This is a genomic window from Streptomyces sp. NPDC001732, assembly GCF_053596315.1.
In genome coordinates this window covers 1-115343 of sequence record NZ_JBSFFY010000006.1, presented here as the reverse complement: position 1 = coordinate 115343, position 115343 = coordinate 1, and the positions used below count along the sequence as shown (strand labels likewise).

Genomic DNA, 115343 nt, shown 5'->3' with positions numbered 1-115343 from the left:
TGTTGACGGTGGTGCGGTCGATGGTCAGGGCGGTGGGCGGGTTTGCGCTGGTGGTGGCATTGGTCCAGGTGCAGGTGCTGCCCGCGGCCGTGATGCTGCCGTCGACCTGCTGCGAGGCCGCGGGGCCCAGTGCGCTCGCCGCGGTGGACGCGCCGGCGATGACCGCGACGGCCAGGGCGGTGACGCATGAGATTTTCGGTGTGAGCCTCATGTCACTCCTTCGTGCCGCGTCCTGGTGGGGGGAGGAGCGGCGCCTCGTCCGCGTACGCGGCGGAGCACGGACGGGCGTGTGCCATGGACGGTCGCAGAAATGCCGATAAATGTCAGGTGCGCGTCAATAATTGGCCGGATGGCGTCCTCCGGGGCAAGGGTGGCGCGGGCCCTCCCCGGCTCCGGTTCGCGTGCGCGATCCGGTTGTCCGCCGGATGCCCCCGGATGTCGAAGGCGCCGTCGCGGATCGCGATGCGGGCGCCCTTGCCGATCTCCTTCGGGCCGTGGAGGACGGCCCCCCGAACCGGATGTCCGCGGCCCGGTCCGCGTTGCGCTCGTCACGATCCGGCCTCGGACGGAAGGCGGGTCTTGATTTCAGTCGTGTAATCGTTTCCAATCATGCGTGTAATCGATTCCATGGCACCGTTCCACTGGTTTCGAGGCTCACGGAAACCACAAGGAGGTGGTCCGGACATGGCGAGCATCAAGGACGTCGCGGCTCGGGCGGGAGTCTCCGTCGCCACGGTCTCCCGCGTACTGAACAGCCATCCCTCGGTCAGCCCGGACGCGCGGACCCGGGTCCTCGCCGCCGTCGACGCCCTCGGCTACCGGCCCAACGCCGTCGCCCGCTCGCTGCGCACCGACCAGACGCGCACGCTCGGCCTGGTCATCAGCGATGTGCTCAATCCGTACTTCACCGAACTGGCCCGCTTCGTCGAGGAAGAGGCCCGAGCCCTCGGCTACAGCGTCGTCATCGGCAATGCCGACGAGCGGCCGGATCTCCAGGACCACCACGTCCGTACGCTCCTCGACCGAAGGATCGACGGGCTTCTCGTCTCTCCCGCGGACGGCGACTCCCCGCTGATGGCGGACGTGGCGCGCGGCGGTACCCCGATGGTCTTCGTGGACCGGTGGATGCCCGCCGTCGACGTCCCCGTCGTGCGCGCCGACGGACGGGGCGCGATCCGGGACCTGGTCGCCCATCTGCACGCGCTGGGCCACCGCAGGCTCGCCATCATCGCGGGCCCCGCGGCCACCACCACGGGCGCCGAACGCGTCGAGGCCTTCCGCGAGGCGCTGCGCGCGTACCAACTTCCCCTGCCCGACGTCTACATCGGCCAGGGCGACTTCCAGGCGGACAGCGGCCGACGCGTCACCGAGCGCTTCCTGGCCCTCCCCGAACCACCCGAGGTCGTCTTCGCCGCCGACAACCTGATGGCGCTCGGCGCGCTGGACGCCATCCGGGCGGCCGGCCTGCGCGTCCCGCAGGACATCGGGCTCGCCGCGTTCGACGACATCCCGTGGTTCGTCCACACCGACCCGCCGATCACGGCGATCGCCCAGCCGACGGGCGACCTCGGCCGCGCCGCCGTTCGCGCACTGGTCGACATCGTCGACGGCCGGTCCCCGCAGTCCGTCACCCTCCCCGCCCGTCTCGTCGTACGTCGTTCCTGCGGTGAAGCCGCCCCGGACCAGAGGAGCAACTTGTGAGCAATCCGGACGAGTTGCTGCGCATCGAAGGCGTACGCAAGACCTTCCCCGGTGTGGTCGCGCTGGACGGCGTGGACTTCGACCTGCGCAGCGGCGAAGTACACGTCCTGCTCGGCGAGAACGGAGCGGGCAAGAGCACGCTCATCAAAATGCTCTCCGGCGCCCACCGCCCGGACGGCGGCCGGATATTCGCCCGGGGGCGCGAGGTCAGGATCCACGGCGCGCAGGACGCCGAACGGCTCGGAATCGCCACGATCTACCAGGAGTTCAACCTGGTACCCGACCTCACCGTCGCCGAGAACATCTTCCTCGGCAGGCAGCCGCGCCGCTTCGGGATGATCGACCGGCGTCGCATGGAGGCGGACGCCGAGGCGCTCCTGCGCCGCGTCGGCCTGCACATCTCACCGAGGGCCAGAATCCGCGAACTGGGCATCGCCCGGCTGCAGATGGTGGAGATCGCCAAGGCGCTCAGCCTGGACGCACGCGTGCTGATCATGGACGAGCCGACCGCGGTGCTCACCTCGGAGGAGGTCGACAAGCTCTTCCGGATCGTCCGGCAGCTGCGCGCGGACGGGGTCGGGATCGTCTTCATCACCCACCACCTCGAAGAGATCGCGGCGCTCGGCGACCGGGTCACGGTGCTGCGCGACGGGCGGAGCATCGAGCAGGTGCCCGCGTCGACGCCCGAGGCGGAGCTCGTACAGCTGATGGTGGGACGCAGCATCGACCAGCAGTACCCCCGCGAACGCCCCGAGACCGGGAGCCCGTTGCTGTCCGTGCGCGGCCTGACCCGCAACGGCGTGTTCCACGACATCAGCTTCGACGTGCGGGCCGGAGAGGTGGTCGGCCTCGCCGGTCTCGTCGGCGCCGGACGCACCGAGGTCGCCCGCGCCGTCTTCGGCGCCGACCCCTACGACCACGGCACCGTCGAGGTGCTGGGCGAGCGGCTGGCCGGGTACGACGTCACCGCGGCGATGGGCGCCGGAATCGGCCTCGTGCCCGAGGACCGCAAGGGACAGGGCCTGGTGCTCGACGCCTCGGTGCAGGAGAACCTAGGTCTGGTCACCCTGCGCGCCGCGAGCCGTTCCGGACTGGTGGACCTCAAGGGGCAGCGCGCGGCCGCCGCCCGGATCGCCGAACAGCTCGGCGTACGCATGGCGGGCCTCGGCCAGCACGTCCGTACGCTCTCCGGCGGCAACCAGCAGAAGGTCGTGATCGGCAAGTGGCTGCTCGCCGACACCAGAGTGCTGATCCTCGACGAACCGACCCGCGGCATCGACGTCGGTGCCAAGGTCGAGATCTACCAGCTGATCAACGAACTGACGGCATCGGGCCACGCGGTCCTGATGATCTCCAGTGACCTGCCCGAGGTTCTCGGCATGAGCGACCGGGTGCTGGTCATGTCCCAGGGCCGGATCGCGGGGGAACTCCCCGCACACGAGGCGACCCAGGACGCCGTGATGGCCCTCGCCGTCGGCACACCCCCCACCACGACCACGACAGCAGATCCGGCTGCGAACGAAGAGGAGAGCCCCCGTGGCCACTGACACGCTCAAGAGCGACACGGGCGCCGGTGGCGCCGCAGGGCACACGGTCCGCCGGCTCCTGCTCGACAACGGCGCACTGAGCGCCCTGGTCGTCCTGCTGGTGGCGATGTCGCTGCTCTCCGGCGACTTCCTGACCACCCAGAACCTGCTGAACATCGGCGTACAGGCGGCCGTCACCGCGATCCTCGCGTTCGGGGTCACCTTCGTCATCGTCTCGGCGGGCATCGACCTGTCCGTGGGGTCGGTCGCCGCGCTCTCGGCGACGGTCCTGGCCTGGACGGCGACCTCGGCGGGGCTGCCGGTCTGGCTGGCGGTCGTCCTCGCCGTCGCCACCGGGGCCGCGTGCGGTTTCGTCAACGGGGCACTCGTCTCGTACGGCAAGCTGCCGCCGTTCATCGCGACACTGGCGATGCTGTCGATCGCGCGCGGTCTGTCCCTGGTCGTCTCGCAGGGCAAGCCGATCGACTTCCCCGGCTCGGTCTCCGCGCTCGGTGACACGCTCGGCGGCTGGCTGCCCGTCCCGGTCCTGGTGATGGTCGTGATGGGGCTGATCGCGGCGCTGATCCTGGCCCGCACCTACATCGGCCGCTCGATGTACGCGATCGGCGGCAACGAGGAGGCGGCCCGGCTCTCCGGGCTGCGGGTCAAGCGGCAGAAGCTGGCCATCTACGCGCTGTCCGGTCTCTTCGCCGCGGTCGCGGGCATCGTCCTGGCGTCCCGGCTGACCTCGGCGCAGCCGCAGGCCGCGCAGGGGTACGAACTCGACGCGATCGCCGCCGTGGTCATCGGCGGGGCCAGCCTCGCCGGCGGTGTCGGCAAGGCGTCCGGAACCCTGATCGGCGCCCTGATCCTCGCCGTGCTGCGCAACGGGCTCAACCTCCTCTCCGTCTCCGCGTTCTGGCAGCAGGTCGTCATCGGTGTCGTCATCGCCCTCGCGGTGCTGCTGGACACGCTCCGCCGCAAGGCCGGTGCCGGGGCCGTGGCACCGGGTGGTTCGTCCGCCGCACCGGGCTCGCCGGGATCCGGTCGCAGGGGAGCGGTCAAGTTCGGCATCGCCGCACTCTGCGCGGCCGTCGTCGTGGGCGGGGTGTCCTACTTCAACTCCGGTTCCTCCGGCGGCAGCACCAAGGTCGGCATGTCGCTCTCCACGCTCAACAACCCCTTCTTCGTGCAGATGAAGGCGGGCGCGCAGGCCGAGGCGGAGAAGGCCGGGGTCGACCTCACCGTCACCGACGCGCAGAACGACGCCTCGCAGCAGGCCAACCAGCTCCAGAACTTCACCAGCTCGGGCATGAAGTCGATCATCGTCAACCCGGTGGACTCGGACGCCGCGGGCCCCGCCGTCCGGGGCGCCGACAAGGCGGACATCCCGGTGATCGCCGCCGACCGGGGCGTCAACGACGCCCGGACCGCGACGCTCGTGGCGTCCGACAACGTCGCCGGTGGCAGGCTCGCCGCCAAGGCGCTGGCCGAGAGGCTCGGCGGCAAGGGCAGCATCGTCGTCCTGCAGGGGACGGCCGGCACCTCGGCCAGCCGCGAGCGCGGCGCGGGATTCGCCCAAGGCCTGAAGGCGTACCCGGGCATCAAGGTCGTGGCCGAGCAGCCGGCGGACTTCGACCGCACGAAGGGCCTGGACGTCATGACCAACCTGCTCCAGTCCCACCCCGGCATCACCGGTGTCTTCGCCGAGAACGACGAGATGGCGCTCGGCGCGGTCAAGGCACTCGGCGGCAAGGCCGGGAAGTCGGTGTCCGTCGTCGGATTCGACGGAACCCCGGACGGTCTGAAGGCGGTCGCCGCCGGCACGCTGTACGCGTCGGTGGCCCAGCAGCCGAAGGAACTGGGCCGGATCGCCGTGCAGAACGCGGTGAAGGCGGCGGAGGGCAAGAAGATCGACAGCATGGTGAAGGTGCCGGTCAAGGTCGTCACCGACAAGAACGTCGCCGACTTCTCCTGAGCGCGACCGGTTCTCCCGGACGCGTCCGGTTCTTCTGAACACGCCCCAGCAGTGCCCGACCACGGAAAGCAGGAACCATGCACGACAGCGACCACGACCGGTACGACCTGCTGGTCGTGGGCTCCGCCAACGCCGACCTGGTCGTCGGCGTCGAACGCCGCCCCGCACCCGGTGAGACGGTGCTCGGCTCCGACCTGGCCGTCCACCCGGGCGGCAAGGGCGGAAACCAGGCGGTCGCCGCCGCCCGCCTCGGGGCCCGCACGGCCCTGCTGGCCCGGGTCGGCGACGACGCGCACGGCCGTCTGCTGCTGGAGTCCCAGCGGGCGGCGGGCGTCGACACCGGCGGCGTACTCGTGGGCGGGGCCCCCACCGGCGTCGCGCTGATCACCGTGGATCCCTCGGGCGACAACAGCATCGTGGTGTCGCCGGGGGCCAACGCCCGCCTCACCCCCGAGGACATCCGGGCGGCCGGTTCCCTGTTCGCCACCGCCCGGGTCGTCTCCGTACAGCTGGAGATCCCGCTGGAGACGGTTGCCGAGGTGGCGGCCGCGATGTCGTCCGGCACCCGGCTGGTGCTGAATCCGTCCCCGCCCGCGCCCCTGCCCGACCGGGTGCTGGCCGCCTGCGACCCGCTGGTGGTCAACGAGCACGAAGCGCGTTACATGCTGGGCGAGGCCGCGGGCACCACGCCCGGGGAGTGGGCACGCGCACTGCTCGGGCTCGGCCCGCGGTCGGTCGTGATCACGCTGGGCGCGGCGGGGGCGCTCGTCGCGGACGTCCGCACCGGCGACGTCGTACCCGTGCCGAGCATCGCGGTCGAAGCGGTGGACACGACCGGGGCGGGCGACGCGTTCACCGCGGCCCTGGCCTGGCGGCTGGGCCTGGGCGAGGAACTCGCCGAAGCCGCCGCGTTCGCCGTGCGGGTGGGCGCGGCGGCCGTCACCCGGCAGGGCGCGCAGGCGTCCTTCCCGACCGCGGCGGAAGTCCCGGCCCCGTGAAGAAGGCCGGAATCCTCAACCGCCACCTCGCCGGGGCCCTGGCCGGGCTGGGCCACGGCGACGGGATGCTGATCTGCGACGTGGGCATGCCCATCCCGGCCGGTCCGCACGTCGTCGACCTGGCCTTCCGGGCCGGTGTCCCGTCGTTCGCCGAGGTGCTCGACGGCCTGCTGGACGAACTCGTGGTGGAGGGCGCGACCGCGGCGGACGAGGTGAGGCAGGCCAACCCCGAGGCCGCGCGTCTGCTGGCCGCCCGCCTCCCGGGCCTCGCCCACGTACCCCACGACGAGCTCAAGGCGCTCTCGGCGGGGGCCCGGCTGGTGGTGCGGACGGGGGAGGCCCGGCCGTACGCGAACGTGCTGCTGCGGTGCGGGGTCTTCTTCTGAGCGCACTGGCTCACGACGCGCCCCCGTCGCGCGGCTCCGGAACGAGGACGGCACAGGGTTTCCTCAGCTCCGGTTCGCGTACACGATCAGGTTGTCCACCGGGTGTCCCCGGTCGTCGAAGGCGCCGTCGCAGGTGATGAGGCGCAGGGTGCGGGCGTTGGTGGGGCCGTAGACCTTCTCGGTCGGGAACGCCTTCTTGCTGACGGTCTCGGTGCCGGTGACCCTGAAGTGGAGTTCGGCTCCGCGGTCGTTGTGGATCGTGATGTCGGCGCCCTTGCCGATCTTCTTCAGGTCGTGGAAAACGGCCTTCCCGAACCGGGTGTCGTTGTGTCCGATGACGACCGCGGCACCGGGTTCGCCGGGAGCGGCACCGCCCGTGTACCAGCCGGCGGTCATGCCCTTCTCGGCGGGCGGGACCTCGACGGTGCCGTCCTGGTTGAGGCCGAGGTGCATCAGCTCGCTGTCGATCCCGAGCGACGGGACGGCGATGCGGACGGGGACGGCCGCCGAGGAACGGGAACCCCCGGACCTTTCGGCCCCGTCGGGCCCGGTCCTCTTCGACCCGGCCCGTTCCCGGGCGTCGGGGCGGGTGCTCGCGCTGCTGCCCGGCGCGGTGGCCGACGGGTCGTCCGTGGTGCCCGAGGAACAGCCGGTGAGGACGAGGCAGGCGAGCACGGGCAGCGCGGCGTGGCGGAGCGGGAGCGGCGTACGGAACATGGGGCTCCAGGTCTGGGCGGGGATCGGCAGTGGCGCCGCCCGGAAACGGACGGCGCCACGGGGACGGACGGCGACGGTGGACACCCCGGCCGCCTCGGCGACCGGCCGGCCTCCCGGGCCGTGGGACGGGTGGGTCAGCCGTTGCGCTGTGCGGCCGAGCGGCGGCGCAGTACGACGGTGCCCGCTCCGGCGAGCAGCAGCGCTGCGGCGGCCGATCCCGCGATCGCGGCGGTGTCGTCGCCGGAGGTTCCGGCGATGCGCTCGCCCGCGTCGACGCCACCGCGCGGAGCGGGGGCGGCCGATCGCCCGGAGCCGTCCTCGGCCACCGCGGGAGCGGGGCTGTCACCGGCGGCCACGCCTCCACGGGGCGGCACGGCCGGCTGCGGTTCCGCCGCGGGAGCGCTGGAGGGCTCACCGGTGCGGGCCGCGGCGGACCGCTCGACGGCCGGGGCCGACGGCGAGGGCGCGGAGTCGGCGAAGGCCGGGGCGGACGGCACGAGCACCGCGCCCGCCGCGACGGCGGCGAGGACGGCGGTGCGCAGGGACAGGCGGTTGGGCATGGGTCAGGACTCCATTCCAGGTCGGCCTCGGGGGGCACCCGGAGACCGGTTCGCACCGGGTGCGAGGCATGCCGACAGGCTGGCGTGAAGTTATGAAGAAGCTGTCAGAACGTTGTGGTCATCGCATCAGCCCCGGTCCGTGCCCTTCGAAACCCTGCCGTCGGCTCCGTCGCCCGCTCCTTCCGGCCGGCCCCTCACGGGGGAAGCCGGGCCCGTCGGCAGCCGGAGCGTGAACACCGACCCCTCGCCCTCGGCACTCACCGCGCTCGCCGAACCCCCGTGTGCCTCCGCCAGCTTCCGTACGATCGCCAGCCCCAGCCCACTGCCGCCGGTACGGCGACTGCGCGACTTCTCGGCGCGCCAGAAGCGGTCGAAGACGTGCGGCAGGTGCTCGGCCGAGATGCCGCTGCCCGTGTCGGCGACCTCGACGACCACGACTTCTCCGTGCGCGAGGCCGTCCCCCGTCCCGTCCGGCGGCGCCCCTTCCGCAGCCGCCCCTTCCGTGGACGCCCCGGAAACGTACGCGCGCACCGTCACGCGTCCGCCCGCCGGGGTGTGGCGCACGGCGTTGGAGACCAGGTTGCCGATGGCCTGACGCAGCCGTACGGGGTCGGCCCACAGCACCGGGGCGGGGGCATCGGCCGCCGCTGGTGCCGAGAGCGCGACCCCCGCCGTCTCGGCCCGTGCCTGGTGCGCCGCGACCACCTGCGCCAGGACGTCCTCGACGCGCACCGAATCGGGGTGCAGCCGCAGCGCGCCCGCGTCGGCCGCGGCCAGGTCCTGGAGGTCGTCGATGATGTGCTGCAACTGCACGGCCTCGGTGTGGAGCGAGGAGATGAACGCCGGATCGGGCTCCGCCAGCCCGTCCTGCGCGGCCTCCAGCCAGCCCCGGATGTTGCTCAGCGGCGTGCGCAGCTCATGGGCGACGTCGCTGACCATGTCCTTGCGCTGCGCCTCCAGCCGCGTGCGATGGTCCGCCATGTCGTTGAACGCGGCGGCGAGACGGCCGATCTCGTTGTCGTCGGTGACCAGCACGGGCACGGAGTCCTCGCCGTCCCGCATCCGCTGCGCCGCGCCGGTGAGCGCGTGCAGCGGCCGTACGAGCCGGGAGCCGGCGAGGACCGTGGCACCGACGGTGAGCGCCAGGACGAGGGCCGCCGCGCCCGCGATCCTCGCCGTGTTCGCCGGGGAGAGGTCGAAGCCGGGCACGGTCGCGTCGCCCTCGTCACCGATGAACAGCAGCGCGGGCGAGGCGACGTAGGAACTGAGCTGTTCACGGCGGGCCGTGCCCACGCAGGAGGCGGTGGCCCGGTCGTCCGCGCCGGTCCGGACGCTCGGCGCGGGCGAGGGGACACGGGCGTCCTCGGCGGGCACCGGCCCAAAACCGCCGCTCCAGGACAGGTCGAGATCGAGCCGGACGGCCGTACGGCCCTGACGTTCGAGGCAGGCGTTGGCGAGCTGGTTGAGCGCGTCCAGGGCCTTGCGTTCGGTGGCCGTCGGCCCGTCCAGGTCCTCGGACGTGCACCGGGTGCCCTGCGCACGCTCCGGGTCGTTGCCCACGATCTGTACGCTCGGGCGCCCGCTCGGGCTCCGGACCACGTCCGCCGCGACCCCGGCCTCGTTCAGGCACGCCACGCTCCGGTCGGCCGCCCGCCGCAGGGCCGCGCGTTCGGCAGCGGGCAGCAGGAACGGGCCCACCGCACGCGGATCCACCCGGTCGGCCGCGGCGCCCGACCGGTCGACCGTCCGGGACAGGGCCGTGTCCACGGACAGCGGGTCCACGACCGCCGACGCCCGGTGCGGCAGCGCGGGCGGCGAAGGCCGGTCGGCGGAGTCGGCGAGGGGACGGCGCTGCTCGGTGGTGAGCGCGATCCGGCGGCCCGACCGACGCGCCAGGTCGCGGACGGTGCCCTCGACGCCCTCCCACGTGGGATGGGTCGCCGCGTATCCGAGCAGGGTGTTGTAGATCCGGGCGTCGGCGGTGAGGTTCTGGCCCTGCTCCTGCTTGATGGCACCGGAGGTGGTCTGCACGGCGATCCAGGCGGTGGCCGCCACCGAACAGGCGGCCACCAGTGCGGACACCGCCAGCAGCCGGCCGAACAGGCTCTTGCGCAGCGGCAGTCGGGCCCGCTGCCGTCCACGCCGGGCGGCGGCGGACTCGCGCCCCCGGTCACGACGACGCACGCGTGGCCTTCCGCGCCGGGTCCGTCAGCTTGTAGCCGACCCCGAAGACGGTGAGCAGCCGGGCCGGTCGACGAGGAGCGGGTTCGATCTTCTTGCGCAGGTTCATGATGTGCACGTCGACGGTGCGGAAGCTGACGTACCGGTCGAAGCCGTGCAGTTCCTCCAGGAGCCGCTGCCGGGTGAAGACCCGCTCGGGCTCGGCCGCCATGGCGGCGAGGATCCGGAACTCACCGGGCGTGCACTCCACGGCCAGGTCCCCGACCGACACCTCGTGCCGGTCGGGGTCGACCGTCAGCGCACCGACCCGCAGCACCCGGTCCGCCACGGGCCCGGCCCCCGCCGAGCCCCGCCGGCTTCGGCGCAGCAGCGTCCGCACCCGGGCCATCAGCTCGCGCGGGCTGTACGGCTTCGTCATGTAGTCGTCCGCGCCGAGGTCCAGGCCCAGCAGCAGGTCGTCCTCGGTGCTGCGGGCCGTCAGCATCAGCACCGGCACCTCCCGGTGCTCGGCGCGCAGCACCCGTACCACGTCCAGGCCGTCGGCCCGCGGCATCATCACGTCGAGTACCAGCAGATCGGGTTCCCGGTGCCGGACCTCGGCGAGGGCCGCGAGGCCGTCACCGACGACCGTGACCGTGTGGCCCTCGTGCTCCAGATAGCGGCGTACGAGCTCGGCCTGCTTCTCGTCGTCTTCGGCGACCATGACATGTGCGCACACGGAACGATCGTAGATGAGCTCAACAGGGGCCTTTCCGGCCGTCGGAGAGCAACACGCCGCCCGGGGAACGGGGATGCCCCGCCCGCGCCGGAGACCGCCCGGCGCCCCCGCTCCACGGGCCCTCGCCGCGGGGCTATCGTGCCGAAGTGACCACCGGATAGTGGTCGGAGAGGTTGGTGTACGTGTAGCTCGTGCCCCAACTGCTCACGGTCCAGGGCGCGCTGCTCTCCTTCACCACCTCGTTCGTCCACCCGGACGGCTGCACGTGCCCGGCGCGGTGCAGGACGTGGTCGAGGTCCTCCCGGGGGTCGTCGGGGTAGCGGTCGGTGGCGATCGAGTTGTCCCGCGTGTCGAAGGAGTACGGGTGCCCGGTGCGCGCCGGGGCCGGGGACAGTCCGGCGTCGGCGAGCATCGAGGAGTACTCGGCGGAACGGAAGTCGACGTTGAAGTCCCCGGCCACGACGGTACGAATGAGGCCGGGAGCCGATGAGTCCGTGCCCGGCCGGGCGTGGGGCGCCGAAGCCCGCGCTCCGGCCGGGTGTTCACGCCGCCGGGTCCCCGTGGGATTCCATGAGCTCCTGATGGGCCGCCGCCACGTCCGGGGCGAGCACGGTGACGATCTCCTCCCGGGTGGGCGTCGTGCCCGTCGCGTGCTCGGCGTACAGGCGCAGATCCCGTTGTGCGGCGGTCTTCTGGCAGAGCTCACGGGCGAACCGGGCATTGCCCAGGGTGTCGGCCATGCCGCCGTCCACGGCCGTCGCGAAGATGGCGCCGAGCGCGGCCGCCGCCTCCTCGTCGGGTTCGTCGCCCTGACCGGCCAGGACGGACCGGGCGATCAGGAGCAGCTCCTGCGCGGAGTACGAGGGGAAGTCGACCCGGGTGTTGAACCTGGACACCAGCCCCGGGTTGGCGGCGAGCAGCCCGGTCATCTCCTCGCGGTACCCGGCGAGCACGACGACGAGCCGGTCCCGGTCGTCCTCGGCCCGCTTCAGGAGCACCTGGAGCGCCTCGTCGCCGAACGCGTCGCCACCGCTGTACCCGCTGTTGGACAGGGCGTACGCCTCGTCGATGAACAGCACACCGTTCAGGGCGGAGTCGATGACCTCGCTGGTCTTGATGGCGGTGGACCCGAGGTGCTGGCCGACGAGATCGACGCGCTGGGCCTCCACGACATGGCCGGACCGCAACAACCCCAGCCCGGCGAACACCTTGCCGATGATGCGGGCGACGGTGGTCTTCCCGGTGCCGGGAGGGCCCGCGAAGACGAAGTGCCGGGGCCGGGCGCCGCTCGGCAGCCCCTGCTCCTCCCGCAGCGCCGCCATGCGCAGCTGCGCGATCAGCGTGAGGACCTGCCGCTTCACCGGCTCCAGCCCGATCATGCCGTCGAGAGCCTGCTGCGCCTCGGCGAGCAGCCGGTCCCGCTCCTCCTGCGACAGCTCCTCCCCGTCGCCCTTCACGGAAGCCTTGCCGGCGCCTTCGCCGGTGCCCGGGACGGCAGGCGGGGCGGCAGGCGGGACGGTCGGCCTGGAGACGGGCGCGGCAGGGCGGGACTCCGTCGTCCCGGCGGAGGGCGGGGAAGAGGGCGAAGGGCCGGAGGGGGAGGACGTCTCGGCCACGGACGCGGCCGTCGGCGCAGTGGAACGCGCCTGGGCGCGCACATCCACGTCGAAGAGGCCCGGAGCGCACCGGAACGCGTACTGGTACCGCTTCAGCGCCTCGTCCGCCCGGCCCAGCGACTCCAGGGAACGCCCCATGAAGTACTTGACCTCGGCGTCGAAACGGCTCCCGGCCTCCAGCTTCCTCGGCAGCTCCGCCAGCACGTTCAAGGATTCGTGGCAGACCCCCTGCGCGAACAGCGAGGCGCCGACGTACAGCTGGGCCTCGTCGTACAGGAACGCGTCCTGGATTCCCGGCGCGAACCGCAGCACCAGCGACCAGTCCTCCTTGAGGAAGGCGTACCGGGTGCAGACGAACCGGGTCTCGTCGCAGTCCAGCTGCGCCGTGGAGAGCCCGGCCCACGCCTCGTCGAGCCGGCCCGCGTCCAGCAGCGCCGCCTGCGCCGCCACCCAGAGGTCACGGGCGTTCTCCAGCCTGAAGGTGACGTAGTGGCCGAGCTGGAACCGGGACCGGAGCGGCATCCCGAACTTCGTGCGCAGCGCGCCGAACGAACCGGAGCTGCGGAGCATGCCCTCCAGCGCCTCCTGCTGGCGCTGCCCGGTCGCATGCAGCCCCAGCCAGGCGTCGGCGGCGAGCGGATCGTGCGTCGTGGCGAGGGAGAACCGCTCGGCCGCGGCGGCCATGTCGCCCTGGTGGAACAGGGCCATCGCCTGCTGCCAGGCCTGCTCGGCCTTCCTGGCCGAGCCACGGTGTGCGGCTGCTCCCTGCACGGTTTCTCCCCTCGACGGCCGCGGGCCCGCCGCCGACGGCCGACGGGGCACGCCGTGATGACCTGGAACAACCGCCAGGATATCCAACGGGACGTACGCCCCGTCGGCACATCCGGAGCCGCTTCCCGCGAGGGCCGGCGGCGGGGGGCGGGGAGCCGACGGGGCCCGGGAACGACCGGAACACGAGGGCCGGATGCGCAGATTGCGCCGGGAGCGCCCGGGATCATCATGAAAGGCCGGTGTCCGGGTGCGCGGGGAGACGGTCCGATCCGGACTCCTGACGATCATCATCGCGATGCCCAGGGGATATTGGCCCGCCGGACGTTAACGTTGATCCGCACGGCGGCAGCGACGGTGCCGGGGAGGGCGCACCGCGCGGAACGCCGGGAACGAGGAGTGCGCGACATGCTGGATCCCACTTCGGTGGCGGCGATCTCGGCGGTACTCGGTGCGGTCGGCTCGGGGATGGCCAACGAGGCCGGAAAGTGGGCCTGGGAGTCGACCGGCGGCGTCGTGCGGAGAATCGTCGGCCGGGAGGTCCCGGCCCCCGCGGCCCGGGAGGAGCGGGACGACGTGGCCCGCATGGTGCACGAACGAGTCCGGGCGGACCCGCAACTCGCGGCGTCCTGGCGTTCGTTCGCATCGAGGGTGGGCGGCGGGGCGAGCCCGTCCCGGCCGGTGCGGTCGCACCTTCCCACCTCCATAAGGTTCTTCACCGACCGCAAGGAGGCGCTGCGGCAACTCCAGCGGGAGGCGACCCGGCGCGCGGACGGACGGCCCCGGGCCGCACTGGTGCACGGCCCGGACGGCATGGGATCCAGCACCCTCGCCGTGCACTACGGGGCACAGTCCGCCCGGCTCTTCCCGGACGGCCGGATCTACGCCGACCTCGGCGGCGGCAGGGCGGGCGGCGCCCGCGCCTGCGGAACCGCGCTGCGTGTCCTGCTCCGCCAACTGGGCGTGCGGGACGAGGAGATGCCGCCCGCCACCGAGCAGCTCGGCGAGTTCTTCCGCCACCACGTGGCCGACCTCGAACTCCTGGTCGTGCTCGACCACGCCTGCTCCGCCTCGCAGGTGCGGCCCTTCCTCACCTCGGCACCCGGGGTGTTCACGATCGTGGTCGCCCGGAACCCCTTCCCGGGCATCGACGCCGTGCGCGTGCCCGTCGGCCCGCTCACGGACAAGGACGCGGTGCGCCTGCTCACCGACATCACCGACAAATCCACCGTCGCCGCCGCCCGCGCCACGCTGCCCTCGCTGCTCGCCCGCTGCGGCGGTTCGCCGTACGCCCTGCGGGCCGCGGCCCACCAGCTCTCCGCCCCCACGTCCTCGCCGCGCGCCGCCGGGACGGACGGCGACCCGGTGGGCGGGGCCGCCGAGGACAACTACCGGCTCCTGGCACCGCAGTCCGCGCGGCTGTACCGGCTGATGGCGTTGCGCGCCTGGCCCGCCTTCGACGCCGCGACCGCCGCACGGACCACCGGCGAGGACCCCGCGGCCACGGCGGAGCGCCTGGAGGACCTCGCGGACCGGATGCTCCTGGAACACCACGGAACCGGAACCGGCCGCTACCACTACCGTCCCGGCGTCCGCGCCCACGCCGAGAAGGCGGCGATCCGCGAGGACGGCATCGCCGCGTGCTCGGCCGCTCTCGGCCGCACGCTGGGCGCGTACGCCGACCTGGCGGCAGCCGCCGCCCACCAGGCGCTCCCGGAGAGCTGGCGCGTCCCGGCACCGCCCGGGGACCGGACCGGACAGCGGTACGAGGACCGGGGCGCCGCCCTCGGCGCGCTGCTCGCGGAATCGGGCAACCTGGTCGAGGCGGTGCGCTGCGCCGAGGAGTCCGGCGACCCGGACACCGCCGTACGCCTGTGCCGTGCCCTGTGGCCGCTCCAGCTCAAGGCGGGCCACCACGAGACGCTGCTGCCGGCCCTCCGGACCGGGGCGCGCCTGGCCGACACCCGGCTCCCCGCCGGTCCCGACGCCGGAGCGCTCCACGCACAACTCGCGCACTCCCTCACCGAAACGGGAGGCTGGGAGGAAGCCGAGGCGGAGGCGCGGGCCGCGGCCCGCGCCGAGGAGGCGACGGGCCACAAGCGGGGCCACGCCTCGGCCGTCGAACTCCTGGGGCTGCTGAGGCTGCGCCAGTGGCGGTACCAGGAGGCGTACGACTGCTTCGAGGAGGCCGGCGGCATCCTGGGCACCATGGGCGCACAGGACGAGGGGACGGGCGACGTGCCGCGCGCCGAGGCCCTGCTGGAGCGCCACCGCGGCCGGGCGCTGCGCGGACTGGGGCGGCGTGAGGAGGCCCGGCGGCGGCTGGAGACCGCGCTGGCGTACTTCCGGCCGGACGACGGATCGGACGGCGACACGTACAACACGGCCCGGACGCTCACGGACCTCGCCGAGACCTGGCTGGACGAGGAGAACACCGAGGCGGCGCTTCCGCTGATCGAGTCGGCGATCACGACGCTCGACGGCCAGCGGGCGGAGTACCACCTGTCGCATCTGCGGCGCATGCGGGACCGCTGCGTGACCTCGTAACCCCGGGGCCGGTCCTCAGCTCCCCGGACCCCGCGGCGCCGGGGGACCGACCCGTACGCGCTGGACCCGGTCGCCCGTCCGCAGGACGAGCCCCTCGGCCACCACCCGCGCCAGTCGCGCGTGGGCGGTGGCCGCGTCGTGGCCGTCCGCGGCGAGCCAGGCGTACAGGGCGGAGGCGTACGCGGCGGGGTCCGTCGCGCAGACGTCCTCCGTACCGGCGGCGGGCACCGCGGTCAATTGCAGCGGCTCCCCGCCGCGCACCCGCACCACGCACGCGGACGGCCCGGTGACGTAGGCCGCCAGGGAGCAGTCCCGATGGCGGCGGAGCACCTCGGCGGTCCAGCCCGACGGGGACCCGAAACGGGGATCGTCGGGCGCCCCGTCGCGGAAGACGACGTCGGCCAGGTCCAGCCGGTCCACGTCCCGGGTGTCCTCGTGCACCGCGACGTGCAGTTCCCCGCCGTCCTGCGGCCCGGTCACCGGCCGGGAGCCCGCCCACCGGCCGATCGCCACCTCTCCCGGCCCGAGGACCCGCGACAGGACCCACAGCGGGACGGTGACCCTCCCCGACTCGTGCTCGGGCAGCGGGAGCGGCGTCAGCGAAGCGGGCCGTTCGGGCTCTGGTTCGCCCATCATCGAGTAGAAGAGCCTCCGCAGCCGTACCGCGGACTCGCCCGGCACGGAGGTGGTGAACTCGGCGGGACCGGACAACGGCCGGTGTCGGCGGAGGAGTTCCGCGAGTTGCGGGGCGAGCGGCGCGTCGGGATCGAGCTTCGGAGCCTCCCGCATGAACGAGGAGATCGGCGCGTCCGGGTCGAGTGCGTCGAGCGGTGCGGAGGCCAGGAGCACGGGAGTGCCGAGGGCGGCCGCGTAGTAGGTGACGGAACCGTGGTCCCCGATCACGGCGTCGGCTGCCAGCAGGGCCTGCCGCCACCCCTTCAGCGGATCGACCAGGGTCAGTCCGGCGCGGCGCGCGCGATCGAGCCAGGCCCGGATCTGGCCGGGGCCGTGACCGTGCCAGACATTGGGGTGCAGTACGGCCGCGAACCGGAACTCGTCCACGGGGAACTCGTCCGCGATCCGGTCCAGCAGCGCGGCGACCATGTCACCGCCCCCGCCGCCTTTCGCTCCGTCACCGAAGAGGGACCCGGAATCCCAGGTCGAGTTGAGCAGGACGAGCCGCTGCCCGGACCGCACCCCCAGCGCGCGGCGGAAGCGTTCGCGCCGGGGCCGTGCGGCGAGCACGCGGTCGAAACAGGGATCCCCGGCCAGCACGGCGGTCGGCGCCGCCTCCGGGCAGGCGAGGCGCAGACGGTCGTGCTGTTCGGGATGGGAGAGGACGAGCGCGTCCGCGACGGGCCGGCCCCGCGACAGCAACCACTCCGGCGCGAGCCCGAAAACGGGCGCGGGCACCGCACCGCCCTCGCCCTCGGCCCGGTGTCCGGTGTCCGGTGTCCGGTGTCCGGTGTCCGGTGTCCGGTGTTGCCAGCCTTTTAGTGTATCCAACACCGTGCGAGAGGACGGTCAACTTCCCGGAGAAGACGTCCAGTCGACCACCGAAGCTGGCGGAGATCACCAGGTCCGCCTCCGTCTCGGCGGCCTGCTCCCACGGCAGCACCGGCACCCCGACGTCGGCCAGCAGCTCGGCCGTTCCGGCCGCGAACGCGGAGGAGCCCGTGCAGGTCGCCAGCAGCTGGACGCGCAGGTCGTCGTCGAACAGGGGCAGCACGTCGAGCAGTCGCGTCGCGGAGGTCACGTTGTGCACGACGACGAGGACCCGCAGGCACTTCTTCCGGGTCGTCCAGCGCGCCGCGTCGTCCCCCACCGGCACCCGGAGCCACCCGGTCCGACCGCGCTCCATCCGTACCCCCCTCGTCCCTCGTCCGCCCGGCCCGCCCCGGGGAACCCTGCCGGCCGCCCGGTCGGCCGTGACAGTCAATCAGCACGACCGCCGGGCCCACCACCACGGGGTGGAGCGGGGCCGGCGGGCACCGGGCGGGGCCTGGGGCGCACGATTCCCGAGACGTCCAGGTAGGTTGAGGGCACAGCTTGATCGCTTTCGCGTCCGGAGGTCCCCATGAGTGAGCAGCAGCCGTCCGTCACCCCTCCCGCCACGCCGCTGTCGGAACGGATCGACACCACCAGGCCGCATTCCGCCCGCTTCTGGAACTACTTCGTGGGCGGCAAGGACAACTACGAGGTCGACCGGGAGACGGGCGACCAGATCAGGGCGCTCTTCCCGGGGCTCGTCGATGTGGCGGTGGCCGGGCGGCAGTTCCTGCGCCGTTCGGTGAGCCACCTGGTGCAGGAGCGGGGCATCCGGCAGTTCCTGGACATCGGGACGGGGCTGCCCACCGCGGACAACACCCACCAGGTGGCCCAGGGCATCGCGCCCGAGGCACGCATCGTGTACGTGGACAACGACCCGCTCGTGCTGGCGCATGCCCGTGCGCTGCTGACCAGCTCGCCCGAAGGGGTCACCGACTACGTCGACGCGGACCTCTACGAGCCGGAGGCCATCCTCGCCGAGGCCGCGAGGACGCTCGACTTCGACCGGCCCGTCGCCCTGATGCTGCTCGGCATCCTCGGGCACGTGAGCGACTTCGGGCAGGCCCGTGAGGTGGTCGGCCGGCTGATGGCGGGACTGCCGTCCGGCAGCCACCTCGTGATGTACGACGGGACGCGGACCAGCGACGGCATGATCGCCGCCGAGAAGGCGTACATGGAGAGCGGCGCCGTGCCGTACTACGTCCGGGAACCCGACGAGATCGTCAGGCTCTTCGACGGGCTGCGGATCCTCGACCCCGGGTTCGTCCGGCTCAGCGAGTGGCGGCCCGACGCCGACAGCGCGACCGTGCCCGCGGACGTCGACGCCTTCGGCGGGATCGGCGTCAAGGAGTGACCCGTACGGCACCACCGGGGGCTGTCCGCCCCCGGCCTGCCGTGCGGTCCTGCGGGTGACCGCTCCTCGGGGCCGTCGGCACGGGGAACCGGCCGCACCCGCAGCAGGAGCAGCGACAGGACCGGGACCGACCCCATGGCAACGGGGAGCGCCACATGACGGGGCACGAGTCCGATGCGCGGCAGACCGGTGCGCACCGCATCGACACCACCAGGCCGCACTCCGCACGGGTGTACGACTGGTTTCTCGGCGGGAAGGACAACCACCCCGCAGACGAGGAGCTCGGCAGACGGATCGCCGCACTGTCGCCGGACACGAAGCGGATCGCACGCCACAACCGGTGGTTCATGCACCGCGCGATGCGCCGGCTCGCGGGGGAGGAGGGGATCCGGCAGTTCCTGGGCATCGGCTCCGGCATCCCGACCGAGCCCAACCTGCACCAGATCGTCCAGGGCGTGGCACCCGCCGCCCGGGTCGTGTACGTGGACCACGACCCGACCGTCCTGGCCCACGCCGAAGCCCTGCTGAGCGGCACGTCCGAAGGGACGACGGCGTATCTCGACGCCGACGCGCGGGAGCCGGAGCGGATTCTGGAACTCGCCGCCGGTGTGCTCGACTTCGACCGGCCCGTCGCACTGTCCCTGATCGCCCTGCTGCACTTCGTCGAGGACGGCGAGGGGAAGGGGCTCGGGGCGCACGCGCTGGTGGAACGGCTCATGGAGCGGCTCCCCGCCGGGAGCTGTCTCGTCCTGTCCCAGCTCACCGGTGACTTCGACCCCGAGAGCGTGGAGAAGGGGGTGGCCACGTACGCGGCGGGCGGTGTGACGCTCGTACCGAGGTCGCACCGGGGCGTCAGCCGGTTCTTCGACGGGCTGGACGTGATGGCACCGGGCGTCGTCCAGGTCGTCGACTGGCATCCGGAACTCGACGTCGGCGAACTCCCGGTGGAGACCCGGCCGGTGCCGATCTACGGGGCGGTCGCCCGCAAGCCGTAGTGCACGGCGGACGGGCGGGCACGTACGGCGGCAGCCGTTTCCCCGGCGTCGTGGCACGGCGGACCCTTCGGCGAGGCAGAACCTTCGGCGAGGCAGCGCCTTCGACGGGACAGGCGTCAAAATCGGTCGATGCCGATCGAATATGTGATGGCAACGCTCTCGATTGACTCCTAAAGGCTTACAGGACTTCCCTATAGTGAAGCCGCGTTGATCAATCGATCGCCGCAACGAGCGAAGCCCTCGTCACAGGAGACCCCGTACGATGACGCCGCCCGCCTCCGTTGTGCCCGAACACCCGGCCGTGTCCGGTGCGACCACCGGCGGTGGCTGCCCGGTGCGCCCCGGTGGATCGGCCGTCCCGCTCAGCGGACCCGAATTCCACACCGAACCCCACGTCGTCTACCGCGCCATGCGGAACGAGCACGGGCCCGTCGTGCCCGTGGAACTGCCCGGCGGGTTCCCGGCCTGGCTCGTCGTCGGCTATCGCGAACTCCACCAGGTCACCAGCGACGGCGAGTTGTTCCCCCGGGACGTCGCCCTGTGGAACCAGTGGGGGAACGTCCCGGACGACTGGCCGCTGTTGCCCATGGTCGGCCGGCCGATGCCGTCCGTCTACTTCACCGCCGGGGCCGAGCACCGGCGCCACGCCGCGATGGTGGGGCACGCGCTGGAGGAGGTCGAGCACTTCGAACTCCGCCAGGGCTGCGAGGAGTTGGCGGACCGTCTCGTCGACGGCTTCTGCGAACGCGGTACGGCGGACCTGATCACCGATTTCGCCGTACTGCTTCCCGTGCTCGTCCTCGCCCGGCTGGTCGGCTTCCCCGACGCGGACGGGGCACGGATCGCCGGGGTGCTCAGGGACCTGGCCGACGGCGGCCCCGACGCGCAGGAGGCCCATCTGCGGTTCGGGGAACACATGGGGCGCCTGCTAGCGGCCCGCCGCGTCGCGCCCGGCAACGACGTGGCCTCCCGGATGCTCGCGTACCCCGGCGAGTTCACCGACGAGGAGTACGTGCTCGACCTGATGGCCATCACGGCCGCGGGGCACCTCACCACCGCCGACTGGATCGGCAACTCGCTGCGCCTGATGCTCACCGACGACGATTTCGCCGTGGCGCTCTCCGGCGGACGGCACAGCGTCGCCGAAGCCATGAACGAGGTGCTCTGGGAGGAGTGCCCCACGCAGATCCTCGCCGGCCGCTGGGCAACGCGCGACACCCGGCTGGGGGAGCGGGACATCCGGGCCGGGGACATGCTGCTCCTCGGACTGGGCGCGGCCAACACCGACCCGCACGTCCGGCAGCACCTCTCGACCGCGGGAGGGCCGTCCGGCCGCGGCGGCAACGAGGCGCACATGGCGTTCAGCCACGGCGAGTACCGCTGTCCCTTTCCCGCGCAGGAGATAGCCGAGATCATCGCCCGTACCGGGATCGAGGTGCTGCTCGACCGGCTGCCCGACCTGGAACTGTCCGTTCCCGCCCGGGAGCTGGTGCGGCGGCAGTCCGCCTTCCTGCGGGGGATGACCGCGTTGCCCGTCCGGTTCGCCCCCGTACGACCGACAGGAGAATTCTCTTGAACTGTCCGCACGCCGCCGCCCGGGAAGACGCTTCGAACGACCCGGTCCTGGTCGTCGACCCCCTGGTCCAGGACCTCGACGGGGAGACGGCACGCCTGCGCGACGCCGGCCCGCTCGCCAGGATCGAACTGCTCGGCGTACCGGCCCTGACCGTCACCCGGCACGCCCTGGCCCGCCAGCTGCTCGTCGACCCGCGCCTGGTGAAGGACATCGACGCCTGGGGACTCTGGCAGCGCGGGGTGGTCACGCACGACTGGCCGCTGATCGGCATGATCGACGCCGGGCGTTCCATGTTCACCGTGGACGGCGCGGAGCACCGACGGCTGCGCACCAAGATCTCCCAGGCACTCACACCGCGCCGACTGGAGGAGATGCGCCCGGAGATCGAGAAGTTCACCGAGGAACTGCTCGATGCCCTCGCCGAGCACGGCGAACGGAGCGAGGACGGCGTGGTCGACCTCAAGACCGTGTTCGCGCAGCCGCTGCCGATGCGGGTCGTCGGCATGCTGATGGGCGTGGACGAGGCCGAACACCCCATGCTGATGAAGCGGTACAAGGCGTTCTTCTCCATGCTCACCCCGCAGGAGGAACGCCTGGCGCTGCTGGCCGAACTGGACGACTTCTACACCGACCTCGTGCGCGAGAAGACCGCGCGGCCGACCGACGACCTCACCAGCGCGCTCGTCCTCGCCGAGGAGGGCGGCGAACCGCTCACCGAGGAGGAGGTGGTGGGCAACCTCAAGGCGATGGTGGCAGCCGGGCACGAGACCACCATCGGGCTGATCCTGAACGCCGTGCGGGCCCTGCTCACCCACCCCGACCAGCTGCGCAAGGTGCTCGACGGCGAGATCCCGTGGGAGACGGTGATCGAGGAGACCCTGCGCTGGGACACCCCCACCACCCATCTGCTGATGCGGTTCGCCACCGAGGACATCCCGGTGGGAGACGACGTGATCCCGAAGGGCGAGGGCGTGGTGATCTCCTACCGCGCCATCGGCCGCGACGCCGAGCAGCACGGAGCGGACGCCGACGCGTTCGACGTCACCCGGCCGACCCCGATCCGGCACATGACCTTCGGCCACGGGCCGCACATCTGTCCCGGCGCGGCGCTCTCCCGCGTCGAGGCAGGCATCGCCCTGCCCGCGCTGTTCGAGCGCTTCCCCGCACTGCGGGCGGCCGTCCCGGACGAGGAGATCCGCAAGCTGCCGGTGATGACGCAGAACGACATGGCGGCCTTCCCGGTCGTGCTGCACGGCTGACGGGCGGATCGAGCCGTGCCACGGTGCCGGCCGGCGTGGGTGGCGAGGGTGGTCCGCCGTGCGCGGCCGGGGCTCCCGGCCCGTGGCCGGCCGCCGGTGGCACGGCCTGCGGTCCATGGCCGCCCGTCAGCCCACCGCGTCCGCCAGGGCACGGTCCGCCGCGGCGCTCGACTTCTGCCACAGGGTGGTGACCGGCTCCCACACATGGACGCCGCCGGGCATGCCCACGGTGGCCCCGTCGAAGGTGACGCCCAGGTGGGAGGGGTCGGCCGCCACGGAGAGACTGCCGACGACGTGGCCCTCGGAGGCCGCCGGGTCCGCGGTGCGCAGGGCCGCGTAGGCCCGATCGCCCGCCGAGAGCGCATAGGGGCCGCTCTCGGCGGGCGGCACGGTCTGGGCGGAGCCGTCCAGACCCCTGAAGGTGACCGTCGGGATCCGGTCGACCACGCAGGCCCGGTTGCCGTGGTTGGTGACGCTGATCCGGGCGACGTTCCGCTGTCCGCCGGGTGCGGCGTGCACGTCGAGGGTCTTCTCCTGGCACGTCGCGAGACGCCGCGCAGTTCCGGCGGACGCGGTGCCTGCCGTCACCGACATCGCGGTGCCGGTCAGCGCCAGGGCTGCCGCGACGGAGAGGGCGGGGGTGAGAGCGGAGCGGAGGCGCATGGTGTTTCTCCCGTCGGATCGACAGCCTGCGGATACGGCCGAGCGGCCAGGCGGCCGGAGCGGCCGACATGGACAGTGTGAACCAAATGACACGATCCTCGCGACAGATCGGACATGTCGGTTCGATGTGTCCGGTGCCCGGACGGCGCGCGGAGCGACCCCCGGGACGGCGCAGGGACCCGGCCGCAGGCCCCGCGCCGCCCGCCCCGTCACCGTGCCCGCGCCACCCCTCCCGTCACCGTGCCCGGAGCGTCGCCAGCACGTCCCGGTCCGGCTGCATGGTCAGACCCGGTACGGGACCGACGGTGCCCGGGTCCACGTCCAGTTCGAAGCGGCGCGCCAGCACGGCCAGGATCAGCACCGCCTCGACCATCGCGAACCGGGCGCCCAGGCACACCCGGGGGCCGCCGCCGAAGGGGAACCAGGCGTACTCCGCGATCTCGTCGCCCTCCTCGGGGTCCCAGCGCTCGGGGCGGAACTCCTCCGGCTCGGGGAACCACCGCGCGTCGCGGTGCGTCACCCACTGGCTGGTCCACACCCGGGTGCCCCGTGGCATCGGGACGCCGCCGATCCGCGCCCCCTCCTTGGCGACGCCGGTGACCAGCCAGATCGTCGGATGGAGCCGCAGTGTCTCCTTGACCACGGACTGGGTGTACGTCAGTCGGGCGTAGTCGTCGAACCCCGGCTCCCGGTCGCCGAGGACCCGGTCCAGTTCCTCGGCGAGTGCGGTGCGCACCCGCGGATTGCGGGACAGCAGGTACCAGGCCCACACCAGCGTGGAGCTGGTCGTCTCGTGCCCGCCGATGTACAGGGTGACCGTCTCGTCCCGGATCTCCTGGTCCGTGAGGTGCGCGCCCGTCTCGTCGATCGCGGTCAGCAGCCGGCTCAGCAGGTCGGGGCGCTCGTCCCCGCCGTCGCGGTGGCGGGCGACGACCCGGGCCACCTCGGCGTCGATGACCGCCGAGGCCTTCTTGATCCTGGCCCGGCCCGGCGTCGGCACCCAGTCCGGCAGCAGCGCGCCGATTCCGGCGAACTCCCTGCCGATCTCCCGCTGTGCCACGTCCATCGCCCGGCCCATCGCCTCGGTGTCGGCCGGGGTGTCCACACCGAAGATCGTGCGGACGGCGATCCGCTGCGTCAGGGCGGCCATCTCCCGCTTGACGTCGATGCGTTCGCCGTCCGACCAGGTGTCGGCCAGTTCCACCGCGCTGCCCGCCATCGTCGCCGCGTACGACCGCACCTGTCTGGGGCGCACGGAGGGCTGTACCAGGGACCGCTTCCGCCGCCAGTCGGCGCCGCGGGCGACCACCACGCCGTTGCCCATCACGGTACGGAAGGCGATGCCCAGTGCGGGCTGGTCGAAGGTGCGTTCCGTCTCGGTGAGCAACTCGCCTATGCAGTCCGGATCGGCTATGTACACGCACGGGTTGCGGCCGAACCGCCAGCCGACCATGTCCCCGTGGCCGTGCAGCCGCTCGAAGAAGGCGAGGGGGTCCTTCGCGAACTGCGGCATGCTCCCGAGGAACGGCAGGCCCTTCGGCCCCGGCACGATCGTGTGGCTCCGCGGCTCGGCGTCGACGGCCGGGCCGGTCTCCGTGGACATGAAGGTCTCCGCTCCCTTGTGGCGCACCCGATGCGGTGCGCAACGACCTGACTTCGGCGATCCCGTACCGGTGGCACAGGTCATCGGCCCTGTGCGGTACGTGAGTTGACGAGACTAGGGCATGCTTCGGAAGTAGCGTCGTCCGCCCGGAGAGCGAGGGGGCGTCGGGGAAGCGGGGAAGCGGGGATGAGGTGGGGAGGGAAGGGGCGGTGTTCCGTCCCCGCCGGACGGGCTCCGAGGGGTTGAGCCCGTCCGGCGGGGCGGGACGCCGGTGCGGCAGGTGCGGGTCAGGCGCCCGGCGGGACCCTGGACGGGCGGCCGGTGCCACGGGTGAGGGAGTACCCGAAGACCGCCGCGAGCGCCCCGAGGACGCCGCCGGCCACCGTCCACAGCCAGCGGTCGGTCCACCAGCCGGAGGACCAGCCGTCCTCGGGCCCGTCGGCGGACGACGCCTCGTCCGACGTGCCGTCGTCACCGGCGGCCGAGTCGTCGGAGGCCTGCGCGACGGAGGACACGCCGGGGACCAGCGGTTCGGCGAGCGTGCCGTCCACGTCACCGGCACCACCCTTGTCGACCGAGGTGGCCTCCACCTCGGCCCGTACCGGCAGACCGAGGTCGGACGGGGGAAGATCGACGACCGTGAGGCGTACGTAGTAGCTGCCCGGCAGCGGGTCGTCGGCCCACGGCTCGGACCAGGCACGGACGGTCCGCAGGACGCAGGCCAGCTCGACCGTCGACGCGTCGGCCGCCGCCTTTCCGGTCTGGCGGCCGTACATGCACGCCTGGCGGCGCCGCAGCCCGTCGTACACGTCGACCTGCCACGTCGAGGCGCCGTGCCGGGTGGCGCTCTCGGGCAGGGTGATCTTCGCCTTGACGGTGGCCCGCTGACCCGCGTCGGCGGGGAAGACCCAGTACAGGTAGTCACCCGTGGACGCCTCGGCGGTGGCGGTCTGCCCCTGCCGGATCGCCGTCGCCGTACGGAAGGTGGTGCCCGCCTCGGTGGGGCCGGCCGATTCGTCGGAGGCGCTCGGGCTCGGGCTCGTCGACGGATCGTCGGCCACCGCGGCGCCCGCCGGGGTCAGCAGGGCGAGCCCGGTCAGCAGCGCGGCCGTGAGGGCGCGTGTCGTCCGCTTCATCAGTTGGTCCTCCAGACGGCGATGCGCCAGCGCGAGATCCAGCCGAACACCAGGCCCACGACCAGTCCGGTGAGGACCAGCACGCCCAGCAGCCACCAGCCGCGGCCGAGGCCGAAGGCGGCCACGTCGGCCGCGTCGTCCGGCGCGTCCACCAGGTCCACGGTCAGCTCGACCGGCATGCCCGGCGCGGTCTTCACCGAGGCCGGTGCCGAGAAGGAGTTGCTGACCTGGAGGCACACGGTCTCGGCGGCCGGCTTGTCGTCGCTGTCCGTCTCGGCCGATCCGGGCTTCGGGTAGCGCAGACCGGAGGAGATCGCGTCGGTGCGTCCGGTGCCCGACTCCGAGCCCCGCACGATCTCCCGGCCGTGCACGGTCAGCGCCCGCAGCAGCACGCCGTAGTCGTTGTTCACGGCACGGTCGGCGAACACGCTGACCGAGGTGCGCAGTTCCTGGCCGGGCAGCACGTCCACCCGGTACCAGCGGTGCTGGCCGAACTTCTGGCGGTCGGTGTACAGACCGGCCTTGAGCTGCGGCGCGGTGGAGCACCGGTCGGTGCCCTCGGTCGCCACCGGCGTGACGACGGGCTCGGCGGCCCGGTCCACCAACTGCTTGACGCGGCCGGAGAGTTCGTCGGTGTGCTGGACTGCGGTGTAGGTGCCGCCGGTGGCCTCGGCGATACAGGTCAGCTGCTCGCGGATCTTCGCGTTCGGCACCAGGCCCAGGGTGTCGATGACGAGATGGATGCCGCGGGCCGCGATGTCACGGGCCACCTCGCACGGGTCGAGCGGGCCGCAGGTGTCCTCGCCGTCACTGATCAGGACGATCCGGCGGGTGGAGTCACCGCCTTCGAGGTCGTCGGCGGCGCCCAGCAGGGCCGGGCCGATCGGGGTCCAGCCGGTGGGGGCGAGGGTGGCGACGGCCGTCTTCGCCTCGGTGCGGTCCAGCGGGCCGACCGGGTAGAGCTGCCTGGTGTCCTTGCAGCCCACCTTCCGGTCGTCGCCGGGGTAGTCGGCGCCGAGCGTCCGGATGCCGAGCTGCACCTGCTCGGGAACCGCGTCCAGGACCTCGTTGAACGCCTGCTTCGCCGCGCTCATCCGGGACTGGCCGTCGATGTCGCGGGTCCGCATGGAACCGCTGACGTCGAGCACCAGCTCGACCTTGGGGGAGGCTTTGGCGGGGGCTTCGTCGGCGGCGGCGGGGATCGCCGAACCGAGCCCGGCGGTCAGGGTCGCGAGCAGAATGCCCACCCCGGCCGTCAGCCTTTTTCTTATGATCATCGCCGGATAGTAGTGAAGACGGCTTCGCTTCCCCAAACCCGCCCCGGGCGCCCGGAGCGCGGGACGCACGAGGCGCACGGAGGCCCGGGGCGGGGCGCACCGGGCGTGCGGGAAGCCGGGGGAGACGCGGAGTCAGCAGCCGCCCAGCAAGGGGCCCGTGGCCCGCTCCAGCACCGAGCCGATCCGGTCCCAGGCGGCCGAGTCCCGTGGGACGGCGGGCAGTCGGGTGTCCTCGCCGGTGCCCCAGCCGGCGGCGATCGCGACCGGGTCCGCCCCGCCGGCCGCCGCGGCGGCCAGCGCGGCGGCGCCCAGCGCCACCAGTTCCTCGCCGCCGGGCACGATCACGGGCCGCCCGGACAGCCGACGTACCGTCTCCACCCAGACGCGTCCCCGGGCCCCGCCGCCGATCAGGCGCAGGGGCCGGGCGGCCACCTCGGGGGCGGCCGGGTCGAGACCGCAGGCCCGCAGCAGTTCGTCCAGGGCGCGCAGCACGGTGAAGACGGCGCCCTCGTAGGCGGCGCCGAGCAGTTGCCGGGACGTGGTGTCGTGCCGGAGCCCGGTGAGCAGACCCGCGGCGGTGGGCAGATCGGGGGTGCGTTCGCCGTCGAGGTAGGGCAGGAGCACCGCCTCGCCGCCGGGCGCCGCGTCGTCACGGTCCAGGCCGAGCAGCGCGGCCACCCGGTCCACGGCGAGCGTGCAGTTGAGGGTGCAGGCCAGCGGGAGGTAGGTGCCGTCCGTCCCGGCGAAGCCGGAGAGGGCCGGTGACGCGGGCCGGGTCCGGGAGGCGGCGAAGACCGTGCCCGAGGTGCCGAGGCTGAGGACCGGATGGTCGAGCAGCCCGGCACCGCCCAGCCCGAGTCCGACCGCGGCGCCCATGTTGTCCCCGGTCCCCGCGGCCACGGCGATCCCGGCGGGCAGGCCCAGCGCCTCGGCCGCCCGCGCGGTCAGCGAGCCGGCGCGCGCCGCCCCGGATCCGGCCGGCTCCGGCAGCAACGCGGCGTCCAGGCCCAGGAGTTCGAGGAGTTCCGGGTCGTAGGCGCCGGTCGCGGTGGAGTACCAGCCGGTGCCCGAGGCGTCGCCGGGGTCGGTGACGGCGACGCCCGCGAGGCGCTCGGTCAGGAAGTCGTGGGGGAGGCGCACGGCGGCCGTCGCGGCGGCATGGTCCGGCTCGTGCTCCCGCAGCCACTGCCACTTCGACGCGGTGACGGAGGCCACCGGCACCGATCCGGTCCGCGCGGTCCAGGCGTCCGGCCCGCCCAGCGCCGCGGTGAGCGCGGCGGCCTGCGGGGCGGAGCGGGTGTCGTTCCACAGCATCGCGGGACGCAGCGGACGGCCCGACCGGTCGAGGACGACCAGCCCGTGCTGCTGCCCGGCGACCGCTATGCCGGTCACCTCCGACGGGGCGGCCCCCGACTCCGCGAGCCCGGCGGCGACGGCGTCGCACAGCGCCCGCCACCACTCCTCCGGGTCGCTCTCCCGGGCCCCCGCCTCCCCGTCGACGGTGTGCGGCGCGCGGCCGACGGCCAGCAGCCGGCCGCTCCCGGCGTCGACGAAGGACGCCTTGGTGGACTGGGTGGAGCTGTCCACACCGATGACGACGGTACGCGGCGGCATGACGCCCTCATTCCTCTGTCGCGGGACCAGCGGTATTTGATCGTGCGCGAAACAAATTACGTGATCGAATCCGCCCCGCACAGGGGCGTTCCTGGTCCTCGGCACGGTGGCCTCGGTTCCGGCGGGCCGGGATGCCGAATGCTGCGGCGCAGGAGAGCGGGCGGTGGCGAGGGGTTACGCGTCCGAGGCCGGCCGTGCATGATTAGTCATGGCAATGAACAAATAGGGTTCGGCCGCATGGAACCACGGGGAACCGATGCGCAGGCCCCGGGCCGATCCGTACCGAAGGCGGCAGAGACGATGACGGAATGCTTCACGCCCACCCCCGAGGACCGGTTCACCTTCGGACTCTGGACGGTGGGCTGGCAGGGCCGCGACCCGTTCGGCGACGCGACCCGCGCGGCGGCCGACCCGGTCGACACCGTGCGGTGGCTCGCCGAGCTGGGCGCGTACGGCGTGACCTTCCACGACGACGACCTGATCCCGTTCGGCGCGACGGAGACCGAGCGCGAGGGGATCGTGAAGCGGTTCCGGCAGGCACTGGACGCGGCCGGACTCGTCGTCCCCATGGCGACGACGAACCTCTTCACGCACCCGGTGTTCAAGGACGGCGCGTTCACCGCCAACGACCGCGACGTACGCCGCTACGCGCTGCGCAAGACCCTGCGCAACATCGACCTCGCCGTCGAACTGGGCGCCACCACCTATGTGGCCTGGGGCGGCCGAGAGGGCTCGGAGTCCGGGGCCGCCAAGGACGTACGGGTCGCCCTCGACCGGATGAAGGAGGCCTTCGACCTCCTGGGCGACTACGTGACCGAGCAGGGCTACGACCTGAGGTTCGCCATCGAGCCCAAGCCGAACGAGCCGCGCGGGGACATCCTGCTGCCGACCATCGGCCACGCCCTCGCCTTCATCGAGCGCCTGGAACGCCCGGAGCTGGTCGGCGTCAACCCGGAGACCGGGCACGAGCAGATGGCCGGACTGAACTTCCCGCACGGCATCGCGCAGGCGCTGTGGGCGGGCAAGCTCTTCCACATCGACCTGAACGGCCAGTCGGGCATCAAGTACGACCAGGACCTGCGTTTCGGCGCCGGTGATCTGCGCCAGGCGTTCTGGCTCGTGGACCTGCTGGAGACGGCCGGTTACACGGGCCCGCGGCACTTCGACTTCAAGCCGCCGCGCACCGAGGACCACGACGGGGTCCGGGCCTCGGCCGCGGGCTGCATGCGCAACTACCTGATCCTCAAGGAGCGCGCCGCGGCCTTCCGCGCCGACCCCGCCGTGCGGGAGGCGCTGCGCGCGTCCCGGCTCGACGAGCTGGCCCGCCCCACGGCCGAGGACGGCCTGGCCGGACTGCTGACCGACCGGTCGGCGTACGAGGAGTTCGACGTCACGGCGGCGGCGGAACGGGGCATGGCGTTCGAGGTCCTGGACCAGCTGGCGATGGACCACCTGCTCGGCGTCCGCTGAATCCGCGGCCCGGGTACGTCAACGGGCCGGCCGGGGTACGTCAACGGGCCGGCCCGCCGCGTGCGCCGCGTACGCCACCGGGTCGGCCAGCACCTCGGTCATCACCAGTGCCGCGGCGCCCCGGGCCGCGTCACCCGCGACGGACGAGGCGCGCAGCCGCCCGTCGCCCGGGGACCAGAGCCCCGACACCACACGGCCGGTCAGCTCCCCCTCGACGGCGGGCGCTAGCCACGGCATCAGGTTCCGGTAGATCCCGCCGAGCACCACCGCGTCCGGGTCCAGCAGGTTCACCGCCCCGGACAGCACCCGCCCCAGCATCCGGCCCGCCTCCGTGACGGCGGCCACCGCCCGCCCGTCCCCGTACCGGGCGCGCCGCTCCAGCTCGGCCACCGCACCGCCGCCCGATTCCTCGACCCCGGCCGCCCGCAGGAGCGCGGCCTGCCCGGCGTACTGCTCCAGACAGCCGCGCGAGCCGCACCGGCACCGCGGCTCGTCCGCCACCACCACGTGCCCGATCTCCCCGGCGAAACCGTGCGCCCCGCGCAGCAGCTCACCGTTGACGACCAGCGCACCACCGACGCCGATCTCGCCCGTCAGATAGAGGAAGCTGCGGATCGTGTCGAGCCCGCCGAACCACAACTCGGCGAGCGCCGCCAGATTGGCCTCGTTCTCCGAACGCACCGTCAGCGCCTCGTGACCCGGGCGCGCGGCGGCGAACGCGGCGGCGAACAGCTCTTCGGCCGGAACCCCGTTCCAGCCCAGGTTGGGGGCCTGGCGCACCGTGCCGCCGGACACCAGGCCGGGCAGCGCCAACGCCGCCGCGACCGGGAAGAGCTGCTGCTCGCGCGCCGAGTCCAGGGTGCGCGCGGCGATGCCGGCGGCCCGCGCCAGGACCTCCGCGGGCGGTGCGCCGCGGTTGTCGAGGTGTTCGGTGAGCCGCACCCGGTCGGTGCCCGCCAGATCGACGACGCACACCGACACGTAGTCGACGTTGATCTCCACGCCGAGGCCCGCGGGCCCGGAGCGCGCCACTTCGAGCGTGGTGCCGGGCCGTCCCGCCTGCCCGCTGAAGGTCTTGCCGGACTCGGTGAGGAACCCGGTGCGGAGCAACTGCTCGACGAGCGAGGACACCGCCGCCCGGGTCAGCCCCACCCGCGCGGCGACCCCGGCCCTGGTCGCCTCGCCCGCACCCTCCTCGCGGACGGCACGCAGCACCAGACTGAGGTTGCTGCGGCGCACGGTGTCCTTGTCGGCCTTGGGCCCCAGCGGAGTGAGGTTGCTCTTCATGTCGGGGACGAGCCTATGCGATCCCCTGTGCGAACCCCGGTGCCCGGTGCCCGGCCGCCGTACGGGGCCGGGCACCGCCCGCGGGGGCGTACCGCGTCCGGAAGCAGCCCGTCCGCGCGGGAGGAACCCCACGGACGGGCCGCCGCCGGAGCCGGGTCCGGACCGGGTGCCGGGGTCGGATCAGGCCGTCGGGCCGCGCTCTTCGAGCAGGCCCGCCATGAGCGCGATCTCCGCCTGCTGGCCCCGGACCATGCCCGCCGCCAGGTTCCTGATCAGATCCGTTTCCGCCGAGGCGGCCGCGGCCCGGCCCATCTCCGCGCCCGCCCGGTGGTGCTCGGTCATCAGCTCCAGGAACAGCACCTCCGCCTTCCTGCCCTTCGCCGCCCGCAGCCGGTCCAGCTCGGTGTCGGTCGCCATGCCGGGCATCAGCGAACCGTCGCCCCTGGGAGTGAAGGCGTGTCCCATCCACGCCATCGGCCTGGCACCGGACGACTTCGCCCGGCCCCAGCTCTCCAGCCAGCCGAGCATCATGCCGCGCTGATTGGCCTGCGTGTTGATGATGTCGTACGCGAGCAGGCGCACCGCCTCGTCGGAGGTGCGGTCCCGGACGAGGAACGACATCTCGACCGCCTGCTGGTGGTGGACCGACATGTCGCGGGCGAAGCCGACGTCGACCGAGGTGTCCGACGGGGCGACCGCGGCGGGGCCGGAACCCGCGGACGCGGGCGGCCGTACGAGCATCAGTGCGATCAGGCCCAGCGCGAGCAGCAGCACCGTGCCGCCCGCCACCACCATCGGGCGCGAGGAACGGACGGCGGGCGTCATCCGGCGACCCCGCCGCCGCAGGCAGCGCCCGGCTCCGGGGTCTGCGGGCCCTGCACGTACTTGGTGAAGAACTGCTCGACACGTGCGTCGGCGGCGCCCGTCACCGGCACCTGCTTGCCCCAGGCGCTGAGCATGAGCGGCGCGGCCTGGTCCTCGACCGGGCTCATCAGCGAGTAGGGCGTCGCCTCGACCCGGGTGCGGAGCTTCTCCACGTCGGCGGGCTTCGCCCTGCTCGTGTACGTCACCCAGACCGCGCCGTGCTCCAGGGAGTGCACGGCGTTCTCCTTCGGTATCTCCTTGGTGTAGACGTCGGCGTCGCAGTTCATCCAGACCGGGTTGTGGTCGCCGCCGACCGGCGGGTTCATCGGGTAGGAGACCGGCTTTTCGACGTGGTTCCGGGGGAGCTCGTCCCAGGTCCGCTCGCCCTTCACGGGCGAGGACTTGGCCTCGGCCTTCTCCTTGTCGTCGGCCGCGGACATCAGATATCCGCCGCCCGCGACGAGCGCGGCCACCACGGCGACGGATGCGGTGAGGGTGACGATGCGGCCGCGCCGCTCACGGGCCCGCTCCTTGCGGCGGGCCTCCTCCAGTCTGGCGCGGCGTGCGGCGGAGGCGTTCTGGTTCTTGGCGGAAGCCATGGGGGTCCTTCGGTTCAACAAGGCTGATGGGATCGAGGGCATGGGAAAGCCCGCTCTCCGGTTTTCCGGGGAACGGGGTCCTGCCTCTAGATCCGTTGAACCTGCAGACGGAGATGGTCGACCTCGCGCACGGCGTCGTTGGACGGGCCGCGGATCGCGGCGGCTCCGGTGAGCGGGGCGGCGGGGGCGGTGACGGTGGCGCCGGGAAGGGCCGCGGGCGTGCTCTGGCCGGGCAGCACGGCCGGTGTCGCGTGCTCGACGGTGCCGTGGCAGGAGCTGCCCACGCCCCGGTCCGCGGAGGTGTCGGCCACCACGGACGGCACGAGCACGGCGTGCACCGGAGTGACGGCCCGGACGGCGACGGAGGTGCTGTGGGCCTCGGAGCCGTGCGCGGACGGGGACGGGACCGAACAGCACGTGACCATGGCGAACAGCATGAAGAGCCAGCCGAGGACGACGGGGGCGCCGATGCCCCGCCGTCCTCGGTGCTGCTGTCCGCCCGGTCCGTTCATTCCGTCATCGTACGCGGTGTGTGAAGTTTCAATGAGGGGTGGATGCCCGTACGGGCCCGGTGCCGGATCCCCGGGGCACGGCGGGCGCTCGGTCCCGTTCCACGTCCACCTCGGTGAGCCGGGCGGACCGCTCGGGGTCGGCGCGGCGGATGCGCAGCGCCACCACGAGGCCGGCCGCGAGCACCACCGGAAGCGCCGTGCCGACCGTGGCCGTGCGTCCCGTGAGCAGGTCGAAGTGGAGCGTGGCGAGCACGGTCGGGACCGCGAGACCCGCGAAGGCGATCGACGGCGACATGGAGGGCCGGCTGGACTTAGTGTTCGCCCTGGCCGGCCGCAAGGACGTGCCTCTCGACATCCATCTGTCCGACGGCGACATGCTCGCCCGCGCCCATCTGCTCGCCTACCGCACGGACGCCCGCACCGACGCCGAACTCGCCGCCTGCTACGAGGCGGTGGCCCGGGGCGGGGCCGCGCTGCTCGGACTGCCCGCCTCCCGGCTGGAGCCCGGCGACCCGGCCGACTTCGTCCTCGTCGCCGCCGGTTCGCTGCCCGAGGCCGTCGTGGACCGCCCGATCCCCTCCCTGGTGGTACGCGCCGGGCGGATCGTCGCCCGCGGCGGCGAACTGGTCTGACCCGGGCGGCGCGGCCGGGCGCGACGATGCCCCGGGGAGCGGTCAACCGCGGTCCAGGGCACGGTCGGTGAGCGCGCCCGCGCAGCCGGTGTACCGGGCGGGCTCGGTCAGCTCCGTCAGATCGATCCCCGCCAGCTCGGGCTCCTCGTCGAGGACATCGGCGAGGACGTCGGACAGGTCCGTGGTCTCCGCGCGGGCCCGGACGGCGGCGCCCGCCAGCACCGCGGCGGCGCGCCTGCGGCCGATCCGCTCCGCGAACACGGCGGCCAGCCGCTCCGAGACGATCAGCCCGTCGGTGAGCTGGAGGTTCTCCCGCATGGCGTAGGGGACCACGCGCAGCCCCCCGGTCAGTTCGGCGGCGTCCCGCGCGGCGCCACCGACCAGCCGCAGCAGTTCGCGCAGCGGCTCCCACTCGGCGTGCCAGGCCCCGGCCGGCCGCTCGTCCTCGGCCGCGAGCGAACCGTACAGCGTCGCCGCCAGGCCGGGGGCGCGGCGGGCCGCCGCCGCGATCAGCGTGGCACGCACCGGATCGGCCCTGTGCGCCAGGACGGACGGGCCGTCTTCCTGGACCTCGGCGACCTCTCCGATCTCGGTGCGGGACAGGGTGAGCACATCGGCCGCCGTCTTGCCGAGCGCACCCGCCGTGAAGGCCAGCGCGCCCGCCAGGTCGGCGATCGGGGTGCGCAGGGTGTGCCAGGGCAACAGCGGTTCGGCCAGGCCGAGTTCGTTCGCGAACATCTGGAGCAGCGGCAGCCCCGGATCGATCCCGTCGGTGTCGGTGGCGGGCGTGTAGGCCGCGAACGCGGCCAACGTCCCCGCGGCGCCGCCCAGTTGCGCGGGCAGCGACTCCCGTACGGTCGAGAGCCGGTCCCGTGCGTCGAGGATCAGCGCACGCCACCCCGCCGCCTTCAGCCCGAAGGTGGTCGGTACGGCGTGCTGGGTGAGGGTGCGACCGGCCATCGGGGTGTTGCGGTGCGCGGTGGCGAGCCGTGCCACCGCGTCCGCGGCCCGCGCCAGGTCGTCGAGCACCAGCGCCAGGGTGCGCGCGGCGACCAGCATGGCGGCCGTGTCGAGGATGTCCTGACTGGTCGCGCCCCGGTGCACGTACGGCCGGAAGTTTTCCGCCACCCGGGCCACGAGGTCCATGGCCAGGGGGACGACCGGATCGCCGCCCGCCCGTGCGCGCAGCGCGAGGTCCCGTACGTCGAACCGGCTCATGTCGGCCGCCGCCGCGGTCACCGCCTGCCCCGCACCGGCCGGGGCCAGCCCGCAGTCGGACTGGGCGCGGGTGAGCGCGGCCTCGGCGTCGAGCATCGCTCGCAGGAAGGCGCTGTCGGCGGTGGCCGTCTCGGCGGGGGAGCCGGCCCGCCCGGGGGCGAGCAGTCCGGCGTCGCTCTCGTACATCGGCTGGACTCCAGGTGGGCCTGCATCGGCGCGCGCCGCGGCCGGATGCCGGACCGGTGGGTGAGCGGGTGCGTGGGCGCTGCGATCAGTGTGGCCCGGGGTCCGTCGGCCGGCGACCCCGGGACCGGGCGCCCGGTCCGGCCCGGCCGGGCGCGGGACGGTGCGCGGGAGGGACCCGGCCGTCGGGCCCGCTTTTGCGACACGCTCCGGCCCGCATCGCCCGTCCGGGGGAGGGGGGCTGCCGAGGAACTCCGAGGAAATATTTTACGAGTGTAATACCTGCTAAAGTATTTGAGTGAATGATGCAACCACCTTGTCCCGGCAGCCCTCCGTCCGCAGGCTCCCGCTGACGGCCCCGCTGCGTCTCGCCCGGCCCTCGGACATGTGGTTCAAACCGGCGCTGAGCGTGGTCGTCGCCACCGCCGTACCGGATCTGGTGCTGCTCGCCGTCGACCGGATCGACCTCGTGATGTACACGATGGCCGGTTCGCTCTGTGCCCTGTACGGCCACAACCTGCCCTACGCCCGTCGTGCCCGTGCCGTCGCCGGAGTCGTCGTATCCATGCTCGTCGGCCTGGCGGCATCGCTGGTCGCGGCCTCCCTCACCGGGTCGGTCACCGTACTGATCGCGGTGGGGGCGGTCCTCGCGGCCGGGCAGAAGATGCTCTGCGACGCCACCCGCATCGGCCCGCCCGGACCGGTGATCTTCACGTTCGTCACCTCGGCCGCGCTCTTCGCCCCGCAACGACTCGGCCAGATACCGGGGCACCTCGCGCTGACCCTGGCCGCGGGGGTGATCGCCTGGCTGGTCACGGTCGGCCCCGCGCTCTTCCGCAGGGAGGGCCCGGAGCGCCGGGCGACGGCCCGCGCCCTCGACGCGGCCGCCGCCCACCTGGCCGAACCCGGCCCCCGCACCCGGCACGCCGCAGCCACCGCCGTGCACGCGGCCTGGCAGTCCCTGCTCGCCGCCGGACGCCCCAACCCCGTGCGCCGGGCACTCGAACGCCTCGTCGTCCACGCCGAGGCGGCACTGGCCAAGGGCACCCTCGCCGCCTCCCCGGGTGCCTCCGCATCCGTGCCCGTCCTCGCGCCGGACCCCGACCGGCTGCGGGCCTGGGCGCGACAGACCCGTGCCCGTGGCCCCGTCCCCACCCCGCCGGCCGCCCCGGGCACCTCGGAGGAACCGTTCGGCATCGACGCCGAGCGGGCCGCCCGGCACGGCACGAACCGGCGCGAGGCCCGCCGTGCGCTGCTGCGCGGCCTCGCCCCCGGCTCCCCGCTGCTGCCCATCGGCGTCCGCACGCTCATCGGCTGCGCCCTGGCCGGATACGTCTCCCAGGCGGTCGGCGTCGGCCGTCCCTACTGGGCGATCGTGACCGCCGCCTCCCTCTTCCAGGCCAATGTGACGCTGTCCTGGAACCGCGCCCTGCAACGCACCCTGGGCAATCTGATCGGCGTCCTCGTCTTCGCCGCAGTCCTCCCCGTCAGCCGCACCGGGCCCCTGGCCCTCATCGGCTTCTGCCTGTTCTTCGGCTTCGCGGCCGAGGCCCTGATCACCCGCAACTACTGGCTCGGCTCCGTCGCTGTCACCCCGATGGCGCTGCTGGTGCTGGAATTCGGCGGCACCCATCCGGCCGGCGAACTCATCGGTGACCGGGTCCTGGACACCGTCATCGGTGCCGGGACGGGTCTGCTCGCCACCGTGCTGGTGACCAACCGCCGGGCCGGCGGCCGCCTGGAGAAGGCCCTGGCCGCCACCGACCTCGCCCGCGCCCAGGCCGTGAGCGCACTGGCCGCGCCGCGGACCGAGCCCGCCGTCCTGGACGCCGCCCGCCGCAGGCTGACCGGATCGCTCGTCGAACTGCGCGACGCCGAGGACACCGCGGCAGGCGAATGGTGGCAACGCGCCCTGCCCCAGGAGCAGGTCCTCGCCGCCGAGCAGGCCGGACACCGTACGCTCGCCGCGACAGCGACACGGCGGGGGCCGATCGCCCCCGCCCCGGAGAACGGAGCGGTGTGACCGACGACATCGTCGCCTCGGTGGTACGGCAGTGGCAGGCCGTCAACCCGGAGCTGGACACCGGACCGATGGAACTCATCGGCCGCATCAACCGCTGCGCCGCCCTGCTCCAGCAGGCGGAGGACGCCCCGCTGCGCGCCGCCGGCCTGACCCGCGCCGAGTTCGACCTGCTGGGGGCCGTGCGCCGTACCGACCGCGAACTGACCCCCGGCGAGCTGGCCAGGGAGACGTTCTCCTCCGGCGCCGCCGTCACCAAACGTCTGCGGGCCCTCCAGGAACGCGGTCTCGTCGACCGCCGGGGCGACGAGCGCGACCGGCGCGTCAACCACATCCGTCTCACCGAGGAGGGGCGCGAACTGGTCGACATGCTGCTGCCGCGACAACTGGCGTACGAACGCGCGGTCCTGTCGGGCCTGGACGAGCACACCCACGCCCGGCTCAGCGCCCAGCTCGGCGAGTTGCTCGTACAGCTGGAGGGACGGATCGGCGGCACCCGCCACTGACCCCGGCACCGAAGGAACCGCCGCGGCACGGCCCGTACCCGCGCGGTACGGGACCGGTCCTCCGCCTGCCGTGCCGCTCCGGCGTACGCCCGGCTCCACGCGCCCGCGCGGTGCGGGGAACCGGCGCGCGTCATCGCTGCGGCGTCTCCTCGTGCCCCGCGTCGGGTCCGTCCAACAGCGCGGCGGAGCGGCGGAGTTCCTCGGCCCGGCGGGCGAGCGCGGCGTCGTCGCCCCGGTCGGCGGGTGCCGAAGCGGTCAGGGCGAGCCGGTCGCGCCAGCTGGACCCGGTCAGGAGGACGGCCACGGCGTACACGCCCCGGACCGCCTCCCCGCGGCTGACCGCGTATCCCCGCCCACGGATCTCGTCGAGTTCGGTGAGCAGCGCGGAACGCGAGGTCGGGGCATTTGACGTGGCCGTCGGCAGTTCCTCCCGCGGGTAGAGGGCGCAGACCTGTTCCGGCGTCATCCGGGAGAGCAGCATCTTGCCGCCCGACGTGGCGTGGGCGGGGTACGTACGGCCGACCCCCGGCATCACCCGCACCGGGTGCGGGGACTCGCGGCCGTCGGTGACGACGATCCGGTCGCCGATCAACGCCGCACTCTGCACCGTCTCGCCGGTACGCAGCAGCGCGTCCTCCAGCACGGGGCCGAGCCGTTCGCGGATCGCCGCGCCGAAACCGGCGGGGAGCCCGAGCCGGACCAGCTCGGGACCCGGTGAGTAACCGCGGCCGGAGGCGTCCCGGACCGCGAAACCGCGGCCCTCCAAGGTGCTGAGCACCCGGTGCGCGGTGGACCTGCCCACGGAGAGCAGCTCGGCCGCCCGGGAGACGGTCAGCCTGTCATGGGTGAGGAACAGCCGCATCAACCGGAGTCCGGTGTCGAGCGATTCGATGGTGTAGCCCCGCGTCGGCCCCATGGCGCGTCCGTTCCTCGTCGGTTCCGGTGCGTCTCGTGACGCGACGTACCCGGACATGATCCGGGACGGCGGCCCGGTACGCGGCCCGCGAGGTCCGAACCGGGCCCGGTCCGGGGGCTGTTGCCCGGACGACGAGGCCGTACGACTGCCTTCCGCGCCGTTCGTCACTTCGACGCCTCGGCCGGTCACCCTTCCCCGGGCCGTGAATGTGTCCCTTTCGATCCTTCTCGATTGTACGTACGACTGTCCTCTTCTGCGGGACGTACTGGCGGGCGATGCGAGAGGGGGGTGCTGTTTGTAGTCATGGAAAAGGTGAACTCTGCGTTTGATGGCCTGAGTTGATCGACCGGGGCGCCCGAGTTCCGTCCCGTCCTGCGGTACGAACTCCGCTGCGAAGCGCTCGATATTGGCCACGGTCACTCCTTGTGTACGGGTGACGGCGGTGTGTGCAAAAACTCGTGAGTGTATTACCGCCGGAGCGCTCGCGCAGGGGGTTGGGTGAATATGCCGAAGCCCTGATTCGATCTGACTAAGCTCACGCGCAGTGAAGTCGAGTTGATATGAATTCGAGCGCTTGTTCCCGACTGTCCTGCAAGCGCTGTACCTCCCGAATCAACCGCCAGAGGTTTTAGATGGTCCGTGTTGAATCACCGCCGATCGACCGAGAAACCCCAGTCGTTCGTGCCGTGCTGCTGCCCGTGCTCCTGATCGGCGGCGCGACCGCCGCCGGGGTTGCGCTGGTCTCCGCGGCCGCGCGGATACCAGTCGTCTGGTGCGGCGCGATCACCACCGTCGTGGTCGTCGCACTCACCGTCCAACTCGCCCGCAGGGCCCGCGACCTGCGCGCCCAGCGAGCTGCGTACGAACGCCGCTTCGACGACCTGGAACGGCGCATCGCCACCCACGACGACGAGACCGTGCGGATCAGCAAGGTGCTCCTGCCGGCCGCCATCCACCGTCTGCGCGTGGGGAATTCGCCCGAAGAGGTGCTCCGTGACGTCGTGGACTCGGACGAGGCGTACCGCGACCTGCCCGACGCCCAGCGCACCCTCGTCTACACGGTGCTCAACATCATCGACAACGAAGAAGCCATGCGCGACTCCGCGCAGCGCGCCTTCGTCAACGTCGCCCGGCGCGTCCAGGCGATCGTCCACCGTCAGGCGAGCGAACTGCGCGAGATGGAGGAGCACCACGGGCGCAACCCCGACGTCTTCGACGACCTGCTCCGCATCGACCACGGCACCGCGCTGATCGGCCGCCTCGCCGACTCCATCGCGGTACTCGGCGGCGCCCGCCCCAGCCGTCAGTGGCCCAAGCCCGTACCGCTGTTCAGCGTGCTGCGCGGCGCCATGTCGCGCATCCTGGAGTACCCCCGCGTCGATCTGCACTCGATCGCCAAGGTCGCCATCATCGGCACGGCCGTCGAACCGCTCATCCACGCCTGCGCCGAGCTCCTCGACAACGCCACCCGCTACTCGCCCCCGCAGACCCGGGTGCACGTCACCGCCGTCGAGGTGCAGACCGGCATCGCCATCGAGATCGAGGACGGCGGCGTCTCGCTCAGCGAGGAGGCCCGCTCGCGGGCCGAGAACATGCTCGCCAGGGCCCAGGCCGGCTCCAACATGAACGACCTCGGAGAGTCGCCGCGACTCGGCATGGCCGTCGTCGGACGCCTCGCCCGGATGTACGACCTCCAGGTCTCCTTGCGGCAGTCCGCGTACGGCGGCGTCCGTGCCGTGCTCATCGTGCCCCGCGCCATGATCACCACCGGCCCCGCCCCCGGCATCGCCCACGGCATCGGCGCCACGTCGAGGCCCACCAGCGACATCGACCAGGAGGCCATGAAGCACGTCGTGCCGGCCCGACGCAAGCCCCGCACCCCCGTGGCCCAGCGCCCCGCCACCGGACCGGTCGCACCCGTCACCAGGCCGGTCCTCCCCGCGGCCGCCATGGAGGACGACGTTCCCGTGGTGACCGAGTGGACCGCCGGAGGGCTTCCGCAACGCCGCAGCCGCGGCCGCGCACCCCTCGGTTCGCACAACCTCCCCGCCCAGCCCGTCGACCCCACCGCCGGACAGCGCAACGGCCACGCCAACGGCCACGGCCCGGGAGGCGAGAACGGCAAGGAGCAGCCGCCCGGACTCTGGCTGGAGGCATTCACCAACGCCGTCAACGGCGTGCCGCAGGACCCGAAGACCGACGAAGACTCCGATGACGCGTGGGACAGGGGAGACCTGAAGTGATCCAGCAGCGGGGAAACATGGACTGGATGCTCAAGCAACTGGCCGACGACGTACCGGACATCCACCAGATCGTGGTGCTCTCCGCCGACGGTCTGCGCATCGCCCAGCACGGCGGCGACCCCGATGTCGCCGACCGGCTGGCGGCGGCCTGTGCCGGACTGCAGAGCCTGGCCGCCGCCGTCGCTTCCGAAATCCCTTACAGCGACGGGCTCATGCGCCTGGTCGTCATCGAGGTCACCGGCGGCTTCTTCTACCTGATGGCTGCCGGGACGGGCGCGTACCTCGCGGTCCTGGCCGGCGAGACGGTCGACGCCGGCCTCGTCGGGTCGCGGATGCGCGACATGGTCGTCAGGATCGGTGCCCATCTGACGAGTCCGCCCCGCCACGACGGGCTGTCCGGATGAGTTCTCCCCGACGAGAGCGCCGAAAGGCCGATCCCGCCCTGAGCGACCCGGAACGGCTGTACGTGATCACCGGCGATCCCGACGGCAGCGAGCGAGCGGCTCTCGACCTGGTCACGATGATCGTCGCGAAGGCGCAGCCGACGCCGACGGTCCAGCCCGAGCAGGCGGTGATCCTGCGGCTCTGCCAGGGACCGTTATCCGTCGCGGAGCTCTCCGCGTACCTCGGACTGCCCTTCAGCGTCGTCACGTCGCTCCTCACCGAGCTCCTCGCCGCCGAACTCATCGAATCGCGCGCACCCATCGTGCGCGCCACCCTCCCGGACAGGTCCCTCCTCGAAGCGGTGATGCATGGACTTCAGAAGCTCTGACACGATCACCGGACCCCGGCGCGAGGACGTCCTTCCCACCACGGCGACCGCCGCGGTGAAGGTCGTGGTCGTGGGCGGGTTCGGGGTCGGCAAGACGACCATGGTCGGCTCCGTCAGCGAGATCCGGCCACTGACCACCGAAGAGACCATGACCCAGGCCGGCGTCGGCGTGGACGACAACTACGGGGTGGAGAGCAAGACCGCCACCACCGTCGCCATGGACTTCGGCCGGATCTCCATCAGTGAGGAACTGGTCCTCTATCTGTTCGGAACACCGGGCCAGGAACGTTTCTGGTTCCTGTGGAACGGACTGTTCGAAGGCGCCCTCGGCGCGGTGGTCCTCGTCGACACCCGCCGTCTCGAAGTCAGCTTCGACGTCATCGGGCGACTGGAGGAGCGCGGCGTACCGTTCGTCGTCGCCATCAACACCTTCCCCAACGCCCCGAAGCACCCGGTCGAGGCACTGCGCAGTGCCCTGGACCTCCCCGAGGAGGTCCCGATGGTCGACTGCGACGCCCGGCTGCGCGGCTCCAGCCGCGACGTGCTGATGACCCTGATGCGCTATCTGCACAGTCTGGCCCTCCCGCTCGCCTGACCGCAGTACCCACCCCCCTCACGCATCCCCACCCGTCTGGTCCTTGGAATCCTGATCCCTGGAGCGATCGTGACAACCCCATTCCCCTACGAGTCCGGAACGGCCCAGGGGTCGTTTCCGCCCCCCGAGTGCCCGGCCCACGGCCTCGGCCTCGGGCCCGGCGGACTGCGCCGGTTCTACGGCCCGGAGGCCGAGCGGGACCCCCACGGGCTCTACGAGAAACTGCGCGCCGAACACGGCACCGTGGCCCCCGTACTGCTGCACGGGGACGTGCCCGCCTGGCTGGTCCTCGGCCACAGCGAGAACCTGCACATGACCCGTACCCCTTCGCAGTTCTCCCGCGACTCCCGGCGGTGGCGGGCCCTGCAGGACGGCAGTGTCGCCCCGGACCACCCGCTCGCCCCGATCTTCACCTGGCAGCCGATCTGCGTCTTCGCCGACGGCGCCACCCACGAGCGCCAGCGCGGCGCGGTCACCGACAGCATGGGCCGCATCGACACCCGCGGCGTCCGCCGGCACGTCAACCGCTACAGCAACCGGCTGGTCAACGAATTCTGCCAGGAAGGCCGCGTCGACCTGGTCAGCCAGTTCGCCGAACGGCTGCCGATGATGGTGATGTGCGCGATCCTCGGCATGCCCGAGGAGTACAACGACCGGATGGTCCAGGCCGCCCGCGACATGACCCGGGGCACGGCGACCGCCGTCGCGAGCAACGCCTACGTCCTGGAGGCGCTGACCCGGCTCGTCCAGCGCCGCCGCCGCGAACCCGCGGACGACTTCGCCACCTGGCTCGTCGAGCACCCCGCGCGGATGAACGACCAGGAGGTCAGTGAACACCTGCGGCTGATCCTCATCGCCTCCTACGAGGCGACCGCCAACCTGATCGCCAACGTCCTGCGGATGGTGCTCACCGACCCGCGCTTCCGGGCCAGGCTCAGCGGCGGCCACATGACGGTGCCCGAGGCGGTCGAGCAGACGCTGTGGGACGAACCGCCGTTCACCGCGGTCTTCGGCCGCTGGGCGGTCGGCGACACCGAGCTGGGCGGCAAGCAGATCAAGGCGGGCGACGCCCTGATCGTCGGCATCGCGCCGGCCAACACCGACCCGGTCGTACGACCCGACCTGAACGCCGACATGGCGGGCAACCGCGCCCATCTGGCGTTCAGCGGCGGCCCGCACGAATGCCCCGGGCAGGACATCGGCCGTGCCATCGCCGACGTCGGTGTCGACGCCCTGCTGATGCGACTGCCCGACCTCGAACTCGCCGTCGACGAGAGCGAGCTGAGCTGGGTCGGGAACGTCATGAGCCGGCACCTGGTGGAGCTCCCGGCGGACTTCGCCGCGCGTGCGCCGCAGGACGACAGGGAACCGCCGTCCATGGGGAAGCCCAACGCGCAGCGCCAGGACTGGGAGGTGCAGTCGGCCGTCCGGCACACCGCCCCCACCCCCGGGCGCCCTCCCGTCCCGGCCCCCGCGCCCGCCCCGGCCGCGACGGGCACGGCCACCATGACGACGGTCGTCGACGAGGCGGGGAGCGCCCCCGTCGCGCAGCCCGCCGTGGGCCGCATCCCGCAACAGCGCGGCCAGTCCGCGCCGGTCAGGCTGTGGCGGGCCGTCTCCCGCTGGTGGAGCGGCAACTGACCCGACCCGCCCGACGAGGTGCGGACAGCGCCGGCGTCCGGCCCGGTGGCCACGGACCAACACCCCCGGTCCGCGGCCACCGGGCCGGACGCCGTTCGCGCGAATGCCGCTCGTACGGATGCCGTTCGCAGGGGTGCGGTCCGTGCGGATGCTGCTGGTACGGATGCTGCCCGCGCCGGGACGTGTCCGGAGGTCCGGGCGGGCCCGCGGACCGGAGTCGTTCGTGCCCGGCCCGATCCGTCCCCCGTACCATGCGGAAGCGTGAAGCTGACAATTCTGGGCGGCGGCGGATTCCGGGTTCCCCTCGTGTACGGGGCGCTGCTCGCCGACCACGCCGAGGGCCGCGTATCGGCGGTCACCCTTTACGACACCGACGCCGACCGGCTCGCCGCGGTGGCCCGGGTACTCGCCGAACAGGCCGAGAACGTCCCCGACGCGCCCACCGTCGATGCCACCACCGACCTCGACGAAGCGCTGCGCGGCGCCGACTTCGTCTTCTCGGCGATCCGGGTGGGCGGCCTCGAAGGCCGGGCGGCCGACGAACGCGTCGCCCTCGACCAGGGCGTGCTCGGCCAGGAGACGGTCGGGGCGGGCGGCATCGCCTACGGGCTGCGCACCGTGCCCGTCGCCGTCGATCTGGCCCGGCGCATCGCCCGGCTCGCCCCCGATGCCTGGGTCATCAACTTCACCAACCCGGCCGGCCTGGTCACCGAGGCCATGTCCCGCCACCTCGGGGACCGGGTCATCGGCATCTGCGACTCCCCGGTGGGCCTCGGCCGCCGCATCGCCCGGGTGCTCGGTGCCGACCCGGACCGGGCCCGGATCGACTACGTCGGCCTGAACCACCTGGGCTGGGTCCGCGGACTGCACATCGACGGCCGGGACGAACTCCCGCGACTGCTCGCGGACCCGGCCCTTCTCGGCTCCTTCGAGGAAGGCCGGCTCTTCGGCGCCGACTGGCTGCGATCGCTGGGCGCCGTCCCCAACGAGTACCTGCACTACTACTACTTCAACCGGGAAGCGGTACGCGCCTACCAGGACGCCGAGCAGACCCGCGGCGCCTTCCTCCGCGAGCAGCAGGAGGGCTTCTACGCCCGGATGAAGGACCCGACGGCCCCCGCCCTGGCCACCTGGAACCGCACGCGCGCCGAACGCGAAGCCACCTACATGTCGGAGAACAGGGAGGTCGCCGGAGTCGGCGAACGGGACGAGAGCGATCTGGAGTCCGGCGGCTACGAGCAGGTGGCGCTCGCCCTCATGCGGGCGGTCGCCCGCAACGAACGGACCACGCTCATCCTCAACGTCCCCAACCGGACCACGCTCCCGGTGCTCGACGCCGAAGCCGTCATCGAGGTGCCGTGCCTGGTCGATGCCAACGGCGCCCGCCCCGTCGCCGTCGACCCGCTCCCGTACCACGCCGTGGGCCTGGTCACCGCGGTCAAGGCCGTCGAACGCGCCGTCCTGGAAGCGGCGGAGAGCGGTTCGCGCGCAACCGCCGTGAAGGCCTTCGCACTGCACCCGCTGGTCGACTCGGTGACCGTCGCCGAACGCCTCGTCGACGGATACGCCAGGGCCCACCCCGCACTCGCCCCTCTGAACCGTTCCTGAACAGGGCCCGGACGACGCTGGCCGGTCGCCCCGCGGCCGGGCGGAATTCAAGCCGACGGGGTCAAGCGGTGAAACGGGCGGTAACAAGGCCAGTGGCATATTGAGGTCAAAATTAATGTCCCCGGAATGACAGGGCTGTCGGCGGTCGCGGAGGAGACACGACGTCCCGGAACGATTGGCCACTTCCTGTCATGGGCATTGCCTCGTCCGACCTCCTGGGAGTAAGACCTTGTACCGTCGGTACGATCTTGCACCGTCGGGGGATTTCGGTGTGCCTGTTCCAGGCGGCGACGACCTGCCCATCCGGTGTGCTCGGTACGGACTCTCACATCCGGCGTCATGTATCACGTGCCGGCTGACCAGGGGGATCGGGGATGGCGGGAACCGTCGGCAGCGCACTGCCCACAAGGAAGTTACGGCACGACAGCGGAGTTCTCTCGGCGCCGACGGCGCCTCGGGCACACGTCCCGGTGGTCGGGGATCTTCTGCAGTTGCGGTCGAACCTGCTGAATGCCATCCAGTACGCCGCTTCGTCCGGCAGTGAAGTCTCGTACTTCAATGTCGGCCCCAGGAGCATGATTTTCGTAAATCGAAGCACTGCGGCGGACATTGTCCTCTCCGATATCCACACCTTTGGCAAGCCGGGTGGCGAGAATCCTCTCAGGCTGGTGCTCGGGGACGGCCTGATAAGCAATCCGTACCATGACAACTGGCTGCAGCGGCGAAGGGCTTTCCAGCCCATGTACAGCCGCCCCAGCCTTGCGGGCATGCGGCAGAAAATGGCTGACGTCGTCGCCGACCGCATGGAGCGGTGGGGGCGCTTTGACCGGACGGACCTGAACGTCCACGAGGAAATGCTGGCTTTCGCGCTCGACATCGTCTCGACGTGCATGTTCAGCCGGTGCGGCGACACGGTCTCCGAAATAATCACTCCGGGAACGGCCTCGTTCCTGCTCGACTTCGTCGAACGCCGGATCCGGGCACCCTTCTCCTTGCCGGTGAGCGTGCCGAGCCGTCGGAACCGTAGTTTTGCCTCGACTCTGAAAGGTCTCGACGACCTCGTCTACCGGCTCGTGGAAGAACGCCGTGGTACCGGCGAACGGCATGGTGACCTGCTGGACTTCCTGCTGGACGTCAGAGTCGGCGACGGCGCGACTCCACTGACCGACCTCGAGGTCCGTGACGAGGTCCTGACCACGTTCCTGGCCGCGTACGAGACCACCGCCAGTGCGCTGACCTGGGTTCTCTACCTGATCGCGTGCTACCCGGAAATTCAGCAGCGTGTCCGGCAGGAGGTGCGTTCGCCTGCATCGGCTGCCGGAAAGGAGCCGCAGCGCGGCACGTTCCTGGAATGCGTCATCAATGAGGGCATGCGACTCTTTCCGCCGTCTCCGACCATTCCGCGTCAAGCCAAGAAAGACACGCTCATCGGTACGGCCAAGGTGCCCGAAGGAGCATTCGTGATGCTCAATGTTGCGGCCGTCCACCGGGATCCGGACATCTGGGAGCGGCCCGACGAATTCATTCCCGAACGTTTCATGAACGGCGTACCCGGAAAGGGGAAGTATCTTCCTTTCGGTGCCGGCGCCCATATGTGCATCGGCAAGGGATTCGCCATGATGGAGATGAGCATGTTGCTGGCGAGTGTCATCGACAAGTTCGAAATATTACCAAGGGACTCCGCAGGCCCTGAACCCATGGCCCTCATCACCCTGAGGCCTCGTGACGGTTTCGGACTGACCCTCAAAAGAATCTGAACCCCATTGTGGGTGTATGTCCTCCGGAAACCCGCGAAACCATGGAGAGAGGCTGACCAATGCGCCGCATGGCACGTTTCAACGCGACAGTCGAGCTCGTGCGACCTCGTACGCTTCTTGTCAGTCCCCTCTCGTTCTGCGTGGGTGCAGCGGTGGCCGACCACCGCTTCGACCTCGTGATGCTGCTGGGCATAGCATTTCATGTCATCGCACCCCTGGCGGCCAACGCCCGCAATGCCGTGACCGATCTCGTGGAGGACGGGAAGAACGTACCGGGCCGCTTGAAACTGGTCGAAACGGCAGGTGTTGGGGCTCTCCAGAAGATTGTTTTCGTGGGCCTCGGCGTCATGCTGCTGATATCGCTGCTGATATCGCTCGCCCAGACCGTCATCTGGGCATTCAGCGTCTTCCTGGTGCTCGGCTACTCCTCGCCGAGGTTCCGGCTGAAGGGCCGTCCGGTCATCGGCATGGCGGTTTTCTCGATGGCGGTCACGGAACCGTACATCGCGGGCGTTCTCCTCGCGGACTCGTGGTGGGAGGTCCCTCACTACGATTCCTACCTGCCGCTTGTTCTCGGAGTTTTCATCTTCTTCTGGTACTTCGCGAAGGGGATCATGAAGAATGTCCCCGACTACGCGGGGGACAAGGAAGCGGGACTCAGGACGATTCCGGCACTCATGCCGTCGCAGCACTCGGCCGCCTGGGTCGCCGCGGCAGCGACATCGCTGGTCTACCTCGCGTTCCCGGTACTCGTTCTCGTCGCCGACATGCCCGATCGTCTGGTTTACGTGGGCCTGATGGCGCTGCCGGCCGTGGGTAACATGGCCTCCATGGTCCGAGCCCGGACACAGGTCGAGTACAACCTGGCCGGCCAACGGGACATGTACGTGTCCGTTGTGTTCCTCGGCCTTCTGCTCTTCGGGGTGCAACCGTCGATGGGCTCGGCGCTGATCGGGCTCATTGCTCTCGCGGTCATGGTCGGGACGGACGTGTTCGGGATGGACTCCCGAATGAGCCGTCACCTCGATCGGGCCGAGTCGACAACGGGCGTTCCTGGCAGAGGAGTTCTGAAAGTTGGCAAATGACCGGATGTCCCGCGACAAAGGCTCCGAAGTACACGGGATCTTCGAGAAGATCGCCGGGTACTACGACCGGATGAACTTCGTCATGACGCTCGGCCGCCACGAGAAATGGTGTCGTGAGGTGGCCGCACGGGTCGCTCCGGCCGGTGGCGGAGAGCTCCTGGACCTGGCCACGGGGACAGGCGTGATCGCCCTGGAAGCGGCACGGAGACACCCCACGGCCACGGTGACGGGCGTCGACTTCTCGGAGGAGATGCTGAGTCGCGCGAGGACCAAGCCCGGGGCGGACGCGGTGCGGTGGCAGCATGCGGATGCGGCCCGGCTGCCGTTCGAGGACGAGTCCTTCGACGGGATCACCGAGGGGTATCTGCTCAGGAACGTCGAGGATCTGGACGGAGTGCTCCGCGAGCAGTACCGGGTCCTCAGGCCCGGTGGCCGGGTCGTGATCCTGGAGACGTGTCCTCCGAGCGGTCTGGTGAAGCCGATCGTGGGGTGGGGAGTCCGCGTGTTCGTTCCATTGCTGGGACAGATCGTGGCGCGCGACCGGTCGTCCTACACCTATCTCGAATCCAGCACGCTCGCCTTCGAGTCGCCGCAGCACATCGCCGGTGTGCTGAGCGGACTCGGTTTCCGGGAGATCGGGTGGCGCAAGAAGTTCTTCGGGACGAACGTCATCCTGTGGGCCACCAAGCCGAGTTGACGGGGTCGGTGTTCCCGACCCGTAGACGGGGGACCCCGGACGAGTTCGTGCAGAGGGACAGCTGAAAACAGAGGTATCTCGACGCGCCAGGAACTTCTTGGTGAACCATGGGGGAGATTTTGTGAGCACACCTGTTTCGACCGGAAATTCAGCAGTTCCTCACGTGTCGCGCGCGAAGAAGGCACTGGAGCGCTGGGTGGGCGAGTACCCGGACCGGCTCGGATCGGTCGGGATCGACGGCCACGGGCTGACCTGGAGCGAGATCGCCGTTTCGACGCGAACCCTGGCCGGCCGGCTCGAACGGGCCGGAGTGGGGGCGGGCGATCGAGTCGCCGTCATGGCCGGCCGGTCGCGGTACGCGCTGAGCAGCCTGCTGGCGATCTGGGAGAACGGATCGTCGGCGGTGCTGCTCGACGAGCGGAACCCGGTCGAACGGCTGCGCTGGATAACGCGGGACGCCGGTTGCTCGGTGCTCGTGTCCTCGGAACCGGATGCCGCGGATCTGGGTCTCGCGGTGATCGGGACGGCCGGCTCCGAGGCCGGTTCCGTCGATGGTCCGCCCGCCGGGGCCGACTGCGACGAATGGCCCCGGAACGAGCGCGGGCCGGAGGCGTACGTCGTCTACACCTCGGGCACCACCGGCCGCCCCAAGGGCGTGCGCGTCGGCTCTGCCGGTCTGGAGAATTTCCTGGCCAATGCCGAAGCGCTGGAATACCGGCCGGGCAGCCGGGCCGCTTCGGTCGTCTCCCCGGGTTTCGACGGCTGGCTGTGGTCGATGCTCACTCCTTTCGTCAACGGCGTCACGTGTGTGGCGATCGACGTCGCGCACGGGAACGTGGAACAGGCCCTGGTCGCACAGAAGATCGACAACCTGTGCATGACCCCCTCGCTCTACGCCGCGCTCCAGGAACTGCCCGAGGTCGAGGTCGCCGTGGTGGCCGGAGAACGCTGCCCGGACTCCCTCGTCGACCGGCTCCAGGGGATCGCCGAGCGGGTGATCAACGTGTACGGGCCGACCGAGGCGACGATCGCCGCCACCATGGCCGACACCGCTCGCCGGGAGGACCCCCGCACGATCGGCCGTCCGATGTCCGGCTACACGCTCACCGTCGTCGACGCCGACCTGAACGAAGTGCTCCCCGGCGTCACCGGCGAGGTGCTGATCGGTGGGGTCGGAGTCGCTCTCGGGTACGTCGGCGCGGACGGGCCGGGCGCGGACCGGTTCATCGACCGGGACGGCACCAGGTGTTTCCGTACCGGAGACCTCGGGTCGTGGGGCACGGACGGGCAGCTGAATTTCCTCGGCAGGGGCGACAACCAGGTCAAGATAGGTGGTTTCCGAATAGAACTGGAGGAGATCGAGAGCATTGCCTGCGAGGTGCCCGGCATCGAGAAGGCAGTGGCCTACGTACGGGGCGAGCCGAGCACGCTCGCGGTCGGTCTCCTGACGGCATCCGGCTCCTGCCTGGACGAGGGCCTGCGGAAGGAGCTCGACTCCGGATTCGCCGCACGGCTGCCACAGCAGCTGCGCCCGGCCTTCATGCACGCAATCGTCGATGTTCCGCTCGAAACGACCGGCAAGGTCTCACGCCGCGAGGTGGCCGCGCTGGGCGAGGCCGAACTCTCCGGCGACCGGGGCGACACGGCTGTGGACCACGGCCGGTCACCGGATGACGGCCAAGTCCTCGGGTGCGTCCTCGCGGCCTGGAGCGACGTGTTCGGGCGCAGTGTCTCCGAGGACTCCGACTTCTTCGCCATCGGCGGGCATTCGCTGCTCGCGGCCCAGCTGGCCGCCCGGCTGGAGACGGAGTTCGACGTCACGGTCTCGATCACCGACGTCCTCACGGCCAGGACTCCCCGAGCGCTGGTCGGCCGGATCGACGAAACGAGGCCGGCATGAGCTACCTGCGGTCCTTCACCGCGGACGGCGAGAACGCCGCCACGACCGTGGTGGTGTTCCCCCAGGCAGGCGCGGGCTGCCTGCGGCTGCACTCGATCACACCGGCGCTGCCCGCGGGGCTGAACCTGCTGGGAGTGCAACTACCGGGACGCGAGGACCGGTTGGAGGACCCACCGGCGAACGACCTGGCCGAAGTGGTCGATCGCGTCGGTGCCGAACTGCGCGGCCCGGCACGCCGCCGGTCGCTGGTCCTCCTCGGTCTCAGCCTCGGCGCGATCGTCGCGTACGAGGTCGCGAGGAAACTCGAACTCGAAGGCATGGCGCCCCGTTCACTGGTGGTGGTCGCAGCCCGGTCCCCGGAGCACTGGAAGTCCTTCCCGGCGGCCGATCCGCCGTGGGAAGAACTGACGGCTCTGATGCATCCGTCGATCCGCGAGTCCGAGTCCGCCCGGTACGCCGCTGCGACGATGCGCGCGGACCTGCGACTCATGGCCGACTACCGGGTCCCGTCCGCACCGCTGACGAGCACATCGCTCCTGTCCGTGTCGGGACGCCGGGACGACGTCGCCACCACGGCGCAGATGTTCGGCTGGTGCGACAGGGCGACCGATTACCAAGGACATCAAGTGATCGACGCAGATCATCACGGGTTCATGGAACAGAACGTCCTCACCGGGATCCTCTCCGGCATCGCGTTCGAGGACGCCCCCCGTCGGGTGGTGCGCGGATGAAGCAGCAGACGGCGCCGGACCTGTTCGAACCGGGCCTGTTCGACGGAGTCGGGTTCTACGACGCCTTCGCCTGGTACCGGGCGAACGAGCCGGTCTCCTGGCAGCAGTCCGCGGGGGAGCCGGAGGGGTTCTGGAGCATCACCAAGTACCGCGACGTGGTGTCCGTGCACCGGGACAGCACGAGGATGAGCTCGACGAAGGGCATGCGGCTCGGGTCGACGGCCGCCGCTGTCGGGGCCGTCGCGAACAAGATGCTGATCGTCTCCGACCCGCCCGACCACACCCGGATGAAGCGCGTGCTCATCCAGCCGTTCTCGAACGAAGTCCTCGCCAGGGCCGAGGAGTACGTGGAGAAGGTCGTCGCCGACGTCGTCGCGACGGCCCTCCGAAACCCGGAACCGGACCTGATCAAGCACCTCGAACGCATCCCCACCGATGTCATCTGCGCGATCATGGGGCTGCCCCGCTCGGACTGGGAATGGATCGGGAAGAAGACCACCGAGGCGTTCGAGTCACCCTCGGAGATCCAGCGGATCACCGCGAACAGCGAGATCTTCAAATACTTCAACGACATGGTGAGCGAGAACCGCAGAACCGCCGCGAACGACTTCATCGGCGGGCTCACCGCCCGGACCGACGGCGACCCGCAACTGACCGACGCGGAAGTGGTCTTCAACCTCAGCGGGATCCTGGCCGGTGGGAACGAAACGACCCGGTACACGCTGGCTTCGCTCACGCTCCAGCTGGCGGAGCACCCGGACCAGTGGCAGCGGATCGTCCGGGGGGAGGTCACTGCGGAGACCGCCACGGAGGAGGGGCTGCGCTGGTCCGTGCCCGGCATGCACGTGATGCGGACCGCGGTCGAGGCGGTCAGGGTCGGCGAGGCCGAGATTGAACCCGGCCAGCGCGTCGTGACCTGGATCGGCTCGGCCAACCGGGACGAGGAGGTGTTCGACGACCCGGACACGTTCGACGTCGGACGGACCGGCAACCGGCATCTGAGCTTCGGCGCGGGGCGCCACCTGTGCCTGGGAAGCCGGCTCGCGCGACTGGAGATCACGGCATATCTCCGGGCGCTGAGCAGCACGGTGAGGTCGCTGACGATCGAGGACGAGCCGCGCTACAACGGGTCGAATTTCACCTGGGGCCTGAACGAACTTCCGGTGGTGCTTCACGCATGACAGAGACAGCCGCATCCGTTTCCCGGATCCGCGCCGTGACCGTCTGCCTTCCCGACGAGGTGTTCCGGGGCGGACGAACCGATGTCGCCGGCATCGGCGAATACGGCGACAAAGCACAGGCCGTCGGCGACGAGATCACCCGTGCCGGGTTCGACGTGCAGACGGTCCGCCTTTCCGGCCCGGCACTCGACGAGCCGCTGGACCACGACCGGCTCCGCACACGGGCCGCCGATCTCGTCGAAGGATGCCGACGGGCGGGCGTGGGCAGCGCCTCCCTGACCGCGTTGCAGCCCGCCGCGCTCGCGGAGCTGGAACCTTCCGGGATCGCGGAAATGCTGGTCGAACACCCGTCGCTGTTCATGTCCGTCGTCGTCGCCGACGGTGCCGATGTGGACCACGCCGCCGTCGATTTCAGCGGGGCCGTGATCCGCGAGCTGGCGAGCCGTGACGGCGATGCCAACTTCCGCTTCGCGGCAGTCGCCAATCTGGGCGCCAACGCTCCCCTGTTCCCGGGATCCTTCAGCGACGGCAAGGACGCGGGGGTGAGCGTGGGGCTGCAGTCGGCCGGTGCGCTGCTCGCCCGCGCCCGAGAGGGTCGCCCCCAGAACCTCGCGGAGGCGACCCGACTGACCAGGACGTGTCTGCAGGAAGAAATCGCCCTGTTCGAGGGCATGCTGGAGAAGGCGTGCGAGCAGTACGGTCTGAAGCTGCACGGTTTCGATCCGTCGCCCGCCTGTGCGCCGGATGCCAGCATCGGAGAGTTCCTGGAGGAGGTCGGCGGAACCCGGTTCGGTTCTCCCGGCATGCTCGCCACCTGCGCCGCGGTCACCACCGGCATTCGGTCCACCGGCCGGCCCATGGTCGGATACGCGGGGCTGATGCTCCCGGTACTCGAGGACAGGGTGCTCGCACGCGCCTGGCAGGAAGGCAGGATCGACGCCGACTCGGTGCTCGCGTACTCGTCGGTCTGCGGTGCCGGACTGGACACCATTCCCCTGCCCGGCTCGACCCCGGACCACGAGGTCGCCGCTGTGATCAGGGACATGGCGGCACTGTCGGCACGGTGGGCGAAACCGCTGTCCGCCCGTCTGATGCTCGCACCGCCCGGCTCCGATCCGCGGCGCACGGAATTCGGGGCGGAACAGATCGTCAACATCGACTATCCGACCGCGTAGGGCATCGCGGATCGGCGGTGCGCGGCAGAATTCCGTCGCGCACCGCCGCAGGGTGGGGCGAGGCCGGGTCCGGAGAGACCCGCCACACGCCCGCAGGGCAGACGGGTCTCTCCGGACCCGGTCCAGGAATCAGACCTGGCCGGAGCGGAGTTCGCTGCTGACCATGAGGTGCAGCTGGGCCTCCAGCCACGCCCCGGCACGGGCGGCCAGGCCCTCCTCGCCCGGCGCGGACCCGGCGTCCAGGGCGTCGACGAAGGCGCGGAGCAGTGTCGCGGCACGGGTCAGACCGGTGCGGGACAGCGCGGTCACGGAGTCGTCGATACGGGACCGGGCGGGGACGTTCAGGTGGCGAAGCCCGCTGTGCGCCACCGCAGCCATGGCGGACATCGCCTCGTCCAGGGCCGCCGCCAGCGGATCGGAGGGCCGCCGTGCCACCGCCGCCAGGGCCGTGGAGCCGTCGCCCGCGGCGAGGTCGGGCACGACCACCCCGGTCGGAGTGAGCACCCCGAGCGGATCGATCCGCACCCCGCCGCCCGAGCGGTGCACCGCACCGCTGACGTGCGTGGCGCCGCTCTCCAACGCGTCGGCCAGGGCGTCCAACGCGCCGGGGCATTCCGACCGGTACTCCGACGTCACCAGCGCCCGCGACCCCGAGGCATCGAGCACGACGGCCTCAAGACGCTGCTCGGCCGGGTCGTAGCCGACGCTCTCCACCTCCGACAGCGCGACGACATGGACGCTCTCCGCCTCGACCCGCGGCCGGATCGACCGGGGCGGCCTGCCTGCCCAGCCCGCCGTCAGCGCGGTCAGGTCCCGCACGAGCAACGGTTCGGGCAGCTCGGTCCAGGCGGCGCCGACTGGGGTGATGGTCGTCGTGCCGAGCCGGCCCCGGGCAACGGCCAGCGCACGGCTCGGAGTGCGCCGGACACTCTCGCTGACCAGGCTCCCGGTGGCCAGCGAACCGAGCGGGGTGGCGAGGACCCGCCGGGCGGACAGGCCGTGGGCGGTGAGCTCCCTGCCCTCGGCCGCCGTCCAGTTCTTGCGCAGCACGAGGACATTGCCCGCGCCGGGATGGGCGAAATACACCTCGCAGGTCAGGGACTGACCGGTGCCGTGGACACGGCAGCCGAGCGAGGTGAGCCGGACGCGGCGCAGCGGGGTCTCCCCGGCCTCGCGGGTGCCGAGCACGCCGGGGTGTGCGGCGGCCCGGCGGCGGGCGTGCAACTCGGTGATCAGGGCGGCGACCGATTCGGGGCGGTAGTGGGCGCTGCGGTCGGCGTACGCGGTGAGCTGGTCCGTCAGCTCGGCGAGCGCCCCTGCGGGCCAGTGCATCGACTCGGCGGTCAGCCCGGCACCGGCACGCACCAGGGCCCCGCCGTGGACCGGCCCGACATGGGCCACGCCCTCCGCCAGCAGCTCGTCCGCCAGCTCGACGGCCCTGTCGAGCGCGGACAGGGGCGCGGACGCCGCGGCGGCACCTTTGCCCCCGACCCGGACGGACACGGAACGCTCCTCGGTCCCCGTCGCGTCGGCGGCCCGGAACGCCCACACCGCGAGCGCCACCATCTCGCCGCGCAGCTCGGCGGCCGCGTCCGTCAACGCGTACCCGATCTCGCCGGGCACCGGGAAACGCACCGTGCAGGTGGGGAGTTCGACCCGAGGGTCGGGGTGACCGGGGGTCGGGCGGTGCACGACGGCGCCGTAGCCGCGCTCGAAGGTGCGGCGGGCCGAGGCGGCCGGGCGGGGGCCGACCGCCTCGGCGAGGACGTCGTCGCCGGTGTCGCCGGGGGACCAGTCGGTGACCGGGGCGGGGGCGCTGTCCGTGGCCGGCTCGGTCCGCCGCTGGTAGGCCAGCACCAGGGCGACGAGATGGCGGCAGACGCCGGGTGCGGCGCAGCTGCAGTCGCCGTTGTCCAGACCGGCCCCGGGCGGCAGCGACGTGGTGGTGCCGTCGTCGAAACGGGCCCGCACGGTGGCGTCCGGGTCGGTCGTGAGCGCGGGCACCGTCCCGGCGTCCAGCTCCTTCGTGGCGCGTTTGACCAGGCCGCGGTTGGCCAGGGCCGCGAGCGTGTCCGGGGTGAGGGCGAGCAGATCGGCCCGCCCGTCGGCGGAATCGGTGGACGTGTCGGTCATCGGCCCAGCCTCTCGGCGACGAACTCGGCGAGGCGACCCGGTGTCATCGCCCCGATGTGTGCCCCGGCCCCGGCGAGCCGCCCGGCCGTTTGGCGGTCGTAGTCCGGGTCGGCCTCCTCGTCGAGCGCGGCCAGCCCCAGCACGGTCGTGCCCTGCTCCACCAGCCCCCGCACCGCCCGCACCAGTCGGTAGGCGTCGCCGCCCTCGTAGAAGTCGGTGATCAACGCGACGATGGTGCGCCGCGGATTCTCCACCAGCCCCGCGCCGTACTCCACGGCCCGCGCGATGTCGGTGCCACCGCCCAGCTGGACCCGCATCAGCAGCTCCACCGGGTCGGTCACATCGGCGGTCAGGTCCACCACCTGGGTGTCGAAGGCGACCAGATGCGTCTTGAGACCGGGCAGGCCCCACAGGCAGGCGGCGGTCACCGCGGAGTGGATGACCGAACCTGCCATCGAGCCCGACTGGTCGACCAGCAGGATCAACTGCCACTGCGTCACATGGCGTCGGGTACGGGAGTGGAAGTGGGCGCGCTCGATGAGCAGCCGGCGCTCGGCCGGCTGGTAGTGGGCGAGGTTGGCCTTCACGGTCTGCCGGAAGTCGAAGTCCCTGGCCAGTGCCACCCGGCTGGGCTTGCGGGAACGGGTGCCGTGGAACGCCCGGCGGACCTCCGGCCGGAGCCTGGCCAGGAGCTGTTTCACCACCGTCTCGACGATGCGCCGGGCCAGCTGCAACACCTGGGGGTTCATCAGGTGCTTGGTGCGCAGCACGGCCCGCAGCAGCGTGGCGCTCGGCTCGACCCGCTCCAGCACCGCGGGATCGGTGACGATCTCCTGGATGCCGTACCGCTCGACCGCGTCCCGCTCCAGGCGTTCGACGGTCTCCTTCGGGAAGAGCCGGTGGATGTCGTCCAGCCAGTCGACCGCGGTCACCGCGGACGGGCCGTCACCGCCCTCCCGGGAGCCGGAGCGGCGCACCCCCCGCCCGGCGAGATCGGGGTCGCGGCCGTAGAGCCAGTCGAGAGCCGCGTCCCGGCCGGCGTCGCCCGGACCCAGCGGCCCGGTGTGCCGTTCGGCGGGGGAGCCGAGCACCAGTCGCCAGCGTTCCAGTCCCGCGTCGGGGGCCGTGCCGGATCCCTCCTCGGGCACCGGGCCGGGCGCGTGTCCGTGCGTGGTCATGGGGTGGCTCCCAGGTCGTAACGGGCCAGCAGCCGGGACACGGACTCCTCCAGCGTCCGGGCCCCGGCGATCAGCAGGGGGTCCGCGGTGGTCCGCAGCAGGGAACGCGACGAGCCGCGCACCCCGCGCCGCTCCAGCAGACGGCCGGCGATCCGCTCCCGTTCGCGCGGTGGGAAGAACGCGAAGGCCTGCCGCAGGGCGGGCAGCCCGGCCAGGAACTCGTCGTCGGGCAGCGCACGGATCAGACCGTCCAGCACGTCGATCAGTGAACCGCCTCCGGGGCCGTCCTCGCCCACCACACCGGTCACCTCGTCGCGGGCGAGCGCGAACAGACCGGCCAGCCAGTCGCCGAGCGCGTCCGCCCCGGCCCGCGCCACCGCACGGACCGCATCGGCCGGATCCCCGAAGGCGTCCGGCTCCTCGGCCAGGGCCCGGTGCAGCCCGAAGGCGGCACCGCGCAGATCGAGCGGCGCCTCCGGATCGTCGTTGATCCGCCGGGCGATCCCGGCCACCGTCGCACGCGTGACGGGCAGCAGCTCCGGCGCGTGCACCACCGTGTCCCGCACCGCGACCACGGCCCGCAGCCGGGGCCGGTCCACCCCCGCAGGACCGCGCGCACCCTCCAGGAGCCACAACAACCGTGCCGTCGCCCCCTCGACCACGGAGGCGAGCAACGGACCGCGCGCCATACCGAACACCCGGTCGTGCCGCCACAGCCCCAGCGCCGTGGCGAGTATCCCGCCGAGCGGCCCCGCCGTCCGCAATCCGCCGACTTGGGAGGACAGTTCACCGAGCAACTGCTCCGAGAAACCGTCCATGCCGCACACCACGGCGTCGAACAGCGTCTTCGCCAGGTCGTCGGCCTCGGCCGCGGCAGCACGCGCCCGCTCGGCGAGCGCGACGGCCGCCGCCTCCGCCAGGGTCGCGCCGTACGCCCCCGCCTCCACCAGCGCCGCCTCGCGGCCCGGGGCGGCCTGTGCCTCCCAGCGCTCGGTGAAGACGGGGTCGGCACCGTGCTCGGGGCCGGCGGTCCGCCCGTGACCGGGTATCCCCAGCACGCGCAGCCGGTGCAGCACCCGGCTGCGCTCCAGATCGGTGGCGTCCGTGAGGTCCAGCCGGTACGAGGTGCCCGTGCCGCCGTCGAGCACCAGCGCGGCGAGCCGCGCCGCCACGTCGTGCACCAGCGGTGGCGCGGGAGTACCGGGATGGAGGCGACCGGTGCGGTCACCGCCGCAGGCCGCGAGCATCTCGACGACCACCGGATGGACGCCCGTCGTCAGGGCGCCGCGCGTCGTCCACGGCAGCGGACGGTCGAGGTCGTCCGTGATCAGGGCCCCCGCGAGGCCGTCCAGCACGTCGATCCGCGCCGGGGACGGATGGCCGCGCAACGCCGTGAGCCCCTGCGCCAGACTCCGTGCGGCGATCAGATCGGCGGTGGACACCGGGAACCTCCGTGCCCGCAGCCGCTCGACGACCACCCGGAGCAGGCCGTCCGCAGCCGCCTCTGGACCCGCGTCCCACACCCGCTGGTAGTAGCCGGGCGACGGCATGCCCGACTGGTACCCCGCGAACGCGTCCAACTGCCGGAAGGAGTACGGCACGAGGAAGCTCCCGGCCATGGCCCCCTTTGGCGGGGCGGGCACCCGCGGCCATCCGTCCTCGTCCTGCTCCCAGCACTCGTCCTGCGCACAGCCCTCACCACCGGGCTCGGTGAGCGCACGGAGCGCGGGCTGATGAAAGCCGCCGGTGACCACCAGCACCGGCCGGTTTCCGGCCCTGCCGACCGCCGCCCGGACCCACGCCGCCATGTACGTTTCGCGGGCGCGGTCGCCCGCGTCGGCCGCAGCGTCACCCCGGACCAGCGCGAAGTACGCGTCGAGCCGGTCGGCGAGCCCGTCGTCCGGCTCGACCTCGAACAGGCGGTCCCAGAGGGCGTCGGAGGAGTCCACCGCGAAATGCCGGCACAGCCGCTCCGTCGCCTCCGCGTAGCGGATCTCCGCGTCGGCGTACCGGTTGGTGCGCTCGGCGAACGCGGGATGCCAGGCCGGGAGGTCGATGAAACGGACCTCGGCCCCGGCCGCCCGCCCCGCACGCAGCGCGACCCACTCCGGCGAGTAGTCGCACAGCGGGGCCCAGGACGTCGCGGCCCGCCGCTCGTCGCGGTAGTGGCTGAACACCGCGACCGGCAACTCGTGGCCGAGCAGCAGCTCGTCCAGCCGGCCGTTCATCTCGGCCGGCCCCTCGATCAGCACCTGGGCGGGCCGAAGCTCCTCGACGGTCCGCTCGACGAGCCGTGCACAGGCGGGGGAGTGGTGACGCACCCCCAGGAACACCGCGGGCATCAGTCGGCCAGCAGATGACGTGCGTCGTACAGGGCCTTCCACTGCGGACCGTGACGACGCGGCACCTGCTGCTCCAGGTAACGGCGCAGCCGGGCCAGGTCCTCCGGGCTGTCCTTCGCCGCCGTGCCCGCCAGACAGGCCACCACATCGGCGGCACTGCCCGGCTCGCCGCGCAGGAACCAGCCACGCACCCCCACGGCGTGGGCGACCGAGACGGCCTCCGCCGTGCTCATCACCGCCGTGGGACGGTCCGAGCCGCCGGCCCCGCCCTTGTCGCCTGCCCCCGCGCGCAGCTCCCGGAAGGTGCCGACCAGCACCTCCAGCACGTCCCGGTCCGGCGGCGGCTCCACTCCCGAACGCCGCAACAGGGTCGTCACCTCGGCCTCGACCAGGGCCAGTTCGGTGTCCAGGTCGGGGATCGGGAACACCGTCTCGAAGTTGAACCGCCGCTTGAGCGCCGCGCTCATCTCGTTGACACCCCGGTCCCGGGTGTTGGCCGTGGCGATGACGTTGAAGCCCTGACGGGCGAAGACCATGCCCTCGGGCCCGGTCAGCTCGGGGACGGCCACCACCCGCTCGGAGAGCAGCGACAGCAACGAGTCCTGCACCTCCAGCGGGCAACGGGTGATCTCCTCGAACCGCACCAGCCTGCCCTCCGCCATGCCGCGCAGCATCGGGGCCGGGACGAGAGACCGGGTGGAGGGCCCCTCGGCGACCAGCAGCGCGTAATTCCACCCGTACTTGATCTGGTCCTCGGTGGTGGCCGCGCCGCCCTGCACCGTCAGCGTCGAGTCCCCGCTGACCGCGGCCGCGATCAGCTCGGACAGCAGCGACTTGGCGGTGCCCGGCTCCCCGACCAGCATCAGCCCGCGGCTCGTCGCCAGGGTCACCAGGGCCCGGTCCACCAGCGAGGGATTGCCGACGAACTTCCGGCCGATGCCCGTCCCGGCGTCCCCGACGATGAACCGGCGCGCGGCCCGCAGGCTCAACTCCCAGCCGGGCGGCCGGGGATCACGGTCGTCGGCGCGCAGCGCGGCCAGCTCGTCGGCGTACCGCACCTCGGCCGGGGGCCGCTGCACCGCGACCGCGCCGTCGTCCGGCGCACCCCCGCGCGTCTCGTTCCGCACGGTCATGATGCGACGCTCTCCGTGAGTTCGGCCAGGTCGCCGAGGAGCTCGGACACGGTCACCCTGTTCAGCCCGGTGAAGCGGAGCCGGTATTCGCCACGCCTCCAGTGATCGTCGGGCCTGCTGTCGAGCCAGACCGTCTCCAGGGTCTGGTCGGGGAACATGTCGACCACGCCGACCGCGATGCCCGGGTCCAGCGCGATCACGAGGTAGCAGTCGTCGGCCAGGCGCTTGGAGATCCAGCGCTCCACCCCGGCGTCCTGCGGCACCCCGCGCTCCCAGCCGCGCCGCTGCAGCCCGAGAACCTTTCCGATCGGCACCTTGAGCCCCTCGAACCGGGGGATCCGGTACGTGTCGGCCTCCTCGCCGGGCAGCGTGAACACGCTCCGCCCGAGCTGCGGGAAGGGCTGAAGGATCTCGTAGTCGGCGAACACCTCGGACCAGGCGGCCAGTTCGTCACCGAGGTGCAAGGGGTGCGCGAGCCGCACCGTCGCGTCGTCGGCCAGGACGAAGACGTCGTCCTCCGCGTCGGCGAACGTACGGTCCTCCGCCACCCGGAACGCGGTGCGCGTCCCGTCCTCCGCCTCGCTCAGCCACACCAGCCGGCGCACCAGGTGCCACAGCAGCGGATGACCGACGAACAGCTTCTGGAACTCCTCGGCGGTCCAGGAGCGTTCGGCCACCATCGCGGCCTCCAGGCGTCGTACCTGGTCCGAGGCGATCGTCCGGACGTCCTTCTTGAGCGTCATGAACCGCTTGCGCTCCGCCGGGGCGAGCTCCGCGTCGTCACGGGCACCCGGCTTCGGCAGGTCCTTGCGGTGCCTGCCGTCACCGTCCAGCACGTACGGCCGCAACTGCTCGTCGAAACCGACCGTGAACGAACGGGGGCCGTAGTCGATGACCGTCGAACCGTCCGTGTCCAGTCCGAGGTCGGGCACGAGACGGTCGGAGAGCTGTTCCCCGGTCAGCCCCAGTCCTGCGGCGACCTCGGCGATCTTCTCCCCGGCCCGCTCCTTGAGCGCCTTGAACTTCACCCGCTGCGCGATGCCGTGCAGATGCAGCAGGGCCACGTCGCTGCCGATGGCGGCCAGCACGTCGAGGCCCTCGACGGCCCGGTGGTGCGCCGACTCCCCGGGCCAGGCGCGGATCACCGGGGTGAGGCGGCGGACCGTCTCGTCGTCGCCCAGCAGTCCCAGCGCGTGCAGCGCCCACGACTCCTTCGCGGGCAGGTTCGCCATGCGCCACTGCTCGAACAGGGCCCAGGCGAACTCGGCGAGCGAAGCGGCCTCGGCCGTTTCGGTCAGGGCCTCGACGCCCGGGTACACCTCGTCGGGCTTCGACAGCGCCAGCATCATCACGGCGTGCCGCACCGACGCCGCCGGCAGCGCACCACCGGAACGGACCTTGACCTGGGGCAGGACCGCGGGCTCCGCCCAGCCGGGCAGCACCGGCATCTTGGCGGGCAGCGCGCGTTCCAGTGGGTCGATCGACAGCAGTTCGTCCACCGCCGCCGCGACCTCCTCGCCGTACCTCCGGGCGGCCTCGCGCACCACCTCGTCGCCGTGCGTCGAGGCGATGTGCAGCAGCGCCTGCTCGGCGGCGCGCCGTGCGGTGCCCGCCTTGCCGACGGCGTCCGGCACCAGGAGCGGGGCGGCCGCCGCCCCGTGCCGGGCGAACCAGGTACGGGCGGTGGCCGCGGTGGACTTGAGGCGGACCGCCCAGTTCGCCATGTGCCGGGCGACCTGCACGTCGACGAAGGGGAGGAACAGCGGGGCGAGCGAGTTGGGCTGCCGGGGCACGGCGCGCAGCAGCATCGGCAGCGCGGCGAGACCGAAGCGGGCGACGACCGGCTTGAGCGTGTCCTCGCCGGTCCACAGGTCGGTCGGATCCCAGGTGGCGAGCAGCGGGGCCACCAGCTCCTCGTCGCCGTGGACGAAGGCCCAGGCAGGTTGCAGGCTGCCCTGGGCCAGGTCGTGCTCCAGGGTGGCGGCGTCCTTCTCCCAGGAGCCGTTGCCGGGCCTGGAGGTGTACCAGGAGGAGGTGGCCGCCCATTCGGCCTGCTCCTCGGGCAGCCACACGAGCGAGGGTTCGGCCTCCGCGGGCGGTACCGGCACGGTCTTGTTGTTGATCTTGGTGCGGGGCCGGGACCAGGGCGGCGACGTCAGCGCTGCGGGCAGGGAGTCCGACGGCGCTTCGGGGACCAGGTCCGCCGGGTTGAGCAGCGGTTCGACGATCTCGACGACCTCCGGGGCGAGGCCGTCGAGCGCCAGAGCCACCACGTCGCGGTGGGTGCCGATGTGCCCCTGGAGCAGCTGCGGCACCAGGCCGGAGGCCCCCTTCGGACCGGCGGCCACCTCCGCGGCCAGTAGTCGCACCGCCCGCACCGGGTAGCGGCCCATGGCCGTGAGGAGGGAGGAGCGGACGTGCTTCGAGTCCGCATGGGCCAGCAGAGCGAGGAACGCCTCGTCGGTGGGCAACTCGACCAGGGACTCGGCGGCGAGCTTCAGGCTCTCGGAGTAGTAGCGATCGGGCTGCTCGAGCACCTCGGCGAGAAAGGGGGCGACGGCCGGTCCGATGCCCTCGGCGGCCGTCGCGATGAACGTGACATTGTCGGCGAAGCCGGAGAAGGGGGAGAAGCGGGCCGCCTGGTCGGCGGAGCTCAGCGAGTTGAACGCCATTGCCCGCAGGATGTGGTTCCGTGTGCCGGTCACCTCGGGGTCCGCGCAGAGCTCGTCCACCCACTCCGTCTCGCTCGGCACGAGATAGGAGACGAGGACCCGGCGCGGGGCGTCGGTCCGGCAGCGGGCCAGCACCTCGACGCTCGCCCGGTAGGTGTCCTCGTCGGCCACGGCGAGAAGGGCACGGACGCGGTCGATCGGGACCCGGTGCTCCCCCGCCCAGTGGTAGTGGGGCTCCTGGAGGGTCTCCAGCCGGGGCTCGTCGCGCCTGCTGCCGCTCTGCTGCCAGGTGGCCCCGGCCGAGAACAGCTCGGCCGCCGCCCGCGCGGCGAACGGCAGGCCGTACCGCGCGACCCAGAAGTCCGCCCACACGGAGTTCGGCACGGGCGGCCTGACGATCGAGGTCAGAACGGCCGCACCGACCGGCGAGGGACTGCCGCCGAGATGTGCCCGCAGCTGGTCGGCCACCCCGGCATCCGAATTCGGCGCGTCCACGAACTCCTGGATCCAGGAAGCGTTCTGCGCGAGCGTGGCCTCGATCTCGTCGAAGGCGCCCTTGGCCGGCTTGCCCGGCACCCGGCGCACCCCGCCGCGCCGCGGGTGGAGCGCCCGCTTCCAACTGGCGGGCAGAACGAAGGTGTCCTCGTCGGGGAGCACGACCGCGCCCTCCTCGGGGGCGGACGCGGAAACCTCGCCGGGAGCGGGAGCGGGGGCGGCACCGGAAGCAGAAGCGGAATCGGAGGCGTCCGGGAGGGAGGGGCGGGAGGCCGACGCCCCGACCTCGCGATACCCCTTCTTCTCCTTCTCCGTGATCGTCTTGAGGACCTGGGCCGCGGCGGCCTCCGCGGACGCGTACTCCTTCGCCTGTGTACGCCCGTCGCTGCCGCACCGGCCGTAGCGCACCGTCACCACGGCGCCCACGGCCTCGGTCTCCCAGAACTTCGACGCACTGCCCTCGACGTATTCCCAGCGACGCACAGCTCCGCCCCCTTCGTCACTTTCGACTCGCACCGCCGCGAGCTCTTCGATCAGTGGTGCCACAGTAGAACGAACCACTGACAGCGCAGTGCGCCCGGGGTTCCCGGCAAGGAAAGCCGCAGGTCAGTCAGTGCGTTGAAATCCACAGCCGGGCAAGACCCCCTCGCGGCGCGGCGGCTTGTGCGCAGAAAACGACGACAGCCGTACGGCGGGCGGAAGGTGTCTTTCCGTTCCCTGTCGGGGGCCCGGGGCGGGCCGGCCCGCAGTCGGTCGCAGCGGGGGTGGTCCACGATCCACCACTGCCGAAATCGTCACGTTCCGTGAGTAGGTGTGGTGTGCAGGCGAGCGAACGGGCCGTGGGGCCGAAGGGGCGCTCCTCGCTCCGGTTCCGCGGACGCGGGCGTCAGGGGGCGGAGAAGGCGCGTTCGCCGCCGGACGGCGCCCACGACGGGGCCACGCCGGTGACCTGGCACACCATCAGGAAGAGTGGAATGGGCGGGGTGTACGGCGTGCGGTTGTCGGGCTGGTGGATCAGTCGGGGCCGGGTCGCGGAGACGTAGGCCCCTTTCGCGTAGGCGACCTGCTGCGGCCAGTCCAGATCGAGATCCGAGCCGGCGGGCACGATCCACCACCAGCGGTCGGCGTCCGCGAAGACGCAGCCGGTGCGCGGCAGGTGGGACATCAGCCGGAAGCCGTACCCGGCCGGAACCCCCACCGCGTCGCAGCCCAGGCTCGCCGACAGCGTGGGCGGCAGCGGCAGGCGCACCGTACCCGTGACGAGCCGGGGATCGCGGGGGCGGCGTGATTTGCGCAGGTGGGACATGGCGTTCTTCAGCATGGTTGCTCCGGGCCGTGCGACAGCTCCGCCCAGACGATGCGGCCCGAGCCGTTGCCCGTGTCGCGGGAGCCCCAGGCGCTGCACATCGCGTCGACGAGCAGCAGGCCGCGCCCGTGCTCGTCGTCGGAGGTGCGGCGCAGCTGCGGCCCGCCGGGCTGGTGCCCCTGGTCCTGCACGGCTATGCGCAGCCGTCTGTGGAGGCGGTGCAGCTCGCACACGACGCGCGTGCTCATGGTGTGCACCACCGCGTTGGTCACCAGCTCCGAAACGATCAGGACCGCCGCGTCATGGGTGTCCGTGTCCATCCGCCACTGGTCGAGCCGGGCCCGGGTCAGCCGCCGTGCGCCGGCCACCGACTCGGGGTGCGCGGGCAGCGCGAAGCAGTACCGGAGCGCTTCCGTCCCGGGGCTGAGATCCATGAGCCGGGGGATGAGCGCACTGCCAGGTGCCACAACCGATTCCTCACAGTGGGGGCTGCGTCACGCTCCGCGCTCTCACGCGAATGAGGGCCGGCGCGACATCGTGAACTGGTTCACTCACCAACTCTCCCCCTGTCGTGAACACTTGGCAAGGGGCACTCTGAAAATTTCAGAGTGGCTGTGTTCTGGATGGTCCATGCATGGCACACTGCTCGCAAACAGCGCATGGGGAGGTCTGAAGTGAGCGAACCGCGGTCCGCCCCGACCGTGGGTCAGGTCGTTCTCGGCAAACGCCTGCAGGATCTGCGGGAGCGCGTCGGCCTGAACCGCGACCAGGCCGCCAAGGTTCTGCGGGTCGCACCTGCGACGATACGCAGGATGGAGACCGCCGAGGTCGCTCTCAAGATCCCCTACGTGCAGCTGCTGCTGAAGGCGTACGGGGTCGCCGACGACGAGGCCGAGGCCTTCGTGGAACTGGCCGAGGAGGCCAACAAACCCGGCTGGTGGCAGCGCTTCCACGACGTGCTGCCCGACTGGTTCAGCATGTACGTCAGTCTGGAGGGCGCCGCGAGCCTCCTGCGCATGTACGAGCCGCACTTCGTTCCCGGACTGCTGCAGACCGAGGACTACGCGCGCTCGGTGATGCGCACCGGGGCCATCGGCCAGACCAGACCCGAGGACATAGAACGCCATGTGGCGCTGCGGATGCAGCGCCAGTCCCTGCTGACCGGACCGGACGCCCCGAAGCTGTGGGTGGTGATGGACGAGACGGTGCTGCGCCGTCCCGTCGGCAGCGTCGACGCCATGCGCGCACAGATCGACCGGCTGCTCGAAGCGACCGAGCTGCCCCATGTGACGCTGCAGATCGCGGAATTCTCGACGGGGCACCACCCGGGCACCTACGGCCCGTTCGTCCTGTTCCGGTTCGGCGTCCCGGAACTCCCCGACATGGTTTACAGCGAATACCTGACCGGAGCCGTCTACTTCGACGCGCGCCCCGAGGTGGCCTCCTACCTCGAAGTCATGGATCGCATGGCGGCTCAGGCCGCCACTGCACAACGCACGAAGGAAATCCTCCGGGACTTCCGCAAGGAGCTGTGATGGAACCCATATACAACGGCATGCCGGCTGCCGAACTGGGCACCGAGGGCTGGCACAAGCCGTGGAGCGGTGGGAACGGAGGCAACTGCGTCGAAGCGATGAAGCTGTCCGACGGCAGGGTCGCCATGCGCCAGTCCGCCGATCCCGACGGCCCCGCCCTGATCTACTCCCACGGCGAGATCGCCGCCTTCATCCAGGGGGCCAAGTCCGGCCAGGCGGACTTCCTCCTCACCTGATCCACCACCCCCCGCCCGTCGTCCGGACCACCCCGTCCGGACCCGATCGGCCACCCCGAACCGGCCGGAGCGCTCACCCGAACCGGCCTTCTCGACCGAATCCGCAGCGCCACCGCCGTTCCGCCCTCACACTGCTGCTGCCCGCCGACCTATGGACCCATGGAGCTCGCTATGACCGGGCACGACCCCCGAGCCGTCGAGATCGACACCAGCAAGCCCCATCCCGCACGGATGTACGACTGGTTCCTCGGCGGCAAGGACAATTACCCGGTCGACGAGCAGATGGCCCGGCAGCTGCTGGCCCTCGACGCCAGGGGGCGGGACATGGCCCGGGTCAACCGGGCCTTCATGCACCGCGCCACCCGGTGGCTGGCCGAGAACGGCGTCCGCCAGTTCCTCGACATCGGCACCGGCATACCCACCGAGCCCAACCTCCACCAGATCGCCCAGCGGACCGCTCCGGACGCGCGCATCGTCTACTGCGACAACGACCCGATCGTCCTCGCCCACGCGGCGGCCCTGCTGCGCTCCACCCCGGAGGGCGCCACCGAGTACATCCAGGCCGACGCCCGCAGGCCGGAACTCATCCTCGAAGCGGCCGGGGCGGTCCTCGACTTCGACAGGCCGATCGCGCTGTCGCTGCTGGCCCTGCTGCATTTCCTGGGCGACGAGGACGGCGCGTCCGAACTCGTCGACCGCCTGGTCGAGCGGCTCCCCTCCGGCAGCTACCTGGTGCTCTCGCACACCACCGGGGACTTCGACCCCGACAGCGCGGCCAAGGCGTCCGCCCTGTACAGGGCCCGCGGAATGACGCTGCGGCTGCGCTCCCGCGCCGAGGTCACCACGTTCTTCGACGGGCTCGAACTCGTCGAGCCGGGCGTCTCGCTCTCCGCGGACTGGCACCCGGAACTCGGCGAGGTCGTCGAAGTCTCCGGTGACGGGCCGATCCCGGGCTACGCGGGCGTGGCCCGCAAGCCCTGACCCCCGTCCGCTTCCGGCCCGGCGCCCGTGCCCGCGCCGCCCCCCGCCAGGCGCCCGCACCCGGCCAGGCCCCCCGCCCGCACCCGGCCAGGCACCCTCGTCCGCTCTCGGCCCCGGTGCGCACCAGTCGTCCGGCGCCGGTGCGCACCGGCTTTCCGGGTCGGTCGTACCGCAGGTCACAATGGGCGCATGTCACGACGCACCACACGACCGGGGCGGCCCGCCGCCAAAGCACGGACCTCCGAGGTCACCGCGGGATCGCCGTGCCCGTGCGGTCTGCCCGTCGGCTACGCGGACTGCTGCGGCCGCCTGCACGCCGGAACCGCCGCCGCGCCGACCTGCGAGTCGCTGATGCGCTCCAGGTACGCCGCCTTCGTCGTCCGGGACGCGGCGTATCTGCTGCGCACCTGGCACCCCGACACCCGGCCGCCCGCCATCGACTTCGATCCCGGGATGCGGTGGGTGCGCCTGGAGGTCCTGGAGACGACGGAGGGCAGCCCGTTCCACACCACGGGAACGGTCACCTTCCGCGCGCACTACACGGACGACGGCCGGCCGGACTCGCTCCACGAGAGGAGCCGGTTCGTCCGGCACGACGGAGCCTGGGTGTACTCGGCCGCGGTCTTCGTCGACTGACCGGCGCCGGGCAGCCGCCGGACCCGGTCAGGCGACGGTCACCGCCCGCTCCTTCTCCGGGGCGAGCTCCTGCGCCAGGTCCTCCGCCAGCAGCCGCTTGGCGATCGCGTCCACCGCCGCCCGCAGCTGCCGGTCGTCCGGGCGGGTCCCGCTCTCGTCCAGGCGTCCGTCGAGCCACCGGGCCCACGCCTCGGTGATCGTCGCGGCCTCCCGGCGCCCGGCGGCCGTGTGCGTGAACAGACGGCCGTCGCCGGTGAGGTAGCCCTCCTCGATCATCCGGTCGAAGACCGGCACCAGCACCTCGGGCGGCAGCCGGTGCCGGGCCGCGATCAGGCGCAGGCCCGCATGGCCCACCATCCGGGTGAACAGCTCGACCTGCATCACCGCCCAGGCACCCGCCATGTCCAGCCGGGTGTCCGAGTCCGCCACGATCCGCCGGGCCGTGTCCGGACCCGCCCCGCGCACGATCTTGGCCACGGCGAATTCGAGAAGCCTCGCCGAGTCGCCGGCCCCGGGCTGCGCGAACCCCTCGCCCATGTCCGTGGAACCGACCCGCGCGGTGTCCCGCAGCTTCACCTGCTTCAGGAAGAGCGCCACGAAGAACCCCAGGACCGCGACCGGCACCGTCCACAGGAACACGGTGTGCAGCGTGTCCGCGTACGCCTGGGCCAGCGGCGCCGACTGCGCGGCGGGCAGGGAGTGCAGCCCCTCCGGGCTCTGCGCCGCCTTCGCCAGCACCGCGGGGTCGCCACCCGCCCGCGCCGCCGCCTCGATGCCGCCGGTCAGGTTCGGTTTGAGGGAGTTCGCGTAGATCGTGCCGAAGGCCGCCGTGCCGAAGGAGCTGCCGAGCGTACGGAAGAACGTCACGCCCGACGTCGCCGTGCCCAGGTCCGAGTAGTCCACGGTGTTCTGCACGGCGATCGTCAGCACCTGCATGGACAGGCCGATGCCGACCCCGAGCACCAGCATGTACAGCGACTCCGGCCACACCCCGCTGTCCGGGCCCATCAGGGAGAGCAGATACAGCCCCACCACCATGATCAGCGAGCCCACGATGGGGAAGATCCGGTACTTTCCGGTCTTGGAGACCGCATTGCCGCTGAAGATCGAGGCGGCGAGCAGCCCGATGACCATCGGCAGCGTCCGCACCCCCGACAGGGTCGCCGAGTCCCCGTCCACGTACTGCAGATACGTCGGCAGGAAGATCATCGCGCCGAGCATCGCGAAGCCCACGATGAAACTCAGCACCGAACAGACGGTGAAGACCGGATTCCGGAACAGCCGCATGGGCAGCATCGGTTCCTTCGCCCGGAACTCCACGAGGCAGAAGAGCGCCAGCGCGACGGCACCCCCCGCGAAGAGGCCGACGATGACGGGCGAGCCCCACGCGTACTCGTTGCCGCCCCAGCTCGTCGCCAGGATCAGCGCGCTCGCGCCGATCGTGACCATCGCAATGCCCGGATAGTCGATCACGGGCCGCCCGGCGGCCTTGACCGACGGGATCGTCCGGGCCGCGGCGATCACCACCAGGATCGCGATCGGCACATTGACGTAGAACGCCCAGCGCCAGCTCAGATGGTCGGTGAAGAGTCCGCCGAGCAGCGGTCCGATCACCGTCGACACCCCGAAGACCGCGCCGATCGCCCCCTGGTACTTGCCGCGCTCGCGCAACGGGATCACATCGGCGATCAGTGCCATGGAGGTGACCATCAGCCCGCCGGCGCCGATGCCCTGCAATCCGCGCCAGACGATCAGCAGCGTCATGTCGGTCGCGAGTCCGCACAGGAACGAACCGGTGATGAAGATGATCGCGGACAGCTGGAAGACGATCTTCCGGCCGAACAGGTCGCCGAACTTGCCCACCAGGACCGTAGCCACCGTCTCCGCGAGCAGATACGCGGTGACCACCCACGACATGTGGGCGGCGCCGCCGAGGTCCGAGACGATCGTCGGCAGGGCGGTGCCGACGATCGTCTGGTCCAGGGCGGCCAGCAGAATCCCCAGCACGATCGTGACGAAGACGATGTTCCGGCGGCGCGGATCGAGTACGGGCGGCGCGGTGGCACTCGGCGCGGCCGAAGCGGTCCCGCTGGCGGTGGTGGTCACGTCTGCACCTTCACACCGGCTGCCGCTTCCCGCATGTGGGGGACGGCCGGACGTGTCGTCAGCCCAGCAGGTCCCGCAGGGAAGCCTTCAGCCGGGCCACGAAGGCGTCCCGCACGGGCTCCGCCACCCGGTCCAGCGAGAGATACGGATTGAGGTCCTCCAACTCGACGAGCAGCAGCTCTCCCCGGGCGGTCCGGCAGGCGTCGACCCGCTGGATGCCGTGTTGAAGGGTGTTCCACTCCACGAACCCGCGGGCGAACTCCAGATCCGCCGCGCTCGGCTCGTACGGTTCCAGCACCCACCGCCGCTCCGGATGCGGGGCGTACAGCGCGTACTGGAAGTCGTGGTCGACGAAGTAGAAGGACACCTCGTAGCGGAAGTCGATCCGCGGCTGGACGAGCATCGTGCCGTCCTCGTCCGCCGCCAACGCGGCCTCCCGCACGAACCGCAGACCGACCGAGTCCGCCCCCAGCTTCGGCTTGATCACGTACTGCGCCGCTTCGGGCAGCGATCCCAGATCGGCCGCCCGGTCCACCGTGGGGATCACCGGACGGCCGGCCCGGCTCAGATCGACCAGGTACTGCTTGCCCGCCATGTCCCCGCGACCGTGCAGCGGGTTGTAGACCCGTGCGCCCAGCTCCCGCGCCCGTGCGCGGAACGCGTCGTACGCCTCCTGGTAGTGCAGCACGGGGCCGCTGTTGCGTATGACGGCCACGTCGAAACCGTCCAGCAGGGCGGCGGCGTCACGGGGGTGACAGAGCGCCAGGTCGAACTTCTCCCGCAGCCGTGACGTCAGAAGGATGTCCTCGTCGCAGTAGCGACGGCCGCGCGCCTCGTAGGCGAGATCGGTGACGAAGAGGACGGACGGTCGCGATCCGGAGGGCATGTCGTTCTCCCGGGGGTGTGTCGGTGGCCGGATGATCAATAACCTCGACGGCCTTGCCCGTTCCCGACTCCGGAGCGCCATGACGTCCGCGCCGTACGAGTCGACCGCGTCGCAAGCACCGTGCCTGCCCGACATCCTCTCGCCCGCCTTCGCGGCCGATTCCCAGGGGGGCGTACCGGATCATGCGCGAGAGGGTCCCGCGACCCGACCGGCGGCCTCGAGGCGGCGGCACGGTCCCGGCGGGGGCCGCGTCACCCGCCTCTCACCACGGGCTGCCGGGGCGCACCGCGAGCCGGGGGTGGTGGGCGGCGAGGATCTTGTTGGCCCGGGCCAGGTCGGAGAGGGCCTGTTCGCGGTCGGCCTGGTCCTCGACGCAGAGGAGCGGACCGCGGAAGCGGCGCACCTCGCGCGCGGCGCAGTCGGCGTCGAACTCCGCCTGCAGGATGTGCGGCGGGATGCAGGACCCGATCAGCGCGGCGACCCGGTCCGGGATCGGCACGGGGACGAGGAGGTGCGAGGCGGTCATGGGTGGTTCCCTCTCGGAACGATTGGCCAGGAGGCGGTGCGGGGCCGGCCGCCGGACGGGCGGCCGACTCCTCCATGTGTACGGCACACAGTTCCGGGTTTCTCGTTGAGAACGTCTCCGTGTGGCAACCGTTTGAGAGTGACCGGCTATTTTGCTTTACTCGTAAGTAAGTTGACTCTTGGTGAACGACGTGATCCGGCTGAAAGTCGATTCAGAGCAGGGATTCGCCGCTCCGGGACCGCAGTTGGAGCGCGCGCAGGACGGCCTCGGTGGAGAACCGGCTCTCGGGATCGGTCAGTTGCTTGCCGAAGATGGACTCGAGGTTGCGCATCCGGTAACGGACCGTCTGCGGGTGGACGTCCAGGAGCTCGCCCATGTGGGCCGCGGTGCCCCGGGTGTCCAGCCAGATCCGCAGGGTCTCCACCAGTCGTTCCCGGCGGGTGGTGCTGATGTGGGAGATGGGGGCGAGTTCGCGCCGGGCGAGCTGGTCGACCAGGACCGGGTCGGAGAGCAGCCACAGGGTGATGAGGTGGTCCTCGCAGAGGACGACGGGCGCGTCGTCGATGACGTTCGTGTCGACGAGTTCGAGCACGCGCCGGGCCCAGCGGATCGAGTCCGAGGCCAGGGCGGTGGGCACGGTCAGGCCGACTGCGGCGTGGGTGCCGAGGAGTGCCTCGTCCAGCATGCGTCTTCGGGCGTCGTCGAACGCGCCCGGGACGAGTAAGTGCGGCTGGGGGTCGCTGAGATCGGCCAGGACGTCGCGGTCGGCCACGGCCCGGTCCAGGGCGGCGGGGGAGCGGACGGCGACCAGGGTGACCTCGTCGGGCAGGGTCCAGCCGGTCTGCTCGCACAGTTCCGCGATGGCGGTACGGGGCGCGGGGCGCCCGGCGAGGATCAGGTGCAGCAGGCGCCGGCGCATCGCCTCGGTCTGTTCGCCGGTCTGCGACTGCACCTCCAGGAAGCCCTCGCGGGACAGGGATTCCAGCTCGTCGATGTAGGCGAAGAGCGCGTCCGCGAAGCTGAGCATGAGGGTCGGCGAGAAGTTGTGGCTCCGCCCGACCTTCTCGGCGCGGCGCAGCGCGACCCGGGCCCCGAGGCGGTAGGCGCCCTGGAGGGTCTCCATCGTGCGGCCCTCGTACGCCTCGAAGCGCCCGAACCGGCGGCACATGTCGTCGCGCGACGAGGTCGAGGCGGACGGCTCGGCGACCAGGTCCACGAATGAGGAGAGGCTCTGCTCGACGCCGACCCGGATGGCCTGCCCGTTGGGGCCGTTGAGCAGTCGGGCGTATTCCGGGTAGGCCCGGGTGACCTCGACGCCGATCTCCTTGATGAGGCTCGGCAGTTCGGGCCGCATGATGGCGGCGAATTCCTGGGGGAGCGGCCCCAGCGGATCCCCCGTGTCCGACGGCTGTATGAGTTCTGGCATGACTGTCCCCTTGCTCTCCGGCGCCCGGTGGGGGGTCAGGCGGTGGGGAAAGCGCTCCCACGAACCGACAGGTGCGTACCAAGTTCGCGATGAAGATAGACCAAGTCGGGGGACGTGCCCACTGCTTGGGCAAGATCGAAGTGCAAGGGGCATGCATCTCGCCCCGTTGGAAGTGCTTCGGTGCAGGTGAGGCGGGAGTGCTCACTTTCGGACAATGTTCTTCGGGCTTCTGCTCTCCCGAGAACAAGAAAGTAACCGTGGGTAACTGATTGTTGTCCGGGGGATTTATGAGGTTTCGCGCAAGTGGTGGGCATTCTTTCGTGGAGGTGTTCCTGTGGTAGGGCGACCGCCGCGTCGGGTGTCGGTTCACGGGGTGTCGAAGGTGCAGGAATCGGGCTTGTGGAGATGCATTCTTCGGCATCGGGAAATCATTGGGGATTCTCGCGGGCCGGTTTCTCAACCGGTCGACCGGAATGGATAACTCATCAACTTCTTCATGGCCGGAGCCGATCGGTCCGGGCGCCTCGGGTGTTCCGGGGTGTCCGTCCCGGCACGCCTTCGGTGCGGCCCGTGCGGCTGCCGCGCGCGGTGTGCGCACCGGCCGCGCCGACAGGTGGGCCGCCGGTGTGTTCCGGGCTCGGGGAGCGTGGTTTCGTGACGCTCCACGCAGTTCAGCGATGCGGTCGGGCGCGACGTGCCGGGTCGGTATCCGGTCGTGCGGCCGACGGTCTTACCGGCGGGTAGGGGAGTGGTCGGTGGCTCGGTCCGAGCTCGCCGACTGTGTCCGAGGTGAGTGTCCGGGCCCCTCGTGGGCATATGACACGGACGTAACTACTCACTTTCGTATAGAAAATCGTGGCGATCTGCTGAGTTCTCGCTAAGGCGGAATGCATTTGCCGAGAGGGTACGGGAATTTCTGCATCGGGTATTGCCGCGCCGGGCTACTGGCTCGTAACGTTCGATCCGCACGGAGTTCGATCACGCAGTCGAGTCCATCGACTTCTGCGTTCCACGATGTGAGCCGCCCTCGTAGCCGGCCATTCCCAGGCTCTGATGCGAGGTAATCGGGTACGTCCAACTCCACTTCCCGGAGGTAAGTTCCGTGAGAAAGACCCTCAGCCGCGCCCTGTTCGCCACCACTGTCGCCGCAGCCGCGTTCGGCTTCGCCGCCACGTCCGCCTCGGCCACCGCCCTCGCGGGGTGGACCGTGACCAACCCCACCGCGGGCGGCGGCTTCACCGCCACGCTCAAGGCCGGCACGTCGGCGACCCTGGTCGACACCACCACCGGCCAGCAGGTGGACTGCTCGGTTTCTCCCGCCAGCGGCACCGCCCCGAGCGGTACGTACCCCTCCGGCACGGGCCTCGCGAAGATCACCTCGGTGAGCTGGGGCTCCACGGCCAGCCCGTGCCCCGGACCGCTCGGCTCCAGCTTCAAGGCCTCGCTCGCCACTGGTGCCGTCATCAGCATCAACGCCAGCAGCTACAGCGGGGGCATCTCCTCCGGAACCCTGTCCGGAGTCAAGGTCAACCTGGTGGGTGACACCATCCTGGGTACCTGCAACGCCGTGATCAGCGGGACCGTGAGCAACGTGACGTACAACAACGCGACCGGCGAGCTCGCCATCAACACCGGCACCGGCCTGAAGGTCGACAGCGCCACGAACTGCGCGGGTCTGCTCAACGCGGGTGACTCGGCCACGTTCAAGGCGACGTACAAGGTCGCCAACCCGATCACCATCACCTACGCGTGAGTCATTGATCGTGCCCGAGGTCCCCGCGCCGCTCCCGCACGGAGGCGGCGCGGGGGTTTGGCCGCAGTCGAACCCGTCTGCAGTGAGGGCATGCGTGACTTCCACATGAGCCACTGACCGCGAGGGGCCGTGAGTTCCTCCGCAGACGACCAGTCAGCTCCGAGACAACGGCAGGTTGCCGAGATGAGAATGAAGTCGATCCGTTCCCGGCGATGGGGCCAGGTCGGTGCCGTCGGCGGGATGGCCCTGTTGGCAGGGCTCATGCCGGGTACGGGTGTCGCCGAGGGGACCCATGTGGTGGAGACCCGGCTCGGGTATTCCTGCACAACGGCATCGGGCGAGCACGGGGCGGACGTGACCGTCTCCGTGGAGCTGCCGGTGAGCTCCCCGGTGGGCGTCGCGGTCCAGCCGGAACAGGTGCGGATCGGCCTGGCGCTCGCGCCGGAGCTGCTGGGCGAACTGGCCGAGGGAGAATCTCCCGTGCTGTCCGGGGCGGCGAGCCTGCAGACGACGGTCACGCAGAACGGCGTGTCGACGGACGTGAGGTGGCAGGCCCTGGAGATTCCGGAGTCGGCCGTCGTCGCGGACCGGGACACGGACGTCGAGGCGAGCGGGGCGGTGCCCACCGTGACCCCCCGGTCCGGCGGCGCGATGGTCTTCGCGGCGGGCAAGCTGCAACTGGACCTGGTCGTCCGGTCGTCCGGCGGGGGGACGACCGAGCCCGTCGTCGTCCCGGTGTCCTGCACGGCCGACGCGGACCAGTCGGCGGAGCTCGGGACCGTGCGGGTGCCGGTGCCGTCCGACGGCACCGTGCCCGGTGCGCCGGACGGCCCGGACGCGGGCACCACGCCGCAGGAGGATGCCCGGAGCGCGGACGCCGGTGTCGCGGCGGACCCGAAAGAGGTCACGGCGCCGGACCTCCCCGGCTGCAAGATCCTCTACGGTCCGATCACGGCGCCGCCCAGAGCGGCGCACGGCTACATGGCCGGCTACGCCAATGTGAACAAGCAGAAGGCCGCCACGAAATTCCGGGACCCGGCCCACCTGTTGCTCCAGCTCAATTCGATGCTCGCGGTCTACAGCTGCCCCACCGGCTCGCTGACCTGGGTCCACAGCGAAGGCACGATGGACTACCGGGGCAAGCCCCAGATGCCACCCGCCCGGTCGACCTTCCTGACCTTCGGATTCATGCCGACGACGGCCACCGTCGAGATGTCGCTCACCGGTCCCGTCTACATCGACACGTTCAACGACGGGGCGCCGGACCCGGTGACCGGCCGCAGGAAGGAATCCACGACGGCGACGGCCCAGGTGAGCCTGCGGCTGTACGACGTGTCGGTGAACGGCACACCCCTCGACGTGGGGCCGAACTGCCGCACGGCCCGGTCGATGGAGCTCGCCCTCGTCGGCAAGGGCTCCACCGGTGCGGGGCCGGATGAGGGCTACACCGTCAAGTCCGGCGGGCCGCTCCTCGGGTCCGCCGACGTCCCTCCGTTCACCGGCTGCGGAGCGACCGAGGACCTGGACAACGTGTTCACCGCCGCGGTCTCCGGACCGGCGAACTACACCAGGATGATGCAGGGCCCGCTCTGCGTGGACGGCGCGCCGGCGCACTGCCCGGAGCCTCCGAGGCCCAAGCCCGAACGCTGAACGCGCACACCCCCTCACTTCTTCCCTCAGAAAGGCTGGACGATCAATGAGTGCTGCCCCGAAGCGAGTCAGACCCGCTCTTGTCGGTGCGTTGCTGGCCGTCGCCGTGGTGATCCCGCTGAGCACCTCGGCCGCGAGTGCCGCCTCCGCCCAGGGGATGAACGGCAACTGGGCGCCGTTCAGCCGCTGTCCGGTCGACGACCCTGCCATGCTGGCCGCGGACGGTGTGAACGACATCGCGATGTGTGTGTCCTCGCACTCCGAGAGCGGCTCCATCAAGCTCGGCAACACCGAGGCGACGACCGGCGCCAACGACCTGCAGTTCGGCATCATCCGCAACACGGCGACCGGTGCCTCCAAGGTCGTGCCGGCCGTGGGCGGATCGATCGTGGGGGCTCCGACGGAGATCCCCGGCGGACTCCTCGGCCTGATGTGCCCGAGCGGCATCCCGGTCGTCTCGGACATCTGCAGGCAGCTGACGGACAACAGCCTCAACCGGGTCGTCGCCACGGTGCAGTCGGTGGGCACGCCCACGAACTTCGACCTGACGGCCGGCATGCAGAGCGGGAAGACGATCGTGGACATCCCGGTCCGCATCCACCTGGAGAACCCCTTCCTGGGCTCGAAGTGCTACATCGGCACCGCCTCCAACCCGATCGTGCTGAGCCCGCGCAACCTCACCCAGCCCGCCATCGGCAGCCGCCGCTTCGACGCCGACGGCACGGCGAACAGCGCGGGCTTCCTCAACCGGATCGAGCTGACCGGCAACGCGCAGGGGGACGCGGCCTTCGCGGTGCCCGGCGTGAGCGGCTGCGGACCGCTGACCCTCGGCGAGCTGAACTGGGCGGTCAACCTGAAGACGGGCCTTCCCTCGGCCTCCGGCAAGAACAGCCTGACGCTCAACAATGCCGCCACCTACACGGTGGGCCTGGCGCTGCCGGGAGCGTCGGCCCCCGATGCCGGCCGGCTGCTGGCGGAGAGCTGGCACGCGGGAGCGGCGAAGTAGCCAGGGCCGGGAGGGGGCCGATGGGACTTCTGTCCGGACGAATCATGTGTGTGGCCACGGCAGGCGCCGCGGTGGTGGCAGTGGCCGTGCCCGCGGCCTCCGCCTCGCCGGCTCCGGTGCCGGTCGCCGGGGCCCGGACGGCGGCTCCCGCCCCCGGAACACCGGCCGAGTTCCGCGATGTCGGTAGCGCCCAGGAGAGCTCCTGCGGCCGGAGCACTGTTTCGGGCACGGACCACGGCATCGGGCCGGTGACATGGGGGGAGTGGGCGGGGGCGTTCGCCTCCACCGCCGAGGTCGAGCAGCCCGGTCCCCTGACGTTCAGTGCGGAGAGCTCGTCGGGGGTGTGATCACCGGGAGCATCTCGAGCTTCAGGGTGCGGTTCAGCATGGAAACGCTGCTCGGCCCCCGCACGGGCTCGATCACCGGATCGGTGAGAAACGTCGTATTCAGCACCGTGACCGATGAGGTCTCGGTGAACGACGGGACGGGGCTCGCCGTTCGGACGCCACCAATTGCGCCGGATTGTTCAACCTCGGGGACCGGGTCGAGTACCGGGCCGCCCATGGGGTCACGATCGGCTGAGGAATTTACCGTTCCTCTCCTCGTCCGCCCTGTCCGGATGGTGCTGCCGGGCGGGGCGGACGTCTGTGGGGGCTCATGAGATCTCCGTGCCACGGGTCGGAACGACTCACTTCTCGACAAGGGAATGGAATCGAATGCTCACCCGGCAACAAAAACAACGAGAACGCCGGTCGTTGCGCAAAAAGTTCAGGAACCGCTATTGCGGAGGCAGGTTACCGAGCCGTAGCGTCCCGGTTGAGCAGCGGGAAAACCATCCGTGACTGCTCGTTCGGCACCTCGGGGGCCCCGGTCGATCCGGCCCCGCCGACCGTCGGAACCCGGCCTTCCGGCCGGAAAGCTTGCGCATGTTTCGACAAAGCCGCCCTACGGCTTTGTCACTTGTTGACAAGTGACCCGTGCTGCATCTCAGATTCGTCGATTTCCGCTGTTCAACGGCTTGTCCTGGCGGTTTCGACGGACATAGCGTGCGCCCCCTGGTGCATGTGTGACGAGCCGCCATTGGATTTACCGGAGCCGGAGCGCTGACAGATGACTTCTTTCACAGAAACTTCGAAGGAGGGCCGATGGGAATCGAAGTAGTCGTCGAGGGCCTGACGAAGTCCTTCGGCAAGCAGAACATCTGGCAGGACGTCACCCTCACGCTGCCCGCCGGTGAGGTGAGCGTGATGCTCGGGCCTTCCGGCACCGGAAAGACCGTCTTCCTGAAATCCATCATCGGTCTGCTGAAGCCCGAGCAGGGGCGCGTCCTCATCAATGGCGTCGACATGGTGAACAGTCCGGAACGCGAAATCATGGAGACCCGCAAGCTCTTCGGGCTCATGTTCCAGGACGGCGCCCTCTTCGGCTCGATGTCGCTCTTCGACAACATCGCCTTCCCGCTGCGCGAGCACACCCGCAAGAAGGAATCGGAAATCCGCCGGATCGTCATGGAGCGCATCGACATCGTCGGACTCCTCGGCGCCGAGAACAAACTGCCGGGCGAGATATCCGGCGGCATGCGCAAGCGGGCCGGCCTGGCCCGTGCCCTCGTCCTGGATCCGCAGATCATCCTCTGCGACGAGCCGGACTCCGGACTCGACCCGGTCCGCACCGCGTACATCTCCCAACTGCTCATCGACCTCAACGCGCAGATCGACGCGACGATGCTCATCGTCACCCACAACCTCGACATCGCGGCCACCGTCCCGGACAACATGGGCATGCTGTTCCGCCGCAACCTCGTCACCTTCGGACCGCGCGAGGTACTGCTCACCAGCGACGTGCCTGTCGTCTCCCAGTTCCTCGCCGGACGCCGCGAGGGCCCCATCGGGATGGCCGAGGAGAAGGACGCCGCCACCCTCGCCGCCGAGGAGGTCAACGGTTACGGGGTCGGCATCAGCTCCGCCAACGCCCCGCGCACCGTGGTGCCGCAACTGGAGCCGTCGCCCGGCATGCCCGTACGCCAGGCCGCCCTGCGCCGCCGGGAACGGGTCCTGTCGATGATGGGCCGGCTGCCCGAGGCCGCCCGTACCGCCATCATGAAGAGCTACGCCCCGGCCGCGGGCGGTGGGAACCCGTGACGGCCCCCATGCCGGTACTGCCCCCCGAACCGCCCCCGTCCGGCGCGGACGGCACGGACGGCGCGGGGAACCGGGAGACGCAAAAGACACCGGAACAGAAACAGCCGACCCGGCTGCTCGCCCCGCTGCGCGAGACCGGGAAGCTCTTCTCCCTCGCCGCGACCGTGAGCCGGGAGATGTTCCGAAGGCCCTTCCAGCTGCGGGAGTTCGTCGAACAGTTCTGGTTCGTCGCCAGCGTCACCATCCTGCCCGCGGCACTCGTCTCCATCCCGTTCGGCGCGGTCATCGCCCTCCAGGTCGGCTCGCTGACCCAGCAGCTCGGCGCCCAGTCGTTCACCGGCGGCGCCAGCGTCCTCGCCGTGATCCAGCAGGCCAGCCCGATCATCGTGGCGCTGCTGATCTCCGGCGCGGCGGGCTCGGCCATCTGCGCCGACCTCGGATCCCGGAAGATCCGCGAGGAACTCGACGCGATGGAGGTCATGGGCGTCTCGCCCGTCCAGCGCCTGGTCGTCCCGCGCGTCCTCGCCACCATGCTGGTGGCCGTCCTGCTGAACGGCCTGGTCTCGGTCGTCGGCACGCTCGGCGGCTACTTCTTCAACGTGATCCTCCAGCACGGCACCCCCGGCGCCTACCTGGCCAGCTTCTCCGCCCTCGCCCAGCTCCCCGACCTGTACATCAGCGAGGTCAAGGCGCTCATCTTCGGCTTCATCGCGGGCATCGTCGCCGCCTACCGCGGACTCAACCCGCGCGGCGGCCCCAAGGGCGTCGGCGACGCGGTCAACCAGTCCGTCGTCATCACCTTCATGCTGCTGTTCTTCGTGAACACGGTCCTCACGGCGATCTACCTCCAGATCGTCCCCGCGAAGGGGAGCTGACCGATGTCGATGCTCAGCTGGCTCGACCGATCCGGTGAACAACTCACCTTCTACGTCCGGGCGTTGATCTGGATACCGCGCACCCTGCGCCGCTATCTGCGCGAGGTCCAGCGACTGCTGGCCGAAGTGGCCTTCGGCAGTGGCGGCCTCGGGGTCATCGGCGGCACCATCGGCGTGATGGTCGCGATGACCCTCTTCACCGGCACCGTCGTCGGCCTCCAGGGATACGCGGCCCTCAACCAGATCGGCACCTCCGCCTTCACCGGCTTCGTCTCCGCCTACTTCAACACCCGCGAGATCGCCCCCCTCGTCGCCGGCCTCGCGCTCTCCGCGACCGTGGGCGCCGGCTTCACCGCCCAGCTCGGCGCCATGCGGATCAACGAGGAGGTCGACGCCCTGGAGTCGATGGGGGTGCGGTCCATGCCGTACCTCGTCTCCACCCGGATCATCGCCGGGGTCGTCGCGATCGTCCCGCTGTACGCGATCGGGCTGCTCTCCTCGTACCTCGCCTCCCGCTACATCACGATCCTGTTCAACGGACAGTCCGCGGGCACGTACGACCACTACTTCGATCTCTTCCTCTCCCCGGACGACGTGCTGCTGTCCGTGCTCAAGGTGCTGATCTTCAGCGTCATGGTGATCCTCGCCCACTGCTACTACGGCTTCCACGCCCAGGGCGGGCCCGCCGGGGTGGGGGTGGCGGTCGGCCGTTCGGTGCGCAATGCCATCGTGCTCATCAGCGTCACCGACTTCTTCCTCTCCCTCGCCATCTGGGGCGCCACGACGACGGTGAAGGTGGCAGGCTGATGAACTCCCGACGCGCGCAGACCGCCCGCCGCCGGCTCGCCGGAGTCGCCTTCCTCCTGGTGCCCGCCGTGCTCGTATGGGTCTCGGTCTCGGTGTACCGGAAGGACTTCACCGACGACGCCACCGTGACCGTACGCACCGGCAGCGTCGGCAACGAGATGCACCACAACGCCGACGTGAAACTGCGCGGCGTCGTCGTCGGACAGGTCCGCGGCATCGCGGCCGACGGCGACGGCGCCCGGCTCACCCTCGCCATCGACCCCGACGAACTGGACCGGATACCGGCCGACGTCACCGCCCAGATGCTGCCCACCACGCTCTTCGGCGAACGGTTCGTGGCACTCGTACCGCCCGCGACACCGTCCACGCGGACGCTGCGGGCCGGGGCAGTCATCCCGCAGGACCGTTCGAAGAACGCCATCGAGCTGGAGGAGGTCCTCGACGACGTCCTGCCGCTGCTGACCGCCGTGAAGCCGGAGAAGCTCGCCTCCACCCTCGGCGCGGTCTCCCGGGCCCTCGAAGGACGCGGCGAGAAGCTCGGCGACACACTCGTCACGCTCGACGCCCACCTGGCGAAGTTCAACCCCCAGCTCCCCACCCTCAACGCCGACATCAAGGAACTCGTCAAGGTGAGCAAGGTGTACGGGGACGCCGCCCCCGACATCCTCGACGCGCTCACCGACTTCACCACCACCAGCGGCACCATCGCCGAACAACAGGCGCAGCTCGCCGACCTGTACGGGTCCACCACCGCCTCCGCTCAGGACATCACCTCCTTCCTCCGCGAGAACAAGGACAACCTGATCCGGCTCTCCGCCACCAGCAGGCCGACGCTGGAACTGCTCGCCCGGTACTCGGACGAATTCCCCTGCACCCTGCGGACCATGGCCGGTTTCGTCCCGGCCATGGACAAGGCGCTCGGCAAGGGCACCGACCGGCCCGGACTCCACGTCTCGGTCAAGCCGGTGAAGTCCCGGGGCAAGTACGTGCCGGGCAGGGACACCCCGGTCTACGACGCCACCGGTGGACCGCACTGCTACTCCGTGCCGTACGTCGGCAGGAACGTACCGACCGCGGACGCCCGCACGGCGCAGGCGGCCGGGCGGGACGGCGCCGCGCACGGTGACGAACCGGCCGCGGCCGCGCCGCCCGGCCGGGGCCCCGCCCTCGGCATGCCCAACTCCCCGCAGGAGAGCCGGCTCGTCAACGAGTTGGTCGCTCCCTCACTGAAAGTCCAGCCGCAGACCCTGCCCGACTGGAGCAGCGTGCTCATCGGTCCGGCCTTCCGCGGTGCGGAGGTGAAGCTCAAGTGAAGCGCCGTTCCCTCGCCGGTCCGCTGGTGAAATCGATCGTCTTCATCCTGGTGACCGTGCTCGCCACCACCGTGCTGGCGCTGTCCATCGCCAACACCGGAGTCGGCGAAACCACCACGTACAAGGCCCGGTTCACCGATGTCACCGGACTGATCGTCGGCGACAGCGTCCGGATCGCCGGGGTCAAGGTCGGCCAGGTCGAGTCCATCGAGGTGGCCGACAAGAGGCTCGCCGAGGTCGGCTTCGCCGTCCGCAAGGGACGCAGGCTCCCCGCCTCGGTCACCGCGTCGATCAAGTACCTCAACATGGTCGGCCAGCGGTACATCGACCTCGACCAGGGAGCCGGGCCGGTCGGCGAGAGCTTCGCCGCCGGAGCGACCATCCCGCTCTCCCGCACCACCCCGGCACTCGACCTCACCCAGCTCTTCAACGGCTTCCGGCCCCTGTTCGAAGGGCTCTCCCCGCCGGACGTCAACCAACTGGCCGGCTCCATCGTCCAGGTGCTCCAGGGCGAGGGCGGCACCGTCGACAGCATCCTCTCCCACGTCGGCTCGCTGACCGGCACGGTCGCCGCCAAGGACAAGGTGATCGGAGAGGTGATCAAGAACCTCAACACGGTCCTGAAGACCGTCAACGACCGCGAGGCCGGATTCAACGACCTCGTCGTCACCCTGCAGAAACTCGTCACCGGCTTCTCCGGCGACCGCAAACCGCTGGGCGAGGCGGTCACCGCCATGGGCGCGCTCACCACCGTCACCGCGGACCTCTTCGAGGACGGCCGCAAGCCGCTGAAGAAGGACATCGAGGAACTCGGCCGCCTCTCCGACCGGTTGGTCGAGGGCACTCCGCAGATCGAGAACTTCCTGAAGAAGACCCCGGCCAAGATGACGGCGATCAGCCGGCTCGCCTCGTACGGCTCGTGGCTCAACCTCTACCTCTGCGAGGCCAGGGTCGGCGGAGTGACGACCGAGGACGGCAGCGCACCGCCCACCGGCATCGCGATCACACAGCCGAGGTGCCTGGCATGAGAATCAAACCCGTACGGGAACGCAGTCCCGTCGCCGTCGCCGTGGTGGGACTGGTCGTCCTCGCGCTCGTCGCCCTGGGCGCCTACCGCGCCGACTCGCTGCCCTTCCTCGGCGGCGGCACCACCTACAGTGCCGACTTCACCGAGTCCGCCGGACTGGAGGAGGGCGACGAGGTGCGGGTCGCCGGCGTGAAGGTCGGCGAGGTCACCGGCGTATCGCTGGCCGGCTCCAAGGTGAAGGTCGGCTTCCGGGTCGAGGACGTCTGGATCGGCAACTCCTCCACCGTCGCCATCGCCATCAAGACGCTGCTGGGCGAGAAGTACCTCGCCGTCGACCCGCTGGGCGACGCCCCGCAGGACCCGGACGAACGCATCACGGCGAGCCGCACCACCTCCCCGTACGACGTCACCCAGGCGTTCGACGGACTCGGCGAGACCATCGGGGAGATCGACACCGACCAGCTCGCCAAGAGCTTCGAGACGATCTCCGCCACCTTCAAGGACTCCCCGCCGGACGTGAAGAGCGCCGCCGAGGGCCTCTCCGCCCTCTCGAAGACCGTCTCCGAACGCGACGCCCAGCTCGCCACCCTCCTCAAGGGCAGCAAGCAGCTCACCAAGACCCTCGCCACCAAGAAGAGCAGCTTCGAAACCCTGCTGGAGGACGGCAACCTGCTCCTCGGCGAGATCCGGGCCCGCCGCGACTCCATCCACCTGCTGCTCACCGGCACCCGCAACCTCGGCACCCAGATCACCGGCCTCGTCAAGGACAACGACAAGCAGCTGAAGCCCACCCTGGACTCGCTCGGCCGGGTCACCGCGGTCCTGGTGAAGAACCGCAAGAGCCTCGACAAGGTGCTCTCGCTCGCCGGTTCGTACAACCGGCTCGTCGGCAACACCCTCGGCAGCGGCCGCTGGTTCGACAACTACGTCTGCGGACTCGTCCCGAAGGACTACCTGCCCGCCGGCACACCCCCGGCGACCGGATGCATGCCACCCGAGCAGCGAGGCGGCCGCTGACATGAAGATGAAGCGCATCGTCGGCATGGGCGCCGGACTCGTCGTGGTGGCCGTCGCGGTCACCGGCGGAGTGATGGCCATGGACGACGAGGGAACGACGACCATCACCGCCTACTTCGACCGGACCACCGGCGTGTACGCCGGATCGGACCTGCGGATCCTCGGCGTCCGGGTCGGCCGGGTCGAATCGGTCACGCCCCGGGGGAAGGAGGTCGAGGTCACCCTGCGGGTCGACAAGGGCGTCAAGGTCCCCAAGGAGGCGCACGCCGTGGTCGTCGCCCCCAGCCTCGTCGCCGACCGCTACGTCCAGCTCGCCCCCGCCTACGACGGGGGACCGCTGATCGAGGACGACGCCGTGCTGCCGGCCGCGAAGAACGCCACCCCCGTCGAGGTGGACCAGCTCTACGACTCCATCACCGAGCTCTCCAAGGCCCTCGGCCCGGAAGGAGCCAACGCGAACGGGGAGCTCTCCGGACTCCTCGACACCGGGGCCAGGAACCTCGACGGCAACGGAAAGGCCATCGGGGACTCCATCGAGCAGTTCGGCAAGGCCGCCAAAACCCTCGACAAGAGCAGCGGAAACCTCTTCGACACGCTCTCCTACCTGCAGACCTTCACCACCATGCTGAAGGAGAACGACGGCAATGTGCGCGCCGCCGAACAGCAGCTCAACACGGTCACCGGATTCCTCGCCGACGACAAGGAGAACCTCGGCGCGGCGCTGAAAGAACTGGGCACCGCGCTGGGACAGGTCAAGGGCTTCATCCAGAAGAACCGCGGCGCCCTGAAGGCGAACGTGGACGCACTGGTGCCGCTCACCCAGACCCTGGTCGACCAGCGCGCCTCGCTCGCCGAGTCCCTCGACACGCTGCCGCTCGCCGCGGACAACGTCCTCAACGCCTACGACCCGGCGAACCGCACCCTCAACGGCCGCACCAACCTCAACGAACTCTCCATGGGCGGACCGCTCACCGAGGCCGCCGCGCTCGCCGGCCTCACCCCGGTGGACACCGCCCGCCGCAAGGCGCTGCCCACCCTGCCGCTCCCGGCCGTCGGCACCGTCTACGGCACCCCGGCAAGGACCGCCACGGACAAGAAGGGGGCGAACCGATGAGCCGTGTCCTGCGCAGACCCGGAGCCCGCACGACCGGCATCGCCGCACTGCTGGCCGTGGGCGTCGGCCTGACCCTGCTCGTCACCGGCTCCGGCCTGCCCGCGTTCACCGGCCTCGACCAGGTGCCGCTCCCCGGCGGCGCCGACCTCGGCGACCACCCCTACGAGATCACCGCGGAATTCGCGGACGTGCTCAGCCTCGCCCCGCAGGCATCCGTGAAGGTCAACGACGTCGCCGTGGGCCGCGTCACCAAGGTCTCCCTCGGCTCGGGCAGCTGGAACGCCAAGGTCACCATGCGCGTCAACGGCGAGGTCGAACTGCCCGCCAACGCCTACGCCCACCTGGAACAGTCCAGCCTCCTCGGGGAGAAGTACATCCAGCTCGCCGCCCCCGCACGCGGCACCGCTCGGGGCAGGCTCGCCGACGGGGACCGCATCCCGCTGACCCGGACCAACCGGAATCCCGAGGTCGAAGAGGTCTTCGGCGCCCTGTCGATGCTCCTCAACGGCGGCGGCGTCAACCAGCTCAAGACCATCACCACCGAACTGAACAAGGCGCTCGCCGGGCGCGAACCCCAGGTTCGTTCCATGCTCGGCCGGGTCGACACCCTCGTCACGAACCTGGACGAGCACAAGGAGGACATCACCGACGCACTCGACGGGGTGAACCGGCTCACCACCACCCTCGCCACCCGCAAACGGGACGTCGGCACGGTCCTCACCGGACTCACTCCCGGCATGAAGGTCCTGGAGAAGCAGCGCGGCTCGCTCCTCACCATGCTGCGCTCGCTCGACACGCTCTCCACCGTCGCCGTCGACACGATCGACAAGAGCAAGGCCGACATGATCGCCGACCTCAAGGCCATCGCCCCGACCCTCAAGGCGCTCGCGGATTCCGGCAAGGACCTGCCCGACTCCCTCCAGGTGCTGTTCACCTATCCGTTCACGGACGAGGTGCTGCGCGGGGTGAAGGGCGACTACCTCAACGTCTACCTGGATGTGACGGCCGTGCCCGGCACGCAGATCATCCCGTCGCTCGTGCCCCCGGCCACTCCGCAGATCGGGACCGGCACGGCACTGCCGCTGCCCCTTCCCGCGGTACCGACGACGGGCACGAAGGGGAGCAGCCGATGATCACCCTCGCCATCCGGCTCAAGAACATCTCCTTCCTCGTCATCGCAGTGCTCGTCCTCGGCTACCTCGGGGTCCGGTACGCCGACCTCGGGCACTACGTCGGCCTGCGCAGCTACTACACCGTCAAGGTCCAACTCCCGCGCACCGGAGGGCTGTACACCCACTCCAACGTCACCTACCGGGGCGTCTCGGTGGGCCGGGTCGGACCGATCGGACTCACCGACGAGGGGGTGGAGGCCGAGCTGCGCATCGAGAAGGACGCCCCGAAGATCCCGGACGGCCTCAAGGCCGTCGTCGCCAGCCTCTCCGCGGTCGGCGAGCAGTACATCGACCTGCGGCCCACCCGCACCGAGGGCCCCTACCTGGCGAACGGCTCCATCATCGACCAGGCCGACACCACCGTCCCCGCCCCCGTAACCGACGTCCTCACCAGCGTCGACGAGCTGGCGGGCTCCGTCGACCTGGAGTCCCTGCGTACCGTCGTCGACGAGTTCGGCACCGCGTTCGAGGGCCGCGGCGACGACCTCCAGGTCCTGCTGGACAGCGGGAGCGACTTCGTCCGGGCGGCCGACGACGCGCTGCCGACCAACACCCGGCTGATGGCCGACGCCCGCACGGTGCTGCGCACCCAGGCCGAACAGGGCGAAGCGCTCAAGGGCTTCGCCTCCGGCGCCAAGGAACTCGCCGCACAGCTCAAGGACTCCGACACCGACCTGCGCAAACTGATCGCGGCCGCCCCCGGCGCCGCCGGACAGACGAGCGGACTGCTGCGGGACATCGACCCGAGCTTCGGCGTCGTCGTCGCCAACCTCCTCACCACCTCCGAGGTGGCCGTCACCCGGCAGCGCGGCATGGAGGAACTCCTGGTGAAACTGCCCGCGGTGGCGGCTGCGGGAGCCAGCGCGATCGACGGGGACGGCGCCCGGTTCGGTATGTCGGTCACCTTCTTCGAACCGCTGCCCTGCACCGCCGGATACGGCGGCACCGTCTACCGCAACGGCCTGGACACCACGCCCGGCCCGCCCGTCAACACCAAGGCCCGCTGCGCCTCCTCGCCCGGCACCGGCATCAACGTGCGCGGCAGCGCGAACGCCCCGAAGGGCGGACCCGTGCCCGAGCCCGCCCGGCCCGGCTCGATGCTGCTGGGACACGGCACGACGGACCGGCTGCCGGGAGCGCTCGGCGTCGCCGCGGACCCCGCACCGGCCGCCGACGGCATGGCCGGACTGCTCGGACTCGGAGGGGGGAGCGGCGAATGACCGCGCGCACGAAGACCCTGGGCGGCTGGGCGGTGCTGCTCGTGGCCGCGCTGATCTGCGCCCTCGGCGGCTGGTCGTACGCACGGGCCCGCGGTGACGACGACCTGGCGTACGCGAAGAGCCGGGACGCCGCACTGGCCGAGGGGAAGAACCGCCTCGCCCTGCTGAACAGCCTCGACGGCAAGGACGCCGGGAGCGTGGACGCCGGCCTCGGGGCCTGGCTCGACTCCTCGACCGGACCGCTCCACGACCAGCTGGCGCGTACCCGGAGCAAGGACGCCGAGGCACTGGCCAAGGCCGGTGCCACCGCCCGCGGGAAGGTCACCGACGCGGCGCTCACCGCACTCGACGAGCGCACCGGCACGGCGGAGATGATCGCGACCGTCGACGTCGAGGTCACCCCGCGCACCGGGAAGGGCGGAACCGAACGCAAGCGCTTCGAGGCCACGCTCGCCCGGACCCCGGACGGCTGGAAGGTCAAGGCGCTCACGGCGATCGCGGCCGGGGGCGGCGCATGAGGGAACGGGGAGGGACGGCGGTCGTGAGCACGGACGTGGACACGCAGGACGCCGAGGAGCTCGCGGAGCCCGGCACGACTGCCCGGGAGGATCCGCCGGAGCGGCCGGGGCCGGGCCGGTCCTGGCCACGTGTCGTGGCGGCCGTCCTGGTGGTCGCACTGCTCGTGACGGGCGGCGCGCTCTTCGTCGAGGGCAGACAGCTGCGCGACACCCCCGCCACGTCGAACCGCGCGCTGACCGACAGCGAGGCGACCACCCGGGTCGCGGGCGACGTCAGCAACGCGCTGGGCAAGGTCTTCTCGTACAGCCCGCAGGCCACCGCAGTCACCAAGGAGTCGGCGAAGCAACTCCTGGCGGGCAAGGCGCTCCAGCAGTACGCGGCGCTCTTCGGCCAGGTCGAGAAGCAGGCCGCCGACCAGAAGCTGACGCTCACCACCCATGTCGTGCGCGCCGGGGTGACCCGGCTGACGGACGACAGCGCCCACCTGCTCGTCTTCCTCGACCAGGTCTACGAGCGCGAGGGCAGGCGGGCCACCACGGCGGCGGCACAGCTGTCCGTCACGGCCCGGCTGCGGGACGGCCGGTGGACCGTCGTCGAGATCACCGCCAGATGACAGATCCGCACGCGCACGACCGGGCACGGAACGGCCGGCAGGGAGAGGGAACGATGGCACGGACACGGACGACGGCGAACCCGCTGGTGGCGGCGGCGATCGTGCTGACGGTCGCGGCCGCCGGCGCGGCGGTCTGGGGCGGGGTGTCCCGGTACGAGGCCGCGCACGACGAATCGGCGGCGTACGCGCAGACCCGCGACGACGTACTGGCCGCGGGCGAACAGGCCGTGCAGAACATGAACACGCTCGACCACCGCAGGCTGGAGAAGGGCCTCGACAGCTGGGCCGACTCCACCACCGGCGACCTGCACCGGCAACTCGTCGACGGGCGGGACGCGTTCGTGAAGCAGATCCGGGAGGCGAAGACGGTCAGCACCGCCCAGATCCTGTCCGGGGCGGTCACCGAACTCGACGACCGGGCGGGCAGGGCCGGAGTCATGGTGGCGCTGCGGGTCACCGTGACCGCACCCGAGGGCAAGCCCGCGGTGAAGGAGAGCCGGATGCTCGGACAGCTCACCCGCACCGCCGAGGGGTGGAAGCTCAGCGCCCTCGGCCAGGCGCCCGTCGGAAACACGGCCGACTGAGAGCCCGACGCGACCGACTCCCACCCCGCCACCGAGAGGACCCCCGTAGATGTCGACGACCCGTCACCTCGTCAACCGCCGACGCCGCCTGGCCACCGTCGCCGCGGAACGCGCCGCCACTGCCACCCTCGCCCCGCAGCACGGACCGGAGGCCCCGGGCCCGTCCGGGGACGGGCCCGCGCAGCCCCCGGACGGGCCGGACGCCACCACCGACGACGAGGTCACGGACGACACCGACGACACCGACGACGAGAAGGTGGCGGAGGGGAAGGAGAAGGAGCCGAAGCGCGGGCGGACGCCCCGTATCCGCATCCGGCTGCCGGCCGTGCTCGGCGTCCTCACCGTGCTCCTCGGGGCCTGTGCCGCCTGGGCGTTCGCCTCGGCCGACGAGCTGCGCGACGACCCGGCCCGGCAGAACACCGCCCTCACCGACATCGGCCGCACCAGCGAGGTGAAGGGCCAGATCTCCGAGGCCGTCGGCGCGGTGTTCTCGTACAACTACGCCTCGCCCGCCAAGTCCGAGCAGGCGGTGAAGAGTTACCTGACCGGCAAGGCGGTTCAGCAGCACCGGGACATGCTCGCCCAGGTACGCGCCCAGGGGCAGAAGCAGAAGCTCGTGCTGACCACGACCGTCACCGACAGCGGAGTGGAACGCCTGAACGGCGACCGGGCCCGGCTGCTGATCTACGCCGACCAGAGCAACACCCGTACCGGCAAGGCCGAGGAGACCACCTACGCGGCGGCCATGTTCGCCGTGGACGCCGTCCGGCGCGGCGACACCTGGCGGATCTCCGCCATCGACACGTTCACCCGGTGATCCGGGGGAGAGGGGAGCACGCATGAGGTTCAACGGCACGATGCGCCGCGGACTCAGCGGCACGGCGGTCGCCGTCGCGGCGATGGCCGCGCTCACCGCGTCCCAGGCCCCGGCACTCGTCGGCCACGAACGGACCGCGAAGGAGCGCCGGGAGGCCGACGAGGTCAAGTGGTCGCACGTCCCCAACGACGACTCGTACCACACCGAACTGCCCCCGCTGCGCTCGCCCGAGCCGCCGAGGGCCGGGGAGAAGCGGAGCCCGGAAGCCACCCTCTCCTGGGCCGAGGCGGGCATCCCGGCCACCGTCCTCGCCGCCTACCGCAAGGCGGAGGGCGCACTCGGACGGACCGACCCCGGATGCCGTCTGCCCTGGCAACTGCTCGCGGCGATCGGCAAGGTCGAGTCCGGCCAGGCGGGCGGGGGCCGCGTCGACGCCCACGGCACGACGACCACCCCGATCCTCGGCCCGGTGCTCGACGGCGCCGGATTCGCCCGCATCGAGGACACCGACGGCGGCGCGTACGACGGCGACCGGACCTACGACCGGGCGGTCGGCCCGATGCAGTTCATCCCCTCCACCTGGGCGCACTGGGGCAGGGACGGGAACGGCGACGGCCGCCGCGATCCCCACAACATCTTCGACGCCGCCCTCGCCGCCGGGTACTACCTCTGCGCCGGTCCCCGCGACCTGTCGGTGAAGGCCGATCTGGACCGGGCGATCCTCAGCTACAACCACTCGGACACCTACCTGCGCACCGTGCTGTCCTGGCTGGAGTTCTACCGCAAGGGCGTCCACCCGGTGGCCGACGGCAAGGGCACCGTCCCGAAGAGCCCCGGCGCGGGCGGCCCCAACGAGCCGAAGCACCCGGTCGGAGGCCCCGGCACGGGCGGCGGCATCGTCGTGGGCCCGCAGCCCGGCGGATCGCCCGGCCCGTCCCCGTCCCCGACCACCGGCCCGAACCCCTCCGGGTCGCCCACCGGTTCCCCGGAGCCGACCGGTTCCCCGGATCCGACCGAGCCGGGCAGCCCGTCGCCCGACCCGACCGACAGCGGTCCGGCCTCCCCCGGCCCCGGCACGAGCCCCGACCCCAGCCCCTCGGATTCTGCACCCGGCTGCCCCACCGACTCGCCGAGCCCGGACCCGACCGACCCGGCCGGCGGCACCGAGTCGCCGACGCCCGACCCGGGAACGAGCGAGGACCCGTGCGCCACCCCCTCCGACCCGCCGTCAGCCGGCTGACAGCACCTCGGCCAGGTCGTACCGCACCACCTCTTCCAGCTGCGCGTACGTGCAGCCGCCGGGGGTGCGGTCCGGCCGCCACCGGCGGAATCGGGCGGTGTGCCGGAACCGGTCGCCCTCCATGTGGTCGTACGCCACCTCGCAGACCCGCTCCGGGCGCAGCGCCACCCACGACTGGTCCTTCTTCCCGGACCAGCGGTTCTGCGCCCCGGGCAGCCGGGCGCTCTCGTGCGCCCGCGCGTCGGCCCAGGCCGCCCACGGGTGGTCCGGGAAACCGACGCGCAGCGGCTCCAGTTCGGCGACCAGCTCCTCGCGGCGCCGCATCGGGAAGGCCGAGCAGACCCCGACGTGCTGCAGCACCCCCTCGGGGTCGTACAGGCCGAGCAGCAGCGAGCCGACGACCGGACCGCTCTTGTGGAAGCGGTACCCCGCCACCACGCAGTCGGCGGTCCGCTCGTGCTTGACCTTGTACATCACCCGGGCGTCGGGCCGGTACGGCAGGTCGAGCGGCTTGGCCACCACACCGTCGAGTCCCGCGCCCTCGTACCGTTCGAACCACTGCCGGGCGACCTCCGGGTCCGTGGTCGCCGGGGCCAGGTGGACCGGAGGCGCGGCATCGGCCAGGGCCTCCTCCAGGGCGGTGCGGCGGTCGGACTGCGAGGTGGCGAGCAGCGAGTCGTCCCCCAGCGCCAGGACGTCGAAGACGACCAGGTCGGCCGGGGTTTGCTCGGCGAGCAGCCGCACCCGGGAAGCGGCGGGGTGGAGGCGCTCGCCGAGCCGGTCGAAGTCGAGCCGCCCCTCGTGCACGATCACGATCTCGCCGTCGACCACACAGCGCGGCGGCAGATTGTCCCGGACGGCGGCGACCAGCTCGGGGAAGTAGCGGGTGAGCGGCTTGCCGGTGCGGCTGCCGATCACCACCTCGTCGCCGTCCCGGTGCACGATCGCGCGGAAGCCGTCCCACTTGGCCTCGTACTGCATGCCCGGCGGGATCTTCGACACGGACGTGGCGAGCATCGGCTTCACAGGAGGCATCACCGGAAGGTCCATGACCGAATTCTCACTCAGAAATTCGCATGATTCTCCCGATATGCGGCCCGGACGGGACCGGCCTACCGTGACCGGCATGGGTGCAGCGGCGAAAGCGGTGGAGCTGGAGGCGGAAGGACGGGCCGTACGGCTCTCCAACCCCGACAAGGTCTACTTTCCGGAGAAGGGCTACACGAAGCGGGACGTGGCCGAGTACTTCCTGGCCGTGGGCCCCGGCATCACCCGCGCCCTGCGCGACCGGCCGACCACCCTCCAGCGCTTCGTGGACGGCGTCGACGGCGAGTCCTTCTACCAGAAACGGGCCCCGAAGAACCTCCCCGACTGGATCCCCACCGCCAGGATCACCTTCCCGAGCGGCCGTCCCGCCGACGAGATCCGCCCCACCGGGCTCGCCGCCGTCATCTGGGCGGCCAACCTCGGCACGCTCACCTTCCACCCCTGGCCGGTCCGCGGCACCGACACCGACCACCCGGACGAACTGCGCATCGACCTCGACCCGCAGCCGGGAACGGACTACGCCGACGCCGTGCGGGCCGCCCACGGACTGCGGTCCGTGCTCGACGACCACGGTCTGCGCGGCTGGCCCAAGACCTCCGGTGGCCGGGGCATCCACGTCCTCGTCCCCGTCGAGCCGCAGTGGACCTTCACCGAGGTCCGGCGCGCCACCATCGCCGCCGGACGCGAACTGGAACGCCGGATGCCGGACCGGGTGACCACCGCCTGGTGGAAGGAGGAACGCGGCGAGCGGATCTTCGTCGACTTCAACCAGGCCGCCCGCGACCGCACGATCGCCTCCGCCTACTCCGTACGCGCCCGTCCCCACGCCCCGGTCTCCGCCCCGCTGCGCTGGGAGGAGCTCGACGACGCCGAACCGCGCGACTTCGACATCCGGACCATGCCCGGACGCTACGCCGAGGCGGGTGACGTCCACGCGGACCTGGACGACCACGCCTTCCGGCTCGACGGGCTGCTGGAACTGGCGGACCGGGACGAGCGGGAGCGCGGACTCGGCGATCTGCCGTACCCGCCCGACTACCCGAAGATGCCGGGCGAACCGAAACGGGTTCAGCCGAGCCGGGCCCGGCACGACGAGAGCGACGAGGCAGGCAAGGGCGGCGGGGGGTGAACGCGCCGGACCCGGAACCCCCGCCCCCCCACGCAACGCACGGCCGGCCGCACCGGGCGCTCGACGACTGTGTGCGAGGTGCGGGGCGCGGCGTGCGGAAGGGAGGCCGGCGGGGTGGTCGGGCGCGACGCTACGCCGAGAACGTCCTGTCGGCGTTGCGCTTGATGAACTCGCCGGCCAGTTTGTCGACCACCTTTCCGTGCAGCGGGTGGAAGGTGCCGATCTGCCCTTCCACCGTCCCCAGTTGAGCGTGGTCCGTCGCCCTGATGAAAAGACTGATGCTCCTTGCGAAGGGGGTGTTCGGGACGGGATCGGCGACGAACCTCGCCCAGAACCGTGCGGGGTCGTGCGAGGCCCACTGGAGGATCATGTTCTCCCACGGGATCATGGCCGAGTTGGCCGCGTAGAGACCCGGCACGAGATTCCCGCCCGCGGTCGCGCCGCCGAGCTGCGCGCCCCGCACGTGCAGCCATTCCCAGTTCTGGTCCATGGGCAGCCGCTCTCCGCGGAAGTGGTTGGCACAGGCGGCGGCCGCGAGCGCGTTCCAGTTCCCCATGGCTGCGTCCTGGCCCGATCCGCGGCCCACGGCCCGGATTTCCGTCCCGGGGACCCAACCCGTGTCCCGGGTCGGTGCGGGAAGGGATTCGAAGGTGGCTCTGATCTGCCGTCCCGTTTCGCTGTTCGGGTCCAGACCGAAGAACTCGTCGTCCCCCATGCTCCGCGCGCCCATGCGGATCCGGTGGGTGGGCGTCCGCTCCTGCGTCACCCGCGAGGCGTAGAAGACCGCACGGTTGCCGTCCGGGCTCTCGTACGTGTGGGTGTTGCCGGTCTCCTCGCGGAGTCCGTCGGCCGCGATCCGGAACTGGCGGGGGTTCTTGATGCGGTGGAACTCGACCTTCGCGTACTGCCCGTGCTCCTCGACGGGGATGCCGAGAAGCAGGAGGGCGTCGTTCAGCGAGGGGGTGCCGGTCGCGATGAGGACGCCGTCCGGCTCCGGGAGGCGGGAACCGCCGCCGGTCCGCCAGATGGCCGGGCCGTTCCTGCTGACGAAGTTCGCGAGCCCCCTGCGCTCTCTGTCCGAGAGGTCCATGTCCAGGTCGACGCGGGTGAGCGCGTTGGAGGCGGAGTCGTAGAAGAACACGTTTCCCAGCGCCGGAAGGTGCCCGGCCGGAGGGGTGTTCGGAGCTTGCGAGGCCGCCTGCCGGAACCGGTCGACGGCACCGTGCTCGACGAACAGGGGCAGGGACCGCAGGTGATAGAGATAGGCGTAGTCGGGGGTCTCGTCGTTGGTGTCCTTGTAGACGCGCCTGTCGTGGTCGGTCAGGCGCATGATCCGCTGGACCGGGGAGACCCCGTGCGGGGGCGGACCGTCGGCACTGCCGGTCGGCCGGGGAGCGGCACCCGACACGATCCGGCGAGCGTTCGCCTCCGCCTCACGCTCGAAACGGTCGGAGGGGTCACTGACGCGCAGCCCGTTGCCGTGGTCCGTGCCCGCGACCGGGCCGTGGCGCTGCTGGACGACATGGGTCAGTTCATGGGCGAGGGTGTGTCTGTCCGCGCCGCCGTGGCCGATGACCACGTGGTTGCCGGAGGTGTAGGCGCGGGCGCCGACCTCGGCGGCCGACGCGCGGGCGGCCCGGTCGGTGTGGATGCGCACATCGGAGAAGTCGGCACCGAACCGGGCCTCCATGTCGGTGCGGGTCGCCTCGTCCAGGGGACGGCCGCCGGAGCGCAGCACGTCGTGGACGGCGGAACGCTGTACCGAGGGATCGGCGGGATCGGTGGGCTCGGCGAGGGAGCGGTCCGCCCGCTGGAGCATGCGGACCACTTCGGCGTTTCCGACGGTGCTCTGGAGGTCGAGGAGCGACCGGGGGGACACGACGGCCGGGCCGGGACCGTCCACGTCGGCCCTGCGGGCGGGTGCGGTGGCGCGGCGGCCCGTGTCGTGGGCCTTGGCGGAATCGTGTGGGCGCATGGCGGACCGTTTCGGTAGGCAGGGGCTGCTCCCTCGTGGATACCCGCCGGACGGGCCGGAGCACGAGGTGCGCCGGGGCACAGTCGGGTGCCCGGGAGGGGCGCGGTCGCACGGACGGCCGGTCACCCCCGTGTGCCCCCGCGGGCCCGGCACGGTCAGCTCTCCGGCACCATTCCGGGCGCCTCGGCGGCCAGGCGCAGTTGCTCCTCCTCGACGATGCGCCGGGCCAGCGAGCCGTCCGACACGTCCACGGCGTCCGGCGTCGTCTCGGCGACGTCGCTGCGCCGGGCGTACATGTCGAACAGTCGCTCCTTGCGGGCCAGGATGTCCAGCATCCGCTCGTCCACGCTGTCGGTCGCGAGGAGCCGGTGCACCCGGACGGTCCGTATCTGTCCCATCCGGTGGGCACGGGCCACCGCCTGATGCTCCATGGTCGGTTTGATCTGCGGTTCGCAGAGGATGACGACCGACGCCGACTGCATGTTCAGCCCGACCCCGCCCGCCTGGATCTGGCTCAGCAGAACGGCATGGCCGTCCACGGCGGCGAAGTCGTCGATCAGCCCCTGCCGCCGGGCGGCCGGGACGTTCCCCGCCAACGGGCCGAACACCCGGGAATCCAGGGCCTGTTCGACGGTGAGGAGCACTTCGCGGAAGTATGAGAACACCACCACCTTGAGCCCGTTGTCGGCGGCCTCGGCCACCAGCTCGCGCAGCCGGTTCAGCTTCGCCGACGTGGCGGGCCGGGCGTACGCGGCCCGGCGCATCCGCATGAACTGCCCGGCGCCCACGGCCTCGCGGTAGGCGGCGAGGTCGTCCGGGCTGAACTCCTCCCACTCGTCGACCTGCACCACCGCCGGGAGTTCGGTCAGCACGTCCTCCTGGTTGCGCCGCAGATAGGCCGGGGCGACCGCCCTGCGGAACGCTAGCGAGCCGGCGGCTCCGTGGGTGGTGTGGATCGAGGGCGCCAGTTCGGGCTGGAGGTGGCGGACGAGGCTGCGGAACTCCTCGACGCGGTTCTCCATGGGCGTACCGGTCAGGAACAGCACCCGGTCGGTGCGTTGCGTCCAGCCGGAGACTGCCCGGGAGCGGCGGGTCTCGGGATTCTTGACGTAGTGGGCCTCGTCGACCACCAGCATTCCGGGCCGTATGCCGCAGTCCCGGGCGGCCGGCAGGGTGTGCAGGGCGTCGAACGTGGTGAGCGCGACCCCGCCGGTGCGGCGCCACTCGTCGAAGGCGCCCTGCCGCTCGGGGCCGTGCACCGGAAGCGTGCGCAGGGTCGAACGGGCCCGGACCTCACGCGCCCAGTTGATCAGCACGCTCGCCGGGCAGACCACCAGGAAGTGCGTCTCGCCCCGCGCCGAGAGGTGCGCGAGCGCGGCGATGGCCTGGACGGTCTTGCCCAGCCCCATCTCGTCGCCGATGATCACCCGCTTCTGCGCGAGCGCGAACCGGGCGCCGAACGACTGGTAGCCGCGCAGGGAGACCCGCAGCCGGGCGTCGTCCAGCCGCAGGTCGCGCACCCGGTCCGCTATCGCGGAGGGGAGGAACCCCTCGGCCGCGTCCCGGTCGGGCCCGCTGCCCGAAAGCTCGGCGATCAGGCTGTAGTACTCGGCGGACCGCAGCTCGAAGTCCACCCACGCCGCGAGGTCCGGCCCCGCGTCCCGCAGCAGATCGACCGAGACCTGTCCGAACAGCGGCACGAGCCCGAGCTCGGCCGCCTCCTCGACGGCCTCCCGCACCCCGCCGACGGCTTCCAGGACCCGGGAGCGGGCCTGCTGCCGGGTGAACAGCATGCGCAGCCGCCCCCGGGCCGGCGCCGCCTCGGCCAGCAGGGGTTCCAGACGCCCGACGAGCCGGCCCGCCGCGTCCACCGCCCGGCGGACCTCGGGGCCGGCCTCGACCAGCCGGTGCAACGCGGTGACGAGTGCGGTCGTGGCCTCGTCCGGTGCGTCCACGTCCATCCGGACCGTGACCGTGTCCCGCACCGCGTGGGCGATCTGTCCGGCGGCGGCCAGCGCCTGGTCGGCGGTCTGCGCCCCGACCCCGGGGATCTGGCGCAGCTCGTAGCGGTTCGCCCCGTGGACCTGGCCGACGGTGGTGAGCCCGGCCTGCTCGATCGCGCCGATCCGCAGCCTGCCCTCGGTGACGTCCCTGAGCCGGGAGACGGGGATGGCGGCGAGCTCCCGGCCGACGAGGGAGTCGAGCAGCGGATTCAGCGCGGCGCGCACGGCGTCCACGGCACGGGCGTGGTCGGCGAGCACGGCGCGTGCGGTCTCCAGCAGCTGCCCGGCCCGCGTCAGCAGCTCCCGGGCGGCCCTCCCCGTGGGCACGCCTCCGGCCTCTGTCATGTACGTCCCTCTGTCCGCGCGGCCCGGCCGCCGTCCTGCCCGGCACCCGCCCCGGCCGGTTCATATCGTGCCACGCGGCACTGACAGGGCAGACGGCCCGGGAGGCGGGCGGGCGGCGTTCCGTCGGGGAAGAGCAACAGCACCTTCGGAGTGCGGGCGCAGCAGCGGGCCCGCGCCGGGAACCGGTCGGTGCGCCCGTCCGTGACCACGGCCGGCGCGGCCCGGACCGCCGGGGCGAAGTGGGCACGACCCGCGCCGTCCGGTACCGGACGCCTCGCCGCCCTCGTGCACGGAGTGGCGGGGTTGCGCGCACGGGGTGGCCCGGTGGCAGACTGACGCCCGAGCCGAAGGTGCGGCAAAAACGGGCCGGACAGGCGTCGTGGAGTCGGCCGGAAGACATCGGCGCGCCGCATTGATGAGGCGTTGATCGGTTGTTTATCGCGACCGGGCACGGTGGACCCATGCTGATCAACACCGCGGCCGACACCGCACTCGCCTGGCAGGAGACAGCGCTGTGCGCCCAGGCGGGACCCGAGTTCTTCTTCCCCGCCCCCGGCAGCTCCACCCGTGAGGCCAAGCAGCTCTGCAACGCCTGCGAGGGACGGCTGGAGTGCCTGGAGTACGCCCTCGCCAACGACGAACGTTTCGGGGTGTGGGGCGGGCTCTCCGAGAAGGAGCGGGACCGGCTGCGCAGAACCGGCCGCGGCCGGGCCTGAGACCGGGCCCGCCGACCGGCGCGCCCGCCCGGGGGACGCGGCTCGTCGGCCCCGGTACCGTTCCGGCCCCGCCCCGGACGCTCCCCGTCCGCGTGACACGATGTCCGCATGACCGACCGCACCAGAGACGCCCTGCTCACGGCGGCCGTGCGGCTGCGCGCCGAGGGGCACCAGGAGGAGGCCCGGCAGCGACTGCTGTCCCTCTCCGCCGCCTTCCCGGCCGACGCCGAAGTGGCCTACCAGACCGCGTGGGCCCACGACGTGCTCGGCCTCGAAGCCGAGGCGGTGCCGTTCTACGAAAGCTCCCTGGCGGGCACCGGCCTGTCGGAGGAGGACCACCGGGGCGCACTGCTCGGCCTCGGAAGCACCTACCGCGTGCTCGGCCGGTACGAGGAGGCGGTCGAGCTCCTGCGCGGCGGCCTCGCACGGTTCCCCGACGACGGGGCACTGCGGACGTTTCTCGCCATGGCCCTCTTCAACACCGGCGAGCACCACGAAGCCGTGCGACTGCTGCTGGAACTGCTCGCGGCGAGCAGCGACGACCCGTACGTACGGCGGTACCGGGCGGCGATCGAGCACTACGCGCAGGACCTGAACGCCACGATGTGAGCCCGGGACGGGCCCGCCCCCGCCGAGGGGCGGGGACGGGCCGCGGCCGACGGAGGGTCAGGCCATGGCGCGCGCCGCCATGCGCGCCTTGCGGGCCGCCAGCTTCTCGTCGAACTTCGCCGCCTCGGAGTCCAGACCGCCCATGTACAGGCCCAACTCCTCCTGCGCCTTCAGGCCGTCGGGGCCGAGGCCGTCGATGTGGAGGACCTTCAGGTAGCGCAGCACGGGCTGGATCACGTCGTCGTGGTGGATGCGCATGTTGTAGATCTCGCCGATCGCCATCTGCGCGGCGGCCCGCTCGAAGCCCGGCATGCCGTGACCGGGCATCCGGAAGTTGACGACGACGTCGCGCACGGCCTGCATCGTCAGGTCGGGAGCCAGCTCGAAGGCCGCACCGAGGAGGTTGCGGTAGAAGACCATGTGCAGGTTCTCGTCGGTCGCGATGCGCGCCAGCATGCGGTCGCAGACCGGGTCGCCCGACTGGTGACCGGTGTTGCGGTGCGAGACGCGGGTGGCGAGTTCCTGGAAGGCGACGTACGCCACGGAGTGCAGCATCGAGTGGCGGTTGTCGGACTCGAAGCCCTCCGACATGTGAGCCATCCGGAATTGTTCGAGCTTGTCCGGGTCGACGGCGCGCGACGTGAGCAGGTAGTCGCGCATCACGATGCCGTGCCGGCCCTCCTCGGCGGTCCAGCGGTGCACCCAGGTGCCCCAGGCGCCGTCACGGCCGAAGAGGGAGGCGATCTCGTGGTGGTAACTGGGGAGGTTGTCCTCGGTCAGCAGATTCACGACCAGCGCGATCTTGCCGATGTCGGTGACCTTGGACTGATCGGCCTGCCACGCCTCGCCGTCCTCGAAGACGCCCGGGAAGTTCCGCCCGTCGGAGAACGGCACGTACTCGTGGGGCATCCAGTCCTTGGCGACCTTGAGATGACGGTTGAGCTCCTTCTCCACCACCTCTTCCAGGGCGTACAGCAGTTGGGCGTCGGTCCACGCCTTCGGACTGCCGAGGTGGGGAGCGGTGATCGTCACGGGGAACTCCTGGGGACGGGAGAATTACCTACGGATACGTAGGTTACGAGACCGTAGGTTAAAGCGGAGGTAAGTCCACCGCCAAGCCCGCCCCGGGGAGTTCCGGTGACGCACTGTCATGTATGCAGGTCGGCAAGGATCTGGCAGCTTCCTGAAGACATGCCTGAAGGGTGGCCGGAGTCCGCTCGTATCCTGATTTGTCCGCCTGTGGCGGTCGACGGTGACCGCATGCTCCGCACCCGCTTTGTGCGCAGTGCGTTCTGTGCCCGTCCCGGGCCCGTTCCGTGGGGCCTGGGGCGTGGGGTCAGTGGGGCCCGCCGAGCAGGTCGGTCAGGCCCCGGTCGAGATCCAGGAACCGGTGCTCGTCGCCGACCGGGACCATCTCCTGCGCCCGGTCGAGGAAACGGCGCAGCTCCGCCGTGCGCACGTGCACCATCGCGATGCCCTCCTCGGCGTGGAACTCCAGGACCGTGCGCTCGTATCCGAACGGCCGGATGCGCACGTCCCCGACGCCGGCAGCCGCGTCGACGCCGGCCGTCAGCAGCTCTCGGGAGAACTCCCAGGAGACCTCGGTCCCCGCCAGGGTCGCCGGGGCGGGAAACGCCATGCGTACGGCGAACGGGTCGCTCGGGTCGTACTGGAGGGTGGCGGGAAGGGTCTCCATCCGCGGTGCGGATGCGACCATGCGGGCCTGCACGGACTGCTCGATGACGGTGGACAAGACCTGCTCCCTTTCTCGGCCGGACGAACGGTTGTCGGCACTGATGAAGACGACGGAATCCCCTTGTCCGTGCACCGGGAGGGGGCGTGAGTTGTGTCACCGCGTGCCGACGTACCCGTTCGCCTGCCCACTTCGCGGTGGCTCACCCTGGACGGGCCGCGACCGGTGGGCTAGCTTCCAGCGCCATGAGAGCCATGGGGAAGAAGAGACAGCTGATGTCATGGGGGCTCTGTGTGGCGGCGTTGACCGCGACACTGGCCGCACCGACGGCCGCGGCGGCACCGCGGGAACACCACCGGCCGGGCGAACGGCCGGTCTGGACGCTCACCGACACCGGTACGGACGCCCGTTTCCGCGGCCTCGCCGCCGTCAGCCGCCGCACCGCCTGGGTCGCGGGCTCCAAGGGCACGGTGCTGCGCACCGTGGACGGCGGCCGCACCTGGCGCGACGTGTCACCTGCGGGCGCGGCCGAGGAGGGGCTGGAGTTCCGCGACATCGAGGCGTTCGACGCCCGGCGCGCGGTGGCCCTGGCCATCGGCGAGGGGGAGGCGTCCAGGGTGTTCCGCACGGACGACGGGGGAGCGACCTGGACGGAGTCGTTCCGCAACACCGACGCCCGCGCCTTCTACGACTGCCTCACCTTCTTCGACAGCCGGAACGGGCTCGCGATGAGCGACCCGGTGGACGGGAAGTATCGCATCCTGTCGACCGCGGACGGGGGCCGGAGCTGGCGGGTCCTGCCCACCGAGGGCATGCCGGAGGCGCAGGCCGGTGAGGCCGCATTCGCCGCCAGCGGCCAGTGCCTGGTCTCGTCGGGCCCCCGTGACGTCTGGCTCGCGACCGGGGGAGCCGCCACCGCGCGGGTGCTGCACTCCGCGGACCGCGGACTGACCTGGACCGCCTCCGTGTCGACGATCCCGGCCGGTGACCCGGCGCGCGGCGTCTTCGGGCTGGCCTTCCGCGACCGCCACCACGGCATCGCGGTCGGTGGCGACTACCGGGCCGGTGAACCCTCGCCGGACGCCGCGGCCGTGACGGGCGACACCGGCCGCACCTGGCGCCGGTCCACGACCCCGCCGACCGCCTATCGTTCGGGCGTCGCCTGGCTGCCGCACAGCAGGTCGGCCGCACTGGCGGTCGGCCCGACGGGCACCGACCTCACCTCGGACGGCGGCCGTACCTGGCGCACGGTCGACACGGGGTCGTACGACACCGTCGACTGCACCCCGGACGGCGGCTGTTGGGCCGCGGGTGAGAAGGGACGCGTGGCACGCGCGGCGCACCAGGGCCGATCCCTGGCCCCCTGATCCACGAAGGCCAGGTCCGGCGCCGATGACGTCGGCGACGGGGGAGACCCCGCCTTCCCGATCCGCAGGGGCAGGGGAGGCGGGGCGTGACGGGAGAATCCGGTCACCGTCCGGACCGGCGTCCGGTGTGCGGGCGGACGGATCTCCCCGGAACCGTCTTCCGCGGCACCGCCTTCCGCGTCGCCGGGTTCTCCCCGGACACCCGCTATCCGGGCAACTGCTGACGGTACGGGGCGAGTTCGTCCGAGGTCTTCGTCGCGACGAACTCGGTGACGCGGTACGCGCACACGCCCCCGGTCACGAACGGGTCCTCCGAGGTGATCCTCTCGATCCGGGCGCGGTCGTCCCCGACGGCCAGGATCACTCCGCCGTCGCGGGGGTTCTTGCGGCCCGACGCGATGAACACTCCCGCCGCGTAGTAGGTGTCCAGCCAGGCGACATGGTCCTGGAGCAGCGCGTCGACGCGTTCGACGGGGGCGGTATAGGTCAGTTCGAGTACAAACATGATCGTCAGGCTACGGGACGGCGCCGCACCTCCCCGGCCGCGCCGCCGTCGACGGACCGGCTGCCCCATGGGCCCGTGCACCGGACGCCGTCGCCCCGGCCCGATCCGGACGAAAGACCCTAAGGGGTCTCCCGCAATACCTGGCGGGCGCACGACGACAGCTACTTCCCCGAGCTCTCGGCTGCGCTCGAGCAGGGGAGACCCCATCCTCGCCGCGTTGTCGGAACGCCCGAATACATCCAGTATGCGGGCGCCCCTCCGCCTTGCGATGCACCGCATCCGACGCCGCGCGCTGATCCACCAGGCATTACGGGACGCCCCTTAGACTCGACCGCATCATGACGACCTTCCCGACACCCGCCGACGAGGCCGAGGCGCGAGCCATTCAGGACACCCTGCGCGCCCGGGTGGTGCTCGACGAACCAGGGCCGCCGCCCGGCACGGGCCGGGTCACCGGGGTCGACGTGGCCTACGACGACGAACGCGATGTCGTCGTCGCGGCGGCGGTCGTCCTCGACGAGGCGACGCTCGACGTGCTCGCCGAGACCACCGCCGTCGGCCGGATCACCTTCCCGTACGTTCCCGGCCTCCTCGCCTTCCGGGAGATACCGACCGTGCTGGCCGCGCTCGAATCCCTGCCGGTCGACCCCGGGCTCGTGATCTGCGACGGATACGGCCTGGCGCACCCGCGCCGCTTCGGCCTCGCCAGCCATCTCGGGGTGCTCACCGGACTCCCGGTCATCGGCGTCGCCAAGAACCCGTTCACCTTCTCGTACGAACAGCCCGGACCCCACCGCGGCGACTGGTCGCCCCTGCTCGACGGCGAGGAGGAGGTGGGCCGGGCCCTGCGCACCCAGGACGGCGTCAAACCCGTCTTCGTCTCCGTCGGACACCGGACCGGCCTCGACAACGCGTGCGCCCACACCCTGTTGCTGTCCCGGGACTTCCGCCAGCCGGAAACCACCCGCAGGGCCGACGCCCTGTGCCGGAAGGCCCTGCGGGAAGCGACGGGTTGAGTACCCGTACGGGTATTGCTTGTCAGACCCGAGCGGCAGACTGGCACGCATGAACGAACATCGAACTCCCATGGGTCCCGGAACCGTCTACCTCGCCCAGCGCCGGGTCGCGGTGGGGATGACGCTCGGCATCGTCGCGGGAGTGGTCTGGGCCGTCTCGATGATCTGCACCCTGGTTTCCTGGGCACTCTGACGCCCCCGGGGCCACCGCCCCGCCCGGTTATTTGTGCTGGTCCGGTCCCTGGGCGTTGAGCAGCGCGCGCCAGGTGTCCTCGTCCCCGACACCCGTCACCGGCAGATTCCGGGACGCCTGGAACTCCTTCAACGAGCGCATGGTCGACGGGGTGTACGTGCCGGTGCTGTCGGTCGGTACCCCGGCGTGGTGGAGCAGGTACTGCACCGCCGTGACGGCCTCCGGCTTCGTCGTGCGGGAGTCGACCGTCATGATCAGCAACGGCCAGGTGTCCTTTCCGACCTTGCCGTCCGGGGTCAGCCCGTGGGCGGACTGGAACTTCTTCACGGCCTCCGCCGTGGCGGGGCCGTAGTCGGCGTCGACCTTCACGTCGTGACCGTTCGCCCGCAGCAACAGCTGCACCGTACGGGCCTTCCAGAGCACGTTGCCCTTGCGGGCCAGGGGCCACTTGGTGCCCTCCGACGGACGGTCCGTCACCTCCGCCGTCGTCTTGGCGTCGTTCCGGCCCGGAACCGGCGCCGCCCACCACGCCAGGCCGCCGAACACCAGCAGGAGCATCGCCGAGACGGCCAGGGTCGGAAACGCGACGGGGAAGCGGTCCCACCTGCGGGCCGCGGGAGTACGGCCGTCGGCGGGCTCCACGGGGCCGGGCACTTCGGTCACGACCGTCTCCGCACCGGCCCCCGCGGGCACGGCCGTTCCTTCCACAGGAGAACCGGGGCCGGTGGGCGCGGCGGTCTTCTCCGGACCGGTTCCCGCCGACGGGCCGGCCGGTTGCGCGACCGCCGGGCGCCTGCGGCCCGGTGCGGCCCCGGCCGCCGCGTCCGCCAGGGCGCACGCCCGGACCAGGTCGTCGGCCGGTGCCCGCAGCACCGTGTGCAGTTGCTCGACGATCCTGCGCGGCGCGTTGGAGGAGTGAGAAGGATTCAGATAGCGCGACAGGGTGGTCTGGTCGATCCCCAGCCGCTTGGCGAGGGATTGCTGGGTGGGTTTCTCGCGGCCGTCGCGCGCCGCCGACTCCCACCAGTTCCTCAGTAATTCCGCGAGAGCGCGCCCCGGATGCGGCCCGTGGCCCGCCACAGTGTTGTCCGTCATCGTGCCTTCCCGACTTTCTGTGTGCATAGCCGCAGGTCAACGCCATGCATCGGGAGCGTGCATAGATGCATCGACCCGCGGGACGCAGATCGTAGTGAAAGCGCCGTTCAGTGCTGCACAGTTGAGGAGCGGTCGGCCCGAGGCCCCGCGAACCCCACCCCGTTCCCACCCCTTCGAGGGAGTGCTCCTGCCTGCGCATTCGCGGCGGACGGGGACGCAGGGGCCCTTTCGCCCGAGGGACAAGGAGATCTGCATATGCATCCGACATCACCCGTACGAGTGCGTGTCGCCCTGACCGGCACGGTTGTGGGAGCGGCTCTGGTCGCGCTGGGCGCGATCGCTCCCACGGTCGTGGCCGTGCCGCCCTCGTCGTACGGCGTCACCGGCGTTGACACCAGCCACCACAACCACGAGGCGAAGGGGAGGAAGGACACACCGATCGACTGGAAGCGGGTGGCCGCCTCTAACAGCTTCGCCTTCCTCAAGGCCACACAAGGGGTGTCTGGCAAGGACGGCTGGTTCGCCCGGGACTACGCCGCCGTCTCCAGGACCTCGCTGCTCCGTGCCCCGTACCACTTCTTCCACCCCCGGAGCACGACCGACGGCGCGGCGCAGGCCCGGCACTTCGCCTCGACCGTTCGGGCCGCCGGTTACCGGGGCAGCCGGGCGGGCGAACTGCCGCCGGTGCTCGACGTGGAGAAGCTGCCCGTCAAGGGCGGCGGGGAGATCTGCCCGAAGGCGCTGCGCACCCAGCAGGTGCGGGCCTTCCTGAACGAGGTGAAGAAGGAGTTCGGGGTCACCCCGATCGTCTACACCCGGGCGTCCTTCGTGAAGGAGTGCATGGGCGGCAAGGGCGAGGTGTTCGCCGGGTACCCGCTGTGGCTCGCCCGGTACGGCAGCGGCTCGGACGAACCGCACCGGGTGCCCGGTGCCGGAGGGTCCTGGACCTTCTGGCAGCACACCCAGAGCGGCACCGTGCCGGGCATCGACGGACCGGCCGACCGCAACGTCTTCCGCGGCAGCCCGGCGGAGCTGCGGGCGATGGCGGAGGGCGGCACCCCGCGGCCGGTCCACGACTTCCCGGTCCTGCGCTCCGGACAGCGCGGAAGCGAGGTGACCACCGCACAACTGCTGCTGGCCGCCAAGGGACACCGGCTCGCGGCGGACGGCGACTTCGGCCCCGCGACGGTCGCCGCGGTCGAGCGGTTCCAGCAGGACGCGGGGCTGAAGGCCGACGGCGTGATCGGCGAGCACACCTGGCGGGCGCTCGCCCCGAAGCTCTCCTCCGGCGACCGGGGAAAGGCCGTCGAGGCGGCCCAGCACCGACTGGCGGCCCATGGGCACAAGGGCGCCGCGGACGGGGTCTACGGCACCGGGACCGCCGCGAACGTCAGGGCCTTCCAGAAGAAGGCCGGCCTCCCCGCCGACGGCGTGGTCGGTACGAGGACCTGGGCGGCACTGCTCTCCCGCCCATGAGGCCCGCACCCGACCCCACGCACGCCCCGCCCCGGACCGCCCGGACCGTCCGCGTTACCCATCGGCTCACCCGCACCACCATCACCACTCACACCGAGGAGTCACCCATGTCCACCATGTCCCCGTTCCCCGTCTCCGTCCTTCCCCGTCGTACCGCCGCCCGGCTCGTCGCAGGCATCGCCGCCGTCGCCGCGCTGACCGGTCCGGCGGCCTCCCTCGCGACCGCGGGCGAGGTCCCGGCGGTCCGGACCGCCGCCGAACGCGGGGCGGCCCCCGCGGCGGCCGACTGGCCGACCCTGAAGGCGGGCAGCAAGGGCACCGCCGTCACCGCCCTCCAGCACCTGCTGAACTCCCGGGGGCAGTCGCTGACGGTCGACGGCTCCTTCGGCCCGGCCACGACAGCCGGGGTGAAGGCGTTCCAGAAGGCGCGGCACCTCGCCGTGGACGGTCTCGTGGGGGCCGGTACCTGGTCCCAGCTGGTCACCACTCTGCGCGACGGTGCGAAGGGGCCGGCCGTGAAGGCCGCGCAGACCCTGCTGAAGGCGCGCGGCCAGGCGGTGGCCGTCGACGGGGCGTTCACCGCCACCGTGACGGCGAAGGTCAAGGCGTTCCAGAAGTCGGCCGGCCTCACCGCCGACGGCGTCATCGGCACCCGTACCTGGGCGGCGCTGCTGAACGGCACTCCGTCCGGCGGCAACAGGGCGGCACTGGCCAAGCAGATCCTGGCCCAGAAGCAGATCGGTCTGGCCACCGTCCATCCGGGCGGCAAGCACGCCGGCTCGACGGCCCGGCAGAACATCATCGACACGGCGAACGGCAGGGGGGCGCTCACCAGCCCGTGGGGCGACAAGCCCAACCGGCGGGTCGCCCTCGACCCGCGGATGCTGAACGGCCTGCTGAAGCTGCGCACCCAGTACGGCTACCGGATCTCCGTCTCCGAGATCGTCGGCGGCGACCACAGCGGCAACTCCAGGCACTACGCCGGAATCGCCTTCGACATCACGCACATCAACGGCCGGCACGTCGGCAGCGGGGCCCCGCACAAGCAGTTCATGGCCGCCTGCAAGAAGCTCGGCGCGCCGGAGGTCCTCGGCCCGGGTGACGCCGGACACAGCCGCCACGTGCACTGCGGCTGGTCCCGCTGACCTCGGCCGCAGGATCCGGGACCGGTGTCCGGTCGCCCCGTCGGGGGGCGGCCGGACACCGGCATGCGTACGGCGCGCACCCCGGGGTGCGGCGGACGGAGGAGTCTCGCGGCGGCGAACGGCACGGGCCGGCGGAGGAGCCGTGGCGGTGAACGACCGGGCGGGGATCGTGGGGGAGGATCCCGGAGGAAAGTCCTAAGCGCTTGCTCGGCCAAAAGGGTTGTGCGGAGCGCGGGGCGTTCTTAGCATCATCGATGTTACATCAGTTGTGTCATACCGCTGGGGGCTTGATGGCAACGACAGGGCACGGATCGCACGGTCCGTTGGCAGGGGTGCGGGTGGTCGAGCTGGCCGGCATCGGCCCCGGCCCGTTCGCCGCGATGCTCCTGGCCGACCTCGGCGCCGATGTCGTCCGGGTCGACCGGCCCGGGGGAGCGGGGCTCGGCATCGACCCCGCGTACGACCTCACCAACCGCAACAAGCGCTCCGTGCTCATCGACCTCAAGGCCGAGGGCGGCGCCGACCGGGTGCTCGACCTGGCCGAGCGCGCCGACATCCTGATCGAGGGATACCGGCCGGGCGTCGCCGAACGCCTCGGCGTCGGCCCCGAGGCCGCGCTGGCCCGCAACCCCCGGCTCGTGTACGGGCGGATGACCGGCTGGGGCCAGGACGGCCCCCTCGCCGAACGGGCCGGGCACGACGTCTCCTACATCGCCCTCTCCGGCACGCTCTCCATGATCGGCAGGCCCGGTGAGCCGCCCACCCTCCCGGCCAACCTCGTCGGCGACTACGCGGGCGGCTCGCTCTACCTCGTCGTCGGCGTCCTCGCCGCCCTCCAGCACGCCCGCACCCCCGACGGCCGGGGCCAGGTCGTGGACGCGGCGATCGTCGACGGCGCCGCCCACCTCGCGACGATGATCCACGGAATGCTGGCGGCCGGCGGCTGGCAGGACCGGCGCGGCTCCAACCTCCTGGACGGCGGCTGCCCGTTCTACGGCTCGTACGAGACCGCCGACGGCCAGTACATGGCGGTCGGCCCGCTGGAGCAGCGGTTCTACGACGAGTTCGTCGAGCTCCTCGGGATCGGGGACGAGGCCCCGGACCGGGGGGACATCGCCCGCTGGGATGAGCTGCGCACGGTCGTCGCCGACCGGTTCAGGACCCGGACGCGCGCGGAGTGGACCGAGGTGTTCGAGGGAACGGACGCCTGTGTCGCCCCCGTCCTCTCGCTCCGCGAGGCGCCCGGCCACCCGCACCTCGCCGCCCGCTCCACCTTCGTCGAGCACGGCGGCCTCACCCAGCCCGCCCCCGCACCGCGCTTCTCCGCCACCCCCGTCTCCGTACGCAGCGGGCCCGCCCGGCCCGGCGCGGACACCGAGGACGTCGCCGCAGACTGGGACGTGCCCGGCCTCGCGGGGGACCGCGCGGACCCCGGCGGTCGATGAGTCCCTCCCCGCCGCCGGGCCGTACGGGCCCGGCAGACCCCTCTCCCCACCGCAAGGATCCGGCTCCAGGAGGCCCGCAGTGCAGCGGCAGATCTTCACCGAAGAGCACGACGCGTTCCGCGAGACCGTGCGCACCTTTCTCGACAAGGAGGTCCTCCCGCACTACGAGCAGTGGGAGAAGGACGGCATCGTCTCGCGCAAGGCGTGGCTCGCGGCCGGGCGGCAGGGGCTGCTCGGCCTCGCGGTGCCCGAGGAGTACGGGGGCGGCGGCAACACCGACTTCCGCTACAGCGCCGTCCTCGCCGAGGAGTTCACCCGGGCAGGCACCCCCGGCCTCGCGCTCGGCCTGCACAACGACATCGTCGGCCCCTACCTCGCCGGGCTCGGCACCGACGAGCAGAAGCGGCGCTGGCTGCCCGGATTCTGCAGCGGCGAGATCGTCACCGCCATCGCCATGACCGAACCCGGCGCGGGCTCCGACCTCCAGGGCATCCGCACCACCGCCGAGGACAAGGGCGACCACTGGCTGCTCAACGGCTCCAAGACCTTCATCTCCAACGGCATCCTCGCCGACCTGGTGGTCGTGGTCGCCAAGACCACCCCCGAGGGCGGGGCCAAGGGACTGTCGCTGATCGTCGTCGAACGCGGCGCGGAGGGCTTCGAGCGCGGCCGCAACCTCGACAAGATCGGCCAGAAGTCCCAGGACACCGCCGAACTGTTCCTCAACGACGTCCGCGTCCCCAAGGAGAACCTGCTCGGCGAGCGGGACGGCGCCTTCATCCATCTCATGACCAACCTGGCGCAGGAACGGATGGGCATAGCGGTCGCCGGGATCGCCGCGGCCGAACACCTGCTGGAGATCACCACGCGGTACGTCAAGGAGCGCGAGGCCTTCGGCAGGCCGCTCTCCAAGCTCCAGCACATCCGGTTCGAGATCGCCGAGATGGCCACCGAGTGCGCCGTCACCCGCACCTTCCTGGACCGCTGCATCGTCGACCACTCCGACGGCACCCTCGACGCCGTGCACGCCTCGATGGCCAAGTGGTGGGCCACCGAACTGCAAAAGCGCGTCGCCGATCGCTGTCTCCAACTGCACGGCGGCTACGGGTACATGACGGAGTATCCGGTGGCCAGGGCCTTCACCGACGGCCGCATCCAGACCATCTACGGCGGCACGACCGAGATCATGAAGGAGATCATCGGCCGTTCGCTGCTCGCCTGACCCCCTCGCACAACCACCCTCGAAAGGCTGCTGACTTGAGCACCGAAGCGTACGTCTACGACGCGATCCGCACCCCGCGCGGTCGCGGCAAGGCCAATGGGGCCCTGCACGGCACCAAGCCGATCGACCTCGTCGTCGGCCTCATCCACGAGATCCGCAGCCGCTTCCCGGATCTGGACCCGGCGGCCATCGACGACATCGTCCTCGGCGTGGTCAGCCCGCTCGGCGACCAGGGCTCCGACATCGCCCGGATCGCCGCCACCGCGGCCGGCCTGCCGGACACCGTCGCAGGCGTCCAGGAGAACCGCTTCTGTGCCTCGGGCCTGGAAGCAGTCAACCTGGCCGCGGCCAAGGTCCGTTCGGGCTGGGAGGACCTCGTCCTCGCGGGCGGTGTCGAGTCGATGTCCCGCGTCCCGATGGGCTCCGACGGCGGCGCCTGGGCCATGGACCCGATGACCAATTTCGAGACCGGCTTCGCCCCGCAGGGCGTCGGCGCCGACCTCATCGCCACCATCGAGGGCTTCTCCCGCCGCGACGTCGACGAGTTCGCCGCGCTCTCCCAGGAACGCGCCGCCGAGGCGTGGAAGGAGGGCCGCTTCGCCCGCTCCGTCGTCCCCGTCAAGGACCGCAACGGCCTCGTCGTCCTCGACCACGACGAACACATGCGGCCCGGCACCACCGCCGACTCGCTCGCCGCGCTCAAGCCGTCCTTCGCCACGATCGGCGAGATGGGCGGCTTCGACGCGGTGGCGCTGCAGAAGTACCACTGGATCGAGAAGATCGACCACGTCCACCACGCGGGCAACTCCTCCGGCATCGTCGACGGCGCCGCGCTCGTCGCGATCGGCAACAAGGAGACCGGCGAGCGCTACGGGCTCACCCCGCGCGCCCGGATCGTCTCCGCGGCCGTCTCCGGCTCCGAGCCCACCATCATGCTCACCGGCCCCGCCCCCGCCACCCGCAAGGCCCTCGCCAAGGCCGGGCTGACCATCGACGACATCGACCTCGTCGAGATCAACGAGGCGTTCGCCGGCGTCGTCCTCCGCTTCGCCAGGGACATGGGACTCTCCCTCGACAAGATCAACGTCAACGGCGGCGCCATCGCGCTCGGCCACCCGCTCGGCGCCACCGGCGCGATGATCCTCGGCACCCTCATCGACGAACTGGAGCGCCGCGACCAGCGGTACGGCCTCGCCACCCTCTGCGTCGGCGGCGGCATGGGCATCGCCACCGTCGTCGAGCGCCTCTGACCGTCCCCCGGCCCCCCTGCTTACGGAGAAGAAAAGCTAATGACCGAGAGCACGACCATCCGCTGGGAACAGGACGAGACCGGCGTCGTCACCCTCGTACTCGACGACCCCGACCAGTCCGCCAACACGATGAACCAGGCCTTCAAGGACTCCATCGCGGCCGTCGCCGACCGCGCCGAGGCCGAGAAGGACTCCATCCGCGGCATCATCTACACCTCCGCCAAGAAGACCTTCTTCGCGGGCGGCGACCTCAAGGACATGATCAAGGTCGGCCCCGAGAACGCCCAGCAGGCCTTCGACACCGGCACCGCCATCAAGAACTCGCTGCGCCGCATCGAGACCCTCGGCAAGCCCGTCGTCGCCGCCATCAACGGAGCGGCGCTCGGCGGCGGTTACGAGATCGCGCTCGCCTCCCACCACCGGATCGCCCTCGACGCCCCCGGCTCCCGCATCGGCCTGCCCGAGGTCACGCTCGGCCTGCTGCCCGCGGGCGGCGGCGTCACCCGCACCGTACGCCTCATGGGCATCGCCGACGCGCTGCTGAAGGTCCTCCTCCAGGGCACCCAGTACACCCCGCGGCGCGCCCTGGAGAACGGCCTGGTCCACGAGGTCGCCGCCACCCCGGAGGAGATGCTCGAAAAGGCCCGCGCCTTCATCGACGCCAACCCCGAGTCCCAGCAGCCCTGGGACGTCAAGGGCTACCGGATCCCCGGCGGCACCCCGTCCAACCCGAAGTTCGCCGCGAACCTGCCCGCCTTCCCGTCCAACCTGAAGAAGCAGATCGCGGGCGCCCCGATGCCCGCGCCCCGCAACATCCTGGCCGCCGCCGTCGAGGGCTCCCAGGTCGACTTCGAGACCGCGCTGACCATCGAGGCCCGCTACTTCACCGAGCTGGTCACCGGCCAGGTCGCGAAGAACATGATCCAGGCGTTCTTCTTCGACCTCCAGGCCGTCAACTCCGGCGCCAGCCGCCCCAAGGGCATCGAGGAGCGCCAGGTCCGCAAGGTCGCCGTGCTCGGCGCCGGGATGATGGGCGCGGGCATCGCCTACTCCTGCGCACGGGCCGGCATCGAGGTCGTCCTCAAGGATGTCTCCCAGGAGGCCGCGGACAAGGGCAAGGCGTACAGCGAGAAGCTGCTCGCCAAGGCGCTCTCCCGGGGCCGCACCACCGAGGCGAAGCGGGACGAACTGCTGGCCCGCATCACCCCGACCGCCGACCCGGCCGACCTGGCGGGCTGCGACGCCGTCATCGAGGCCGTCTTCGAGGACACCGCGCTCAAGCACAAGGTGTTCCAGGAGATCCAGGACGTCATCGAGCCGGACGCGCTGCTCTGCTCCAACACCTCGACCCTGCCCATCACCGTCCTCGCCGAAGGCGTCTCGCGGCCCGCCGACTTCATCGGGCTGCACTTCTTCTCGCCCGTGGACAAGATGCCGCTGGTCGAGATCATCAAGGGCGAGCGGACCGGCGACGAGGCCCTGGCCCGCGCCTTCGACCTGGTCCGCCGGATCAAGAAGACCCCGATCGTCGTCAACGACTCGCGCGGCTTCTTCACCTCCCGCGTCATCGGCCAGTTCATCAACGAGGGCGTCGCCATGGTCGGCGAGGGCGTGGAGCCCGCGTCGGTCGAGCAGGCCGCGGCACAGTCCGGCTACCCGGCCAAGGTGCTCTCCCTGATGGACGAGCTGACCCTCACCCTGCCCCGCAGGATCCGCGACGAGACCAGGCGGGCCGTCGAGGAGGCGGGCGGCACCTGGCCCGGACACCCGGCGGACGAGGTCATCGACCGGATGGTCGACGAGTTCGGCCGGACGGGACGCAGCGGCGGCGCGGGCTTCTACGAGTACGACGAGAACGGCAGCCGCACCCGCCTCTGGCCCGGCCTGCGGGAGCATTTCGGGGGCTCCGGGGGGCGTACCCCGGGTGGGCACAGCACGAAGCCGGACACCGGCATCCCGTTCGTCGACATGAAGGAGCGGATGCTGTTCTCCGAGGCGCTGGACAGTGTCCGCTGCCTGGAGGAGAACGTCCTGACCTCGGTCGCCGACGCCAACATCGGCTCCATCATGGGCATCGGCTTCCCGCCGTGGACGGGCGGCGTGCTCCAGTACATCAACGGGTACGAGGGCGGCCTGCCCGGCTTCGTCGCCCGCGCCCGGCAGCTCGCGGAGCGCTACGGCGACCGCTTCCTGCCGCCCGCGCTGCTCGTGGAGAAGGCCGAGAAGGGCGAGACCTTCCACGACTGACGCCCGGTCCGCGGCGGCGGCCGGCACCCCGCACGGGGCGCCGACCACCGCGGGCGACCTCCCGTCGGGCGGCAGCACCACGGCGGCGACTGC

The 115343-nt window shown here is 71.6% G+C and carries 98 protein-coding genes and 1 pseudogene (1 of these 99 running past the window's edge); 60 read left to right on the top strand and 39 right to left on the bottom strand.

Annotation, left to right across the window (positions count from 1 at the left end):
- Positions 1-211, bottom strand: the 5' end (the start) of a protein-coding gene (locus tag ACWCXX_RS09445) for a hypothetical protein (protein WP_451125746.1). 284 nt of this gene lie to the left of the window's left edge; the window shows 211 of its 495 coding nt (coding positions 1-211); the start codon lies at positions 209-211; its stop codon lies beyond the left edge, outside the window.
- 473 nt (positions 212-684) lie between these two features.
- On the opposite strand from ACWCXX_RS09445, the gene ACWCXX_RS09440 reads away from it, so the two are divergent.
- The 5 genes from ACWCXX_RS09440 (at position 685) to rbsD (ending at position 6589) form a co-directional block, all read left to right on the top strand.
- Complete coding sequence (locus ACWCXX_RS09440) at positions 685-1701, top strand: LacI family DNA-binding transcriptional regulator (RefSeq protein WP_451125745.1); 1017 nt, start codon at positions 685-687, stop codon at positions 1699-1701.
- Positions 1698-3248, top strand: coding sequence for a sugar ABC transporter ATP-binding protein (locus tag ACWCXX_RS09435; RefSeq protein WP_451125744.1), 1551 nt, complete (start codon positions 1698-1700; stop codon positions 3246-3248). The genes ACWCXX_RS09440 and ACWCXX_RS09435 overlap by 4 nt, the downstream gene beginning before the upstream one ends.
- Complete coding sequence (locus ACWCXX_RS09430; RefSeq protein ID WP_451125743.1) at positions 3238-5205, top strand: ABC transporter permease/substrate-binding protein; 1968 nt, start codon at positions 3238-3240, stop codon at positions 5203-5205. Before ACWCXX_RS09435 ends, ACWCXX_RS09430 begins: the two co-directional genes overlap by 11 nt.
- A gap of 77 nt (positions 5206-5282) precedes the next feature.
- Positions 5283-6203 (top strand): ribokinase, encoded by a 921-nt coding sequence (locus ACWCXX_RS09425; RefSeq protein WP_451125742.1) that lies wholly within the window; start codon positions 5283-5285, stop codon positions 6201-6203.
- The gene (gene rbsD / locus ACWCXX_RS09420) at positions 6200-6589 is read left to right on the top strand and encodes a D-ribose pyranase (RefSeq protein ID WP_451125741.1); all 390 of its coding nucleotides are present in this window, start codon (positions 6200-6202) and stop codon (positions 6587-6589) included. Before ACWCXX_RS09425 ends, rbsD begins: the two co-directional genes overlap by 4 nt.
- Before the next feature lie 63 nt (positions 6590-6652).
- Here the strand turns inward: rbsD and ACWCXX_RS09415 are convergent, their stop codons facing one another.
- The 6 genes and pseudogenes from ACWCXX_RS09415 to ACWCXX_RS09390 all read right to left on the bottom strand — a co-directional run bounded on the left by ACWCXX_RS09415 (position 6653) and on the right by ACWCXX_RS09390 (position 13152).
- The gene (locus ACWCXX_RS09415; RefSeq protein WP_451125740.1) at positions 6653-7306 is read right to left on the bottom strand and encodes a class F sortase; all 654 of its coding nucleotides are present in this window, start codon (positions 7304-7306) and stop codon (positions 6653-6655) included.
- 134 nt (positions 7307-7440) lie between these two features.
- Entirely contained in the window at positions 7441-7866 is a 426-nt protein-coding gene (locus ACWCXX_RS09410) for a hypothetical protein (protein ID WP_451125739.1), read from the bottom strand.
- 126 nt (positions 7867-7992) lie between these two features.
- A complete protein-coding gene (locus tag ACWCXX_RS09405; RefSeq protein WP_451125738.1) occupies positions 7993-10050 on the bottom strand; it encodes a sensor histidine kinase in 2058 nt (685 codons plus the stop codon).
- Complete coding sequence (locus ACWCXX_RS09400; RefSeq protein ID WP_451125855.1) at positions 10037-10750, bottom strand: response regulator transcription factor; 714 nt, start codon at positions 10748-10750, stop codon at positions 10037-10039. Before ACWCXX_RS09400 ends, ACWCXX_RS09405 begins: the two co-directional genes overlap by 14 nt.
- A gap of 148 nt (positions 10751-10898) precedes the next feature.
- Positions 10899-11231, bottom strand: a pseudogene (locus tag ACWCXX_RS09395) (endonuclease/exonuclease/phosphatase family protein); the annotation flags it as partial.
- 76 nt (positions 11232-11307) lie between these two features.
- Complete coding sequence (locus ACWCXX_RS09390) at positions 11308-13152, bottom strand: AAA family ATPase (RefSeq protein WP_451125737.1); 1845 nt, start codon at positions 13150-13152, stop codon at positions 11308-11310.
- A 405-nt stretch (positions 13153-13557) separates the two neighbouring features.
- On the opposite strand from ACWCXX_RS09390, the gene ACWCXX_RS09385 reads away from it, so the two are divergent.
- Positions 13558-15696 (top strand): tetratricopeptide repeat protein, encoded by a 2139-nt coding sequence (locus ACWCXX_RS09385; RefSeq protein WP_451125736.1) that lies wholly within the window; start codon positions 13558-13560, stop codon positions 15694-15696.
- 15 nt (positions 15697-15711) lie between these two features.
- Here ACWCXX_RS09385 and ACWCXX_RS09380 read toward each other — a convergent pair whose 3' ends face one another.
- Positions 15712-17109, bottom strand: coding sequence for a hypothetical protein (locus ACWCXX_RS09380; RefSeq protein ID WP_451125735.1), 1398 nt, complete (start codon positions 17107-17109; stop codon positions 15712-15714).
- A gap of 664 nt (positions 17110-17773) precedes the next feature.
- Between ACWCXX_RS09380 and ACWCXX_RS09375 the strand changes: the two genes are divergently transcribed.
- From ACWCXX_RS09375 to ACWCXX_RS09360, 4 genes are all read left to right on the top strand, one after another.
- Positions 17774-18598: an SAM-dependent methyltransferase gene (locus tag ACWCXX_RS09375; protein WP_451125734.1), complete on the top strand. Its 825-nt coding sequence runs from the start codon at positions 17774-17776 to the stop codon at positions 18596-18598.
- Positions 18599-18753: 155 nt separating this feature from the next.
- Positions 18754-19593: an SAM-dependent methyltransferase gene (locus ACWCXX_RS09370; protein ID WP_451125733.1), complete on the top strand. Its 840-nt coding sequence runs from the start codon at positions 18754-18756 to the stop codon at positions 19591-19593.
- A 262-nt stretch (positions 19594-19855) separates the two neighbouring features.
- Complete coding sequence (locus ACWCXX_RS09365) at positions 19856-21169, top strand: cytochrome P450 (RefSeq protein WP_451125732.1); 1314 nt, start codon at positions 19856-19858, stop codon at positions 21167-21169.
- Positions 21166-22428: a cytochrome P450 family protein gene (locus ACWCXX_RS09360; RefSeq protein ID WP_451125731.1), complete on the top strand. Its 1263-nt coding sequence runs from the start codon at positions 21166-21168 to the stop codon at positions 22426-22428. The genes ACWCXX_RS09365 and ACWCXX_RS09360 overlap by 4 nt, the downstream gene beginning before the upstream one ends.
- Before the next feature lie 126 nt (positions 22429-22554).
- Here the strand turns inward: ACWCXX_RS09360 and ACWCXX_RS09355 are convergent, their stop codons facing one another.
- From ACWCXX_RS09355 to xylB, 5 genes are all read right to left on the bottom strand, one after another.
- Complete coding sequence (locus ACWCXX_RS09355; protein WP_451125730.1) at positions 22555-23091, bottom strand: DUF4232 domain-containing protein; 537 nt, start codon at positions 23089-23091, stop codon at positions 22555-22557.
- Positions 23092-23326: 235 nt separating this feature from the next.
- Positions 23327-24694 carry a cytochrome P450 gene (locus tag ACWCXX_RS09350; RefSeq protein ID WP_451125729.1) on the bottom strand — a complete coding sequence of 456 codons (1368 nt, stop codon included), beginning with the start codon at positions 24692-24694 and terminating at the stop codon, positions 23327-23329.
- Positions 24695-24981: 287 nt separating this feature from the next.
- On the bottom strand, positions 24982-25830 hold the full coding sequence (locus ACWCXX_RS09345) for a hypothetical protein (protein ID WP_451125728.1): 849 nt from the start codon (positions 25828-25830) through the stop codon (positions 24982-24984).
- Positions 25830-27107: a VWA domain-containing protein gene (locus ACWCXX_RS09340; RefSeq protein WP_451125727.1), complete on the bottom strand. Its 1278-nt coding sequence runs from the start codon at positions 27105-27107 to the stop codon at positions 25830-25832. The genes ACWCXX_RS09345 and ACWCXX_RS09340 overlap by 1 nt, the downstream gene beginning before the upstream one ends.
- Positions 27108-27239: 132 nt before the next feature.
- Entirely contained in the window at positions 27240-28721 is a 1482-nt protein-coding gene (gene xylB / locus ACWCXX_RS09335; protein WP_451125726.1) for a xylulokinase, read from the bottom strand.
- Positions 28722-29021: 300 nt separating this feature from the next.
- Here xylB and xylA point away from each other — a divergent pair, with 300 nt between their 5' ends.
- Complete coding sequence (gene xylA / locus ACWCXX_RS09330) at positions 29022-30191, top strand: xylose isomerase (RefSeq protein ID WP_451125725.1); 1170 nt, start codon at positions 29022-29024, stop codon at positions 30189-30191.
- 18 nt (positions 30192-30209) lie between these two features.
- Here the strand turns inward: xylA and ACWCXX_RS09325 are convergent, their stop codons facing one another.
- The 5 genes from ACWCXX_RS09325 to ACWCXX_RS09305 form a co-directional block, all read right to left on the bottom strand.
- A complete protein-coding gene (locus ACWCXX_RS09325; protein WP_451125724.1) occupies positions 30210-31478 on the bottom strand; it encodes an ROK family protein in 1269 nt (422 codons plus the stop codon).
- Positions 31479-31658: 180 nt separating this feature from the next.
- Positions 31659-32303 carry a DUF305 domain-containing protein gene (locus ACWCXX_RS09320; RefSeq protein WP_451125723.1) on the bottom strand — a complete coding sequence of 215 codons (645 nt, stop codon included), beginning with the start codon at positions 32301-32303 and terminating at the stop codon, positions 31659-31661.
- Positions 32300-32941 carry a DUF3105 domain-containing protein gene (locus ACWCXX_RS09315; RefSeq protein WP_451125722.1) on the bottom strand — a complete coding sequence of 214 codons (642 nt, stop codon included), beginning with the start codon at positions 32939-32941 and terminating at the stop codon, positions 32300-32302. Before ACWCXX_RS09315 ends, ACWCXX_RS09320 begins: the two co-directional genes overlap by 4 nt.
- An 86-nt stretch (positions 32942-33027) precedes the next feature.
- Positions 33028-33453 (bottom strand): hypothetical protein, encoded by a 426-nt coding sequence (locus ACWCXX_RS09310; protein WP_451125721.1) that lies wholly within the window; start codon positions 33451-33453, stop codon positions 33028-33030.
- Between the two features lie 28 nt (positions 33454-33481).
- Complete coding sequence (locus ACWCXX_RS09305) at positions 33482-33748, bottom strand: hypothetical protein (RefSeq protein WP_451125720.1); 267 nt, start codon at positions 33746-33748, stop codon at positions 33482-33484.
- On the opposite strand from ACWCXX_RS09305, the gene ACWCXX_RS09300 reads away from it, so the two are divergent.
- Positions 33747-34085 (top strand): hypothetical protein, encoded by a 339-nt coding sequence (locus ACWCXX_RS09300; RefSeq protein ID WP_451125719.1) that lies wholly within the window; start codon positions 33747-33749, stop codon positions 34083-34085. The genes ACWCXX_RS09305 and ACWCXX_RS09300 overlap by 2 nt on opposite strands.
- A 42-nt stretch (positions 34086-34127) precedes the next feature.
- Here ACWCXX_RS09300 and pcaB read toward each other — a convergent pair whose 3' ends face one another.
- Positions 34128-35489, bottom strand: coding sequence for a 3-carboxy-cis,cis-muconate cycloisomerase (gene pcaB / locus ACWCXX_RS09295; protein ID WP_451125718.1), 1362 nt, complete (start codon positions 35487-35489; stop codon positions 34128-34130).
- 382 nt (positions 35490-35871) lie between these two features.
- Here pcaB and ACWCXX_RS09290 point away from each other — a divergent pair, with 382 nt between their 5' ends.
- Together ACWCXX_RS09290 and ACWCXX_RS09285 are read left to right on the top strand one after the other, a co-directional pair.
- Positions 35872-37509, top strand: coding sequence for an FUSC family protein (locus tag ACWCXX_RS09290; RefSeq protein WP_451125854.1), 1638 nt, complete (start codon positions 35872-35874; stop codon positions 37507-37509).
- Positions 37506-38012: a MarR family winged helix-turn-helix transcriptional regulator gene (locus ACWCXX_RS09285; RefSeq protein ID WP_451125717.1), complete on the top strand. Its 507-nt coding sequence runs from the start codon at positions 37506-37508 to the stop codon at positions 38010-38012. Before ACWCXX_RS09290 ends, ACWCXX_RS09285 begins: the two co-directional genes overlap by 4 nt.
- A 130-nt stretch (positions 38013-38142) precedes the next feature.
- Here the strand turns inward: ACWCXX_RS09285 and ACWCXX_RS09280 are convergent, their stop codons facing one another.
- Positions 38143-38928: an IclR family transcriptional regulator gene (locus ACWCXX_RS09280; RefSeq protein ID WP_451125716.1), complete on the bottom strand. Its 786-nt coding sequence runs from the start codon at positions 38926-38928 to the stop codon at positions 38143-38145.
- A gap of 632 nt (positions 38929-39560) precedes the next feature.
- On the opposite strand from ACWCXX_RS09280, the gene ACWCXX_RS09275 reads away from it, so the two are divergent.
- From ACWCXX_RS09275 to ACWCXX_RS09215, 13 genes are all read left to right on the top strand, one after another.
- Positions 39561-41171, top strand: coding sequence for a sensor histidine kinase (locus ACWCXX_RS09275; RefSeq protein ID WP_451125715.1), 1611 nt, complete (start codon positions 39561-39563; stop codon positions 41169-41171).
- Positions 41168-41575, top strand: a complete 408-nt coding sequence (locus tag ACWCXX_RS09270; protein WP_148832530.1) for a roadblock/LC7 domain-containing protein — start codon at positions 41168-41170, stop codon at positions 41573-41575. The genes ACWCXX_RS09275 and ACWCXX_RS09270 overlap by 4 nt, the downstream gene beginning before the upstream one ends.
- Positions 41572-41943, top strand: a complete 372-nt coding sequence (locus tag ACWCXX_RS09265; RefSeq protein WP_451125714.1) for a DUF742 domain-containing protein — start codon at positions 41572-41574, stop codon at positions 41941-41943. The genes ACWCXX_RS09270 and ACWCXX_RS09265 overlap by 4 nt, the downstream gene beginning before the upstream one ends.
- Complete coding sequence (locus ACWCXX_RS09260; RefSeq protein WP_451125713.1) at positions 41924-42538, top strand: GTP-binding protein; 615 nt, start codon at positions 41924-41926, stop codon at positions 42536-42538. Before ACWCXX_RS09265 ends, ACWCXX_RS09260 begins: the two co-directional genes overlap by 20 nt.
- Positions 42539-42607: 69 nt before the next feature.
- Positions 42608-44179 (top strand): cytochrome P450, encoded by a 1572-nt coding sequence (locus ACWCXX_RS09255; protein ID WP_451125712.1) that lies wholly within the window; start codon positions 42608-42610, stop codon positions 44177-44179.
- Between the two features lie 261 nt (positions 44180-44440).
- Entirely contained in the window at positions 44441-45787 is a 1347-nt protein-coding gene (locus tag ACWCXX_RS09250; RefSeq protein ID WP_451125711.1) for a 6-phospho-beta-glucosidase, read from the top strand.
- Between the two features lie 374 nt (positions 45788-46161).
- Entirely contained in the window at positions 46162-47544 is a 1383-nt protein-coding gene (locus ACWCXX_RS09245; RefSeq protein ID WP_451125710.1) for a cytochrome P450, read from the top strand.
- A gap of 68 nt (positions 47545-47612) precedes the next feature.
- On the top strand, positions 47613-48629 hold the full coding sequence (locus ACWCXX_RS09240) for a UbiA family prenyltransferase (RefSeq protein WP_451125709.1): 1017 nt from the start codon (positions 47613-47615) through the stop codon (positions 48627-48629).
- A gap of 4 nt (positions 48630-48633) precedes the next feature.
- Positions 48634-49326, top strand: a complete 693-nt coding sequence (locus ACWCXX_RS09235; RefSeq protein WP_451125708.1) for a ubiquinone/menaquinone biosynthesis methyltransferase — start codon at positions 48634-48636, stop codon at positions 49324-49326.
- Positions 49327-49489: 163 nt separating this feature from the next.
- A complete protein-coding gene (locus ACWCXX_RS09230) occupies positions 49490-51226 on the top strand; it encodes a non-ribosomal peptide synthetase (RefSeq protein WP_451125707.1) in 1737 nt (578 codons plus the stop codon).
- Entirely contained in the window at positions 51223-51957 is a 735-nt protein-coding gene (locus ACWCXX_RS09225; RefSeq protein WP_451125706.1) for a thioesterase II family protein, read from the top strand. The genes ACWCXX_RS09230 and ACWCXX_RS09225 overlap by 4 nt, the downstream gene beginning before the upstream one ends.
- On the top strand, positions 51954-53138 hold the full coding sequence (locus ACWCXX_RS09220) for a cytochrome P450 (RefSeq protein WP_451125705.1): 1185 nt from the start codon (positions 51954-51956) through the stop codon (positions 53136-53138). The genes ACWCXX_RS09225 and ACWCXX_RS09220 overlap by 4 nt, the downstream gene beginning before the upstream one ends.
- Entirely contained in the window at positions 53135-54313 is a 1179-nt protein-coding gene (locus ACWCXX_RS09215; protein WP_451125704.1) for a DUF711 family protein, read from the top strand. The genes ACWCXX_RS09220 and ACWCXX_RS09215 overlap by 4 nt, the downstream gene beginning before the upstream one ends.
- A gap of 129 nt (positions 54314-54442) precedes the next feature.
- Here ACWCXX_RS09215 and ACWCXX_RS09210 read toward each other — a convergent pair whose 3' ends face one another.
- The 7 genes from ACWCXX_RS09210 to ACWCXX_RS09180 all read right to left on the bottom strand — a co-directional run bounded on the left by ACWCXX_RS09210 (position 54443) and on the right by ACWCXX_RS09180 (position 66039).
- A complete protein-coding gene (locus tag ACWCXX_RS09210) occupies positions 54443-56446 on the bottom strand; it encodes a hypothetical protein (RefSeq protein WP_451125703.1) in 2004 nt (667 codons plus the stop codon).
- Positions 56443-57624 (bottom strand): VWA domain-containing protein, encoded by a 1182-nt coding sequence (locus ACWCXX_RS09205; protein ID WP_451125702.1) that lies wholly within the window; start codon positions 57622-57624, stop codon positions 56443-56445. Before ACWCXX_RS09205 ends, ACWCXX_RS09210 begins: the two co-directional genes overlap by 4 nt.
- Positions 57621-59966 (bottom strand): DUF5682 family protein, encoded by a 2346-nt coding sequence (locus ACWCXX_RS09200; protein WP_451125701.1) that lies wholly within the window; start codon positions 59964-59966, stop codon positions 57621-57623. The genes ACWCXX_RS09205 and ACWCXX_RS09200 overlap by 4 nt, the downstream gene beginning before the upstream one ends.
- Positions 59966-61099 carry an ATP-binding protein gene (locus ACWCXX_RS09195; protein WP_451125700.1) on the bottom strand — a complete coding sequence of 378 codons (1134 nt, stop codon included), beginning with the start codon at positions 61097-61099 and terminating at the stop codon, positions 59966-59968. The genes ACWCXX_RS09200 and ACWCXX_RS09195 overlap by 1 nt, the downstream gene beginning before the upstream one ends.
- A complete protein-coding gene (locus ACWCXX_RS09190) occupies positions 61096-64749 on the bottom strand; it encodes a WGR and DUF4132 domain-containing protein (protein ID WP_451125699.1) in 3654 nt (1217 codons plus the stop codon). The genes ACWCXX_RS09195 and ACWCXX_RS09190 overlap by 4 nt, the downstream gene beginning before the upstream one ends.
- Before the next feature lie 403 nt (positions 64750-65152).
- The gene (locus ACWCXX_RS09185; protein WP_451125698.1) at positions 65153-65587 is read right to left on the bottom strand and encodes a hypothetical protein; all 435 of its coding nucleotides are present in this window, start codon (positions 65585-65587) and stop codon (positions 65153-65155) included.
- Positions 65581-66039 (bottom strand): ATP-binding protein, encoded by a 459-nt coding sequence (locus tag ACWCXX_RS09180; RefSeq protein ID WP_451125697.1) that lies wholly within the window; start codon positions 66037-66039, stop codon positions 65581-65583. Before ACWCXX_RS09180 ends, ACWCXX_RS09185 begins: the two co-directional genes overlap by 7 nt.
- Positions 66040-66246: 207 nt before the next feature.
- Here ACWCXX_RS09180 and ACWCXX_RS09175 point away from each other — a divergent pair, with 207 nt between their 5' ends.
- The 4 genes from ACWCXX_RS09175 to ACWCXX_RS09160 all read left to right on the top strand — a co-directional run bounded on the left by ACWCXX_RS09175 (position 66247) and on the right by ACWCXX_RS09160 (position 68960).
- On the top strand, positions 66247-67107 hold the full coding sequence (locus ACWCXX_RS09175; protein WP_451125696.1) for a helix-turn-helix domain-containing protein: 861 nt from the start codon (positions 66247-66249) through the stop codon (positions 67105-67107).
- Entirely contained in the window at positions 67107-67343 is a 237-nt protein-coding gene (locus tag ACWCXX_RS09170; protein WP_451125695.1) for a DUF397 domain-containing protein, read from the top strand. The genes ACWCXX_RS09175 and ACWCXX_RS09170 overlap by 1 nt, the downstream gene beginning before the upstream one ends.
- A gap of 171 nt (positions 67344-67514) precedes the next feature.
- Complete coding sequence (locus ACWCXX_RS09165; RefSeq protein ID WP_451125694.1) at positions 67515-68324, top strand: SAM-dependent methyltransferase; 810 nt, start codon at positions 67515-67517, stop codon at positions 68322-68324.
- A gap of 189 nt (positions 68325-68513) precedes the next feature.
- The gene (locus ACWCXX_RS09160) at positions 68514-68960 is read left to right on the top strand and encodes a YchJ family protein (RefSeq protein WP_451125693.1); all 447 of its coding nucleotides are present in this window, start codon (positions 68514-68516) and stop codon (positions 68958-68960) included.
- Positions 68961-68987: 27 nt separating this feature from the next.
- On the opposite strand, the gene ACWCXX_RS09155 is transcribed toward ACWCXX_RS09160, so the two are convergent.
- The 4 genes from ACWCXX_RS09155 to ACWCXX_RS09140 all read right to left on the bottom strand — a co-directional run bounded on the left by ACWCXX_RS09155 (position 68988) and on the right by ACWCXX_RS09140 (position 73904).
- A complete protein-coding gene (locus ACWCXX_RS09155; protein WP_451125692.1) occupies positions 68988-71066 on the bottom strand; it encodes an MDR family MFS transporter in 2079 nt (692 codons plus the stop codon).
- Between the two features lie 58 nt (positions 71067-71124).
- Complete coding sequence (locus tag ACWCXX_RS09150) at positions 71125-71952, bottom strand: hypothetical protein (RefSeq protein ID WP_451125691.1); 828 nt, start codon at positions 71950-71952, stop codon at positions 71125-71127.
- A 262-nt stretch (positions 71953-72214) separates the two neighbouring features.
- Entirely contained in the window at positions 72215-72478 is a 264-nt protein-coding gene (locus ACWCXX_RS09145) for a hypothetical protein (protein ID WP_451125690.1), read from the bottom strand.
- A gap of 211 nt (positions 72479-72689) precedes the next feature.
- Positions 72690-73904 (bottom strand): PucR family transcriptional regulator, encoded by a 1215-nt coding sequence (locus ACWCXX_RS09140; protein WP_451125689.1) that lies wholly within the window; start codon positions 73902-73904, stop codon positions 72690-72692.
- A gap of 1102 nt (positions 73905-75006) precedes the next feature.
- Here ACWCXX_RS09140 and ACWCXX_RS09135 point away from each other — a divergent pair.
- From ACWCXX_RS09135 to ACWCXX_RS09125, 3 genes are all read left to right on the top strand, one after another.
- On the top strand, positions 75007-75657 hold the full coding sequence (locus ACWCXX_RS09135; protein WP_451125688.1) for a hypothetical protein: 651 nt from the start codon (positions 75007-75009) through the stop codon (positions 75655-75657).
- A 183-nt stretch (positions 75658-75840) separates the two neighbouring features.
- The gene (locus ACWCXX_RS09130) at positions 75841-77307 is read left to right on the top strand and encodes a DUF6801 domain-containing protein (protein WP_451125687.1); all 1467 of its coding nucleotides are present in this window, start codon (positions 75841-75843) and stop codon (positions 77305-77307) included.
- A gap of 46 nt (positions 77308-77353) precedes the next feature.
- Positions 77354-78313, top strand: coding sequence for a hypothetical protein (locus tag ACWCXX_RS09125; RefSeq protein WP_451125686.1), 960 nt, complete (start codon positions 77354-77356; stop codon positions 78311-78313).
- 318 nt (positions 78314-78631) lie between these two features.
- On the opposite strand, the gene ACWCXX_RS09120 is transcribed toward ACWCXX_RS09125, so the two are convergent.
- Positions 78632-78877, bottom strand: a complete 246-nt coding sequence (locus ACWCXX_RS09120; RefSeq protein WP_451125685.1) for a hypothetical protein — start codon at positions 78875-78877, stop codon at positions 78632-78634.
- Between the two features lie 581 nt (positions 78878-79458).
- Between ACWCXX_RS09120 and ACWCXX_RS09115 the strand changes: the two genes are divergently transcribed.
- The 14 genes from ACWCXX_RS09115 to ACWCXX_RS09050 are packed head-to-tail and all read left to right on the top strand — an operon-like array spanning position 79459 to position 92772.
- The gene (locus ACWCXX_RS09115; protein WP_451125684.1) at positions 79459-80454 is read left to right on the top strand and encodes an ABC transporter ATP-binding protein; all 996 of its coding nucleotides are present in this window, start codon (positions 79459-79461) and stop codon (positions 80452-80454) included.
- Entirely contained in the window at positions 80451-81329 is an 879-nt protein-coding gene (locus ACWCXX_RS09110) for an MlaE family ABC transporter permease (RefSeq protein ID WP_451125683.1), read from the top strand. The genes ACWCXX_RS09115 and ACWCXX_RS09110 overlap by 4 nt, the downstream gene beginning before the upstream one ends.
- A 3-nt stretch (positions 81330-81332) precedes the next feature.
- Positions 81333-82136, top strand: a complete 804-nt coding sequence (locus ACWCXX_RS09105) for an MlaE family ABC transporter permease (protein WP_451125682.1) — start codon at positions 81333-81335, stop codon at positions 82134-82136.
- Positions 82136-83449, top strand: a complete 1314-nt coding sequence (locus ACWCXX_RS09100) for an MCE family protein (RefSeq protein WP_451125681.1) — start codon at positions 82136-82138, stop codon at positions 83447-83449. Before ACWCXX_RS09105 ends, ACWCXX_RS09100 begins: the two co-directional genes overlap by 1 nt.
- Positions 83446-84477 carry an MCE family protein gene (locus ACWCXX_RS09095; protein ID WP_451125680.1) on the top strand — a complete coding sequence of 344 codons (1032 nt, stop codon included), beginning with the start codon at positions 83446-83448 and terminating at the stop codon, positions 84475-84477. Before ACWCXX_RS09100 ends, ACWCXX_RS09095 begins: the two co-directional genes overlap by 4 nt.
- Entirely contained in the window at positions 84474-85493 is a 1020-nt protein-coding gene (locus ACWCXX_RS09090; protein ID WP_451125679.1) for an MCE family protein, read from the top strand. The genes ACWCXX_RS09095 and ACWCXX_RS09090 overlap by 4 nt, the downstream gene beginning before the upstream one ends.
- A 1-nt stretch (position 85494) precedes the next feature.
- Positions 85495-86607 carry an MCE family protein gene (locus ACWCXX_RS09085; RefSeq protein WP_451125678.1) on the top strand — a complete coding sequence of 371 codons (1113 nt, stop codon included), beginning with the start codon at positions 85495-85497 and terminating at the stop codon, positions 86605-86607.
- A complete protein-coding gene (locus ACWCXX_RS09080; RefSeq protein WP_451125677.1) occupies positions 86604-87740 on the top strand; it encodes an MCE family protein in 1137 nt (378 codons plus the stop codon). The genes ACWCXX_RS09085 and ACWCXX_RS09080 overlap by 4 nt, the downstream gene beginning before the upstream one ends.
- Complete coding sequence (locus ACWCXX_RS09075; RefSeq protein WP_451125676.1) at positions 87737-88999, top strand: MCE family protein; 1263 nt, start codon at positions 87737-87739, stop codon at positions 88997-88999. Before ACWCXX_RS09080 ends, ACWCXX_RS09075 begins: the two co-directional genes overlap by 4 nt.
- Positions 88996-89517, top strand: a complete 522-nt coding sequence (locus ACWCXX_RS09070; RefSeq protein WP_451125675.1) for a hypothetical protein — start codon at positions 88996-88998, stop codon at positions 89515-89517. The genes ACWCXX_RS09075 and ACWCXX_RS09070 overlap by 4 nt, the downstream gene beginning before the upstream one ends.
- Positions 89514-90131 (top strand): hypothetical protein, encoded by a 618-nt coding sequence (locus ACWCXX_RS09065; RefSeq protein ID WP_451125674.1) that lies wholly within the window; start codon positions 89514-89516, stop codon positions 90129-90131. The genes ACWCXX_RS09070 and ACWCXX_RS09065 overlap by 4 nt, the downstream gene beginning before the upstream one ends.
- 53 nt (positions 90132-90184) lie before the next feature.
- A complete protein-coding gene (locus ACWCXX_RS09060; protein WP_451125673.1) occupies positions 90185-90715 on the top strand; it encodes a nuclear transport factor 2 family protein in 531 nt (176 codons plus the stop codon).
- A gap of 49 nt (positions 90716-90764) precedes the next feature.
- Complete coding sequence (locus ACWCXX_RS09055) at positions 90765-91532, top strand: hypothetical protein (RefSeq protein ID WP_451125672.1); 768 nt, start codon at positions 90765-90767, stop codon at positions 91530-91532.
- 22 nt (positions 91533-91554) lie between these two features.
- Entirely contained in the window at positions 91555-92772 is a 1218-nt protein-coding gene (locus tag ACWCXX_RS09050) for a lytic murein transglycosylase (RefSeq protein ID WP_451125671.1), read from the top strand.
- On the opposite strand, the gene ACWCXX_RS09045 is transcribed toward ACWCXX_RS09050, so the two are convergent.
- Positions 92761-93822 carry an ATP-dependent DNA ligase gene (locus tag ACWCXX_RS09045; RefSeq protein WP_451125670.1) on the bottom strand — a complete coding sequence of 354 codons (1062 nt, stop codon included), beginning with the start codon at positions 93820-93822 and terminating at the stop codon, positions 92761-92763. The two genes, ACWCXX_RS09050 and ACWCXX_RS09045, sit on opposite strands and share 12 nt — an antisense overlap.
- A 97-nt stretch (positions 93823-93919) precedes the next feature.
- On the opposite strand from ACWCXX_RS09045, the gene ligD reads away from it, so the two are divergent.
- The gene (gene ligD, locus ACWCXX_RS09040; protein WP_451125853.1) at positions 93920-94948 is read left to right on the top strand and encodes a non-homologous end-joining DNA ligase; all 1029 of its coding nucleotides are present in this window, start codon (positions 93920-93922) and stop codon (positions 94946-94948) included.
- A 130-nt stretch (positions 94949-95078) separates the two neighbouring features.
- Here ligD and ACWCXX_RS09035 read toward each other — a convergent pair whose 3' ends face one another.
- Positions 95079-96923 (bottom strand): eCIS core domain-containing protein, encoded by a 1845-nt coding sequence (locus tag ACWCXX_RS09035; protein WP_451125669.1) that lies wholly within the window; start codon positions 96921-96923, stop codon positions 95079-95081.
- 155 nt (positions 96924-97078) lie between these two features.
- Positions 97079-99271: a DEAD/DEAH box helicase gene (locus ACWCXX_RS09030; protein ID WP_451125668.1), complete on the bottom strand. Its 2193-nt coding sequence runs from the start codon at positions 99269-99271 to the stop codon at positions 97079-97081.
- A gap of 461 nt (positions 99272-99732) precedes the next feature.
- On the opposite strand from ACWCXX_RS09030, the gene ACWCXX_RS09025 reads away from it, so the two are divergent.
- A complete protein-coding gene (locus ACWCXX_RS09025; RefSeq protein ID WP_451125667.1) occupies positions 99733-99987 on the top strand; it encodes a WhiB family transcriptional regulator in 255 nt (84 codons plus the stop codon).
- Between the two features lie 108 nt (positions 99988-100095).
- Entirely contained in the window at positions 100096-100596 is a 501-nt protein-coding gene (locus ACWCXX_RS09020) for a tetratricopeptide repeat protein (RefSeq protein ID WP_451125666.1), read from the top strand.
- 57 nt (positions 100597-100653) lie between these two features.
- Here the strand turns inward: ACWCXX_RS09020 and ACWCXX_RS09015 are convergent, their stop codons facing one another.
- Positions 100654-101628, bottom strand: coding sequence for an acyl-ACP desaturase (locus tag ACWCXX_RS09015; RefSeq protein ID WP_451125665.1), 975 nt, complete (start codon positions 101626-101628; stop codon positions 100654-100656).
- A 304-nt stretch (positions 101629-101932) separates the two neighbouring features.
- Positions 101933-102349 carry an SsgA family sporulation/cell division regulator gene (locus ACWCXX_RS09010; protein WP_451125664.1) on the bottom strand — a complete coding sequence of 139 codons (417 nt, stop codon included), beginning with the start codon at positions 102347-102349 and terminating at the stop codon, positions 101933-101935.
- Between the two features lie 185 nt (positions 102350-102534).
- On the opposite strand from ACWCXX_RS09010, the gene ACWCXX_RS09005 reads away from it, so the two are divergent.
- Positions 102535-103656, top strand: coding sequence for a WD40/YVTN/BNR-like repeat-containing protein (locus ACWCXX_RS09005; protein WP_451125663.1), 1122 nt, complete (start codon positions 102535-102537; stop codon positions 103654-103656).
- 205 nt (positions 103657-103861) lie between these two features.
- Here ACWCXX_RS09005 and ACWCXX_RS09000 read toward each other — a convergent pair whose 3' ends face one another.
- On the bottom strand, positions 103862-104161 hold the full coding sequence (locus tag ACWCXX_RS09000; protein ID WP_451125662.1) for a YciI family protein: 300 nt from the start codon (positions 104159-104161) through the stop codon (positions 103862-103864).
- Between the two features lie 338 nt (positions 104162-104499).
- On the opposite strand from ACWCXX_RS09000, the gene ACWCXX_RS08995 reads away from it, so the two are divergent.
- Both ACWCXX_RS08995 and mmpA read left to right on the top strand, forming a co-directional pair.
- On the top strand, positions 104500-105177 hold the full coding sequence (locus ACWCXX_RS08995) for an endonuclease V (protein ID WP_451125661.1): 678 nt from the start codon (positions 104500-104502) through the stop codon (positions 105175-105177).
- Between the two features lie 49 nt (positions 105178-105226).
- The gene (mmpA, locus tag ACWCXX_RS08990) at positions 105227-105370 is read left to right on the top strand and encodes a morphogenic membrane protein MmpA (RefSeq protein ID WP_451125660.1); all 144 of its coding nucleotides are present in this window, start codon (positions 105227-105229) and stop codon (positions 105368-105370) included.
- A 27-nt stretch (positions 105371-105397) separates the two neighbouring features.
- Here mmpA and ACWCXX_RS08985 read toward each other — a convergent pair whose 3' ends face one another.
- Positions 105398-106465: a peptidoglycan-binding protein gene (locus ACWCXX_RS08985; RefSeq protein ID WP_451125659.1), complete on the bottom strand. Its 1068-nt coding sequence runs from the start codon at positions 106463-106465 to the stop codon at positions 105398-105400.
- A 255-nt stretch (positions 106466-106720) separates the two neighbouring features.
- Here ACWCXX_RS08985 and ACWCXX_RS08980 point away from each other — a divergent pair, with 255 nt between their 5' ends.
- From ACWCXX_RS08980 to ACWCXX_RS08955, 6 genes are all read left to right on the top strand, one after another.
- A complete protein-coding gene (locus tag ACWCXX_RS08980; RefSeq protein WP_451125658.1) occupies positions 106721-107941 on the top strand; it encodes a peptidoglycan-binding protein in 1221 nt (406 codons plus the stop codon).
- 107 nt (positions 107942-108048) lie between these two features.
- Positions 108049-109086 carry a peptidoglycan-binding domain-containing protein gene (locus ACWCXX_RS08975; protein ID WP_451125657.1) on the top strand — a complete coding sequence of 346 codons (1038 nt, stop codon included), beginning with the start codon at positions 108049-108051 and terminating at the stop codon, positions 109084-109086.
- A gap of 290 nt (positions 109087-109376) precedes the next feature.
- Complete coding sequence (locus tag ACWCXX_RS08970; RefSeq protein WP_451125852.1) at positions 109377-110531, top strand: CaiB/BaiF CoA transferase family protein; 1155 nt, start codon at positions 109377-109379, stop codon at positions 110529-110531.
- A 79-nt stretch (positions 110532-110610) separates the two neighbouring features.
- Positions 110611-111753: an acyl-CoA dehydrogenase family protein gene (locus tag ACWCXX_RS08965; protein ID WP_451125656.1), complete on the top strand. Its 1143-nt coding sequence runs from the start codon at positions 110611-110613 to the stop codon at positions 111751-111753.
- 35 nt (positions 111754-111788) lie between these two features.
- Positions 111789-113003, top strand: coding sequence for an acetyl-CoA C-acetyltransferase (locus tag ACWCXX_RS08960; RefSeq protein WP_451125655.1), 1215 nt, complete (start codon positions 111789-111791; stop codon positions 113001-113003).
- Positions 113004-113042: 39 nt separating this feature from the next.
- Positions 113043-115250, top strand: a complete 2208-nt coding sequence (locus tag ACWCXX_RS08955) for a 3-hydroxyacyl-CoA dehydrogenase NAD-binding domain-containing protein (protein ID WP_451125654.1) — start codon at positions 113043-113045, stop codon at positions 115248-115250.
- Positions 115251-115343: the final 93 nt, after the last annotated feature.

Bases quoted from the DNA above. Each gene is read 5' to 3' on its own strand.
- ACWCXX_RS09440 (WP_451125745.1), top strand. From the start codon at position 685: ATGGCGAGCATCAAGGACGTCGCGGCTCGGGCGGGAGTCTCCGTCGCC.
- ACWCXX_RS09425 (WP_451125742.1), top strand. From the start codon at position 5,283: ATGCACGACAGCGACCACGACCGGTACGACCTGCTGGTCGTGGGCTCC.
- ACWCXX_RS09415 (WP_451125740.1), bottom strand. From the start codon at position 7,306: ATGTTCCGTACGCCGCTCCCGCTCCGCCACGCCGCGCTGCCCGTGCTC.
- ACWCXX_RS09410 (WP_451125739.1), bottom strand. From the start codon at position 7,866: ATGCCCAACCGCCTGTCCCTGCGCACCGCCGTCCTCGCCGCCGTCGCG.
- ACWCXX_RS09400 (WP_451125855.1), bottom strand. From the start codon at position 10,750: ATGGTCGCCGAAGACGACGAGAAGCAGGCCGAGCTCGTACGCCGCTAT.
- ACWCXX_RS09385 (WP_451125736.1), top strand. From the start codon at position 13,558: ATGCTGGATCCCACTTCGGTGGCGGCGATCTCGGCGGTACTCGGTGCG.
- ACWCXX_RS09375 (WP_451125734.1), top strand. From the start codon at position 17,774: ATGAGTGAGCAGCAGCCGTCCGTCACCCCTCCCGCCACGCCGCTGTCG.
- ACWCXX_RS09370 (WP_451125733.1), top strand. From the start codon at position 18,754: ATGACGGGGCACGAGTCCGATGCGCGGCAGACCGGTGCGCACCGCATC.
- ACWCXX_RS09365 (WP_451125732.1), top strand. From the start codon at position 19,856: ATGACGCCGCCCGCCTCCGTTGTGCCCGAACACCCGGCCGTGTCCGGT.
- ACWCXX_RS09355 (WP_451125730.1), bottom strand. From the start codon at position 23,091: ATGCGCCTCCGCTCCGCTCTCACCCCCGCCCTCTCCGTCGCGGCAGCC.
- ACWCXX_RS09350 (WP_451125729.1), bottom strand. From the start codon at position 24,694: ATGTCCACGGAGACCGGCCCGGCCGTCGACGCCGAGCCGCGGAGCCAC.
- ACWCXX_RS09345 (WP_451125728.1), bottom strand. From the start codon at position 25,830: ATGAAGCGGACGACACGCGCCCTCACGGCCGCGCTGCTGACCGGGCTC.
- ACWCXX_RS09340 (WP_451125727.1), bottom strand. From the start codon at position 27,107: ATGATCATAAGAAAAAGGCTGACGGCCGGGGTGGGCATTCTGCTCGCG.
- xylB (WP_451125726.1), bottom strand. From the start codon at position 28,721: ATGCCGCCGCGTACCGTCGTCATCGGTGTGGACAGCTCCACCCAGTCC.
- xylA (WP_451125725.1), top strand. From the start codon at position 29,022: ATGACGGAATGCTTCACGCCCACCCCCGAGGACCGGTTCACCTTCGGA.
- ACWCXX_RS09325 (WP_451125724.1), bottom strand. From the start codon at position 31,478: ATGAAGAGCAACCTCACTCCGCTGGGGCCCAAGGCCGACAAGGACACC.
- ACWCXX_RS09320 (WP_451125723.1), bottom strand. From the start codon at position 32,303: ATGACGCCCGCCGTCCGTTCCTCGCGCCCGATGGTGGTGGCGGGCGGC.
- ACWCXX_RS09315 (WP_451125722.1), bottom strand. From the start codon at position 32,941: ATGGCTTCCGCCAAGAACCAGAACGCCTCCGCCGCACGCCGCGCCAGA.
- ACWCXX_RS09310 (WP_451125721.1), bottom strand. From the start codon at position 33,453: ATGAACGGACCGGGCGGACAGCAGCACCGAGGACGGCGGGGCATCGGC.
- ACWCXX_RS09300 (WP_451125719.1), top strand. From the start codon at position 33,747: ATGGAGGGCCGGCTGGACTTAGTGTTCGCCCTGGCCGGCCGCAAGGAC.
- ACWCXX_RS09305 (WP_451125720.1), bottom strand. From the start codon at position 33,748: ATGTCGCCGTCGATCGCCTTCGCGGGTCTCGCGGTCCCGACCGTGCTC.
- pcaB (WP_451125718.1), bottom strand. From the start codon at position 35,489: ATGTACGAGAGCGACGCCGGACTGCTCGCCCCCGGGCGGGCCGGCTCC.
- ACWCXX_RS09290 (WP_451125854.1), top strand. From the start codon at position 35,872: ATGTGGTTCAAACCGGCGCTGAGCGTGGTCGTCGCCACCGCCGTACCG.
- ACWCXX_RS09280 (WP_451125716.1), bottom strand. From the start codon at position 38,928: ATGGGGCCGACGCGGGGCTACACCATCGAATCGCTCGACACCGGACTC.
- ACWCXX_RS09275 (WP_451125715.1), top strand. From the start codon at position 39,561: ATGGTCCGTGTTGAATCACCGCCGATCGACCGAGAAACCCCAGTCGTT.
- ACWCXX_RS09265 (WP_451125714.1), top strand. From the start codon at position 41,572: ATGAGTTCTCCCCGACGAGAGCGCCGAAAGGCCGATCCCGCCCTGAGC.
- ACWCXX_RS09260 (WP_451125713.1), top strand. From the start codon at position 41,924: ATGGACTTCAGAAGCTCTGACACGATCACCGGACCCCGGCGCGAGGAC.
- ACWCXX_RS09245 (WP_451125710.1), top strand. From the start codon at position 46,162: ATGGCGGGAACCGTCGGCAGCGCACTGCCCACAAGGAAGTTACGGCAC.
- ACWCXX_RS09240 (WP_451125709.1), top strand. From the start codon at position 47,613: ATGGCACGTTTCAACGCGACAGTCGAGCTCGTGCGACCTCGTACGCTT.
- ACWCXX_RS09235 (WP_451125708.1), top strand. From the start codon at position 48,634: ATGTCCCGCGACAAAGGCTCCGAAGTACACGGGATCTTCGAGAAGATC.
- ACWCXX_RS09225 (WP_451125706.1), top strand. From the start codon at position 51,223: ATGAGCTACCTGCGGTCCTTCACCGCGGACGGCGAGAACGCCGCCACG.
- ACWCXX_RS09220 (WP_451125705.1), top strand. From the start codon at position 51,954: ATGAAGCAGCAGACGGCGCCGGACCTGTTCGAACCGGGCCTGTTCGAC.
- ACWCXX_RS09215 (WP_451125704.1), top strand. From the start codon at position 53,135: ATGACAGAGACAGCCGCATCCGTTTCCCGGATCCGCGCCGTGACCGTC.
- ACWCXX_RS09210 (WP_451125703.1), bottom strand. From the start codon at position 56,446: ATGACCGACACGTCCACCGATTCCGCCGACGGGCGGGCCGATCTGCTC.
- ACWCXX_RS09205 (WP_451125702.1), bottom strand. From the start codon at position 57,624: ATGACCACGCACGGACACGCGCCCGGCCCGGTGCCCGAGGAGGGATCC.
- ACWCXX_RS09200 (WP_451125701.1), bottom strand. From the start codon at position 59,966: ATGCCCGCGGTGTTCCTGGGGGTGCGTCACCACTCCCCCGCCTGTGCA.
- ACWCXX_RS09195 (WP_451125700.1), bottom strand. From the start codon at position 61,099: ATGACCGTGCGGAACGAGACGCGCGGGGGTGCGCCGGACGACGGCGCG.
- ACWCXX_RS09185 (WP_451125698.1), bottom strand. From the start codon at position 65,587: ATGCTGAAGAACGCCATGTCCCACCTGCGCAAATCACGCCGCCCCCGC.
- ACWCXX_RS09170 (WP_451125695.1), top strand. From the start codon at position 67,107: ATGGAACCCATATACAACGGCATGCCGGCTGCCGAACTGGGCACCGAG.
- ACWCXX_RS09165 (WP_451125694.1), top strand. From the start codon at position 67,515: ATGACCGGGCACGACCCCCGAGCCGTCGAGATCGACACCAGCAAGCCC.
- ACWCXX_RS09160 (WP_451125693.1), top strand. From the start codon at position 68,514: ATGTCACGACGCACCACACGACCGGGGCGGCCCGCCGCCAAAGCACGG.
- ACWCXX_RS09150 (WP_451125691.1), bottom strand. From the start codon at position 71,952: ATGCCCTCCGGATCGCGACCGTCCGTCCTCTTCGTCACCGATCTCGCC.
- ACWCXX_RS09145 (WP_451125690.1), bottom strand. From the start codon at position 72,478: ATGACCGCCTCGCACCTCCTCGTCCCCGTGCCGATCCCGGACCGGGTC.
- ACWCXX_RS09140 (WP_451125689.1), bottom strand. From the start codon at position 73,904: ATGCCAGAACTCATACAGCCGTCGGACACGGGGGATCCGCTGGGGCCG.
- ACWCXX_RS09130 (WP_451125687.1), top strand. From the start codon at position 75,841: ATGAGAATGAAGTCGATCCGTTCCCGGCGATGGGGCCAGGTCGGTGCC.
- ACWCXX_RS09125 (WP_451125686.1), top strand. From the start codon at position 77,354: ATGAGTGCTGCCCCGAAGCGAGTCAGACCCGCTCTTGTCGGTGCGTTG.
- ACWCXX_RS09120 (WP_451125685.1), bottom strand. From the start codon at position 78,877: ATGGGCGGCCCGGTACTCGACCCGGTCCCCGAGGTTGAACAATCCGGC.
- ACWCXX_RS09115 (WP_451125684.1), top strand. From the start codon at position 79,459: ATGGGAATCGAAGTAGTCGTCGAGGGCCTGACGAAGTCCTTCGGCAAG.
- ACWCXX_RS09105 (WP_451125682.1), top strand. From the start codon at position 81,333: ATGTCGATGCTCAGCTGGCTCGACCGATCCGGTGAACAACTCACCTTC.
- ACWCXX_RS09100 (WP_451125681.1), top strand. From the start codon at position 82,136: ATGAACTCCCGACGCGCGCAGACCGCCCGCCGCCGGCTCGCCGGAGTC.
- ACWCXX_RS09090 (WP_451125679.1), top strand. From the start codon at position 84,474: ATGAGAATCAAACCCGTACGGGAACGCAGTCCCGTCGCCGTCGCCGTG.
- ACWCXX_RS09085 (WP_451125678.1), top strand. From the start codon at position 85,495: ATGAAGATGAAGCGCATCGTCGGCATGGGCGCCGGACTCGTCGTGGTG.
- ACWCXX_RS09080 (WP_451125677.1), top strand. From the start codon at position 86,604: ATGAGCCGTGTCCTGCGCAGACCCGGAGCCCGCACGACCGGCATCGCC.
- ACWCXX_RS09075 (WP_451125676.1), top strand. From the start codon at position 87,737: ATGATCACCCTCGCCATCCGGCTCAAGAACATCTCCTTCCTCGTCATC.
- ACWCXX_RS09070 (WP_451125675.1), top strand. From the start codon at position 88,996: ATGACCGCGCGCACGAAGACCCTGGGCGGCTGGGCGGTGCTGCTCGTG.
- ACWCXX_RS09065 (WP_451125674.1), top strand. From the start codon at position 89,514: ATGAGGGAACGGGGAGGGACGGCGGTCGTGAGCACGGACGTGGACACG.
- ACWCXX_RS09060 (WP_451125673.1), top strand. From the start codon at position 90,185: ATGGCACGGACACGGACGACGGCGAACCCGCTGGTGGCGGCGGCGATC.
- ACWCXX_RS09055 (WP_451125672.1), top strand. From the start codon at position 90,765: ATGTCGACGACCCGTCACCTCGTCAACCGCCGACGCCGCCTGGCCACC.
- ACWCXX_RS09050 (WP_451125671.1), top strand. From the start codon at position 91,555: ATGAGGTTCAACGGCACGATGCGCCGCGGACTCAGCGGCACGGCGGTC.
- ACWCXX_RS09045 (WP_451125670.1), bottom strand. From the start codon at position 93,822: ATGGACCTTCCGGTGATGCCTCCTGTGAAGCCGATGCTCGCCACGTCC.
- ACWCXX_RS09035 (WP_451125669.1), bottom strand. From the start codon at position 96,923: ATGCGCCCACACGATTCCGCCAAGGCCCACGACACGGGCCGCCGCGCC.
- ACWCXX_RS09030 (WP_451125668.1), bottom strand. From the start codon at position 99,271: ATGACAGAGGCCGGAGGCGTGCCCACGGGGAGGGCCGCCCGGGAGCTG.
- ACWCXX_RS09025 (WP_451125667.1), top strand. From the start codon at position 99,733: ATGCTGATCAACACCGCGGCCGACACCGCACTCGCCTGGCAGGAGACA.
- ACWCXX_RS09020 (WP_451125666.1), top strand. From the start codon at position 100,096: ATGACCGACCGCACCAGAGACGCCCTGCTCACGGCGGCCGTGCGGCTG.
- ACWCXX_RS09005 (WP_451125663.1), top strand. From the start codon at position 102,535: ATGAGAGCCATGGGGAAGAAGAGACAGCTGATGTCATGGGGGCTCTGT.
- ACWCXX_RS09000 (WP_451125662.1), bottom strand. From the start codon at position 104,161: ATGTTTGTACTCGAACTGACCTATACCGCCCCCGTCGAACGCGTCGAC.
- ACWCXX_RS08995 (WP_451125661.1), top strand. From the start codon at position 104,500: ATGACGACCTTCCCGACACCCGCCGACGAGGCCGAGGCGCGAGCCATT.
- mmpA (WP_451125660.1), top strand. From the start codon at position 105,227: ATGAACGAACATCGAACTCCCATGGGTCCCGGAACCGTCTACCTCGCC.
- ACWCXX_RS08985 (WP_451125659.1), bottom strand. From the start codon at position 106,465: ATGACGGACAACACTGTGGCGGGCCACGGGCCGCATCCGGGGCGCGCT.
- ACWCXX_RS08980 (WP_451125658.1), top strand. From the start codon at position 106,721: ATGCATCCGACATCACCCGTACGAGTGCGTGTCGCCCTGACCGGCACG.
- ACWCXX_RS08975 (WP_451125657.1), top strand. From the start codon at position 108,049: ATGTCCACCATGTCCCCGTTCCCCGTCTCCGTCCTTCCCCGTCGTACC.
- ACWCXX_RS08970 (WP_451125852.1), top strand. From the start codon at position 109,377: ATGGCAACGACAGGGCACGGATCGCACGGTCCGTTGGCAGGGGTGCGG.
- ACWCXX_RS08955 (WP_451125654.1), top strand. From the start codon at position 113,043: ATGACCGAGAGCACGACCATCCGCTGGGAACAGGACGAGACCGGCGTC.